This window comes from Nocardia sp. NPDC050630 (genome assembly GCF_044457245.1).
Classification (GTDB): domain Bacteria; phylum Actinomycetota; class Actinomycetes; order Mycobacteriales; family Mycobacteriaceae; genus Nocardia.
On record NZ_JBITGN010000022.1, the window covers coordinates 1 to 115,103 of the forward strand.

The following is a 115,103-nucleotide window of genomic DNA, read 5'->3' on the forward strand; positions in this document are numbered from 1 at the left end:
TTCTCGCCCTCGCGCAGCTTGCGGATGATCTGCTCGGGGGTGTGTCGTCGTCGCGCCATGTCGTGATCTCGTCCTCCTGCACCCATTCTGGTGCACCAGAACTCTCACAACCGCTGGACCTGCTCAAAGGGCTCCAGTCAGTCAAGGGGTTTCGCCTCCGTGGCTGAGGCACTCGACCGCACGGCCCAGGTGCGATCAGCCACACCGTCGGGTGCGTGAACGATTTCGCGAGGTATTCGATCACGCCGAAGAGACAGCCCACCACCAACGGCAGGTTGTGTAGCCAGGGAAAGTTAATTTCCCGGTCGAGCGTATGCGAGGCACCCACGTGTGGCAGGGCAGAATCGTTCTTGGATGAGTGCGGTGGGTGCGGCGGCGATTTCGCAAGGGTTGGCTTCCACGTAGGTTGGGGTGGTGCCACGGGATTCGGCTATGGCAGCCAGCGCCTGCGTGGGCAGTGGCGTAGCTGAAGGTGTGTTTTGTCCAGGCGCAGATTGACCTTGGGCTCCGCAAATGACGAGTTACTCTACGCTGCAACGGAAGTAATCCCGCTCGATCCTAAGAGGCGACTCCGCAGCACATCGGTCGGGTAGCGTGCGGATGCGCCACGGCGCGGATAAGGTTCGGCGATCTGAAGACCGGGGCACCCGGATTCGTGCCGAACTTTCGTATGCAGATAGACGCGACTAGCCAATCAGCAGGTCAGTTCGTCTTCCCATTCGGCGTAGCGGCGTCGCATGGCTGTGATGTTTTCGATCGTGACTTCGTAGGGTGTGAAGTCGCGATCGGGCATCTTGTGGAGGTAGGACAGTGATTCGGCGAACATACGCCGATCAAAGCCTGGGTTGTGTTCGATTGCGACCGCGATGAGCTGTTCGCGTGTGTAGCGTTCGCTGACGAGGACCGCATCGACGTCCAGGTAGTCTCTGGGTGCCCACCGGTTGAACAGGGCGTCCATCTTGCCGGCCACGGCGTCGTCGGGATGTAGGACTGGTCCGACTTCGAGCAGCATTGGTGATCTGGATCGCCAGAACACGCCGAGATCCACTTTGCAGGCGTGTCCGTCTGGATACGTGACGGTCATCTGTACCAGGTCGGGAGTTCGGCGAACGACGCTGACCGTAAGCCCGGCGTGTTCGAATGCGGCGGTCACGTCATCGGCCACGTCGCCCGGTGTTCCGCGTCGGTCGGAGAACAGATCGACATCCTCCGATGGTCGTGATCCCATGCCGTGCAGCGCGATTGCGTGGCCGCCGCCGAGTACGAATCCGCGGTTGCCGACCGAGTGCAGTGCGATGCGTGCCAGTTCGTGTTGGCGCGGATCCATCAGGCAGCGGCTCGAAGCTGCGGGAACTTCCTCTCCCAGAGGGCACGGACCGGCCGCGCCGGCCGCATCTGTGGCCAAATGGCGACGAGCAGGCGCCCGCTGATCAGTTCTCGCAGATGACGATCGGTCCCCTCTTCCAGGACGATCTTGTACACCGCGGTCCGGTCGTAGGCGTCATCCAAGTCGAACTCGGTTCGGCCGCCCCATGCCAGCTCAACGGGCAGTCGGAGCACACCGTGTTCAGGCCCGTGTAGCTCGGTCAGAGAGTCGACGACCTCATAAGGTCTGACCTCCGCGAAGCTGAACGGTGCACCGGCATGTTCGGACATGCCCATAGTCTGCCGGACATCCGGCAGCAGGTAAACCAACCCCGAACTGCGGTTCCGGCATCGACTCGGCGGCGGTCGGTGCAGGGGCGATGATGTGGGGATGACTAGCAGCTCACGCGCGCATTCGTTCAACGCGGCCGCTGACCAGTACGCGGCCAGCCGGCCTTCGTACCCCCCTGCGCTCTTCGATTTCATCGAACAGTTGACGAGCCGTCCTCTGGCGGGTGCCCGCGTCGCCGATGTCGGCGCGGGCACCGGAATCGCCACCGCGCTGCTGCGTGGCCGGGGAGCTCATGTGATCGGCGTTGAGCCGGGCGACGCCATGGCTGCCCAGTTTCATACCTTGCTGCCGGATGTGTCGATCGTGAGAGGTGACGGCAATGCTCTCCCTCTCGCGGACGCCTCCCACGACCTTGTCACCTACGCGCAGTCCTGGCAGTGGACCGACACCACCCGCTCGGTCCCAGAGGCGCTGAGGGTCCTGCTTCCGGGCGGTGCGCTCGCGATCTGGTGGAACACCACCGCCTTCGACGTGCACTGGATCAATGAGCAGCACCTGCGGATCGCGTATCACTGCGGAGTGAAGCCGACGTCTCGAGCGCGTCCTGACGACGGCGACGCCATCCGGCTCGCGGGCTTGTCGGGGCTGCGAGTCGCGCGCCGCCAGGTGCGGTGGAGTCGTGTGGTCTCGCTCGACATGCACCTTTCCAACATCACCAGTCGTTCGGCATTCCTTGTGCTTGTCGAGGAGGACAAGCGCGCCTTTCTCTCCGAGGAGCGGAGGCGACTGCGGAAGATGTTCCCTCGCGAGGCGGTGGAAGAGACCTATGTGGTTGATCTGCTGTTGGCCACCCGTCCGTGACTTGCCCGGTATCCGGGGAGCGCAAGGACGGTCAGCCGACTCCGGCGACGGCGGAGTCGCCGAATCTCGGATGTCTTTCTCACTGCGGGCGCGAGAGCGTTCACGCTGTTGGGGGCGCCTTGGCTCAGGCCAGGGTCGTCGAGTTGGATTCGTCCGCTGGGGCGGGAAGGGTGTGCTGGAACCGTCGGCCGGGCAGCGCGACCAGACCTGCTACGGCCGCCGTAGCAGAGCGCGGCGACCATCATGCAACTGCGGTTGGACACCTGGTCCCGTGCCCGGGTCGGCCTAGTCGGCGACGCCGCGCACTGCCCAGGCCCAGCGGTCGGCGGCAGCACCAGCATGGCCGTGGTCGGTGCCTATGTTCTCGCGGGTGAACTCGCCGCTCACTCCGGCGACTACGCCGCCGCGTTCGCCGCATATGATGGACACGATGGTCAGCACGCATCCGATGGCGACGCCTCGGGTGCGGACGAGCCAGACCGCGGCGGCCCCTAGCGCCGCGACCGCCGCGGCGGCGGCGAGATGCCGCAGCACATCGTGCGGGTCCGCGGAAAACGAACGCACGAATAGCAATCCGATCAGCACACCCGCGGCGATCCCGCGTTTGCGCCAGTGCGCGAAGCTGCCGTAGCGGCTGAGCAATACGCACACCAGCACCAGTAGTGCGAGAGCGACCATCGGCAGCACGCGTGCCGGCCACCGTAGTGGCCCGATGCGGCCCGGCCCGGCGCACCACATCAGTACCGCTGTCGCGAAGAGAGTGACCCCGCTGAGCTCGCGCGCCGAGGCTCGAGCTGCCCGCCAGTCGATGAACGCCAGCGCCGGAATAACGAACCAGGCGATATAGACCATCGGCAGCGGCTGCACATATCCCCACCAGCCGGTGAACGCGGGCACGGTACTGGGCAGGCTCGCGTTCAGCGATTCCGACCACGGCACGGTCAGAAAGGGGTCGTTGAGAATTCGTTCGTTTCCCCGCCAGGTCACCGGCGAGGACAGCATTCCGGGCAGGTAGGTTTCCAGGCCAGCCAAGCCCGCGCATCCGGCGGCGAGTAGCAGCCGCAGCGATGGTGCCCACCGCCGCTGGTAGATCACCTCACCCACCGCGACCGCGACGATCATCAACGCGGATTCGACTGCGGGAAACACATATTGGACCGAGATCGCCAGATACAGGAAGACAAAGACCGGAATCGGTCCACTACGACCCCGCGCGTAGCGGACCGCCGACGCCCAGGCGTGCACCATCCACGCGGTACCGGTGAGCGAGGTTGCCCAACTGGCCTCGTCGAAGAACAGGAACCATCCGCTCAACGGGAAGGCCACACCCGCGACCGCGGCCCATTGCGGGCGGGCGCTGTAGACCAGGCAGATCCGGTAGGCCCCGAGCGCGGCGATGATCGAGAACATCAGCTTCACCACGGTGACGTAGAGGGCGAGATTGTCGACCGAGGGCGCGATCAGATCGACCAGCAGTTGCGGCGGGTTATAGAGGCCCGCCTCTTCCATCGAGTAGTTGCCCGACATCCATTCCCATGGCACGAGCGCGGGGAAGTGGCCCGCGCGCAGCTGCCTGCCGAGCATCACCCACATCGGGCCGTACTGGGATTCGGTGTCGTCGGTGTAGAAGTGGCGGGCGTTGGCGAGCAGCACCATCGCATAGCCCGTGACCACACCTAATGCGGTAATCGCCCCCCATCTACCCACGTCTTTCCGCGATTCGATTGCCGCGCCAGCCACCACGAGCTCCAGACCCTACCGGAAAGAGGCACTCTGCAACAGTTGCTATATGCATATTTCTCGGGCAGTCGGCGGCGCAGCGAGACCGACCGCACACCCCGCACCGGCCTGGCAGCACCGTCGTGATCCGGGGCCATCGCACCGACGTCGCCGTGCTACTGCCGCCGGCATGATCACCGCGGACATGCGCCCCGATAACCCGGTATCCGGGAAATTCCGCTGCCATGTCGACGACCTCATGATGGAAGGTATGACCACTCGCCGCGAGGTCCGTGCCCGATCGTGATCAGGACGCGGCCCTCGATACGTTCAGCCGTACCATCGGCAGCGTGTCGACCGGTCTGCCGGTTGCGTGTTCGATGGTCTCGCGCAGCTTGTCCCAGGCGCCGGGGTGGTGGTGGATGTAATGTTCGAGCGCGGTGGACGATTCGTCGTTGGTCATCGGAGTCGCGGTCGCGGCGAGGTTGCGTCGGATGCCGGTGGAGATCCGGACTTGTGGATGTGCCTGGATATTGCGGTACCACTGGGCTTTCGTGCCGAATCCGGAGACGATGACGAACTCGTCGGGCGCGGGCCGGTCGACGACCTCGAGTACGACGAATCGGCGTTCGCCGGATGTGCGCCCGATGTGTTGCAGCATGAGCATCCGTGTGCCGAACAGGAATCCGAGCCCGGCTCGGTAGAGCCAGATAGGCGCTCGCACCAGCCATCGGGTCTGCAGGGCTCGGGCACCGAGCTGGGTGGCGAGGTTCGGTGAGGCCATTTTCGTTCTCCTCCAGTAGGTTTCAGCAGCCGGGCTTACTGGGCTCGTTCCCGCACGATGCGGGCGAGGTCAATCCGTTCGACGAGTCGGGCGGCGGGTAGTTGGGACAGTGCGGCGGCAGCTAGGACCGCGGCGATCGCGAGTAGCGGTGGTCCGACGCCGAGGGATAGGTGCGGACTGAACATGTCGCTGTTGAACGAGCGCAGGAACGCTGATGCGGCAAGGACTCCCGCGGCCAGTCCGACGGGAACCGCGAGCAGGGTGGCGGTGAGGTTTTCGGTGGCGAGTGCGGCGGTGAGCCGACGCACCGGCACGCCCGCGGCCCGCAGTGTGGCCAGTTCGGTGGTCCGTTCGGCGAGGTTGACCGTCATGGTCACATAATCACGGTGAACGCCAGCACCGCGCCGAGTATCAGCATCACCACGATGAAAACCCAGAACAGTCCGAGGAATTGGTCGGCCTGGTTTTCCAGGGCGTGCGTGTCGGTGTAGGCGAGGACACCGGGCAGCGAGGTGATCGACGCGCGCAGCGCGTCCCGGTCGGCGCCGCGGTCGAAGCGCACCAGGTAGCCGCCTAGGCCGACTCCGCCGATCTCGTGAGCGGTGTCGCGGTCGGCATAGAGGAAGGTGCCGAGGGGTTCGTCGAGAAAGCCCGCGACCGGTACCTGGTGTGGGCTGCCGAGGGCGGGTGTCACGGTGACGATGTCGCCGACACCGATGCCGAGCTTGTCGGAAAGTGGTGCGCCGGTGAGTATTCCGTCGGTGGGCAGGGTCCTGGTGCCGCCGCCGGGGGTGCGGAAGCCGTGCATGGTCGTGTCGGGCGCCAGGCCGTTCAACGTGGTCGTGTACGACTTACCGTGGGCGGTGACGGTGATCGGGGTGACCGTAGTCGGCTCGACGGCAGCGACCCCAGGCGTCTTTCGAAGGTCGGCGGCAAGGTCGCTGGTGCCTGCGTCGGTCAGTACGGTGGCGTCCTCGCGTTCGATCTGATGGAACTGGATGTCGAGCATGCTGCGCATACTGGTGAGCATGCCGACCGAGGCCAGGATCAGGATCAGCGCGAGAACGGTCCCGGTCATAGTGGCCAGCGTTCGGCGACGGCTTCGTGACAGTGAACGCAACGCCATCCGCGCCACCACCGGCATCCGATACCAGCGCGCGTACAACCGGGTGAGCGGACCCATGCGAGGTGCGCGGATACCGTCGCCACGCATCGCTTCGGCCGGTGCAGTGCGGGCAGCGGCGATCGCCGGGGCCAGTCCCGCGATGAGTCCGGTGAGCAGGCCGAGTGCGAATCCGGTGAGCGCAGTGGGGATTCGGTGGGCGACGACGGTGTCGGGAATGCCGATCGCGGAGGTATACGCCGCGGTGACCGCGGAGGTGGCGACGAACCCGCCGAGGACACCCAGTGCGGCGCCGAGGGCCGCGATGCCGACGCCGTAGCTGACGTAGTGGCCGATCACCGTCCGGCGGCGGGCGCCCATCGCGAGCAGTGTGCCGATGATCGGGCGTTCGGCCTGGACCAGCCTCGTAATCAGCACGTACTCCGCGATCGCCGCGGCCGCCAGGAACAGGGCCGGGAATCCGACGGCGAGTTCGGAGAATCCGTTGAGGTCTTCGTGCAGTGTGGCGTCGGAAGGCTGATCGGCCTGGGGCGCGACATCCAGTGCGCCCGCCAATCGCAGCGTCGATGCCACGGTGTCGCGCTCGGATGCCGTTGCCGTGCTGGTCATTTCGACCAGCGTCTGATTCGGTCGCGGCTGTCCGGCCAGGCGCAACGCTTCGGCTTGCGGCGCGTAGACGACCGCGAAAGCGTGCGGGTCGCCGAGCACGTCCTGGCGATCGCGGGCCGGCCACAGGTATTCGGCCGATCGAGCGATCCCGGAGACGGTCACCAGATGCCAGGCGGTGCCGTCGAAGATCTGCAGTCGGCTGCCCACCTTCAGCGCGAAGGTATCGGCGCCGTGGTGCTCGACCACCACATGGTCGGGATGGGCGGAGTCGGGGAATGTTCCGGCGGTGAGGTCGATGTCGTTCACACTCGGTGCGGCCACGTCAGGTAGCCCGACAACGCGCCCGAGGAGTTTGGTGTCGCCGATCGAGAACGGGACATCGGCCTGGGTGCGCACCGTGACCCTTTCCACGCCGCCGACAGCCTGCACGGCCGCGGCGATGGTCGCCGGATCACCCCCGGTGGCGGTGAAGTCGGCCAAGTGCAGCCGACTATAGGTGTGCGGTACGAAGTTTCGAGGTTTCGGAACGAGTCGTAACTGGCGATGAACAGCAGCACACCGAGCAGCACCGTGGCGGCGATCGCGGCGACCTGTGCAGTGCGGCGGCGCAGGTCGCGCAGCATCTTCTTGGACAGCACGCGATTCGATGCCAGGAGCACACCGATCACCACCTGATGGTCGCGGCGTCGACGGGGGCGGCGTTGGTGTCGGCAGAGACGATGCGGCCGTCGCGCATACGGACCACGCGGTCGGCGATCTCGGCGGCAACCTCGTTGTGGGTCACCATCACCACACCGCGGCCCGCGCGGCTGGTGCGCTGCAGCAACCCGAGTACACCGCGTCCGGTGGCGACATCCAGCGCACCGGTGGGTTCATCGGCCAGTACCAGGTCCGGGTCGGTCGCCAGCGCACGCGCGATCGACACCCGCTGCTGCTGACCGCCCGACATCTGGGCCGGGAAGTGATCCGCGCGGTCGCTCAGCCCGACCGCCGCCAGCAGATCCGGAACATGGCGGCGCTCGCCGCAGCCGGTCAGCTCGACGATGACCTCGACATTCTCCCGCGCGGTCAGACTCGCGATCAGATTGAAGAACTGGAACACGAAGCCGACGTGATCGCGCCGGAACGCCCCGAGAGCCGCCGGGTGCTTTCCCGAAATATCTTGGCCCGCAACGATTACCGATCCGCTGCCGGCTGATTCGATGCCGCCGATGATATTGAGCAGCGTGGTCTTGCCCGAACCGTTGGCGCCGAGTATCGCCACCAGTTCGCCCGGTGCGACGTCGAGGTCGATATCGGTGAGGGCGTGCATGGCGGCCTCACCCTGGCCGTAGGTCTTGCACACTGCGTGCAGGCGGAATCCGCCGCGCGGTCGGTCAGTCGTCGCAGCGCTCGCATTCCTCTGTTCGGTCACCGGAAATTCCTTCGCTATCTGGGATTTCGGTCAATCCCGCCGCCCGGAGCAGCGGGCCGGTCACGTTCACCGCGCGCAAGGTGGGGTCTATGAGGCGGTGCAGGATCAGGCCGTCGACAAGTGCCAGTACCACCGCCGCGGTGGCCTCCGGGTCCACGGTCGATCCCTGCTCGCGCAGCCATGCGGTCATCGCGGCGCGCGCTTCGGCGACGAAGCGCCCCAACTCGATTCGCAGCCGTTCATGGCGGGTGGCGGCCAGCATCATCTCGCTCATCGCCACCGTTGCCGTGTCTGTCCCGGTGTAGGAACCGATCGCGATGAGCATCTGCGTCATCGCGGCAGGTCCGGATGCCGCGAGCACCCCGGCCATCAAGGCGTCGTATTCCGTGCGTGCCAACTGCAACGACGCATCGACCAGCAGGTCGGTCACCGACGGGAAGTGGTAGTGCACCAACCCGGGTCGCACACCCGCGCGTTCGGCGACCATCCGAGTGGTCACCGCACCCCATCCCTGCTCGGCGATCAGCTCAACAGCCGCCGCCATCAGCTTGGCGCGCGTTTCCTGTCCCTGCTCAGCCGCCGTAACCACGGATTTCCTCCCATCGGAGCCCGTATTGGGCAATCGCCTTGGGCGGTTACCCAATCAACAATAGTAGCACTATGCAACAATTGCTATAGGCAATTTCGGGTGATCGGCCTTTCAATGCGCGCGTTCGACATCGGTGTCGTCTCGCGACACAGTCCGCGTGCAGATCGTGTCCTTCGACAACAGTCGTGCCGTGAGAGTGGCCATCGTGACCGCGGCCAGCAGTGGCAGGATCCTCGGGTATTCGCCGGTGAGCTCGAACACGATGGTCACCGCTGTGATCGGGGCGCGGGTGGCGGCGCTGAGCGCGGCGCCCATGCCGATCAGGCCGTAAGCGCCTGCGGATGTGGTGGTGTCGGGCAATAGATGATGGGCGATATCCCCAAAGGCGACCCCGGCCATCGTGCCGATGAACAGCGTCGGTGCGAACACGCCACCGGAACCGCCGATGCCGAGGGTTAGGCTGGTCGCAAGCATCTTTGCCACCAGCAACACCAGCACCAGACCGATGGCGTAGCGGCCGCTGATCGCGGCCTCGAGCGCTGGATAGCCCACCCCATACAGCTGTGGCAGTGCCAGCAGCATTGCCCCCAACGCCAGCCCGCCCACCGCGGGACGTGCCCACTCCGGTCCTCGCCACACCCGATCGCACAGGCGTCGCACCAGAAACAGCACTTTCGAAAAGCACACGCCGACGACTCCGGCGGTAATGCCGAGCGTCGGATACAGGACGTATTCGACCGGATCGTGAACAGCGAACTGTGGCAGCGACAGCAACGGCTCATCGCTGCGCATCACCCGCCCGATGACACTGGCCGCCGCACTCGACAACGCGACCGCGACAACCGATTCAACGGTGTAACTGCGCAGAATCAACTCCAACGCCAGGAACGCCCCGGCCAAGGGAGCGTTGACCGCGGCCGCGACACCCCCAGCGGCCCCACAGGCGACCAACAGCCGCATCCGCGACGCGTCGAGCCGAAAGGTCTGCGCCACAGCCGATCCGGTCGCCGACCCGATCTGCGCGACCGGCCCGATCAGACCCACCGATCCACCGCCGCCGATGCACACCGCCGACGCGAACGCTCGCACCAACGTTGCCCGCGGCGCAATGCGGCCGTCGTGCTCGGCGACCGCGTGTATCACCTCGGGCACTCCATGACCGTGAGCGTCGGCTGCGAAGCGATGCAGAATGGGCCCGTACACGGCTCCGGCCACCACCGGAGCCAGCAGTAGAAACCACACATCCGGCCACGGCGTACCCGCCACGCGGTCCAACCCCGGATAGTCCGCCCGTCCGGTGAACACCCAAGTGAAGCCCGCCACCAAATAGCGGAATGCGACCCCACCGAACCCGCTTATCGCGCCGATCGGCACTGCCATAAGCGCTGCCGCCCAGGAACTTTCCCGCAGCCATCGGAGCGCCGACACGCGTTGCGGCGGCGGGATCGAGCGCCGTGCTCGCCTGCGCTCGTCCGCGCGATCCATCCTGGCAGTATGCAAAGGTTGCTATAGACAATCATTGCCAGGCGGTAAAATCTGTTCGCCCACTCTGACACAGGAGGACGATGGCGACGCCAGCCCGCTCTATCACCCAGGACTCGGTCGACGAGGTCACCGATGCCCTGCTCACCGCTTCGCGACTACTGGTGGCCATCTCGGCGCGGTCGATCGCACATGTCGACGACACGATCACTTTGGCGCAGTTCCGCACCCTGGTGATCCTCGCAACCCAGGGGCCCGTGAAGCTCGCGACCCTGGCCCATCAACTCGACGTGCAGCCCTCAACGGCGACCCGCATGGTGGAACGGCTGCTGGCCGCGGAACTGATCACCCGCCAACCGAATCCGCAGACCCGCCGCGAATTGATCATCGATCTGACCCCGCGTGGACGCGATGTTGTCGATGAGGTCACCGCGCGCCGCCGCAGCGAAATCGAAGGTGTCGTAGAGAAGATGCCGGCGGCGCAACGGCATGGACTCGTGAAAGCCCTGAACGCATTCACCACAGCCGGCGGCCAGCTCACCACAGTCGACAGCAGTCACCCGTACCTGCTGTAAACGAGCATCAGCGCCATCGACACGCTTTCGGAGAGTACGACGTCCGCGGCCACATCCCGCAGTGGTGAGCAGTGGCTCCGGCAGCCACGAGCCTTCTCGGTCGGCTCTGTGATGCTGACCATGGCTTCGGCGAGCAAGTCGGTCATCGCCGTCGAACACGGCATCACGCACAGGACGACAGGGGGCCTGGTACCGATGCATTCGGAGTCAGGCGCATCCAGCCTCGGTCGGGCGGCCGATATATCGGAGTCTGGGATCAGTCGGCGGTGATGAATTTGCCGTTGGCGGGCAGTGCCTTCCCGATCAGATCCCGACTATCTGCGCCTCGGTGGGGACACGGCGGCACCGACACGTCATCGATCGTCGATGAGGTTAGGAGGCATGGGGTCCTCGATGCTCTGCAGCAAACATTCCGGGTGCCTCAACTGTGCAACGACCGTGCGTCAGCGGGTGTGCGAGGGATCGCTCGTGCACATGTCCGTCTCAGTTGTGCCGCTGCCGTGTGTAAGAGGGGCGAGCGAACTTCTACTCGCGCACGCGGAGGTGTCACCGGTGACGGAACTGTGTGCTGCGAGCGGCTTCGCTGTCGCATTTGGGCCACGTCTGACTGCCCGAGCCAGCGGGGAAGGTGCGCGAGGAGGTGATCGAACACGTATTTGCATCAAATTTGATGCAAATACGTGCTCGAGTAATGCGCGAGAGGGGACTTGATCACAGATCTGCATCATCAATGACGCTGATTGGTGTTCAAGTGGAGGCTATTTCGGTTCGCTGGAGCATAGCATAGCGTCGCCGACAATGTTGTGATGCCCGTATTGTGTTGAATTGTAACGTTTTTCGGTACTGTGGTGGAAGTAGCTGAGTGGGGGACCGTTGTGACATTCTGTCGATTGGCTCGGGTTCGGTCTGTTGGCTGCTTCAAATGGGTTGTGGCACGGGCGGAATCATTGATCGGAATGTTCTCCATTGTGGTGCCGGTCGCGCATTGTTGGCGACCGGCACCGTGGTGATTAGAGGGTCATGGGGTGCGGTTCGTAGGTGAGTAGGGGGTGGGGTTCCTGGGTGAGTGCTGTGAGTGCTGCGGCGATTTCGTGGAGGTTGGCTTGACGTAGGTGGCGGTGGTGCCGTGGGTTTTTCGGGTGTGGTGGCCTGCGTAGGTGCGGGCGGTGGCGTAGCCGAAGGTGTGTTCTGTCCAGCCACAGGCTGACCTGGGCTCCGCAAATGACGAATTACTTTACGTTGCAACGGAAGTAGTCGCGCTCGACCTTAAAGTGCAACTCCGCAGCACATCAGTCGGGTAGCGTGCGGATGCGCCACGACGCGGATAAGCTTCGGCGATCTGAAGTACGCGGCACCCGGATTCGTGCCGAGCTTTCGTATGCAGATAGACGCGACTAGCCAGTCAGCAGTTCAGTTCGTTTCCCATTCGGCGCCGCGGTGTCGCATGGCTGTGGTGCGGTTGAGCAGGGCCTAGAGGCGATGTCCGCATTCGACGGCGGCTGAGGCAGTGCGGCGGGTCAGTGGGCGCCGGTTGAATTCCAACGGCATCCAGGAACTGCACGCAGCGCATATCGTCGAAGTGGCGATCGTCACGTAGTTGCGGCACCGATGTGTTCCATGTCGAGATGTCTGGTTTGTCATGGACCTCGGTAGTTTGGCCGTTACTCACGCGACTCCGGTCGTATCGGAAGCGTAATGCCCGTCCGAAAGCGACTGCTAACTCTGTTGCTGTCGCCTGCCGTGGATCACCGCCAGAGCGTGCTTCTGAGCCAATGGATTCAACAATCCGTTCAATTGATCGAACAGTGCGCCGGCCGCCTCGCCGTTCCAGGCCGGAGGCAGTAGTGAGAGTGGGATTCCTGGATCGCGGTAGGGGAGTCGCCGCCACTGCGTGAGCATGGGAGCGTAGGTCTGGAATGCTTCCAGCGGGGTGACCTCCGCGTGCGTCGCCTGGTACAGCGCCGGTCGGTAGCTCTTCAGGAATTCTGCGTACAGCGTAGTGAGTTCGTCGAGGTCCCACCAGGTTCGGATCTTCGTGCGCAGGTCGCCGAAGCCGACATGGCGTCCGGTGAATATGTCCACGTAGGTGGACAGCTCGCGCCGCTCGAGCGTCGAGCGTGTCTCACGATCCAGATTTCCCGGTGCCACCCACACTCCCGGAGCGGCGGTGCCGAAACCGAGGCGGGTGAGACTCGATCGCAGCGCGTGCCGCTTGTCCCGCTCGGATTCCGGGACCGAGAACACGACCACTACCCAGCCGTCGTCCTCGGTGGCCCGGGAACGGTGAAAGATCCGCACATCCCCCTCGGCCAGTACCTCCAGGGTGGCAGGAGCGAGACTGTAACCCGCCGCTCCGGCATGGCGCTCGCTGAGCAGCACCCCGCGCCGTTTCAGCCGGGAGATGGAGGACCGCACGGCCTGTCCGTCAGCTCCGAGATCCGCCATCAGTGCGACTACTGACGCGACCGACAGCCAGTTGCCTTCCTCCCGCGCGCACAGGCCGAAGATCGTGATGATCTGCTGCGCAAGGCGCGCATCGCGACCGCCGCCACCAGGTGCTGTTTCGAGCTCCGCCGTCATATGTGCACGATACGATACGCCGTGGTTGAACAGTTAGCGGCGACGACTCGCCCGGCAACGCCCGCCGCGTGAGTGTCCCGGCACTGGTCGTGATCGGCGCGGAAGACGTGTTCGACCGTGGCGTGCTCGGCACCGAACTGGCCGAGAACCTTTCCCAGTCCCAGCTGACGGTCATCGCCGAAGCCGGTCACACCCCGAGCATGGAGAGGCCCGACGCGTTCAACACCACATTGTCGGAATTTCTGTACTCGGTTCCCTTTGTGAACCGTCTCGCAGAACGCGGTATTGACGGCGGCCCAGATTTCGCAGTTGGCTGAGGATATCCGCAAGCGCGGGTCTGCCGGCCGATCGCGATTCGCGCATCGCCGAGACTCCGATCGGTTCCTCCGCGCTGTGACGTCGATTGGAACCCTGGGCGGGGTCGTGGGCAGTGTGTCGGCTGCCGCGCGTTTCGGCCAGCGTCCGCGCGAAGTGGGCAGTCCAGCCCCCGGCGACGCCGTAGCGTTCCGGCAGCGCGTCAGCCGACAGGTGGACCTGACCCGCGGCTGCCATACCCAGCGCCCTGCAGACCCTGACGACGTGATCCACCCATTCCGAAGGCGGCAGTAGAAGGAGACCGGAAATATGGTCAAGAAACCGACGGCGGACCTGCTGGTGCAGGCAAGTACGGTGCACACCATGGACCCGGCTTCCGCGCCGGTGACCGCCCTCGCCGTGCGCGACGGCATGATCGTCGCCGCGGCGGGGCCCGACGGTGTACACGACCTGCTTGCCACCTGGCGCGGTCCGAAGACCGTCGTCCTCGACGAGCCGGGGTTGGTTGTGCTTCCGGCGTTCGTCGATACACACAACCATCTGATGATTACGGCCTCTGACGTTCTCGGGGTTCCGGTATCCGAAGCCCGCGACATTTCGCAGCTCGTCGGTCGCGTCCGCGAGCGAGCCGAGCGCACTCCGTCCGGGCAATGGGTCGTCTCCGGGGCGGCTTGGCATGAACTGCAGCTGGCCGAGCGTCGGCTGCCCACTGCCGCCGAGCTCGACGGCGCCACCACCGACCACCCGGTGCTCGTTCTGCGAGGCGGTCACAACGGAGTGCTCAACACGGCCGGCCTGCGCGCGGCGGGCATCGACCGAGACACCCCGGACGTGCCCGGCGGCTTCATCGTGTGCGACCCGGCCGGCCATCCGACCGGGTGGGTGCAGGGCGGAGCGCTCGTACGCGTGCAGAAGCTATTGCCCCCGCTTCCCGAAGTAGAACTGGCGGCAGGCCTGGCCCAGACGGCGGCGCGGTACGCCGCCCATGGCCTCGGTACCGTGCGCGACCCAGCGATAACACCGTCGGAATGGCGCACCTATGTCAAGGCGCAGGCCGTCGGGCAGTTGTCCGTCCGTAGCCACGCCATGATCTTCTCCCCACGGGAGGCCATCGAGGCCGCAGGATCGATCGACGCCTACCTGGACTTCCTCGAGGAGGAGGGGATCAAGCCGGGCGTCGGCGACGGGCTTCTGCGCATGTGGGGCTTGAAGTTCGTGCTCGACGGCGGTGTGGAGGCGGCCGCACTGGAGCAGCCCTACGCCGACCGGCCCGACTACTACGGCGAGCTCAAATGGAGTCGGGATGATCTCACCCACGCGCTGGCGACCTGCGTACAACGAGGCTGGCCGGTCGGCATCCACGTGATGGGAGACCGAGGCATCGCCCTGCTCCTCGACGCGATCCGCGAGGTCTCCGAACAGATCGGCCCCATTCCCGCGGGGAAGCTCGTGATCGAACACGGTGGCCTCATCGCCGACCGTATCGGCGACGCCGTTGCGCTGGGCGTGCACATCACTGCCCAACAGGCGTTGCTGGACGGGCTCGGCCAAGCCCTGATCCGCGCGTGGGGTACCGAACGGACCGCGGCGCTGTTTCCCTGGCGCAAGCTCGTCGATTCCGGCGTCTGTGTCAGCGCTGGCACCGACCACCCCATCGGTCCGCTCAACCCCATGCGTGCGATCCACGGCATGACGACCCGGGAGACTCCGGCTGGATTGCTCGGCCCGGAACACGCCATCGGCCGAGCGGAAGCGGTGCGCCTCTACACCGTCGCCGGAGCTCGGCTGGTCGGTGCTCCCGCGACCGGAACGCTCGCGCCCGGTTCTCCGGCCGACCTGGCGATCTACTCCGCAGATCCATTGACCTGCCCGGACGCCGAGCTGTTCGAGCTCACCCCTGCCGCCACGGTGGTGGCAGGCCGACTCGCGTACCGCAGAGAGTGACCGATCGCATAGCTCGCCCACTTTGCCTGACGATCCGTTACCCACACTTTCCCGAGACAATGGAGTTCACTCATGCCGTACCTGGAACACGCCGACGCGAGAATCTTCTTCACCGATGAGGGATCCGGGCCGGTCACCCTGATGCTGGTGCATGGGCTCGGAAGCGATTCGAATGACTGGAACTGGGTGGTACCGCTGCTTCGCGACCGGTACCGCGTCGTGACGTTCGACCTGCGTGGGCACGGCCACTCGAGCTCGTCCGGAGGTTCCACGCTCGCTGACTTCGCATACGACGCCCTCGCGATCGCCGAGCGTATCGGCTGTGAGCGTTTCGTGCCGATGGGGCACTCGCTGGGCGGGGCGATCGCCGCCCACCTCGCCGTCGAGCATCCGGAGCGCGTACAGGCTGTCATCGAAGTCGACGCGGCGTACGCGCTGCCATCGTTCGTGGTCGATCTCTGGGAGGCTGAACGCGCCCAGTGGCTCAACAAGAAAGCCAAGCTCCCGGACTTCTTCTTCACCTCACCGGTGATGCAGCCATTCCTGATGACCTGGCTGGCTCGACGCGTCGAGAGTATGGACCCTGTCTCGTTCTGGGCCGCCTATGACGGCCTCGCGAGGGGCCCCGAACGGATGTACCTCGCGTCGCCCGAGGCCGAGGCGTACCTCCGGCGCCGCGCCTGCCCGGTACTGTCGATTTCAGCCTTGCCGGGGCGCGCCGAGTGGGAGACGCCACTGTTCAACCATCCCGCCTCGCGCGCGTTGGGATGGGAAGGCTCGTCGCACTACCTACACCTGGAGCGTTATCGCGAGATGGCGGCGGTGGTGTCGGGCTGGGTAGACGCATTGACCGTGCAGGGCGCGCTCGCGGCTGGCGACGCGGAAACAGCCAGCGCACCATGAGCACCGCAGAAGCCCCATTGCTGTCGCATGAATGCTGAGGGCTGCAGCGCGACCGACTGACCAAAGGTAACGATCGGGACGCTGCGCCGGGTGGCGATCGCCCGGGGTGCGTGCCGGTTTGCAGCTGCGAGGTGTCTTCGGATCTTTACGTCTGAGTGTGGACACTTTGGACACTGGACCTCGACGGCGTTGAGAGACGGAATCGGCGTAAGACGATAACTGGGTCAGCACTGTGTGGCGGAGCGCGCAGCGGGCTCGTCCCGGCAGGCGTCACAAGCTGCCAGGGCCTCAGCTCGAGGCCCCGAGAGCTGGACACGGACCGGAAGATCCTGGGAGACCCGAGGACCTCTGCTGGCCCGCCGCTGCTATGACGGCTCAGGTCCGCAGCGTCGTCGACGGCAGCTGACCGTAGCGGCGCTGATAGTCGCGGGCGAAACGGCCCAGGTTACAAAAGCCCCACTCGTAGGCGATCTGCGCCACGTTCGTTCCGCTGTGCGGGTCGGCCTGCGCTAGCGCCTCGTGCGCGCGTGCCATCCGGACGTCGCGGACGAACTCCATCGGCGTGATGTCCAGATGCCGTCGGAACCCCTCCTGAAGGGTGCGCGGACTCAGGGAGGCGGCCGCCGCCAGCACCGCCACCGACAGTTCGGCTTCGGGTTCCCGCTCGACGAGTTCCATCACTTTGCGTAGTCCCCGTGGCAGTACGCTGCCGGGCAGACCTCCTTCGTCGGCGTCGACCACGGGATGGGTGCCCACGAGCGTCGCGGCCAGCATCCGGGTGAGCTGCGACGTCAGCAGCGGGGAGCGGGTGAACTGGCCCTGTTCGGTTGCCTCGTGCCGAAGCAAGGCGACGACGGCGAGCCAGCTGCGCGCGGCCGCCGGCGTCAACGGTCCTCCCAGTCCGAATCTGACGGTACCGCCGGACGCCAGTCCGGCCGACTCTCCGGCCTCGTCCACGAGGTGACGGGGCAGCCTGACGGTCTGCAGTCGGCAGCCTGCCTCCCAGCTCAGGGAGAACGGGCGATACGGGTCGATAGCCACCGAGTCGCCGACGGTCAGCGTCCGCTCCGTCCGCCCTGACCTGATCGTCAGAGCACCACGCAGGGGCGAGGAGACCAGGACCCAGTTCCCGAGCGGCGTCGGTTCGACCTCGACGTCGGCGCCGTAGGACAGTTGGTGAAGTGCGACCTCGCCGAGAAGGGCCTCCGTCTGCACCGCATGGAACTCCACCGGCCGGCGGATCACGGTGAGCTCGTGCGGGCAGTAGCTGGCCGCGACGCGGGTCTGCGCCTCAACGAGATCACGTGTATCGAGGAGCGTCCGCGCCCGAGTCGGCATCTGCATCTTTCTCACCTGCGTCCTGTGGCTAGTTTCCGCGTATTGGGGCCGGAGCACAAGATCGTGCCGTTCTACGGTGGCGCGACAAGACAGCGAGACCGGTCCGCGGCACCTGCGGACCCCAAGGGGCTCGCACATAAGGCGAGGAGCTTGCATGACCACCTTCGTCCTGGTTCACGGATCGTGGCACGACGGCGCACTGTGGAAACCGGTGATCGACAGACTCGAAGAGTTGGGCCACACCGCGTACGGCCCGACGATCGCGGGGCACGGAAAGGGCGTCGACAAGGCGGTGGAGCACGATGACTGCGTGGCCTCGATCGTCGACTTTGTCAACGGCGAGGGCCTCACTGACATCGTCCTGCTCGGCCATTCCTTCGGCGGCACCGTGATCGCCAGGGTCGCGGAGGAGATCCCTGAGCTGATCAGCAGACTGATCTTCTGGAACGCGTTCGTGCCCCAGCCGGGCAACTCCCTGCTCGACGAGGTTCCCCCGCACTACCGCGCCCTGTTCACGAAGTTGGCGGCTGAGTCCGACGACAACACCGTGACAATGCCTTTCCCGATCTGGCGGGAGGCGTTCATCCAGGACGTCGATCTCGACACCGCCAAGAGTACGTACGCGCAATTGTCGTCGGAGCCGTTCCAACCGTTCGTGGACAAGCTCGATCTGACCCGGTTCTACGCTCTCGAGACGCCGAGGTCCTACCTGAACGGCACCGAGGACATCGCCCTCCCGCCCGGGGAGTGGGCCTGGCACCCGCGCATGTCCAGCCGCCTCGGGATGTACCGGCTCGTTCAGATTCCCGGCAGCCACGAGGTGATGCTCAGCAACCCGACCCTTCTCGCCGAGAAGATCGTCGAGGCCGGACGGCCCTGATCCACGGCCTACCGCGCGCGGGCCGTACGCCTGATGCAGTCCTGACAGGTACAGGCGGGTACAGCGAGCGGAACTCATCTATTGACTATATTCGACGATCGTCGACAGTGCGTCATAAAGACTGCTCTGAAGTTCCAGGAAGAACTCTAATGAACGTCGCGCCCTCCGCGGGGCATCAAGAACGCTGGCATCTTTGTCCACGAAGCGATCGAAACCTAGTTCCACTAGGCCGGCTGTTTCCAGTGTTCCGACTCCGCGGAGGCGGGCGACCGGGCCGGGGTCTTGTGTGGATCGGGTTGTTCGACATGGCTACGTGCGGTCCGCGGAGCCGGTCGCAATATTGACAGATATTGACGATGGTAACTAATGCGGTATATAACAGGGTGTCCCGTGTGCGCACCAAACACCGGAACGGATGGAGCCGATCTATGAAACCCGACCCCTCCAAGCACCAGCCACGCGATTGGACGGATCGTCGATGACACGAACGATGTCGACATCAGCCATCTTCACGGCGGCGATCACCCTATCGTCGGCCGAGCCCGAGCACTTCGACCTCGCCTTCACCGCTACCACGCAGCCCTGTCCCTGGCCCAAGGCGTACGGCGGTGATCTGGTGGCCCCGGCCGCCGCGGCGGCCATGCGATCGGTGACGGATGGCAAGACGCTGCACTCGATGCACAGCTACTTTCTGCGCCCGGTCGACATCGGCGCGAGCGTCCGCTACGAGGTCGAGGTGTTGCGCGACGGCCGCGGTTACAGCACCCGGCAGGTGCGCGGCTATCAGAACGGCAAGCCGGTCTATGTATGCCTGACCAACTTCGCCGCAGGCGAGCCGAGCGAGACATTCGCGGCGGATCTGACCATTGCCGTTCCCGATCCCGAGGATCTGCCGAGCGCGGCGGATTACCTCACCGACCGCAGCGGTGGGGCGATGACCGCTGAATCGAAGGCCTACTGGTCCGGTGGTCGCAGCTTCGACATGCGTCATGTACCTGGTCCGGTGTACCTGGCAGTCGAGGGAAAGCGTATCCCGCACCAGGCGGTGTGGGTAAAGCCGTTCGACCCATTGCGTCCAGTCGACGGGTTGACGGACGCGCAGCGGGATCTGGCCGCGCTGGCCTACGTCTGCGACTACACGATCCTCGAGCCGATCCTGCGAGTACTCGACCTCTCATGGGCCAAGCCGTCGCTGGTTACTGCCAGCCTCGACCACGCGATGTGGTTCCACCGTGCAGGAGAGGTTGGAGAGTGGCTGCTCTACGTCCAGGAGGCGGTGGCCGTGGAAAACGGACGCGGTCTGGCCACGGGACGGTTCTTCACCCGCGATCGTCGTCACCTGGCCACGGTGGCCCAGGAAGGGATGATCCGAGACTTCTGACCGATGGTCATGGTCGGCGACCTGGGTAGCGGTGGCTGTCGTGGGACGGTCACCATCACCCGGGATCGTCGGCGTTGGCGTGCACCGACAGCGCGAGTGACAACTCAACGAATGCGTCGCGACCAGCGACCGTCATACCGGTCAGCTTCTCGATGCGGGGCGCAGCCGGTTCATGACGGTGTCGCGACGGCAGTGCAATCCGACCTTGCCCGGAATGATTCTCTTCGAGCAGATGGTGAGGGTGCGCAACTCGTTCGCGCACCTGCAGACGCAAGATCGGGCCGAACCGACGTGCCACGACGCGTGCTGTCAGGTCGGGACGAGTATGAGCAAGGCTCTCGGTGTAGTGCTCGTCGAGGAACCCCCTGCCCACCGACCGTGGGGGCAGGGGGTGAGCGCGGTCGAGGCGAGCTCGTGTCCAATGCCGATGTCGTCGAGTCCCCGCATCTTCCGGTGGCACGCCGACCGGCCCACGCACCAGCGGGCCCAATACGTCCAGAACAGTTGGGGTGGTGCGTGATTCGAGCATAACGAGCCCGATCAGCATACCCGCGCGGCGATGCCACATCGATGCGATGCGATGCGATGCGCAGCGCGGTCAGCGCGGAACCGGGACTCGTCAGCGCCGCAGCCCCGTAGGTGGCTGAAGATCGCCATGAGTAGCCGATCAGTGAGCAGCTCGATGTCGAGCGGTGAGGGTGCTGGTGGCGCACCCGCGGGTGTTCGCCGTAAGCGGGGGACCGGCGGGTGCCCGATGGTCCTAGACGCGTCGGTAGCCGACGAGGATCGAGTCGTCCACGTCGGGCAGATTGACGACGATGTTGTCCGGGGTCCGTGTGGTCAGCCAGATCAACTCCTCGGTGGTGCTCATATTCACCTCGACGTGCGGCATGAAGGGCGGCACGAAAACGAAGTCCCCGGCCTTCATGTCGATGTATTCCTGGTAGTTCTCGCCGAAGTAGATTCGGGCGATGCCGGTGAGGACGTAGCCACCGGTCTCTGCCTCGCCGTGGTGGTGGGGGAGCGAGCGATAGCCAGGCGCATTGGTCACCTTGCCGTACCAGATCTTGGTGGCGGGGGTGTGCTGCGGGCCGACGCCGGACACGCGCACGCAGCCGCCCGACTGAGCGGTCTCGGTGTCTTCTTCGCCGGCCTTGGTCACTACCGGTACGGCAGTGGTATCGAGGATTTCGCTGGACATCTTCTGTTTCCTTTCTGGCCCGCTGAACGGGATGGGTGGGTTACCGGACGATGCGGTTGCGCAGCACGCCGATTCCCTCGATCTCCGTTTCGACGATGTCGCCCGGGCGGAGGAAGCGGGGCGGTTCGGCCGCTGTGCCGACGCCGCCGGGAGTTCCGGTCAGGACCAGGTCCCCGGGGCGCAGCGCGGTGAACTCGGAGATGTAGGACAGCAGCGCCGCCGGATCGAACAGCAGATCGTCGGTGGAACCGATCTGCTCCTGCACGCCGTTGACGCGGCAGACGATCCGCAGTCCGGTGCTCGGATCCACTTCGTCCGGTGTGACCAGTTCGGGACCCAGCGGTGTGGTGGCGTCGAAGGCCTTGCCCTGTAGCCACTGCGGCGTCCGGCGCTGCCAGGTGCGCACGGAGAAGTCATTGGCGACGGTGTAACCGGCGATGCCCGCCTGGGCTGTTTCGCGGTCCGCGTGCCGCAGCGTGGCTCCGACGACGACCGCCAGTTCGGCCTCCCAATCGAGGCCCACCGCCTCGGCGGGGCCGGGCAGCGTGATCTCGGCGTCCCATGCGGTGAGGGTGTCGGCGAACTTGGCGAACAATGTCGGGAACGCGGGTTCGGGGCGGTCCATCTCGGCGATGTGAGCGCGATAGTTGTGGCCGCAGCACAGGATTTTGCGAGGCGCGGTGACAACCGGTGCCCACTGCTCGAAGTCGGCAGGTTCGAGCCGATCGGAGCAGACCCGGTCGCGCCAGTCCGAGGTGGTGAGCAGAGCTCCTACGTCGGCACTGTCGGTCCGATGCCACCGGCCGTCGACGCCGACTTCTGCACGGCTCTCGTTATCGGCTGTGAGAACTGTTCGCAATCGCATCGCAGGGCGCTCCCGAGGGGTATCGGATCTCCGGGTAAGTGGGACCGGAGAAGAGGTTACACAGCATATATCTCTTAATCTTGACGACAGTAATACTAAGACCATACTGTGGTGGGAGCCGCGGTGTCCAGAAATTCGGCTCGCGGACCCTGCGAGTCCCGTCCGAGAGGAAGTGCTATGCCTGTTCAGCGAGTAAATCCGGCCGAGTTGGCGAAACCGTCCGGGTTCGCCCACGCGACGCGCTATGGCGAGGTGGTTCATCTCGCCGGGCAGACGGCGCTTACGGCCGAAGGCAAGATCGTGGAGGGTGGGATCGTTGCCCAGTTCCGGCAGTCGTTCACGAACGTGCTCACGGCGCTGGATGCCGCCGGAGGTCGACCGGAGGATCTGCTCAGTGTCACGATCTACCTGCTGGATATCCCCGACTACCAGGCCAATGGCAAAGAGATCGGTCGGATTTGGCGGGAATTGGCGGGTGTCGAGTATCCAGCGATGGCCGGTATCGGCGTCACCTCGTTGTGGCAGCCGGAGGCGCTGATCGAGATCCAGGCTGTGGCCGCCGTGGGTGCTGGGAATGCGTGAATGACGGTCCCCGGCGAGGTGCGGTGCGGCCGCACCGCCGGATTTCTGTCATCAATATTGCGATCGTCAACAGTAAACAATAAGGCCGTAATATCCAATAGGCGGCCTCCCGGAAGGTTCGAATCCGATGCTCACACCTTCAGCGCATACCGACACGTTCTGTCGGGACAATCTTCCGCCTGAGGCGGACTGGCCCGAGTTCGTCGTCGACCTGCCCGAGCTGAGCTATCCCGATCGGCTGAACTGCGCGAGCGCTCTGCTCGATAGCGCGGTCAGCCGCCTCGGGCGCGATCGCATGTGCCTGGCCACCGGTGACGAGACCTGGACCTATGGTGATCTCCTCGACCGGGCGAATCAGATCGCGCACGTGCTGACCACCGATTTCGGCCTGATTCCCGGCAACCGGGTTCTGCTGCGCTCGCCCAGCACCCCTTGGCTGGTGGCGTGCTGGTTCGGAGTCGTCAAAGCGGGCGGGGTCGTAGTGACGACGATGCCGCTGTTGCGGGCGGTGGAACTGTCGAAACTGATCGAGCTGACCCGCCCTGCGGTCGCGCTGTGCGACAGCCGGTTGCTCGACGACCTGTCCGCCGCGGATCCATCACTGATGGTTGTCCCTGTCGGCGGTGCGGCCGCGGACGACCTGACCGTCCGGACGAGCACGAAATCCGTTGTGTATCAGGATATCGGGACCGCCGCCGACGATGTCGTACTGCTCGCGCCGACTTCAGGAACGACCGGTGTGCCGAAGGTGACGATGCACTTCCACCGGGATGTGCTCGCCATCGCCGACACCTTTTCCGCGCAGGTGGTCGCACCGCGGCCGGACGATGTTTTCACCGGTACACCCCCGCTGGCCTTTACCTTCGGTCTCGGTGCGTTGGTGATCTTTCCGCTGCGAGTGGGGGCATCGGTCGTGCTGCTCGAGAAGTTCGATCCGGACGCGCTCGTCGATGCTGTGGAGAAGTTCTCGGTGACAGTGCTCTTCACCGCGCCGACCGCTTACCGGGCGCTGCTCGAACGCGCGGACTTGGACCGGCTGGCGTCCCTGCGACGCTGCGTCTCGGCCGGTGAGCACCTACCCGAGTTCGTTTTCACCAGGTTCCTGGAGCGAACCGGCATCAAGCTTGTCGACGGCATCGGAGCAACCGAGTTGTTGCACGTCTTCGTCTCCGCGGCCGACGACGACATCCGGCCTGGCGCGACCGGTCGCGCCGTGCCCGGCTTCCGGGTCGAGCTCCAAGACGACGACGGCCGACCCGTCCCGGACGGTACGCCGGGCCGGCTGGCGGTCAAAGGCCCGACCGGATGCCGGTACCTCGCCGATCCGCGCCAGCACACGTATGTCCGCAACGGGTGGAATCTGACCGGCGATACCTGTACCCGCGATGCGGACGGCTACTTCTGGTACCACGCCCGCAATGACGACATGATCGTCTCCGCTGGCTACAACATCGGCCCCGCGGAGGTCGAGGGCGCCCTCGATCGGCATCCGGACGTCGTCGAGTGCGGCGTGATCGGCATCCCGGACGACGCCCGCGGCACGATCGTGCACGCCGCCGTGGTCCTGCGCGCCGGTGTTGCCGGCGATGCGGGGAAGGTCCAGGAATTGCAGGACTTCGTCAAACACACTGTGGCGCCGTACAAATACCCACGCAGTGTCGAGTTCGTCGACAGTCTGCCGCGCAACCCTAGTGGGAAATTACAGCGGTCCAAGATCGCGGAACGCTGGGGCGCAGCCGAATGACCGCGGTCATCGTCGAACGGCTCGTCGACTGGCAGGATACCGACGCCGCCGGGCACTACCACCACAGCACCGTCATCCGCTGGGTGGAGGCGGCCGAAGCCGCGTTACTGGAAGCGCGGGGCCTGCGCTGGTTGTTCGGCACTATCCCGCGGGTTCGCTATGAAGTGGACTATCTCGACAGGCTGTGGTTCGGCGACACCGCGTCGATCGAATTGACCGTCGGCAAGATCGGGCGCTCTTCGGTCCGGTACGACTTCGTGATCCGACGGATCGCCGCTGAGCACGGGCTGGATGACGCCGTTGCCCGGACCGTCGCGGCGCGCGGTGCGCTGACCGCGGTGTACGCGCCGGACTCCCAGGGCGGCGCCCGTCCCTGGCCCACCGACACCGCCGCCGCATTGGGCGGGGAATCCGCGCCGGAAACTGCTGGCGCCGACACGAAAACAATTGCGTTGCAACCGACCCCGATCCTGGAAGTGTGAGGCACTCATGCGTATCGCTGTGATTGGCGGTGGACCTGCGGGTCTGTATTTCTCCGCCTTGATGAAACAATTGGACCCGGCCCATGAGGTCACGGTCTGGGAGCGCAATGCTCCCGATGACACCTTTGGTTTCGGAGTGGTGTTCTCGGACGAGACTCTCGGCGGCATCGAGCACGCCGATGAGGTGGTCTACAACCGGATGAGCGAGCGGTTTGCCCGCTGGAGCGACATCGATATCAGCTACCGCGGTGAGGTTCGGACCTCGGGCGGCCAGGGTTTCGCCGCCATGAGCCGCAAACAGCTGTTGCAGATTCTGCAGGAACGGTGCCTCGAGCTGGGAGTGACCGTTCATTTCCGCCAGCCCGCACCGGACGTCGGCGAGCTCGCGGCCACGTATGACCTCGTGCTGGCCTCGGACGGTATCAACTCCGCCGTGCGCGATCGCTATGCGGACGTTTTCGAGCCCTCGCTGGATCATCGGCACAACAAGTACATCTGGTTGGCGACGGATCGGGTTTTCGAGGCGTTCGAGTTCTTTGTCAAGCACACGCCGCACGGAGTGATGCAGGTGCACGGCTACCCCTACGGCGCGGCCGGGAGCACCTTCATCGTCGAGATGCACGAATCTGTGTGGCAGCGGGCCGGATTCCAGGAATTCGCCGCCGGTGATTTCGCTCCCGGCGAGAACGATGAGCAGTCGATCGCTGTGCTGCGGGAGATCTTCGCCGAGGAACTCGACGGGCACGCCCTGCTGGGCAACAATTCGCGCTGGATCACCTTCCGAACTGTTCGTAACAAGCGCTGGCGTAACGGCAATATCGTCCTCATGGGTGACGCGGCGCACACCGCGCACTTCTCCATCGGGTCCGGCACCAAGCTGGCGATGGAGGATGCGCTGGCCCTGGCCGCGTGTCTGCACGAGAACGTTTCGGTGGCAGCGGGACTGGAAGCCTATGAGGCGGAGCGGCGTCCGGTGGTCGAGTCGCTGCAGCGTGCCGCGCAGGCCAGTCTGGAGTGGTTCGAATCGATCGGGCAGTACACCGATCAACACCCTGACCAGTTCGCGTTCAACCTGCTCACGCGCAGCCGCCGCATCACCTACAACAACCTGCGAATGCGCGATGACGATTTCGTCGAAGCGATCGACGGCTGGTACTTGTCGGCCCAGACCGACACCGCCAACGAGGTACCTCGCCCTCCGATGTTCTATCCCTTGAAGCTCAAGGATGTCGAGATACCCAACCGCATCCTGGTCTCGCCGATGGATATGTACTCCGCGGTCGACGGCGTTCCCAGCGACTTCCATCTGGTTCATCTGGGCAGCAAGGCGCTCGGCGGCGCGGGGCTGGTCATGACGGAAATGGTGTGTGTGTCGCCCGAGGGGCGTATCACGCCGGGATGCGCCGGTCTTTACACTGCGGAGCAGGAGAAAGCCTGGGCTCGCATCGTGGACTTCGTCCACGCCGATACCCGCGCGAAGATCGGTGTCCAGCTCGGGCACTCCGGTCGCAAGGGCGCGACCAAGGTCATGTGGGAGGGAATCGACGATCCCCTCGACACCGGCGGATGGGAAATATTCGGTCCGTCGGCGATACCGTACGGGCCGGACAGCCGCACCCCGCGCGCGCTCACCCGCACCGAGATGGACGAGATCACCGCGCGATTCGTCGAGTCCGCACAGGCTGCGGCTCGGGCCGGGTTCGATGTGCTGGAGCTGCACTGTGCGCACGGGTACCTGTTGTCGTCGTTCCTGTCGCCGCTGGCCAATCACCGCGTCGATGAGTTCGGCGGTTCACTGGAGAACCGGATGCGGTTCCCGCTGCGGGTCTTCGACGCGATTCGGCAGGTGTGGCCGGCCGACCGGCCGCTATCGGTGCGCATCTCGGCTACGGACTGGGCCGAGGGCGGCAATACTCTCGACGACGCCGTCGCGATCGCGCGCGCCTTCGCTGAACACGGTGTCGACCTGCTGCACGTGTCCTCGGGCCAAGTGGTCAAGCACGAGAAGCCCGCTTATGGGCGCAGTTACCAGACGCCGTTCGCCGACCGCATCCGTCAGGAAGTCGGCGTGCCACAGGGGGTCGCGGTGATCGCGGTCGGAGCGATCTCCTCATATGACGACGTCAATTCGGTGTTGCTCGCGGGCCGCGCCGACTTGGTCGCCATCGGTCGTGCACATCTGTGGGATCCGCAGTGGACGCTGCACGCGGCGGCCGAACAGGGCTACCGCGGTGATGCCGCGCAATGGCCGACACCATTCCGGGCAGGCAATCGGAGGCCGCCCACCGGCCGCACCGATGGCCCGCCGCCCCGCCTGCAGCTCATCCGCGAAGCGCAACAGGCGGTGCAAGGCGGGCGTCGCTGGCGACCGGCGCCACCGGTGGCGGTGCACTGACGCCGTACGGCGATATGTCGAGAACCGTTCAACGCCGATTCGAATGGACCGAACCGTTGCGGGCAATCGGCCCCCGAAGATAGACCGCGAGCTACGCGCAGTGTCGAAGCCGTCCTCGTGGCTGTCCGCAAACGAGACCCACAAGCTGCCCGTGACGCGATGCGCGAACACCTCCACCACGTGCGTCGCGTCCTGCTCGGCAACAACCTATGACCATCGACAGGAACTGGAGGCCCGGTGTTGACCCCGACGAGATGAGTGATTCCAGGCGGTGGGTGCGACCGCCGTGGCGTTCGAGGTCGAGCTGGGCCTCGAGGGTCTGGTTGATCGATGCGACTACCGGACGCAACGGTCCTCGCCCGGTCTCTATGTCGGGCTCCGCCCGGGGCGACCGGCGTTACTCTTGAGGTACATCATCGAGAGGTAATAGTGGCGCCTGTCGGCCGTGGCCTGGACGGGACGAATCGGTGTAGTCGATGAGCGACGTCGATCCATTCCCGACGCAACGCGACGTGTCCGGTTCGGTCGTGGCGGAACTCGCGACGGCCGGCTTCGATCACGCCGAGGAGGTCGGCCGTGGCGGTTTCGGCGCTGTCTACCGCTGCACGCAGGGCTCGCTGGACCGCATCGTGGCGGTCAAGGTGCTCACCGCCGATCTCGACGAGGACAATCAGGCGCGCTTCTTTCGTGAACAGCGCGCAGCGGGAAGGCTGACCGGGCACCCTAACGTCATCAACGTCCTGCAGGTCGGCACAACCTGTAGCGGTCGTCCCTTCATCGTCATGCCGTACTACCCTCACGGCTCCCTCGACGCGCGGATCCGTCGCAACGGACCGCTCACGCTGCAGGAAGCGCTGCGGCTCGGGGTGAAGATGGCCGGCGCATTGGAAACCGCGCATCGGCTCGGAGTGCTCCATCGTGACGTCAAGCCGGCAAATATCCTCTTCAACGACTACGGCGAGCCAGCGCTGACGGACTTCGGAATCGCCCATATCGAGGGCGGGTTCGTCACCGCTACCGGGATCTTGACCGGTACACCGGCGTTCACTGCTCCAGAGGTGGTGGCTGGCGAGCCACCGAGTCCCGCGACGGATGTCTACGGCCTGGGTGCGACGTTGTTCGCCGCGGTCACCGGTCACGCCGCGTTCGAACGACGCAGCGGCGAGCAGTTGGTGGCCCAGTTCCTCAGGATTACCGCCGAGCCCGTCCCGGCCGCGCGTGATCACGGCATTTCCGACGATGCCAGCACCATCATCGAAAGTGCCATGTCCAGTGACCCGGTGGGGCGCCCCTCTGCTGCGGAACTGGGAGAACAACTCCAGGCATTACAACGTCGCCATGGTTTCCCGGTCGATGAGATGGCTCTGTACACGACATCCGAAGCAGAGCAAGCAGCCGGAATCGCGAAGTCCATCGCCCAAGAGCACGCGTCGCACGCGCGTCGGCCGTCGGAGACGCCTTCGGATTCGGGCCGAACCGGTAGGCTCCCGCTGGAGTTGACCAGTTTCGTCGACCGTCGCGCGGAGCTCATCCAGGCGAAGCACTTGTTGTCGACCTCGCGGTTGGTGACGTTGACCGGGATCGGCGGAGTGGGCAAGACGCGGCTGGCGATCCGGATCGCCACCAATATGCAACGTGGTTTCCCCGACGGCGTCACTTTTGTGGAGTTGGGTGAGCTGCATGACGAGTCGCTGTTGGAAGGTGTCGTGGCGGCCGCACTGGGGGTGCGAGACCGGTCGGCAAGGCCGCTGCACGAGGCGCTAGTCGACTTCCTCACCCCTCGGAAATTGTTGCTTGTGCTGGATAATTGCGAGCAGATGGTGGCAGCGATGGCGAAGCTCGCCGAATCCCTGCTTCTCGCGTGTGCTGGTCTGCGGATTCTCGCGACAAGTCGCGAGCCGATCGGCCTGGGCGGGGAAGCGGTACTGCCTATTCCCCCGCTCGCTGTCCCCGATCCCGATCGGCTGCCAGGGCGCCTACCCCGTAGCGACGCGATGACACTGTTCTCCGAACGGGCTGCCGCAGCTGTCGCGGGGTTCGAGCTCACCGAGGACAACAAGGCCACCATCGCCCGAATCTGTCAGCGGCTGGATGGGTTGCCGTTGCCGATCGAGTTGGCGACGGCCCGGTTGCGGGCGATGTCGCCCGAACAGATCCTGCAGCGGTTGACCGATCGGTTCGCATTGCTGACCCGCGGCAGCAGGAGCGCCCCGTCGCGGCAGCAGACGTTGCGTATGTGTATCGACTGGAGCTACGACCTGTGCACCTCGGCCGAACAACGCGTGTGGGCTCGGCTGTCGGTGTTCGCTGGCAGCTTCGAACTCGAGGCCGCGCAATATGTCGGGGGTGATGGCCTTGCGGCAGAGGATTTCCTGGACACGGTGGCATTCCTCGTCGACAAGTCGATTCTGACACGGCAGGAGTCGGGTGCCGCGGTACGGTTCGGGATGCTCGAGACCGTCCGCGACTACGGCCTCGAGAAGGCTGAGGAGACCGGCGAGTACCGTGAACTTCGCCGCTGCCATCGAGACTGGTATGAGCAGTTCGCGCTGGATGCGGAAGCCGACTGGCTCAGTTCCCGGGAGCTCGAGTGGATAACCAGGTTCGGCCGGGAGCTACCGAATCTGCGGCAGGCGATGGAATTCAGCCTCTCCGACAGTCCCGAAGCCGGAATTCGTATCGCGATTGCTCTCTTCCCCTTCTGGCACTCTCACGGTTCGCTCACTGAGGGGCGGCGCTGGTTGGACCGTTTTCTGGCATGCCAGACGGGGCCGGCGACCGTCGACCGGGCCGCGGCGCTGTGCCTGGGCGTCTATCTGGCCGGAATACAGGGCGACGTCGATGCGATGGCCGCTCCCATGCGCGAGGGGCGAGCACTCACTGAGCAGACGACCGACCTTTTAACCCGCGCACACGTCGATCTCGCCGCCGGACTTCTCTCGCTGTTCCGTGGGAATCCTGCCGACGCACGCCCGCATCTCGAGAAAGCCGTCCAGGGGTACGCCCAGGTGCATGCCGAACGAGGCGTCCCCTTATTCCAGCTCATGGCCTTGGGGGTCTTGGGGTTCACGTACGCGCTGCTCGAGAACACGGAGAGGTCAATCGAATGCTACGAGCGCGCGCTCGCGATTACCGAGGAGCGCGGAGAATCAAGCTTTCGGTCGTACACGCTGTGGGCGCGGGCCATTGTGGTGTGGCGGCAAGGTGATCACACCCGAGCAACTCGACAACTCGGGCAGGCACTGGATGCAGGCCGCAGAGTCCGAGACCGCCTGAACGCGACCCAGTGCCTACAAGCCTTGGCATGGATCGCCGCCGACAGAAACGATGCTCAGCGAGCGGTCGTGTTGACAGCGGCCGCAGAGCAGCTCGGCCAGTCGGTGGGGAGCCCCCTTGTACTCTTCCCGAACCTGCGCGTCTACCAGGACGAATGCGAACGCAAAACCCGACGACTGATGAGTGAGCAGAGCTTCGCGGCGGCTCGCCGACAGGGCGCCGCACTCAGTTTCGACGACGCCATCGCCTACGCGCTCGGTGAACGCGTCTCGACAACGCCGACGTCCACCACCGGTGGCAAACCGACCAAACGCGAGGGTGAGGTCGCCGAACTAGTCGCCGAAGGGCTGACCAACCGGGAGATCGCCGCTCGCCTGGTGATCTCGCCGCGCACCGCAGAACGCCATGTCGAGCATCTCCTCACGAAGCTGGGATTCACCTCACGGACACAGATCGCGGCATGGATCGCCGAATCGCGAAACAAGCTTTCCGGCACACGAGCGGACGACCCGACTTTTTAGCCTCTCTCCGAATAGCTGGTGTGCGACGTTGTTCCCGAGGACCTGCATGGTTCCGCCCGTGATTGAGCAGACGATGGTGTCTCGGAAGCAACGCTTTGGGGAGGCTGGTGACAAGTCCGTTGCCGCCGAGGATCTGCGTTGCCTCGCAGCCACATGTCGCGGCCCATGTCGGCGGCATGCAGTTTGGCGACCGAGACGTCGTAAGGCATGGGGAGCTTGCCCTTCGGCTGTCATGGCGGCCTCGTAGGTGAGGTAGCGGACCGATTCGATCGGGGTCCTCGACGCTGTCTGGCAATCGTTTGGTGTGGCTCAACCGTGCAATGCCCGCGTGTCGGAGGAAGCCCTCGTGCACGCATATGGCTCAGTTGCGCCGAATGTACGTGGTAGAGAACTGGGCGAAGTTCACTCGAACACGCCGGAGCGTCATTTCTGACCTAAATGTGTGCTGCGAGGGGGCTTTCGGCGCATGTGCGCCACGCTAGGGGCGGCTGCGAGCGGGCCGGAGGGAAAGAGTAGGTGATCGAGCACGTATTTGCGTCAGATTTGACGCAAATACGTGCTCGAGTGGTGCGCGAGAGGGGACTTGAACCCCTACGTCCGTGGACACCAGAACCTAAATCTGGCGCGTCTGCCAATTTCGCCACTCGCGCTTGATGGTACGACCGTCCAAACTCTACCGGGCTTGATCGACATCGCGAAGCGCAGCCCCGGCATGTCGTACTCGTCAGTAACACCACCTGGTATTATAACGATTCGATAACGCTCAACATGAGGAGTGCTCATGTTTCGTACGCGTTAGTAACCGGGTGGACCAGCGGGTTTGAACATGAGGGGGAGTCATGTTTCTGGGCATTCTGGTACGGCGGTCCGGAAATACTCGGCGGTAAGGCGCGCGTCGCAATGCAAACGTGAGGATTTCCTCATGATTTTCTGGAATCCTTGCAGTCATCAGGGCTCATTGGTGAGGAACACCTGCGCACCCGAGGGAGCGGCGTGTCTTGAACGGCATGTCGCCAGGAGAAGGAAGTCGAAGCGTCTTGACGATCAATGAGAGCACTGCGGCCGGAACCGGACAGAGCCCGAAAGTGGTTGGGGCGCCACAGCAGGGGGGTTCACGGGCCCCGCTGCTGGATCGACTGCTGGGCGGAACGCCCTACGCGCTGGCCTTCGGTGGGCAGGGTGCGCGTTGGCTCGGTGAGTTGGAAGATATCGGGCGCGATGCCGCACTGGAGCCCGAACTGACCGCATTGGTCAACGAAGCGGCGACGCTGCTGGAACCCGTTGCGGGGCAACTCCTTGTCGTGCGACCGGTCGGCTTCGACCCGATCGGCTGGATGCTCGAGAACGAGCTCGCCGAGGGTGATGAGGCCGAGGTTTCCGGTGCGCCGTCGGAGCAGGTGCTCCGGTCCGCCGTCGTTTCGATGCCGGGTGTATTCCTGACGCAGGTGGCCGCCGTGCGCGCGCTGCGGCTGCAGGGGCTGGATGCCAACGAACACGCGCCGGTCGCGGTCGTCGGGCACTCGCAGGGGCGCCTCGCCGCGACCTCGGTGCAGGCCGGTGGACAACGCGACGCCGAACTGCTCGCCATCGCCCAAATGATCGGCGCCGCAGCGGGTTTGGTTGCCCGGCGACGCGGTCTGATGCCGGTGGGCGAGCGTTCATCGATGGTCGCGGTATCGAATGTCGATCCCGAATATCTGCGCACGGTGGTTGCCGAGGTCTCCGCGGGCGTGGATCCCGCCGCTGCCGCGGTGATTTCGATTCGCAACGGTCGTCGGCGCGTGGTGCTCTCCGGTACGCCGACCCAGCTGGAGCGGGTGCGTCAGCGTTGCGCCCAGATCCATGACGCGCAGACCCGCGAACGCGATGCCAAGACCCGTGGTGGCGCGGTGTTCGCGCCGGTCTTCGAGGATCTGGCCGTCGATGTCGCCTTCCATCACCCCGCGCTCGCCGACACGGTCGACATCGTGAGCGGCTGGGCGTCCCAGTGTGGTCTGGATGCGGAGCTCGCGGGTTCGCTGGCCAAGGAGATCCTCGTCGACCCGATCGACTGGGTCGAGGAGGTGGACGGTGTCGTCGCCGCCGGTGCGCAGTGGATTCTCGATCTGGGTCCCGGCGATCTGCTCAGTCGGCTCACCAGCGGTTCGCTGAAGGGCACCGGCGTCGGCATCGTCGCGGCGGCGACCCGTGCGGGCCAGCGCAGTCTGCTGACCCCCGGCGCCGCGCCCGAGGTCGCCCAGCCGTGGTCGGCCTTCGCGCCGCGTCCGGTGCGTCTGCCGAGCGGACGCGTCGTGGTCGAGACCTCGTTCACCAAGCTGACCGGTCGCTCGCCGATCCTGCTGGCGGGCATGACCCCGACCACCGTCGACGCGAAAATCGTTGCGGCGGCGGCGAATGCAGGTCACTGGGCGGAGCTGGCCGGTGGCGGCCAGGTCACCGAGCAGATCTTCGCCGACCGGGTGGCCGAGCTGAAGACGCTGTTGCATCCGGGCCGCGCGGTGCAGTTCAACTCGCTGTTCCTCGACCCGTACTTGTGGAAGCTGCAGCTCGGCGGTAAGCGTCTGGTGCAGAAGGCCCGTGCGGCGGGCGCGCCGTTCGACGGTGTCGTCGTCACCGCGGGCATTCCGGAGCTGGAAGAGGCCGTCGCGCTGATCGCGGAGCTGACCGAGGTCGGCATAACGCATGTGGCGTTCAAGCCGGGCACCGTCGCCCAGATCCGCGCGGTGCTGCGGATCGCCGACGAAGTGCCGGACTACCCGGTGATCATGCACATCGAGGGCGGCCGGGCAGGTGGACACCACTCCTGGGAGGACTTGGACGACCTGCTGCTGGAGACCTACGCCGAGCTGCGCAACCGCGACAATGTGGTGGTCTGCGTCGGTGGCGGCATCGGTACCCCGGAGCGTGCCACCGAATACCTGACCGGCGAATGGGCTGTGCCGCACGGCTATCCGGTGATGCCGCTCGATGGTGTACTGGTCGGCACCGCCGCCATGGCGACGCTGGAGGCCACCACCGCACCCGAGGTCAAGCAGCTGCTCGTCGATACCCCCGGCACCCCGGACTGGGTCGGCGCGGGTACCGCGACCGGCGGAATGGCTTCCGGCCGTAGTCAATTGGGCGCCGATATCCACGAGATCGACAATGCCGCCTCGCGCACCGGCCGCCTGCTCGACGAGGTCGCCGGCGACGCCGATGCGGTCGCCGAGCGTCGCGACGAGATCATCGCCGCGCTGAATGCCACGGCCAAGCCGTATTTCGGCGATGTCACCACCATGACCTACCTCAAGTGGCTGGAACGCTACGTCGAGCTGGCCGTCGGCCTGGACCGGCGCAAGGACTTCGACTGCGGCAGCGACCTCGGCGATGCCATCCTCGACGCCACCCGCTCGGTCTGGCTCGATATCACCTGGCGGGACCGGTTCGCGGAGATGATGCGGCGCACCGAATCCCGGCTGCACCCGGCCGATCGCGGCGAAATCCCGACGCTGTTCGAATCCGACGAGGCCTTCGAGAACCCGGTCGACGCGCTGTGCGCGCTGAAGCAGCAGTACCCGGCCGCCGAGCAGACCCTGCTGCACCCGGCGGATGTGCCGTTCTTCGTCAGCCTGTGCAAGACCCCGGGCAAGCCGGTGAACTTCGTGCCGGTGGTCGACGGTGATGTGCGCCGCTGGTGGCGTTCGGATTCGCTGTGGCAGGCCCATGATCCGCGCTACTCGGCCGATCAGGTCTGTGTCATCCCGGGCACGGTCGCGGTCGCCGGTATCACCCGCGTCGACGAGCCGGTCGGCGAATTGCTCGATCGTTTCGAGCAGGACACGGCTTATGCGCTGGTTCGCGCCGGGGTATCGCCGGTCGCGGTGCACGCGCGCCGCTCCGCTGGTGTCACCGAGGGCCCGATCGACGCGGTGCTGGCCGCGCCGGATGTCGAATGGTCCGGCCGCACCACGGTCAACCCGATCCACCGCCTCGGCGACGTCGCCGAATGGACCGTCGACGACAAGGGTGCGGTACATCCGCCGACCGGTGCGACGGTCACCGAAACCACCGGCCCGGATGCCGATCACGCCTATGTCGAGCTCACGGTGCCGCTGTTCGGCGGTGACGCCGTGCGCATCCGTCTTCGCATCACCGTGCCGACCTCCCTCTACAACGGCGGCGCGCCGGTCATCACCGAAACCGATGCCGACACCGCCATGTCCGCACTGCTCGCGGTCGCCGCGGGGCAGGCGCTGCCGGAGGTGAAGGGCAAGGTCGCACACCTCAACGTGGCCTGGACCCCGGACCTCATCGCCGACCACGCGGGTGTCACCGGTTCGGGCCTGCCCGGTGCGCTGAGCACGCTCGGGCGCAGCGTGCCCGATGTGCTCGTCGGCGCGTGCTGGCCCGCCGTCTTCGCGGTGCTCGGCGCCGCCCGCAGCGCCGACGGTGACAGTGTCATCGAGGGCATGTTGGATCTGGTCCACCTCGATCACCAGATCGCACTCGAGCGTGATCTGCCGCAGGACACCAGCATTCTCGTTGTCCGCGCCGAATCGGGCGACGTTGTCGACACCGACCTGGGGCGCGTCGTCGAGGTGCGGGTGTCGGTCGGCGAGATGCGCGATCAGGGCCTCGATGTGGTGCCGCTGGCAACGCTCACCGAGCGCTTCGCCATTCGCGGCCGCAATGGCGCGGGCGAGCTGACCGATCCGCCGCGCGCGGCCGGAGTGGTCTCCGATGCGGCCACCGACACCCCGCGTCGCCGCCGCCGTGACGTCACCATCCTGGCGCCGCGCACCATGCGTGCCTTCGCCTCGGTCTCCGGTGACTACAACCCGATCCACACCAGCGATTCGGCCGCCAAACTGGCCGGACTCGGCAGCCCGATCGTGCACGGCATGTGGCTTTCGGCCGCCGCGCAGCACGTGGTGTCCGCGGTGGATCCCGAAAGCTCCACGCCGGCACGCACTGTGACCGCGTGGACGACTCGCTTCCTCGGTATGGTCCGCCCGGGTGCGCAGATCGATGTGCGCGTCGAGCGGATCGCCGTGGACGCGGGCAGTGAGATCGTGGAGGTTTCCTGCCGCGCCGACGGCGATCTGGTGATGACCGCGACCGGTCGCACCGCCGCCCCGAAGACCGTCTACGCCTTCCCGGGCCAGGGTATTCAGCGCAAGGGCATGGGCCTGGACGCCCGCGCCCGCTCCAAGGCCGCCAAGGAGATCTGGGACCGGGCCGATAAGCACACCCGTGCGGCACTGGGCTTTTCGATCCTGGCCGTGGTCCGCGACAACCCGACCTATCTCAAGGCGCGCGGTGTCGAACACCGGCACCCGGACGGCGTGCTGCACCTGACGCAATTCACCCAGGTTGCGATGGCGGTGCTCGGTGTCGCCCAGGTCGCCGAATTGCGTGAGGCCGGTGCCTACGTCGAGGGCGCCATGCTGGCCGGACATTCGGTCGGTGAATACAACGCGCTCGCGGCCGTCGCCGGTGTGCTGCCGCTGGAGGCGGTGCTGGAGGTTGTCTTCCAGCGCGGTTCCGCCATGCACGAGCTGGTGCCCCGGGATGCGCAGGGCCGCAGTGACTATCGGATGGCTGCCATCCGGCCGTCGCAGATCGGGTTGCCCGATGACGAGGTCATCGACTTCGTTAAGGGGGTGGGCGAGAGCGTCGGGGAATTCCTCGAGGTCGTCAACCTGAACCTGCGCGGTTCGCAGTACGCGATCGCGGGCACGGTCAAGGGCCTCGAGGCGTTGGAGACCGAAATCGACCGTCGCCGTGCCGAATTCGGCGGCAAGCGGGCGTTCATCCTGGTTCCCGGCATCGATGTGCCGTTCCACTCCACCGTGCTGCGCGATGGTGTGCCGGAGTTCCGGCAGAAGCTCGAGCAGCTGCTGCCCGCGGATCTGCACCCGGAAATCCTGCTCGGACGCTACATTCCGAACCTGGTGCCCAAGCCGTTCTCGCTGGAGCGTGCATTCATTCAGGAGATCGCCGATCTGGTGCCCTCCGAGCCGCTGGCCGCCGTGCTCGCCGACTTCGACAGTTGGTCCGCACGCCCGACCGAACTGTGCCGTGTGGTGCTGATCGAGCTGCTGGCCTGGCAGTTCGCCAGCCCGGTGCGCTGGATCGAGACCCAGGATCTGCTGTTCACCGATGCCGCCCACGGTGGACTCGGGGTGCAGCGTTTCGTCGAAATCGGTTTGGGCGCGACGCCGACCGTGGCGAACCTGGCCAGCCAGACGCTGAAGCTGCCCGCCTTCGGCACGGTCACCGTCGAGGTGCTGAATATCGAGCGCGAGGCCGCGATCGTCTACTCGACCGATACCGATCCCGCGCCGGTCGACGAGCCCGCCGACGAGCCGGTCGAAACCGCTTCGGCCGCGGCGCCGGCCGCGGCCGCGGCCCCGGTGGCCGCACCGGTCGCGAGCTCGGGTGGTCCGCGTCCGGATGACATCGCGTTCACCGCCGCCGACGCCACCCGCGTACTCATCGCGCTGTGGACCAAGCTGCGGCTGGATCAGATCGGCCCGGTCGACACCATCGAGGGGCTGTGCGACGGTGTCTCGTCGCGGCGCAATCAGCTGCTCGTCGACCTCGGCTCCGAGCTGTCGCTGGGTGCGATCGACGGCGCCGCCGACGCCGATATGGGTGCGCTCTCGGCCACGGTCGAGCGACTTGCCCGTACCTACAAGCCTTTTGGTTCGGTGCTGTCCGATGCCATCGGCGATCACTTGCGTAAGGTCTTCGGTCCGTCCGGCAAGCGGCCCGCCGCGATCGCCGAGCGCGTCAAGAAGGTCTGGGAGCTCGGTGACGGCTGGGCCCACCATGTCACCGCCGAGGTTTCCCTCGGCACCCGTGAGGGCGTCAGCGTGCGCGGCGGTGATCTCGGCGGGCTGGTCGCGAGTGTGAGCGACGCCGCCTCGGTCGATGCGGCCATCGACGCCGCAGTGCAGGCCGTCGCGACTCGTCGCGGTGTCGCGGTATCGCTGCCGAGCGCGGGCGGCGGTGGCGGTGCCACCGTGGACGCCGCGGCGCTCGGTGAGTTCACCGAACAGATCACCGGCCGCGACGGCGTACTTGCCACGGCCGCACGGGTGGTGCTCGAACAGCTCGGCCTGACCGAGCAGGCGTCCGTACCAGAGGCTTCGGACGACACCCTCGTCGATCTGGTCTCTGCCGAATTGGGTTCGGAATGGCCGCGTTTGGTCGCGCCAGCCTTCGACGCCCGCAAGGCGGTGCTGATCGACGACCGCTGGGCGACCGCGCGCGAGGATCTGGCCAAGCTCTGGCTGCTCGATGACATCGGCTCCGGTGAGCAGTCGGTGGAGGGCTTCCTCGGTGCGGGTGAAGCCGTTGCGGCACAGGCGAACTGGTGGCGTGAGAAGGCCAAGCACGAGGCCCGCTCGGTGCTCGCCGGACTGTACGGGCGTATCGCCGAGGCCGCGCTGAACACCGAAGACTCCGGCATGTGGTCCTCGGATATCGCCGTGATCACCGGTGCCAGTAAGGGTTCCATCGCGGCGGCGGCCGCGGGTCGACTGCTCGGCGGCGGTGCCACCGTTGTGGTCACCACCTCGAGCCTCAACGACGAGCGACTCGGCTTCTACCGCAAGCTCTACCGTGAGAACGCGCGTCACGGTGCCGCGCTGTGGGTTGTCCCCGCGAATATGGCGTCCTACCAGGACGTCGACGCGCTGATCGACTGGGTCGGCAGCGAGCAGATCGACAATGCCGGTGGTGCGAAGGTCAAGATCAAGGACGCGATGACACCGACCCTGCTGCTGCCGTTCGCGGCGCCGCGGGTCGCCGGTGATCTCGCCGACGCCGGCGCCCGTGCCGAAATGGAGATGCGGGTGCTGCTGTGGTCGGTCGAGCGGCTGATCGGTGGACTGTCCAAGATCGGCGCCGATCACGATGTCGACGCGAAACTGCATGTGGTGCTTCCTGGTTCGCCCAACCGCGGCATGTTCGGCGGCGACGGCGCCTACGGTGAGTCCAAGGCCGCACTCGACGCGGTGGTCGCCAAGTGGCGCGCGGAGAAGTCGTGGTCGACCCGGGTGACCCTGGTACACGCTCTGATCGGCTGGGTGCGTGGCACCGGGCTCATGGGCCACAACGATCCGATGGTGACCGCGGTCGAAAAGGCCGGTGTGCACACCTGGTCCACCACCGAGATGGCCGATGAGCTGCTCAAATGGTGCACCTCGCGGGCCCGTCAGGTGACCGCCACCGGACCGCAGCAGATCGACCTGACCGGCGGACTCGCCCGGGTCAAGCTCGATCTGCCCGCACTGGCCAAGCAGGCTCAGCAGGACGCATCGGTCGAGACCGAGGAAGCCATTGCGGGGGCGACGATTTCGGCGCTGCCCGCACCGCCGACCATGAGCTCGGCGCTGCCGGTGCCCGAATGGGGTTCGGTCACCGCCGATCTCGCCGATATGGTCGTCATCGTCGGCGCAGGTGAGCTCGGCCCGTACGGTTCGGCGCGCACCCGGTTCGAGATGGAGGTCTCCGACGAGCTCTCGGCCGCTGGTGTGCTCGAGCTCGCCTGGACTACCGGCATGGTCACTTGGGAGAACGATCCCAAGCCCGGTTGGTATGACACCGAATCCGGTGACTACGTCCCCGAACACGAGCTGGCCGAGAAGTACCATGACGCGGTCGTCGCGCGCTGCGGTGTGCGCCGCTACGAGGACGACGGCGCCATGATCGACAATTCCGCACCGCTGATGACCTCGGTCTTCTTGGACCAGGATCTGACCTTCACGGTCGGCGGCGAGGCCGAGGCGCGCGCCTTCTACGCTTCCGATCCGGAGCGCACGGTGATCACACCAGTCCCGGATTCGGGTGACTGGCAGGTGATCCGCAAGGCGGGCACCGAGATTCGCGTGCCGCGCAAAGCCAAGCTGTCGCGCACCGTCGGCGGTCAGATCCCGACCGGCTGGGATCCCACCATCTGGGGCATCTCCGCCGACATGGCAGCCTCGGTGGACCGGGTCGCGCTGTGGAACATCGTCTGCACCGTGGACGCGTTCATCAGCTCCGGTTTCAGCCCGGCCGAGCTGATGAGCTGGGTGCACCCGAGCCTGGTCGCCAACACCCAGGGCACCGGCCTGGGCGGCATGACCTCGATGCGCACGCTCTACGTCGACAACCTGCTCGGTGAGCCGCGCCCGAACGACATCCTGCAGGAGGCGCTGCCGAACGTCGCGCTCGCGCATGTGGTGCAGTCCTACGTCGGCAGCTACGGCGCGATGGTGCATCCGGTGGCGGCCTGCGCGACGGCCGCGGTGTCGGTCGAGGAGGGCGTCGACAAGATTCGTTTGGGCAAGGCCGAACTGGTGGTCGCCGGTGGGTTCGACGATCTCGGTATCGAAGGCATCGTCGGCTTCGGTGATATGTCGGCCACCGCGGATTCCGCGGCCATGAGCGCCAAGGGCATCAGCGACCGGTACTTCTCCCGCGCCAACGACCGCCGTCGCGGCGGCTTCGTGGAATCGCAGGGTGGTGGCACCGTCCTGCTCGCGCGCGGTGACGTGGCGGTGGAAATGGGCCTGCCGGTGCTCGGTGTGGTCGCCTTCGCCCAGTCGTTCGCCGATGGTGTGCACACCTCCATCCCGGCCCCCGGCCTGGGCGCCCTCGGTGCGGGGCGTGGCGGTCGCGAATCCAAGTTCGCTGCCGAATTGCGCAAACTCGGTGTGGCGCCGGACGATATCGCGGTCATCTCCAAGCACGACACCTCGACCGCGGCCAATGATCCGAACGAGTCCGAACTGCACGAGCGGTTGGCCACGGCCATCGGACGCTCCGAAGGCGCGCCGCTGTTCGTGGTGTCGCAGAAGAGCCTGACCGGACATGCCAAGGGTGGCGCGGCCGCCTTCCAGCTCATCGGCCTGTGCCAGGTACTGGAAAACGGTGTGGTACCGCCGAATCGGAGCCTGGACTGTGTCGATGACAAGATGCATGCCTACCCGCATCTGGTCTGGGCGCGCGAACCGCTGCGCTTCGGTGAGCGCTTCCCGCTCAAGGCCGGTCTGCTGACCTCGCTCGGCTTCGGCCACGTCTCGGGTCTGCTCGCGGTGGTGCATCCGGAGGCGTTCATCCAGGCGATCGAGCCGGGACGACGCGAGGAGTACCAGCGCCGGGCACAGCAGCGTCAGCTCGCCGGACGGCAGCGGTTCACCGAGGCCATGTGCGGCGGCGCCCCGCTCTACGAGCGGCCCGCGGATCGGCGCCTCGGTGCCGATGGCACGCCGTCGGAGCAGAAGCGGCAGCTGGAGGCCGACGTGCTGCTCTCGCCGGAGGCGCGGCTGTCGGGCAATGGCACCTATCGGGCCGATGGCGCGGGTTGTGGTACCGGGGCAGTGATTCTCGGGCAACTCGATGCCGGTGGCTCTATGGCGTAGCGGCTTCGGCCATTACCGTGCAGAGTGCGGTCGCTACGGCGGCCGCACTCTGAGTTTTTCATTTGGGCTCGAAGGCTGAGGAGCGGCGACGCATTGACCATCCTGGGTATCGGCTTGGACTTGGTGACCATCTCCGAGTTCGCCGAACAGTTGCAACGGTCCGGAACCACCATGCTCCGGGAGAGTTTCACCGCCGGTGAGCGGCGCTACTGTCAGAGTAAGGGCACCGACCCGGCACGCAGTTACGCTGCGCGCTGGGCGGCCAAAGAGGCGGTGCTGAAGGCATGGGCGTCTTCGCGTTTCGCGCGCCGCCCGCAGATCGGCGACAATCCGTACCCCCTCATCGAGGTGGTCAACGACGCCTGGGGTCGCCCGAGTATCAAACTGCACGGCCTCGCCGCCGAATTCCTGCCTCGCGCAAGGGTTCACTTGTCTCTGACGCACGACGGCGACACCGCGGCCGCGATGGTCGTCCTCGAGGACCCGGGTGAACTCGCCGACCTGATCGACGGTCGCGAAGCGCAGTAGCCGACCCATGTTCGAGCCGGGAACCCAGGGGTGCCCGGCTCGAACTCGGGTTGCCAAAGGTTAGCGCTCCCCGCCTGTTCGGGATTCCTTTTCGGCGACCATGAGGTACGCCACCATCAGCCGTTTGAGTTCGGAGACCGCTTCGGTGTTGCTCTGGTCGTCTTGCACGGAGAAATTCAGCATCGAGTAGACGACGTGTACCAGGACTTCGGCCATCATGGTGCGGCGTGCGCGTGGGGTGCGTGGGGTCAGCGGGCGCAGCATTTGCGAGACGACCTCGGCGAATTCCTTTTCGTGGATCGCGCCGGTGGCTCGGGTGGACGGGGTCGACTGCATGGCCAGCCATACCTCGCGCCGGGACGGGTCGGTCATCCACAGATTCGCCAGATGGTCGACGAACTGGTTCATATGCCGCAACCAGTCCAATGACGGGATTTCACCGTGGAAGTCGGCGAGTTCCTGCGAAACCGCAACCAGGTCTTGGCGATTCAGCTCGCAGACGATGACGTATTTATTGGCGAAGAACTGATACAGCGTGCCGATCGGCACTTCGGCCCGCGCGGCCACCTCTTCACAGGTGAACGATTCGAACCCGACCTCGACGAGCAATTCCCGAGACGCCTGCAAGAGGGCATCGAACTTGCGCTTACTGCGTTCCTGAGTCGGCCTGCGCCGCGGCATGAGCTCCTGCGGGTCGTCCTGCAGGTCCAACGCAGGGTCCGGACGTCGCTGCTTCGACCTGGCCTGCGTGCGTACATCCACGTATCAAGGCTAGCGGTATCGACACGCGTGCGACACGCGCACCATATCTGCGTGTTAAGGACTGTCACATTTCATCACCCATCCAAGCCTGAGATGGCGCCGAACACATAACCGAGCGTGCGTGCATCTCAACGCACGTTTCATGCCGGGGAATCCAAGGGGCTCAGGGGTTTCGGCAAGCTCGTGGGCTCTGCAATTGCACTGGGAAGGCGTGATCAGTGGGAGCTCGATCCGTGGTAACACTAGGCGTTTCCACCGAACGCGGCGCCGTTCACGCGGTAGCCCTCGCCGACGGCGGCGAGAAGCTACCCGAGCGGGTGCTGCTTCAGCGGGTGGTGAAAACTCGTGGCGATTCGAAGGCGGACCTCGCGGTCGCGGTCCAGACGGCGCTGGACACCCTAGCCGCAGAGCTGGAGTCGGAGCGGGAGATCGTGGGCACGGCGGTCGCTTACCGCGATGCCGTCGAGCGTCGCGCCATCGTCACCCAATTGGCGTCCGGGCCGTGGCATACCGCCTCGCTGGTATCGGCCAAGTCGGCACATCTGAGTGTGGCCGGGGTCATGACCTGGCTCGATGAATTCGACGATCTACTCATCTGCGAGCTGGTCCCCGGGCATCAGGCGTTCACACTCATCGACCGCAAGCGCAGCCGCGTACTGGCCGCGACGAGCCAGGCCGGAAGTGCTTCCGCCGAGGCCCTCGACGTCGCGGTGTCGGATGCCTGGGATCAGTTCGAGGCGGCCATGGTCCGGCCGGATGCGGTGGTGCTGATCGGTTCGGCCACGGGTGGACCAGTGGTGGCCGCGGCGATGGACGGCTTCGGCGCGCCGGTACTGCCGTGCAAGATCGCGACCTCCGCATCGGCGGTCGGTGCCGCGCTGTTCGCGATGAGCGATGCGATGGGTGTGAACGAGCCGATCGAGCCGGTTCGCGGTACGCGCGGTCACACGGCGCTGCTCGTCGCGGCCAGCGTGCTGGTCGGCGGGCTGGTCGCGGGAGGCATGTATGTGACAACGCGTACGGGCGCGGTCGTCGCGGACGCGCGGGTCACTGCGGATGCCCGCGTGGTCGATGGTGATGCCGGATCGGCGAGCGGCTCCACCGCGGGCTCCTCGGTGCGGCCGGATATCAACCCATTCGATCGTCCGGAGACCCGGCAACCCGCCGCCGCCGGATCCACCGGCGACTCGACGGTGGCCGCCTTCGATCTGGACAACCTTCCGCAGTACAACGAACACTGGGGCGCTCAGCCATCCGTATTGGTGTCTCCGGATGCACGCGAGCACGGAAACGAGGCGGCCGGATCCCCTCAGCAGCTCCCGGGCACCGGAATTCCGGGGACGACCACGAAGGTAGGTGCTCCGAACGAGGCCATGCTCTTCCCCGGTGAGGCTCCGCCGCCGGCGGCCTTCACCCCCGAGTTCTACCGCTGGTGGGACAACCATGTCCGCATGCTCATGCAATGGGCGGCCCAGCAGTTGCAACCCGCCTAGGAGAAAATCTTCGAGAGGTCCGGTGCCCCAGCGGCTTCCGGACCTTTCGCTTTATGCGCCCTCTGCCTGAACGAAACCCGTTGGGCGCAAGCCGATCGGCGCATCGGCCGTGGACGGCTACGAGCAGGGCATGCGCTCGTTCGAGCAGCAGGTCTACACCGATAGGTCGCGACGGAGTTTCGCGACGTGGCCGGTGGCGCGCACGTTGTATTGCGCCACTTCGATTTTGCCTTCTTCATCGACCAGGAATGTGGAGCGGATAACGCCGGTGACGGTCTTGCCGTACATGGTCTTCTCACCGAACGCACCCCACGCGGTGAGGACGGATTTGTCCGGATCCGAGAGCAATGGGAAGGTGAGATTTTCGTTGTCGCGGAATTTGGCCAATTTGGCGGGCTTATCGGGGGAGATGCCGATGACATCGATGCCCGCGCCCTCGAGGTCGGCGAGGTTGTCGCGGAAATCGCAGGCCTGTTTGGTGCAGCCAGGGGTGCTCGCGGCAGGATAGAAGTAGACGATCACCTTGCGGCCGCGGTAGTCGGACAGCGAAACGTCCTTGCCGTCGGCGTCGGGCAGGGTGAAATCAGGGGCGGGATCGCCAGGGGAGAGTCGTTGGTTGTCGGTCACCTCTTGCACGGTAATCGAATGTCGCGACAACGCAGCCGCACCGACGCAGCCCGGCTGGCTAGACTCGTCGGCGAGCGCGGTTCGCGGCACATTTGAATCGCGGTGTGAGCGACGGGCTCGCCAGGCGGCAGCCTGCGTAACCTCGGACAGGCCCGCGAGCACCGCAATTGAACACAGGAGGATATACGTGGCTAGGGATACCGAGCGGATCGAGCGGGAGATCGAGGCCGCACGGACACGGCTCGCGAGCACGCTCGACGAAATCGCCGTGCGGGCCGATCCACAGCGCATCGCCGATGACACCAAGCACATGGTGTTGGCGAAGCTCAATCAGCCGAAGGTGAAGTACAGCCTGGTCGGCGCGGCCGTGGTGGTCGTCGGGTTGGTGCTGGTCAAGATTTTCCGCTGAGCCCACAACGCAGAACACCCGGTGTGGCTGAGCACACCGGGTGTTCTGCGTTTCAGGGCTATCAGACCGTCGGGCAGGCGAAGCCGTCGCCGTCCGGATCCAAATGCGGGCCGTAGCCCGGTTCCCCGCGGAAAAGCGGTGCCCGACCGGCCGCGCGGGCCTCGTCGCAGTTGGCGAATGCGCCACCGGCCGAGCCGGTCTGGGACATGCCTGCCGAACCGGTCGCGGCCGATCCGGTATCGATGGCGGATGAGCCTGTTCCCGCGGAACCGGTGGGGACGTCGGCCAGGGCTGCGGGCGCCGCTAGAAAGGCGAGTGCTGCCGCGGCAACGCTGACGGTGAGCCGGCGAACGTTCATATATTCCTCTGTTTGTGTGCTGCGGTGGAGTAGCGTCCAGGGGGAGACGCCGCATCCACTGTTGTGACGGGCCGCGTACTTGTCAACTGCGCAGCAAAACAATTAGGGGCATTAGGGGACAACGCCCCTTCTTCAGTTATTCGCCCAAACGTCTACCGACCAGATGCTCGGCCGGGATATTGCCCATGCGTCCGGCCTGGTAATCCTGCATTGCCTGGATGATTTCGGCGCGGGTGTTCATGACGAACGGACCGTACTGCACCACAGGCTCTTTGATCGGCAGACCACCGAGCAGCAGCACCTCCAGATCGCCGGTGCGGTTGTGTTGCATAACATCCGCGGCGACGGTGATCGAGTCGCCGGGACCGAATACCGCGAGTTGGCCTTCGCTGATCGGTCGGCGCTCGGCGCCCACCGTTCCGCTGCCGGACAGTACGTATGCCATCGCGGTAAACCGTTGCTGCCATGGGGTTTCCAGCTGACCGCCCGGGGTGATGGAGGCGTGTGCGTACGCGATCGGTGTGTAGGTCGACCCCGGACCCGCGTAGCCACCCATCTCACCCGCGATAATGCGCACCAATGCGCCACCGTCGTGCGAACTGACCAGCGTCAATTCACTGCCGCGCAGATCCTGATAACGCGGTGCGGCCATCTTCTGCGCGCGCGGCAGGTTGACCCACAGTTGGATGCCGTGGAACCAGCCGCCCGCGATGACCAATTCCTCGGCGGGCAGTTCATCGTGCAGAATGCCGGAACCGGCCGTCATCCACTGGGTATCGCCCTCGCTGATGACGCCACCGCCGCCATTGGAATCGTGGTGCACCATGGTGCCGTCCATGACGTAGGTGACGGTCTCGAAGCCGCGATGCGGATGCCATGGCGCGCCTTTGGCCTCGTAGGGCTCATAGGCGACCGGACCCATCTGGTCGAGCAGGATGAACGGATCAGCCGAGCGCAGATCCATGCTCGGGAACGGCCTGCGCACCTCGAAGCCCGCGCCTTCGCGCTGCTGATGTGCGGTGCTGATGCCGCTCACCTGCCGCTCCCGCGTCGAATCCGTGGGTCGGGGCAGGCGCGGCAGCACCATGATGTCGGGGACGGTGATGGCGGGCATGGGCACCTCCTGAATAGTTGGTGTCCATGTCAACCAAACACTGGCTAGGATCATTCCCGTGGTGCGTTGGTTGAACGATGACGAGCAGCAGACCTGGCAAGCCTTCATCCGGCTGCGCCAGCGCCTGGATGCGGCGCTATCGGCAGGGCTGGCCCAGGACGGTCTGTCCACCGCCGACTACGAACTCCTGGTACCGCTGTCGGCCGCGCCCGGCGGTTGTTTGCGTGCCAAGGAATTGGCCGCCGAGGTGTGCTGGGAGAAGAGCAGGCTCTCGAAACATTTGGCGCGCATGGCCGCTCGCGGACTCGTCGACCGTCGCCCGGCCGCGGACGACGCCAGGGGGATTTTGGTCGAACTCACCCCCGAGGGACGCAAGGTGCTCGAGAAGGCCGCCCCGAACCATGTCGAATTGGTGCGCAGGATCTTCGTCGATCCGATGACACCCACCGAGGCGCGTGCACTGCGCTCGCTGGCCGACAAGGTGGTCGTCGAGGCCGAGAGCGAGTCCGAACTCGGTTATTGAATCACCACGGTGCGATCGGCGGCTTCACCCACAGCAGCTTCTCGTCGCTGCTATTGCGCTGTGCCGCAGGGTGATTCGGATGCCGGGCGGCCCAGGCGTCCTTCTCCTCCAGCAGCTTCGCCACGGTCGTCCAGGTCTCGTCGGTGCTCGGCGGATTCGTCTCGGCCGCGCGCGCCAGCTTCCGGCGGACCGCCGATGGCATATCCAGCAGTTCCGTCCCGGTGATGCCGCGATCCCAGATATAGGTGGCGAGGCGGCGCGCCTTCTCGGCGCGGCTCTTCGACGCGTGGTCGGAGTGGGCGTAATCGGTCATGGCGGAATCCGCATCGTGGTGGTCGGTCCTGGTCGACCCTACGACAATGCCTCCCCGCCGACGGCGGGGAGGCATTGTTCAGCAGTCGTGGATCAGTACGCCGAGTTGACGTTGTCCATCGAGCCGTAGCGGTGGGCTGCGTAGTTGCAGGCCGCGGTGATGTTGGCGACCGGATCCCAGATGTCCCATGCGGTGCCTTCGACGTGGTAGGCGTTGAAGGTCGGGTCGATCACCTGGAGCAGGCCCTTGGAAGGAATGCCCTTGGCGGCGTTGGAATCCCAGAGGTTGATGGCCTGCGGGTTGCCGCCCGATTCGCGCATGATGTTGCGGTAGATGCCGTTGTAGCTGCCCGGGATGCCCTGGCCGGCCATGATGTCGAGGGCGTGGTGGATCCAGCCGTCGAGGTTGTCCTCGTAGACCGGGGCCGGGGGCGGCGGCAGGGGCAGCCCCGGAATCGCCGGCAGTTCGGGCAGTGCGGGCAGACCCGGGATGATCGGGGCGTCGACCGGGGTGACCGTGGGGGCCGGCGCGGCCGCGTCGACCGGCGCGGCGGCCACGGGGGCCGGCTGCTGCTCGGAGACCATGGCAATGCGCGACGGAACGCTGTCGTCGGCCAGCGCGACTACGGAGGAGGTGCCGACGGCGATGACACCGGCCGCGGCCACTGCCAGGGTGACACCGTCACGCAGTGAAAGGCGGCGGAAAGAAGGGAGGCGTTTGTCGAGCATTTCGAAATCAGTTCCTTGTCGTGTCCAGAGAGGCGATCCGGCCCGGTTGAGGCAGTGCGGATCTCCGACGGGGCACCCGGTGGGAAGGCCCGCCTGAATCGGTTCGTATGCTGTTTTCGGGTTTTGTTGTGAAGGCCAGGCGAGCCCTGGCGCACGACGCGGTGCGAGTCACCCGAGGTCGGTTCCCGGCGGGTGCCGCTGTCGAGCGTGGAGAAATGCGGTCACGGGCTGTTGTGCCGCTGATATCTCCAGCGACCGCTGCGGATGGAAGCCATCTGCCGTTGCGATCGTTTTCCGACTGTGTGTGGATTGCTCCACGGTGTTACCAAACTGCAGGTCTGTTTCGGACCGGGTCTCAGCTTGGTCACGGTCCGTTAACGCAACGTGAACGAATAGTGAATGGCAGGAGTTGCCGATCTTGGAAAGCCCTGGTCGCACTCCTGGAAACCCCCTCTATGCGGGGAGTTTGCTTCTAAACGTGATGTGACGCAGGTCACTGAAATTTCGGAGTAACGCAGGCCACTTTGTCTCGATTTGGTCACCAAGAGGCCGGACGGACGCGTCCGGGGGCCACTACGCGGGTCAAAATGTTACGCAATTCGGCCACCTTCGAATCGCCCAAAACGGATGCCCACTGGTCGGCGAATTCGGCTGCGGCGGCATCGGCCGCGCGCGTGCAGGCCCACCCCTTCGGGGTCAGTGTGATCAACCGTGCGCGCGCGTCGTCCGGATGTGCGTTGCGCTCGGCGTAGCCCTTGCGCACGAGCTCGTCCACCAGCTGACTTGCCGCCTGCTTGGTTACTCCCAGATGTTCAGCCAACTCGCCGACTGTCGCCCCGTTCGGTGCCAGCCGCACGAATGCGAAGCCGTGTGCCGGGCGAACATCGCCGAATCCGGCCGCGACCACTCCGGCGTGAATGGCGTCCGTGGCGGCCGCTCCCGCGGCGAGCAGCAGCAGCGCGAGGTCCTGGCCGGGTCGCAGGGTCGAAGCGGGTTTCAGATTCGACATGACTGACATCTTGACACGGATAGGCAAGTTGCTTGACTATATAGTCAAGTTGCTTGACCAAATAAGGGAGTTCTGACATGCCAGTGACCCGTGCCGCCGATGCCGAAGTCCACGAAATGCACGGCACCCGATTCACCTCCTACATCCGCCCCGGCACCGGCAGCGCCGAACTCTGCGTCTGGCAGATCCAGGTGCCGGCGAACACCGACGGCGTGCCGCACAAGGTGCTGCGCGAGGAGGCGTTCGTGGTCATCCAGGGCGCGGTGACAATCACGATCGACGGGCAGTCGGAGCCTCTGGTGGCCGGTGACGCCGCTGTGGCACCCGCGAATTCAATGATCGCCCTGACGAATTCGGCCGCCGAGCCGGCCGTGCTCGTCGTGACGGTCCCGGTCGGATTCCGCGGTGAGCTGCCCGACGGAACCGTCATCAACCCGCCCTGGGTCGCCTGATCGGGTAGGTGACCAACAACACACCCGGCGCTACCGTAATCGGATTGATGAAACGAAAAATCCCCCGTCGGAAGTTCTACCTTCGACGGGGGATTCTGTATCTGTGCGGTGACGCAGGAACGGTACTCAACAGAACATGGTCGAGGATATGGACGCTTGTACCGACTCCTCGGCTCCGAACCGCGTCGAGGCGCTAGCCGCCGAATCCGATCAGTGCGTCGGCGAGGTTATCGGTGTGGAGCACATCGAGGGCGCGCTGACGCACGTCGGGGCAGGTCTGGACGGTGATGCGGTCGATGATGGTCTTGTCCCGGATCACGTCGTCATTGAGGCTGTCGTTGCGGGCGGCCCAGTCTTGGACGGTTCCGTTGAAGCTCACCTTGGCGATGGTCGTGCCCTGGTCGCGCCAGTTGTCGATTTCGGTTCCGATCATGTCGCACAGCTGACGGGTTGCCTGGGGCGTGATGTCGGGTCCCGTCGATGGTGCAGAGGTCGGCCTCGATGTCGTCGGCAGAGTGCTCGTCATGACGCCGTCATGGTTGTCGTTGTTGTCGGAGCATCCGGTGAGTGCGGCCAGACCCAATGCGCCGATGGCGAGGAGCGAGCGTGCGATGTGGTGGTGTATCGACATGGCATTCTCCTTCGGAGAGCATCGATTCGAGCATCACATGGGGACGACGGTCTTGACCCATCCGCCTTCGCGGCGATCGAATGTCTCGTAGGCGTCGATCATCGACAGCGGTTCCGCGTGCTGGGTGATGTACCGCGTGGGGTCGATATCGCCGCGGGCGACCCGATTGAGTAGACCGGGCACGTAGCGATGGTGGTTGCAGTTGCCGGCTTGCACGGTCAGGTTGCGGTGGAGGGTCTCACCGAGGGGGTAGCGGTCGAATCCGGGTGGATATACGCCGATGATTCCGAGGGAGCCGGCTTTCGCGACGGCCTGGGTCGCCCAGCGTGCCGCCAGGCTCGGTGCGTCACCGACCAGCCACTGGCCGTCGTCGATATTGCCCTCCGGCGCGGCCGTGCGGCGTTCCTGTTCGAATGTCGAAGTGTCGACGGGAAGATTGTCCGCCGCGGGGCCGGACTTCGGCGCCTGCGCGTCGACACCCACGGCGTCGATCACGCGATCCGCGCCGATTCCGCCGGTGAGTTCTCGTACGGTCGCGACCGGATCTTCGGCGTTGAAGTCGATGGGTTCGGCGTTCTGCGCTCGCGCCATCTCGAGTCGGTCGGGGATGGCATCGACAACCAGGACTCGCGCGGCGCCTTGCCTTTTCGCGGCGGCTATCGCGCATTGCCCGACCACTCCCGCACCGAGAACCAGGACGGTGTCGCCGCTACTTACCTGGGCTAGGCGCGCGCCGAACCACCCGGTCGGCAGTACATCGGAGACCATGATCGCCTGGTCGTCGGTCACGCCGTCGGGAACCTTGACCAAGGTATTGGTCGCGTATGGAATGCGTGCCGCCTCGGCTTGTAGTCCGTCGACAGGTCCGGTCGCCGCGGGGCCGCCGAAGAAGCTGGTACCGGCATGCGGGCCGTTCGGATTCGCGTTGTCGCACTGCGCGGTATAGCCGGCGCGACAATAGGAGCAGTACCCGCAGGAAATGGTGGAGCACACCACCACGCGATCACCGGCCGCGAATCCCCTTACCGCGGAACCGGTTTCGAGGACAACGCCGACCGCCTCGTGTCCGAGGACGGTGCCGGGTGTCATCCCGGGCATGGTGCCGCGCACCAAATGCAGGTCGGTTCCACAGATCGCCGAGGTCGTGATCTTGACGAGGGCGTCGGTGGGTTCTTCGATTTTCGGGTCGGCGACCTCGTCCAGACGGATATCGCCCACGCCGTGCCACACGATCGCTTTCATGGTCGAACTCCCTAGTTGTCGGGCTATGCACAGGTCAGCTGCTGGGATGCGGCATCATCATGTTCGCCTGCGCCGCAGGATGATCCAGGTGAGCACGGCGGCGGACCCGGCGGCGATCGCCGCGACGGGCACGCGGTTGCCGCGTGCCGAATCCGCGACCTGCTTGCCTACGTCCTGGAGTGGTTCCGATACCGACGGCGTCGGGTTCTCGACCAACTGTCCTGCTCGAGTCGAGTCGTCGTGCGCGACATCGTCCACCACGTGTCCGGTCTCAACCGTGCGGTGCTGCGCCCCTCGCGCGGGCTCGTTGATCTCGGTCTCCGCGCCGGCCGGAATATCAGCTCTGTCGCCGAGTTCGGAGATGCGCTGGTCGAGTCCCTGTCCCGCTCGATCACGGTCTTCATGGATCGGTTCCGGGGTCTCGGGGAGGTCTGCGGTCATCGTCGGCTCCGATCTGCTCCGGGGTCCCGATCCCGCAGGCGCCGCGTCTCGGCTTGCACGCGGTGCGTCAACCGCGTGGTCGCATCGGCGACTTTCCTCGACATCGGACATGTTTCGGTGTCCGGTCGGTTCCGCGTGTGGTGAACCATGGATACCTCACCTCCTGTGCGCCGCCTACCCGTCGACGTCCGGATGAAACGGGAAACATGCCGTGCGAGCTTCGCGCCGCCATGCGACCGCCCTCGGACACGCCGAGCGCTTACGGATTCGCTCCCGATGCGTCGGGTAAACAGGGACAGTCAGCTGATCGCTCGCGGAGCGGTCACAGGCGCGATGACGTCGAGCGTCGCTGGGACGGAAAGGAGTGATCTCTCATGACCGATCCGAACAACTCTTGGGATCCGCCGCAGGACACCGGTGCGCCGGACCCCGTCGAATCCGATGGGGCGGCGCTGACCGGCGCCGAGGATCTGGACGAGGACCGACTGCACGCGGACCCGCTCGAAGCGGGAATGGATCCTCCAGAACAGTGGACCGGGGCCACGAAGTACGGAATGACTCCGTGGGAACAGGCCCACGATCGTGGTCTGGAAGAACGGTTGGCCGAAGAGGAACCCGAGGTGGCACCGACGGAACCGGCCACACCGGGCCCCGCGGAGGCCGCGGCGGTGTGGACGGGTGAGCAAGAGGATCGAGAACCGGACGTCTATGAGCGAGATCTGGGCATCTCGGCTGATGGAACGACTGCCACACGGAATTCGTAGACGCGCGCGGGGGTCGGCGTCGAGCGACGAGGCCGGTTTGTGCGGCCGAGCTCGTGCACTGTTTCACCGGCCCGAATCCGGACACCCTGCATAACGGATCGGATCGACCCACGGCGTGACCGTGATCGCTAGCCGCGCACTCCGGTCACCACGAAGACGGGAGAAATCCATGAGCAACCAGGACGTTATCGCGCAACTCCGCCAGGACATCACCACAGCCGAAGACGCTGGTGATGAGCCGACTGTCGCTCGACTTCGCGCAGAACTGATGGAAGCGATGCGGCATGCGGACAAGCCTGCCGACCAGGATCGTTAGTGGCCGCCGCCGCGGTGGCTCTGGTGTGGCACTGCAGAAATCGCTGATTGCGTGATCATCGGCTATGAGCGCGGCGCCCACAGGCGGCGCGATAACGCCGATGCCGCGTAGCGAGGCGTCCTCGACGGCCAGTTCGACGGCGTAAACGTTGTTGTCGGTGCCGTCGACGCCGCAGCAGTTCCGGCGGATCAGTCCGGGCGAGCAACCGCCTCTGGGGTGCGGTGTCGTCGCGACAATGGCGGGTATGTCGCTAACGACCCTCGACGTCGAGCGAAGGAGCGGACATGCGAGTCGTTGTCGTCGGCGCGACCGGAAACGTCGGAACGAGTGTGTTGGAGGCGCTATCGGACGAAGCCGGAGTCAGCTCGATTGTTGGTATTGCGCGGCGCGTACCGGGCAAGCCCCACGACGGCGTCGAATGGGTTCGTGCGGATGTGCGAACCGACGATCTGGAATCCTGTTTCCATGACGCCGATGTGGTAGTTCACCTGGCGTGGTTGTTCCAGCCGACCCATCAGCCCCTGGTCACATGGCGCGCGAACGTCGGCGGCACGGAACGTGTGCTGCGCGCCGTGGCGGCGGCACAAGTACCCGCATTGGTATACGCCTCCTCGGTCGGTGCGTATTCCCCGTGTCAGGACGACCGGCCGGTACCCGAGAGCTGGCCGACCGACGGCTGGCCTCCGGCTGCGTATATGCGTGAGAAAGCCTACGTGGAACGGCTTTTCGACCGATTCGAGGCTGAAAATCCGGAGCTGCGGGTGGTTCGGATGCGGCCGGCATTCACCTTCCGTCGGGAGACAGCTAGTCAGCAGCGGCGCTTGTTCGCCGGACCGCTGCTACCGAATCGCCTGATCAGGCCCGGGATTGCGCCGGTCCTACCGGTGCCGCGTGGCCTGCGGTTTCAGGCCGTGCACAGCCGTGACATCGGTCGCGCCTACGCGCTGGCGATCAATTCCGATGCCCGCGGTCCGTTCAACCTGGCCGCGGAGCCGGTGATCGACCGTTTCCGTCTGGCCGAGTTGTTCGGTGCCCGGGTGGTGTCGGTGCCGCCCGCACTCGCGCGCACAGCGCTCGCGATGGGATGGCACGCGCGAGCGCTGCCAGCGGCGCCGGAGTTGTTCGATGCGATGATGCGCCTGCCGATTATGGATACCGGGCGCGCCCGAGCCGAGCTGGGGTGGACACCTCGTTTCACGGCGGTGCAGGCACTCCGACAGATGCTGGCCGGTCTTCGTGCAGGCACGGGAGAGGACACGCCACCCCTGACCGCCGACGCGGGCGGACCATTGCGATGGCGCGAGTTCCTTTCCGGGGTCGGTGGTCGAGACCTCATCGACCAGCGCGGCTGAAAACCCATGGTTATTGCGGCGGCTGAGGCAGTATCGGTTTCCGGCGGGTACGGCCTGACGCTCGGCTGTCGCGCCGAGGCCGCCTCGACACCCTGACCGGATCGTATTCGACGTCGACCCCTCCGACGGTGACTTCACCGTGGCGTCTATCCGGACTGCTAGGCGACTATTGCTGAACTGACCAGCGAAAAAGCCAACGGACAGCCCGTTCGAGGGGGCTGCTGGCCTGTGCCCTGCAGCCTCAGCGGATTTGCGCGCGGATGATCGCAGCGTGGGCGTGCAGTACGGCGGGCAGCGTGCCGATAAGAACGGCGGTCGAAGCGTGATCGATGACCGAGGTATCGGCGCGGCATACCGTGAGGTTGCAGCCGATCAACGGCCGCTCCAGTAAAGACAAGGCCTGGGTCCAATGGTCGATGACGATGCGCTGGGCGAGCTCGTCGAGCGCGGCGGCGACCTGCGTACCGCTGCCGATGTGATAAACGCTCCACCACACGCCCCGACCAGCCGGCCAGGTGAGGTCGACCAGGCAGTTCAGCTGCTCCGCAGGGCTCACTACCGATCGGGTGGCCACCGGATAATTGTCCCCCTCATGACCGAACGGTGGCGGCTCATACGGCTAGACGTGGCGTTTCCCGCCTCGCGTGCGTGGTGATCATTTCGTGTGGGGTTTGCTGATGGCATCTTTGGCGCGGTCCATCTCGACGGTGCCGGTGCCCAGCAGGATGAAACCGGTGCCACTGAGCAGACGCTCGTCGAGCAAGTTTCGGGTGTCCACGATGACGGCCTGCTCGACCTCGGTCGCGAGCCTCGTCCAGTCGAGTGAACGGAACTCGGGCCACTCGGTGAGGATCACGATGGCACTGGCGTCCTTTGCCACCAGATACGGGTCGTTCACCACCCGAATGCCGTTCAGGTCGGGGAGATTCGATGCCGGGACACACGGGTCGTAAGCAGTGACAGTGGCGTTGTGGTGGGAAAGGCGCCGTGTGATCGCGACGGCGGGGGAGTCGCGCAGGTCTCCCGTCCCGGCTTTGAAGGCGAGGCCGAGTACGCCGATCCGCGTACCCGACAGTGAGCCGTCCACGGCACCGGTGACCGCGCGGCGGATCTTGCGCATCACGATCGCATGCTGATACTCATTGGCTCGCAAGGCATCTCGGACCAAAGCGAAGTCCACCCCGGACGCCTCCGCGGTCCGCAGGAGCGCGCGCGTGTCCTTCGGCAGACACGAGCCGCCCCAGCCCGGGCCGGGCGTGAGGAAAGCCGGACCGATCCGCTCATCCATCCCCATCGCCTTGGTGACCTTCGTGATATCGGCACCGACCCGTTCGCACAATTCGGCAAGTGTGTTCACAAACGAGAGCTTGACCGCGAAAAACGCGTTGCTGGCGTACTTGGCGAGTTCCGCGCTGGCCGAGTCCGACCGCAGTGTCGGCGCGCCCGTACCTGCGTAAAGCGCCGCGACACGGTCGGCCGACTCCCGATCCGGCTCGGCTGCGCCGACGAGGACGCGGTCGGGGTGCAGGAAGTCGTGCACCGCATGGCCTTCCCGGAGGAATTCGGGATTGCTGATGACTGTCGTGCTCGCCAGGCCGGCCAGCGCGGGGATCCGCGCCGCCGTCCCCACCGGAACGGTGGACTTGGTGACGAGCACACAATCCGGTGGCAGGACCGTGGACAATTTCTCCAGCACATCCTCGAGTACGCCTAGATCAGCCGTACCATCGGTGCCCGGGGGCGTGGGAAGGCACAACAGGACCACTTCGCATTCATGCAGCGACCCTGGATCCGACGTGAAGACGAGTCGGTTCTCCGACAGCCCTTCCCGAACCAGTTCCGGTAGATCGGGCTCGACGATCGAGACCGTACCGGCTCGAAGAGCCTCGACTTTGGACTCATCGTTGTCGACACAGATCACGTGATGCCCTAAGTGGGCAAGGCAAGCGGCACTGGTAAGCCCCACATAACCGGCACCTACCACACCGACGCGACTACCCATGGCGCACCTTCTCTCCGAGCAACCGGGCCGCGGCCGTCAGCACCTGTTCGGGTCGCACCATGAGCAGGCCGGGATCGGCATGGTCGGTATGTGGATCGCCGACGTGCCCGGCCCACAGCGTGACGTGGTGCTTCGCGTCGGCGGGCGGTCCCCATCGGTGCGGAGGCGTAGGGCCGAACAGCAGTACCGACGGTGTCCCGAAGGCAGTGGCGAGATGCCCCACGCCGGTGTCGCCGCACACGACCAGTGCCGCGGCGGCCACCAGCGCGGCGAGTTCGGCCAGATCGGTACGGCCCGCGTAGACCGCTGTCGGCGACAAGCCCGCTTTCTCGGCGACCGCGTTCGCCAACCGAATTTCGTCGTGCGTACCGGTGATCACCACTCGATGGCCGTTGGCAGCGAGCTCCCGTGCCACTCGAGCGAAACGTTCGGATGGCCAGCGACGTGCTGGGTAGGCCGCGCCGGGGTGGATCACCACCACGTTCGATTCGGGGGGCGGTTCAGGCGGTGCGGGTAATAGCAGCGCTGTCGGATCGGCGTCGATCCCTCCGTACTCCAGCAGCCGACACCAGCGGTCCACCTCGTGCATGTCGTCGCACCACTCAGGACCAGGCAACTCGGGGAAATCCGGATGGCGATGGGTCAGCAGCGTGGCCGGACGTGCTGCCAGCAGATCACGGATGCTTTCCGGCCCCGCGCCGTGCAGGTTGACCGCCAGCTTCGGCGGTGCGCCGTGCCATCGGAGCGCACCCAGCCCCGCGGTCGGCAACAATTCGTCAACCGCGTCGATGAGGTCGACCACATCGCGGAGCGCTTCCGGCGCGGCCAGCACCACATGGTCGTTCGGGTGGGCGGCTCGCAGCCCACGCAGCGCGGGCACGATGGTCAGCAGGTCGCCGAGCCCGAGGGCGCGGAGCAGCAGAATCGAGTCCGTCAAGGCCACGATCCCTCTTCCGATGCGCACACGACCATTTCCCTGACCTCGCAGCCCGGCGGCTGCCTCAGCGCGAAAACCACCGCGTCGGCGACATCCTGAGGTTGGTTGAGTTTCGCGTCGGGCGGCGGCTTGTACTGCTGCTCGCGGTCGTCGAAGAACGCCGTGTGCATTCCGCCGGGGATCAGCAAGGTCACCCCGACACTGCCTGCGGTTTCGGCGGCAAGCGCCCTGGTAAAGCCGACGACCCCGAATTTCGACGCGCAATAGGCGGTTGCGTCACCGACCGCCTTGATGCCGAGGGTGGAAGCACAGGTCACCACCGTCCCCTTGCTGTCCCGCAGGGACGGCAGGGCCGCGCGTACGACGGCAACGGTGCCGAGGAGGTTGACCTGGACCACGTACTCCCACCGCTTTGTCGACACCTTGTCCAGCGGGCCGCAGGCGTCGGTTCCCGCAGCGGTGAACACGCCGTCGATCCTGCCGCCCGCGCGCTCGATGAGTTCCTGCACGGCGTGCTCTGCGGCGACGGTATCGGCGAGGTCGGCACGCATGAAGTCGACGGGCGCCTCGGGCTCCACCCGGTCGATCACATAGGGGCGGCCCCCGTGCTCGCGTACCGCGGCGGCAACCGCCGCGCCGAGCCCGGAAGCGCCGCCGGTGATCAAGATATTGCCAAGAGTTCGCATCGCGCTCCTTCGTTCTCGTGTCAGTCACCGGACCGGGTCGCGGCGACCAGCTGTGATGTCGAGTAACCGCGAACCGTGGGAATCAGCACGATCTCGCCGCCGTAACCGCGAACGACTTCGGCCTCGGGTAGATCCGCGCCGGAGTAATCGCCGCCCTTGACCCAGACATCAGGGCGAAGGCGCTCCAGTAGTGCGCTCGGCGAGGATTCATCGAATACGACGACGGCGTCCACAGAGGACAGCTCGGTGAGCATCCGGGCGCGGTCACGAGCGGTGACGATCGGGCGGCGCGGCCCTTTCAGACGCCGCACCGAATCATCTGAGTTCAGACAAACCACCAAGGCATCGCCCATGGCCCGAGCCTGACGTAGCAAGCTCAGATGGCCGGGATGCAGCAGATCGAAGCAGCCGCCGGTGGCGACCAGTCTGCCGCCACGCGACCTGATTCTTGCCGCCACCTCGAACGCCGATCCGCCTTCTTGGGCGGTGCCTGTCTGCGCGACAGCCGCACTGTCGCAGGTGGACATCGTGGCCGCACCTCCCGCCACCACGAATCTGGCCGCCGCCTCTACGGCGTGCGACACCGCATCTGCCACTGTGGCCCCGTCGAGAAGCGCGACCGTCGCGGCCGACGCGAATCTGTCGCCCGCGCCGCAGGCATCGGAACGCACATGGCCGGCGATACGCGCCTCGACGGGCACGGGCACCACGGTGAGCCGTTTCCCATTAGCCAGCACCGCCCCGCCCGAACCGGTGGTCACCGCAACCGAATCCGCGACCCACTCGTCACGAAGTACCTTCGCCAACTCATCGGGTTCGACGTATCCCGGCGCGAACTGGCGCGCCTCGTTCATATTCGGCGAAACCAGCAACGCCCCCGGCGTCGGTGCCGGGCCGCGCGGGTGTGGATCCCATACCACCGGTACGGACCGGGCCAGTTCGGTCAGCAGTTGTCGGATCTCCGGATGCGCGGCGACTCCTCGGCCATAGTCCGCGACGAGGATCGCGCCGGCCGCCCGCAGTGTCCTGGTGACCGAAGCGCTCACCGCCCCGTCCGCTGTCCCGTCGCCGGTGTCCAGCCGCAGCAGTGACTGACCGGCGGCACGGATACGGGTCTTCCGTACCGTCGCGCCGCGCAGCGGCATCGGAACGACCTGAACATCCTGGTCGAGCAGCCGCGCGAGGGTACGTCCGTCTTGGTCTTCGGTGGTCGCCGTGATGAGCGAGACCTCGCCGACCGACTGTGCGGCCAGCACGGCGGCCAGACCAGCACCGCCCGGGCGTATCCACTGGCGTTCCACATCCACCACGGGCACTGGCGCTTCGGGGGACAACCGGTTCGCGACACCCTCGATGTCGATATCGAGGATGCTGTCGCCGACCACGACCAACGGCTTCACGTCGGGATCCCCAGTGCTTCGTCGAGCGCCGAACACAGGGCGTGCACCAAGACCAGATGCACTTCCTGCACGGTGGCGGTGCTCGGCGCCTGCACGGCCACCGCGTCATCGCACAGTGCCGCGAGCGGGTTGGGCGCGGGTCCGGTCATAGCCCACGTGGTAAGGCCGATGTCATGCGCCGCTTTCGCCGCCGCCACCACGTTCTGGCTGGTGCCGCTGGTGGACAACGCGATGAGCACATCATGGGGCCTGCCATGCGCCCGGACCTGACGCGCGAACAGTTCCGTCTCACCGTAGTCGTTCACAATCGCGGTGCCTGCCGAAGTGTCGGCATGCAAGGCGATCGCCGACAGTGGGCGCCGCTCGCTGCGGAAGCGGCCGACCAGTTCCCCGGTCAGGTGCTGGGCTTCGGCGGCGCTGCCACCGTTGCCGCACGCGAGCAATCTGCCACCGTTGTCGAGCACTCCCGCGAGTTCACGTCCCCATCTGCGGATATTCGGTGCGAAGCAACTGGTGCGCTCCAGTGCTGTGCACAAAGCCGCGAAATGTTCCTCGATCACGACACACCTCCTGTCCGCAGACGTTCACGCCTGCCTGCACTGAGTTCTCCTGCCACCATGACGACCTGCTCCGGGGTGATCGAATCGAGGCATGGGTGCCCCGCCACCGGGCACTCACGGGCCCTGCTACCGCGGCACGGCGCTCGTTGGTCACCGAGCATGGCCACCGGGACTCCGTAAGGCGCCCAACGCTCGGCGGGCACGACCGGTGCGAACAGGGAAACCACCGGCGTTCCGACGGCCGCGGCGAGATGCGCGGGACCGGTATTGGGTACCACCACGACGCTCGCGTCGCGGAGCACGGCGGCGAGCTCGGGGAGGGTGGTGGCTCCGCCGAGGTCGATGGCATGCCTACCGGCGACAGCGCCGGTGAGCGGGCGGTCCGATGAGCCGCCGGTCACGATCACGCGGTGACCGGCACTCGCCAGTGCGGCGACGATGGCCGCCGAACGCGATGACGACGGCTGCCGCGCCGGTACCGACGCGGCCGGATGCACCACCACATAGCCAGGTTCGCCGGTCAGGTCACACACCTTCGGCAACGGCTGCCTGACCGCGAGTTTCCCGTCGTCACCGGGTGGTAGTCGGAAACCTGCCGCCTCGGCCAGCGAGAGCGCGCGTTCGGCTTCGGGCGGATCACCTTCGACGCGATGGCGTAGATCCAACAGAGAGCCGGGGTAATCGTCCGAAATCGCGCCGATCCAGGGCACACCGGCCATCCTGAGCAGCAGCGCCAGCGGCAGTGGCGATTGGTGAAAAGAGGTGAGTATCAATGCCAGATCAATGTCGAGCGCGCGTATCCGATGCACGAACGCCTCGATGTTTACCGAGGTGACCGCGGGCGGTTCCGGGTCGATCCACGGCGCGCACCAGGTCAAGACCTGTTCCACACCCGGCAGGAGATCACCGCCTGCCCGACCTCGAGGCCCGGTCAACAGTGTCACCGAATCGACGTGCGCCGCCACCGCACGTACGCATGGCCCCGCCAGCAGGACATCACCGATGTTGTCCATGCGCGCCACCAGCGCCCGGCCTGTCAAGGCACACCCGCCATCGCCAGCCGTACGGCTTCGGCCAGATCGTGCGCCACGGTCGCTTCCTGCCGCGCGCGATGCACTTCTTCTGGGCGCGTTCTCGCCGTCGGTACCAGAATCCCGCGGGCACCCGCGGAGGTCGCGGCGGTGACATCGGCGCCGGTGTCACCGATGAGCACACACCTGCCCACGTCGACACCGAGCTCCGCCGCGGCCCGGAGGATCAGGCCCGGCTCGGGTTTGCGGCACGCGCAGCCGTCGCCTTCGCCGTGCGGACATACCTGCCACGTCGCGAATGGTCCGAGCAATTCCTCGACCCGGGAGTTCACCGCGGCGAGCTGTTCGCGGCTGATCAAACCTCGTGCGACACCGGACTGGTTGCTCACGATGCCGAGCTGGATGCCGGCCGCACGCGCCAGCCGCAGCGCGTCGACGGCACCCGGCACCGGCTGAACCCTGTCGGCGTCGCAGAGATAAGGGATATCGACGATGAGGGTGTCGTCCCGGTCGAACAGCAACGCCAGCGGCGAAGCGTGGCTTGCGTTGCGGTGCCGGAGTTCACCACGCAGGCGGTGCCAGCACGCAACCGGTGGAATCAGCGCACTGCTCACCGCCATGCGGCCGATTTCGCCGGGTGTGCGGGGCCCGGGCGCGACCCGGCGCGCCGCGAATTCGCCGGTCAGCATCGCCCAGACCGCCGCCGACACGAGTGCTGAGCGTTTGCGACCTGCTAGGCCGAATGCCACGGCCCCCGCACCCGCGGCCGTGGTGAGCGCGTGGCGTGGAAGGAGTCCGGCCTCTTCGCCGATGCGCTGACGCCACCGAGCGCCGTACTTTCGCCGCAGCAACGCGTTGTCGGCGTTTCCGCGTTGTGCTCGCACACTGGCCATGGGCCCGGATTCGCGGACCGGGTGACGAGTGAGCCGTTGTCCGGGTGCGATGACATAACCGGCGAGGCAGATTCGGATCGCCAGATCGGCGTCCTCGCGAAATGCCCTCGGGAACCGTTCGTCGAAGCCACCGACGGCGGCCAGCGCGCTGCGGCGGTAGGCCATGTCCGCTGTGATCCACCGCGCGGTGGCCAGTCGTGCGGTTCCTCGCTCCGCATCGGTCGGTCGGCGGTGCTCCGGCAGCGGAACCTCGATACGAGCCGTCGAAGCCGCCGTCTGCTCATCGAGACCACGCAGGTCATCGGCCAATCGCGCAGGCCAATCCGACGCGGTGATCACATCGTCATCGAGGAAGGCGATCCAGGTGCCAGCGGCGTGACGCCAACCCGCGTTCCTCGCGGCAGCGGGTCCACGGCCACCCGAGCGAATAACCCGCACCGGAAGCAGCGTTTCGGGCAGCGGCAGTTCCCCGCCGCTGCGACGATCGTCCACCACGATGACTTCCCGCGGCCGCGGACCCGCCGCGGTGTCGAGCGATTCGAGCAGCAACCGGAGGCTGTCCCGGCCCGTAGTCGGAATCACGATGCTGTAGTCGATGGTGTGGCCGTTCATGAGCGCCGCACCAGGAAAGGGCCGATTGCGAGCAGATCGATCGGGGCGGAACCGAAGCATTCGAGGGCGTCGCGGGGCGAATCGACCATCGGCCTGCCAGCGGTGTTCAGGCTCGTGTTCACCACAACGGGCACACCCGTGAGCCTGTCGAACTCCGACAACATCCTGCCCAGGACAGGATCATCCGCGGGATCGATCGTTTGGATACGTGCGGTGCCGTCCACATGCGTCACGGCGGGAATTCGGTCGCGCCACGCCGGGGCGACATCGTGGACGAACAGCATGTACGGGCTCGGCAACGGCCCGCGCCCGAAAATCTCGGACGCTCGGTCGGCGAGCACCATCGGTGCGAGTGGCCGGAACTGTTCTCGCCCCTTCACATCGTTGAGACGTTCGAGATTCGCCGACCGTCCGGGATGCGCGAGCAGCGAACGATGCCCGAGTGCGCGCGGGCCGAATTCGGCCCGACCCTGGAACCAGGCCACCACCTGGTCCTGTGCGAGCGCTCGCGCCACGTCCGCCGCGACGTCTTCGGATTTCGTGTACCGGATCTTCGCCGTGCGGAGAATCGTTTCCAGCTCCTGGTCCGTCCACTCGCGGCCGAGGTCGGCACCCGGCATCGGTTCAGCACGCTCACCGAACTCGGCCGCCAATTGCAGCGCGGCACCCAGCGCGGTGCCCGCGTCCCCCGCCGCCGGCTGAACCCAGATCCGTTCATAGGGACCTTCGGCGTACAGCCGCGTGTTGGCCACACAGTTCAGCGCGACGCCACCGGCCAGCGTGAGGTTCGGCTGACCGGTCTGACGATGCAGCCAGGAAGCCAACTCCAGCAGCACATCCTCGACGCGTCGCTGGACACTGGCGGCCAGATCGGCATGATCTCGGCCGAACGCACCGTCGGTCACCGCGGGCGTGAAGGACTCCCAGTCCACGGGTTCGGTTCGAAATCCACCTGCACCGGTGGAATACACCAGTTCCCGGAACCGGTCGAGGAACCGCGGCGTGCCGTAGGAGGCGAGAGCCATCACCTTGTATTCGTCGCTCGACCGGGCGAATCCGAGATGTTGGGTGAGGTCCTCGTACATCAGCCCCAGCGAGTGCGGTAGCTGTTGTGCCGCCAACTCGACGAACTTGCCGTCCCGATATTCTCCGGCGAGATAGGAATGGCTCTCGCCGCGTCCATCGGCCACCATCACCGCCGAATCACCCGATGGGGCGGCAAGCGCTGCGGAAGCGGCATGCGCCAGGTGATGTCGCACGAAGCGCACAATCGTGGGGTCGAGGCCGGGCAATGCGGTGGCGAGGAACGCGGGCGCCCTGCGCGCGTAGTCCGTACGGGTGGATTCGCTTCCTCGGTCGAGACCGTCGAGTGAATGATCGACCAGCCTCGGGTCGTAGGAGTAGCCCACCGCGTCGAGCTGATCGGGACGTATCCCGCCGCGATCCAGACACCATGCGGCAGCTTGTTCGGGCAGCTCCCACGCGGAGAACGGCACCGGCCGCTTGCCGTGCTTGCGACGAGTGAACCGCTCTTCCTCCGCGGCCGCGACGATTTCGCCGTCTATGACCAAGGCGGCCGCAGGATCGTGGAATACCGCGTTGATTCCGAGAATGCGCACGAGCCCCGCCTTTCTGTTCGAGACGCGGGACCGGATGATCAGCCCGCTGACATATTTGAGGCGCTACCCGGGTGCGTCGGCAGTAAACCGCTGCGCTGCACAGCTGTGATCAGCGCAGCGACTCCTCAGCCGCCACGGCCCGGCGCCCGATGAACCAGTCGATCGTGCGGCGCAGCCCCTCCGCCCTGGTGACCACTGGCCACCAGCCCAGTTCGCGGCGGGCCAGCGAAATATCCGGACAGCGACGTTTCGGATCGTCGATAGCACCGTCGACATACTGGACAGGGGACGTGCTGCCGGTCACCGATCGGATCTCCTCGGCGAGGCCTCGAACGGAGATTTCATGCGGATTGCCGATGTTGACCGGCCCAGGATGGTCGGTGGACGCCAGCGCGAGCAGACCGCGGCCCGTGTCGTCGACATAACACAGCGAGCGGGTCTGCTCGCCGGTTCCCGCGATGGTGATCGGTGCGCCCGATAGCGCCTGAGCGATGAAATTGGGCACCATTCGACCGTCGTCGGTACGCATGTATGGACCATAGGTATTGAAAATTCGGGCTATCCCGGTATTCACTCCACGTTCCCGGCGAAACGCCATGGTCAACGCCTCGGCATACCGTTTCGCCTCGTCGTAGACGCTGCGCGGACCGACCGGATTGACGTGACCCCAGTAACCCTCCGGCTGCGGGTGCACCGCTGGGTCACCGTATACCTCGCTCGTCGATGCCAGCACGAATCGAGCTCGATTCCGCTCGGCCAGCTCGAGGGCGTTGGCGGTGCCGAGTGCACCGGCTCGTAGCGTCTCGATCGGCAGTCGTAGGTAGGCCGCAGGTGACGCGGCCGACGCGAGGTGGAAAACGACGTCGAAGCAGCCCAGCGTGGGCAACTGCTCGGTGACGTCGTGTTGTATGAGCTCGAACCCGGGGCGGTCCAGCAGTCGGGCAACATTGGCGGGTGTCGACGTAGCGAAGTTGTCGAGCGCGAGCACGGCGGTGCCCGCGTCGAGCAACTGTTCACACAGGTGCGATCCGACGAATCCGCACCCACCGGTGACCAGCGCACGTTCGTATTGTTCCGACACGTTATCGCCTACCGTGACCGGTTGCGCGAAAACCCTGATCTATCGACGACGGCTCGGGGGAGAGCACGCCGCCGACCCGCTCGATCGAACCGCCGTCACTGCCCCCGCTGTCGTTGCGCACCCGCATGGCCGTCACCCGACGGTACGCAGAGAGTGTCTCCATGGCGATCCTGTCCCAGGAATAGCGCGACTCGACGCGATCGCGACCGGCGCGACCGTACTGGTCTGCGCGTTCGGGCGCGGCCAGGAGATCGCGGACCGCGTCAGCCAGTTCCGCGGGTGCCCGCGGGGCGATCAGTCTGCCGGTCACACCGTCGACGACCGTGTCGATGAGCCCCCCGACCGCGGTGGCGACCACGGGAGTGCCGCATGCCATCGCTTCGAGGGGGGTTATGCCGAACGGCTCATACCACGGCGTACACACAGCCACGTCCGCCGACCTCAGCAGCGGAGCCATGTGGATCCTCGGCACCTGTCCCAGCATGCGGAGCCGGTCTCGCACGCCGAGCTCGTCCGCGAGCGCCAGCAGCCGTCGGCCTTCGGGGTCGTCGGCGACTTTGCCGTTGTCCGGGCCGCCGACCAGGACCAATTCGGTGTCGGGCAGGCTGGTGAGTGCGGTGATCGCGATATCGAAACCTTTGCGAGGCACTAATCTGCCCACAGTCATCAGCCGGTGCTCGGCCGACCGCGGTGTGCTCGGCCCATCGGGTGTGAACTGCTCGAGATTCACCCCGCACGGAATGACCGATGTCCGGGACTGCGGCACGCCCATCCTGGCTAGTTCGAACACCTCGTCGGTACATGTGGCGATGATGCGGTCGGCTTGTTCGGCGATAAGCTGCTCGAGGCGTAGTCGGTCGGCCGGGCTGGTATCGTCCGCGCCTTGGTGGCGGCGTTTCACCACCCCGAGCGCGTGAAATGTTTGTACTACCGGAATGCCGGCGGGTTGAGCGCCCGCGATGGCCGCCAGCCCGGACATCCAAAAGTGGGCGTGTACCACGTCGGGGCGCTCGTGTCGCCAGTGCTCTCGCAGAAAGGCGCCGAATTCGCCCATGTGCGGCAGTAACTCATCTTTCGGCAGTCGACGAGCTGGGCCGGCCGGCACACGGATCACCCGGTAACCTTGTTCGGTGGTTACGGTATGCGCCGCTTGTGCCTCATCGCGTCGGGTATAGACGGTAACCTCGTGCCCTTGTCGGCACAGGGCCGCGGACAGTTCCGCGACATGGACGTTCTGTCCACCGGCATCGATGCCGCCCAACGCGGCGAGCGGGCTGGCGTGTTCGGAAACCATCGCGATCTTCATGATCCCGCCTTTCCGGTCCGGGCCACCGCAGCTATTCGGTGACCTCGGCGAGTAGGGCATCCCACCGCCGCAGGAAGACATCGAGGCCGTAATGCTCCAGCGCGAACTGCCGTCCCGACTTGCCGGCGAGCACCGCCAGATCGGGTTCGTGGAGAAATTCATGGAACTTGGCGGTGAGCCATGCGACGTCAGAAGAGATTGCGCCGGCTTCCGGCGGCACCGCGCGGATGGCCTCGGTAGTGGCGAGCACCACTACCGGCATGGCCAGGTGCATGGCTTCCAGGAGAGATAATCCGAGCGAAGTCCACCGCGCGGTGTGCAAATATACCCTTCTCCTGGCCATTTCCGGATGCAATACCGATTGTTCGAAGTCGCCGATTCCACGAATCGGGTGTCCGGTGGCTCCGTCCACTGTGAAGTCGTCGGCTCCGATGCCGTACAAATCGACGGGCCCCGCCATCGCGAAGGCGGGCAACAAATCACTTCCTGTGATCCTGCCGCGCCGCATCGGTTCGTTGATCAGCGCTACCCCGTGTGGCACTTCGCCGGTGTACAGCGCTCCGGGGTCGACGATGCCGTGCGGCACCACCCGGGTGGGCGCCTTTCCGTTGTCCCACATCAGATCGTTGAAGTGCGTGACGTGCACAATCGGGATGTCGGTGCGATCCGCCAGCGAATGCCGGGTGGTGGCCGCGCAGGGACGCGGAGTGTTGTGCTCGACGTAGATCGCCGGAATGTCGGCGCCGGGACGACGACCGAGCCATTGCTCGGTGAGCTCGATCTCCTCCGGACGTTGGAGAACGACTACGTCGACCTCGGTTTCGCGCAACTTACCCGCGGGCACTTCCACAGCGGCGGGCCAGTCGCGCCCGCACAGCCCACGGCCCCACGGCCCCCCTCCTTCCAGCACGGGGACCAGGTAATCGTGCTGTCCCCGGACGAACGAACTGGTCCAAGAGCCATGCACATGCCAAACGAGCACGGTGAGCCGTTCGGTGATCTCGGCCATGTCGGTAGCTCTTGCCGCTCAGCGCCGGATCAAACCTGGTCCAGGGATTCCCGGCGCTGGCAGCCCGGTACGGCGCTTGCCACCGACGGGTTTGAACAGTGGGTGTCAGGTAACGCCCGCGGTATGAACGCACCCAACTCTGTCGCGTTTGCCACCGACCATCGAGACACTATCGAGATCCTTGATCCCGCAACCGGTGTCACCGTCGGCAAGGTGCCCATGACCGGTATCGCGGAAATCGATCGGCAGGTAGCGCTGGCCAATCGGGTCCAGTCCACATGGGCGCGAACCCCGGCGGCCGAGCGGGCCGCCGCACTACGTGCCGGCGCCGCCTTGCTTCGCCAGCATGCCGATGAACTCGCCGAGCTCAACCGTGTCGAAACCGGACGCCCGCAATCCGAGGCCAAGAAGGGGGTCCTGACCGGTGCGGCGACATTGGAGCAATATGCCGAACTGGGACCGGTGCACCGAGGAAAGAGCCTTCAGGGGGACTTCGAAGCGACCGACCTCATGGTGTGGGAACCTCGTGGCGTTGTGGTCGCGCTGACGCCATGGAACGATCCCGTAGCGGTGTCCTGCGGTTTGCTCGGCGCGGCACTGGTCACCGGAAATACAGTTGTGTACAAGCCGAGCGAACGCGCACCGCACACCGGCGGTCTGCTGGGCGGTCTGCTCGCTCGGGTGATTCCCGAGGGCGTACTGCAGACAGTGCAAGGCGATGGGAGGGTCGGCGCTCTGCTTGCCGCTCGTCCCGATGTGGACGTCATCGCGCACGTCGGCAGCACGGCCACGGGACGGTCGATCGCGCAGAGCGCCGCGACCACCGGCGCGAAGGCATTGCTGGAAAATGGCGGCAATGACGCACTGGTCGTCGATGCCGGTGTGGACCCCGGGTGGGCCGCTGGCCAGGCGGCGCTCGGCGCCTTCGCGAACTCCGGGCAGATTTGCGTCTCGGTCGAGCGGATCTTCGTGCACCGGGACATCCTGCAGGCCTTTATGGCAGCGCTGACGGCTGAAGCCGAGTCCCGGAAGTTGGCGCCGTTGGTAGACCGGCGCCATCGCGATCATGTCCACGCCCACGTGCACGACGCGGTGGTCCACGGTGCCGATCTCGTGACGGGCGGTACCGTGCCGAACGGGCCCGGCGCGCACTATCCGGCCACCGTGCTGGCACATTGCGATCCGAATATGCGGATCATGCGCGAAGAAACGTTCGGTCCGGTCGCACCGGTACGGGCGGTGGATACTTTCGAACAGGGCATCGCGGAGGCCGCGAGTGACGGCTACGGGCTCGCCGCGACCGTACTCACCGCGTCGATGGCCAATGCCCAGCACGCCTGGCGCGCCCTGCCGGTCGGCACGGTCAAGATCAATGCGGTGTTCGGCGGGGCGCCCGGCGGAGCTGCGCACCCGCGCGGGGGAAGCGGAACCGGCTTTGGTTATGGACCGGAGTTGTTGGACGAGATGACCCAGACCAAGGTGGTGCACCTGCGTGCGGCCCGCACTTAGATCCGCACATCCGACGCGCCGGTCACCGAGCCGCCCATAACGACGAATCTCCTCCGCTGCGAGTTGCTCAGCACCTGAAACTGCGGAGCAGCCAGGGCATTACCAAAAGATTGCTGGGACGGCTGATTGGCCTGGGATGTAGCGGGTATGCGCCCGCACATGCGGGTACTTGTCACCGGGTGGCCGAGCTTTGTGCACGGCGAAGCGACCGCCGGAGATGTGATGAGCATGAGCCGAGTGTGCGACGCCCTGGCATCCGTCGAGATACCGCATGACACGGCGTGGAGTCCGGGTTTCCGTTCCGATGCGTTACATCTGGACGACGCCGACGCTGAACGATATTCGCACCTCGTGTTCGTCTGCGGGCCTGCCCACGGCGAACAGGTGCGGTTCCTGCACGAACGGTATGCGAACTGCCGACGCATCGCGGTGGGGGTTTCCATTCTCGATCCGGCCGATGCGGCGGTCACCGGGTTTCATCGCGTCTTGGCGCGTGACGGTCTGTCCACCGCGCGACCGGACATGGCGGTCGCGGCGTCCACGGTGACCGTTCCGGTGGTGGGAGTTGCCTTCGCCCCAGGACAGGCCGAATACGGCGGGGCTCGTCGTCATCGGTCGGTGCATCGGGCGTTGACGTGCTGGCTCCGCGAGCTCGACTGCGCGCGTATCCCACTCGATACGAGGCTGACGCCCGATGATTGGCGCCGATGCCGCACGCCCGATCAGCTCGAGTCGGTGTTCTCCCGCCTCGACGCGGTGGTCACAACTCGCTTGCACGGCTTGGTGTTAGGCCTGCGAGCCGGTATCCCGGTTCTGGCGGTGGACCCCATCGCGGGCGGCGGGAAGGTCACCGCGCAGGCCGGGGCGCTGAACTGGCCCGCGCTGGTCCACGCCGAACAAACCGCCGACGCCGGCGCGTTCGAATATTGGTGGCGCTGGTGCCTGTCGCCGGATGGGCGCGAACGCGCGCGGCGGCGTGAGTTCCCTGCGGCCGACGCCTTGACCCAGGATCTGCTCGGTGAACTGCTCGCCGGATGGCCGGCGTGAATCGCCCGACTACGGCGAAGACCACGGTCGTCATCGCCACCCATAATCGCGCTTGCGAATTGACCCGCACCTTGACCGAGTTACACGCGTTGCGCCCACGCCCTGCGATCGTGGTGCTGGACAACGCTTCCGTCGACGACACCGTCGGCGCTGCGGAGGCATTCCCGGATGTGAAAGTCATCAGACTACGGCGCAATCTCGGGGCGAGTGCGCGCAACCTCGGCGTCGCGATCGCCCGAACGCCCTACGTCGCTTTCAGTGACGACGACTCGTGGTGGGCCGCTGATGCGTTCCCCGAAGCCGTGCGGGTGCTGGACGCATATCCACGTTTGGGCCTGGTAGCGGGACGCACGCTCGTCGGCCCCGACCAGCGTGACGATCCGGTCAACGAACTGATGGCCAACAGCCCACTCGGGCATCTCCCCGAACTACCGGGACCGTCGGTCCTCGGCTTCCTGGCCTGTGCGGCGATCGTCCGGAAGGAGGCGTACCTGCAGGCCGCCGGATTCAGTCCGCTGCTGCATTTCGGTGCCGAAGAACGATTGCTATCGCTCGATCTGGCGGCCTGCGGTTGGGACCTGTGCTATCTGGCGCAGGTCCGCGCCCATCACCACCCGTCGGCGCAGCGACCGCCGCAGGCCTGGCGCAGGCGCGTCGAACAGCGCAACAACGCGTTGATCGCCTGGATGCGGCGGCCGCTACGGCGGTGCGTGGCCGAGTCCGTCGGCCTGGTGTGCCGAGCAGTGCGTGATCCGCGGACGTTGCTGGTGATCGCGGGCGTCCTTCGCCGGCTGCCATCGGCCTTGGCGCAGCGCCGTCGGCTACCGCCGGAGGTGGAACACCGAGCCAGAACCCTGGAACTCGCCGATGAAAGGAAGTGACCGATGGCCACGGCACGAATGACGGTTGTCATGATCACACGCGACCGGCGCGAACAACTACTGGAAACGCTCGCGCATATGACCGCGCTTGTCGACGCGGCGCCGATCATTCTCGTCGACAACGGCTCCACCGACGGCACGGCCGACGCGGTCGCCGCGGCATTCCCTACCGTGGAACTCCTCCGCTCGACCGACAACCTGGGGGCGGTGGCCAGAAACATGGCGGTCGAGCGGGTGGTCACGCCTTATGTGGCTTTCTGCGATGACGACACCCGATGGCAGCCGGGCGCCTTGACCCGCGCCGCCGACCTACTCGACCAGTACCCCGGCCTGGGCTCGGTGACCGGGCGATGCCTGGTCGCGCCCGACCTCCACGAGGACCCCATCACGCCAGAACTGCGTGATTCACCGGTTCCCGGGCCCGACTGGCTGCCGGGTCCCGCGCTTCTCGGCGTGATGGCAGCCCTGTCGGCCTTCCGGGTCAGCGCATTCCGGGAAGTCGGGGGCTTCTCCCGACGCCTGTGGTTCGGCGGCGAAGAAGAGCTACTCGCGCTCGACCTCGCGGCACGTGGCTGGTGGATGTGCTGGGTGGAGGACCTCCTGATCCATCACGAGCCTTCGCGTGCACGTGACTCGACCCTTCGCCGTCGACTCGGTATCAGGAACACCTTGTGGACACTGTGGTTGCGCCGCCCGGTCCGAAGCGCCGCCCGGCGCAGCGCCGTTGTGCTCGGGTCGGCACCGGCCGACCTGACAACGGCTGCCGCCGTCCTCGAGACACTGCGTGGATTCCCATGGGTGCTTCGCGAACGGAAAGTCGTGCCGCCGCAGGTGGAGGCGGGCCTCCTGCTCTTGGAAGAATCCCAGCGCCGTTCCCCCGCGCGTCGGTATGTGGGCTGATACTCACCCGCGGTGCCGCGGTGCCGCGGTGACGGCCGCGAGGTTGCTCGATCTGCGTGCCGAATCGGTGACCTGCTTGTCGACGGCCTGGAGCGGCACCGATACCGCGTGGTCCTGATGGAGCGCGTTGGTTGGCTGGTGGAGTCCTCGACCGATTTCGCTGTCGGACTCACCGTGCTGGCGGGCGGGGTCTCCTTGTGATCCGTGGCGATCGACCTCGGTGCTCATGGGACGGGGGCGAGGGTGGGGTGGATGGCGAAGTCGATCCCGAAGTTGTTGAACGTCAACGGAAGTGCTGTGTCGGGATCCGGCCGTGGGGTGGACAACATGCGGAAGTCCGCGGTGCTGAGCAGGTGGGCGAGCAGGGTGCTGGTGATGAACAGGACGAGGTTGCGGCCGGGGCATTCGGCGGGGCCGGCGCTGAACGGCACCAGCTGCGGATACCGCTGGGCGCGACCGTCGAGCCAGATGTCGGGGACGAATTCATCGGCGAACGGCAGCAGGTCCGGGTCGCGATGGAAGGCGGGCACGGGGATCATCAGGGCGGCGCCCGCGTCGATGGTGAACTCGTGCTCGCCGCGGCCCCAGCGGGTGTCCTCGGTGGTGTCGCGCAGGATCGTGGGCGTCGTCGGCCAGAGCCGGACCGACTCGAGTACGCAGGCGCGCAGGTACTTTCGCAGGTCCGGGCGGGTGGGTTCGTCGGCCTCGATTGCTGCCCGCGCCTGTTGTTCGGGGTGGGTGCTGAGCAGCGCTAGCGCGCGGGTGACGGCGATACCGGCCGCGTCGAAGGCAAACAGCCAGTGCGGGATCTGACCGACCGGATCAGTGGCGGCGCCGGAGGGGATTGTGGCGAGGGCACCGGCGAGGCTGTCCGGGGGCGCCGACTCGACGCGTCGGTAGAGCCGGTCGAAGAAGCGGTCACGGCGGGAGCGGTGCACGGGTGACAGAAAGGACCAGTTGGCCGCTGACCGCAGCCGCCACAGCTCGTCGGTGATCGTGTCGTCCTCGCGTGCTCGGTCACCGAACACGATGCGCCGGACGAGCCGCCACCATCCGGCGGTGAACTGTGCGGCGTCCAAGTGGCCGCGTCGCAGGGCGGTGCCGAGTATGTCGCGCGTTTCGTCGGCGACGATCGTTGCGATGGGTCCGGCCAGGTGATGCAGGGGAGCCGAGGTGTCGAGAGCCGACTCGTTGAGTGCCCTACGCTGTTGGCGTATCGGTCCTTCCGACAGCAGCACCCCGTGTGGCTGGAATTGTCGTAGTGCGGCGCGTTTCTCACGGTTCGCGGGGTGGAATGGGGTTGGTGCGCCGACGAGTACGCGACCGACGTCCTCGGGGTCGAGCACGACGACGATCCGCCTGCCCGGGATCACGAGCTCCACCGGTCCGGAACCGAATTGTTCGCGCAGTGCCCGCATTCGGGCGATGGCGCGGGCATCGGCGCGAGTGCGTTCGAGCAGGCCCATCACCGGGCGGCGGCGGGCGATCACACCGGCCGCTACGGCCGCGAATCCGAGATCGGTCAGTGCTGTGAGGGCGGGAAGTCCCGTGAGGCGGTGGTCGTGCGACATCGGCTCTCCTGTCCAACTCGACGCGGCGATGGGGGCGTCCAGGGCCTACCCGAGCGGCGGCACCCGAAACAGCCGACGGATCGACGCGGGCGAACGGGCGATCGTTCGGCGACATGGCGCGGTCGCAGGTCATGGACGAAGTCGACGCCACGCCTCCCGATATGCCCGCATCTCCCGACGCTGCCGGACGAACGACTCGAGGTGTCGGGTACGCCGGTCGTTTCCTGCACGCTGCCCATCGCGGTGTCGTCGATGGTCTCGGCACGGAATTGTTTGCGCGTCAACGCCAACCGTGGTGCTGGACTTGCCCGCGTGGTCCATGCGTCCTGATTGAGTCGCTGGTGGTGGGTATGCGAAGGGTATGACTGATATGCGTCCCCTTGCCCTGGTTACCGGAGCGTCCAGCGGAATCGGGCTGGAACTGGCCAAACAGTTCGCAGCACGCGACTACGACGTGGTGATCGCCGCCGAGGACTCCGCCATAGAGATCGCCGCGGATATCGTGCGCCGTCCGGGAGTGCAGGTGCGTGCGGTGCAGGTGGACCTGCGTACCGTCGATGGAGTGCGGCAGCTGTACTCGGCGGCGACCGAGGGCGAACGGCCACTCGATGCTGTCGCCCTCAATGCCGGGGTCGGGCGCGGTGGTGCGTTCGTCGATACCGATCTCGATGACGAGTTCGACATCATCGACCTCAATGTGCGTGCCACGGTGCATTTGGCCAAGCTTGTCCTCGGCGATATGGTGCGCCGCGATACCGGTCGCCTGTTGTTCACGTCCTCGATCGCATCGTTGATGCCCGGCGCTCGGCAGGCGGTGTACAACGCATCGAAATCCTTCGTGCAGTCCTTCGCCGAGGCACTGCGCGAGGAAGTTCGCGACACCGGAGTCACGGTGACGGCACTGATGCCAGGACCGACGGACACCGATTTCTTCCGCCGCGCCAAAATGCTCGGCACCGTAATCGGTCGCGGACCCAAGGACGACCCTGCCGATGTGGCCCGCCAGGGTATCGACGCCTTGCTCGCCGACAAGCAGAAGGTAGCCGCGGCCTCCTTGGGTACCAAAGCGATCGCGACCGCCAGCCAGATCCTGCCGGATTCGGTGAAAGCCATCGCCAACCGAGTCATGTCCGCGCCGCTGCCCCACCGGAATTGAAACTCGGTCGGTCTCCGATTGCCTGCCGACTGAACGGGTATCGCCGGGTAGCCCGCTGATTCTTCACTCGGTAGGAGGTTGGGTGCGGTTGCGTCGAAGCAGGCCCTACGGCCCCGGTGTCCGTCGAATAACCCGTGGCCGGGGATTCTCCTACGTCGATACCGACGGTAAGTGCGTATCGGATGACGAACTGCTGCACCGCATTCGAGCTCTGGTGATCCCGCCCGCGTGGCGCAAGGTGTGGATCTGCCCGTACCCGAACGGCCACATCCAGGCGATCGGCGTGGATGCGGCGGGTCGGCGCCAGTACCTCTACCACGAGCAGTGGCGTCGGGAACGGGACGAGGAGAAGTTCGACCGGGTCCTGGATCTGGCCACTCGACTCCCGGCACTGCGTGAACAGATCCGGGACGATCTGGATAGGCCGGGGTTGGGGCGGCACCGGGTCGAGGCATTGGCGGTCGGTTTACTCGACCGTGGTGTTTTCCGGATCGGGGGCGAGGAGTACGCCGAAGAAAACGGTACGCGTGGTGTCGCGACCCTGCTGCGCGACCAGGTCGAGTTGGACGGTGATGAGATGCTGTTCGATTATGTCGCCAAAGGCGGAGTCCGGCGGCGCGTCCGTATCCGCGACGCGCTGCTCGCACGCGCGGTTCGATCGCTGCAGCGCAGTCGCGCTGACTCCGAGCGGCTTCTGGTCTATCGCCACTGCGGCCAGTACCGGGAACTGCACGCCGACGACATCAATACTCGTTTCAAGGAGCTGACCGGAACCGATTGCAGCGCAAAGGATCTTCGCACCTGGCAGGCCACCGTACTCGCTGCGGCGGGATTCGGGCGCGTGGATCCGCCCACCTCGCAGCGTGCACGCAAGAGTGCCGAACGGGAAGTGGTGGCCGAAGTGGCTGCCGCGCTGGGCAATACCCCTGCCGTGGCCCGTGCATCCTATATCGATCCCCGCGTAGTCGAGTCGTTCGCCGATGGTGTCACGATTTCCAAGGCGTTGGCGCGCGCTGCCAGAGCCGATTCCAAGGACGGACGTCAGTTGGTGGTGGAACGGGCGGTGATCCGGTTGTTACGGCGCGCGACACGGTGACGAATCGCCCGATGTCAGGGAATCACCTGTCCAACTGCGGGTTTCGCGCCTACGCGAGCCGGTGAAGTCAGTTCGACATGCGCGTTGTGCCGCACCGGGGGTCGCAGGAGGCGTCTCGACGATTGCCCACTCGTGCGAAGGTGCGGCGGCCGATTCGAGTCTCGGATGGCGCGCGGAGGGATTCGGCACCTCGCGATCCGCCACCGCAGTTCGCCGACCCGGAGGGCATCACGGAGCGGCATTACATCGTCTCGCCGGAGCAGGCACCGGACTCATCGGCCGTGTTGGAGCTGGGCTGGGCAGTGCCAGCTGAGGAACCATCGGTCAGTGGTGGTGACTTTTTGGTGTTCTTTTGGTGACGGTCCGATAGAGCGAAAGAAGACCATTCATGAAAGCGGGCCTGACCTGCTAATTTAAGTGCGCCATCAGGGACTCGAACCCCGAACCCGCTGATTAAGAGTCAGCTGCTCTGCCAATTGAGCTAATGGCGCGTGTCTTGCTGCGCTCCGTGTTCCGGTGCGGGACAAACATTAACAGGCCGAGTACCCATAAGTGAAATCGGTTTCTGACCGGGGCCGATGGGGGAGTTCGCGAGGGGTGTTAACACCCGATGGGGTGCGGATGATCTAACCGGTGGAACTCGCCTGTGGCGGAGGGATTTCACATTGGACCGGACACGTTGCGCTGGCAGAATGTCTGGAGCGTGATCCGGACCGAACTCCGTCGGCGTTGCGGGAGGAGCGTGGTCGGGTTGGATCCGAGCCATCGGTGCCCTGGTGCATCGAGACTTGAAACGGGGTTTGGTTATGAACGTTGGTCTTGGTCGACATCGGTCGATGAGAAAGATCACGGGACCGGTGATCGTGTGCGCGGTGTTGGCGCTGGCCTTGATGGCGTGTTCGTCATCCAACGCCGCCGACAATCCGACGGTTGCCATCGACCGTAATCCGATCACCGAGCTGATGAAGCCCAAGCTGTTGTCGCCGGTCAAGGACGGTGACATGGGGATTTCGCCGGGCGTGCCGCTGACCTTCAAGGTCGACGACGGCAAGTTCACCACCGTGACGTTGACCAATCCGCAGGGTGTTGCGGTCGCGGGCAAGCTGGCCGCGGATGGGCGGACGTGGGAGACCACCGAGGTGCTCGGCTACGGCAAGAATTACCGGCTGAAGGCCGATGCGATCGGTTTGGGCGGCGCGAACTCGACCGTATTGAGCTTCACCACAAGTTCCCCGGACAGCCAGACCAAGCCATATCTGCTGCCGGGTGAGGGCGAGGTCGTCGGCATCGGCCAGCCGGTGGCCGTGCAGTTCGACGAGAACATCCCGGATCGCAAGGCCGCGCAGAATGCGATCAAGATCACCACCGAGCCGCCGGTCGAGGGCGCCTTCTACTGGGTGAACAAGCGCGAGGTCCGGTGGCGGCCGGAGCATTTCTGGGCGCCGGGCACCAAGGTCACCATCGATGTGAATGTCTACGGTCGTGATCTCGGCAACGGACTGTTCGGCCAGGACAATATCCACTCGTTCTTCACCGTCGGTGCTCCGACGATCTTCACCGCGGACGACAACACCAAGCAGGTGACGGTGGAGATGAACGGCGAGGTGGTGCGAACCATGCCGACGTCGATGGGCAAGGACAGCACGCCCACCGATAACGGCATCTACATCGTCGGCGACCGCTTCGACCGGATCATCATGGACTCCTCGACCTACGGCGTCGCGGTGAGTTCGCCGAACGGCTACAAGACGCCGGTCGACTACGCGACCCGGCTTTCCTACTCCGGCATCTTCTTCCACTCCGCCCCGTGGTCGGTCGGTGCGCAGGGCTACTCGAACACCAGCCACGGCTGCCTCAACCTGAGCCCCGCGAACGCGCTGTGGGTTTTGCAGAACGCCAAGCGTGGCGATATCACCATCGTCAAGAACACCGTTGGGGGCACGCTTTCGGGCGTGGACGGTCTCGGTGACTGGAACATCCCGTGGCCGGAATGGAAGGCGGGCAACGCCGACAACGGCTAGCCCTACGCGCAACTGAGCGTCGCTCCGACGGCGCTTCCGAGTGCGGCGCACAGCAGTGGCCCGCCGAACAATAGATTCTCGAAGCCGGACATCGCGGCACCGGCTGAGCCGGTGCCCGAGGAGCCGGTAGTGGTGACACCGCCGGCTGATCCGGTGGTGGTCGAGCTCGAACCCGTACTGGATCCGGTGCCCGGTTCGACCACGATATCCGCGGTCGCGGTACCGGTGGCGCCGGCGAGCAGGGTTGTGCCGACGAAAGCTGCGATTACCGCCGAACGCATCACGAACCTGGTGTCTTTCTGATCGGTCGGGGTGGCGTCCCGGTGACACCGCCCCTGATGCCCGCAGTCTACGGAGTGAAACAGTGATCTGTCAGATTATCGGTGATAGTAAGCGGCTATCGGCAAGGGGCTGATATGCCAAGCTGTGAAGGTGAGGCTCGAAGGCGTTGAGCTGCGTCGGCTGGGCCTTCCGCTGCGCAGCCCATTTCGGACCTCGTTCGGGGTCGAATTGTGGCGCGACATTCTCCTGCTGCGGGTGGTTGCCTCGGACGCCCAGGGGTGGGGCGAGTGCGTAGCACTGCCCTCTCCGAGTTTTTCCTCCGAGTACATCGATGGCGCCGCCGACGTCATCCGCCGGTTTCTGTTGCCGGCGCTGGCCGGCCGCGATCTCGACCCGAATGATGTAGCGCCCACACTCGCGCGGTTTCGTGGCCATCGAATGGCCAAGGCCGCGTTGGAGATGGCGATCCTCGACGCCTGGCTGCGCTCCCGACGAGGTTCTTACGCCGGATATCTCGGCGCGACTCGCACATCGGTGGCCGCGGGTGTCTCGATCGGGATCATGGACGAGATACCCGAACTGCTGGATACCGTCATGGAATATCTGGAACAGGGCTACCAGCGGATCAAGCTCAAGATCGAGCCAGGATGGGATATCGCGCCCGTGCGGGCGGTACGGGAGCGGTTCGGCGACGCTCTCGAGCTGCAGGTCGACGCGAACGGCGCCTATACCTCGGCCGATGCCGACCACCTCGCTGGCCTCGACGAGTTCGGACTCGAACTGCTGGAACAGCCCCTCGCCGCGGACTGCTGTCGCGATCACATCATGCTCGCCCGCCGCTTGCGTACGCCGATCTGCCTGGACGAATCGATTCTCTCAGCCCGCGGCGCTGTCGACGCGATCGAGCTGGGGGCGTGCTCGGTGGTGAATATCAAAGCCGGACGTCTCGGCGGCTATCTCGAGGCGCGCTCGACGCACGATGTCTGCATGGCACACGGCGTACCGGCATTTTGCGGCGGAATGCTGGAAACCGGGCTCGGTCAGGCGGCGAATCTGGCGGTAGCGGCGCTACCCGGGTGTACGTTGCCTGCGGACATCGTGGCCTCGGATCGCTATTACGAACGAGACATCATCGAACCGCTGCGGCTGGAAGCCGGATACATCACAGTGCCTGACGGGCCCGGCCTCGGTGTAGACCCGTTGCCGGATGCGCTGGAGGCGGCAACGACGAGCAAGGAATGGTTGTCGCCGATATGACCCGCGCGACACTGTCGAGTAGACAACGGGCCAGGTCGGAGCTGATGTGCTCCGACCTGGCCCGCTTCGGGTGGCTGACGGGACTCGAACCCGCGACAGCCAGGATCACAACCTGGTGCTCTACCAACTGAACTACAGCCACCATCGCCGGTGAATCACCAGCGCGGTCGATATTAGCGTGTCAACCCCTCGAGTCCCTAATCGGTTTCTGACGTGGCGTTTTGCGCGGTCTCCTTATCGCCGCCGCTGAGTTCGTTCGCGACGGCGGTGATCTCCGCGGTCGACGGGCCCGGTGCGGCGACGAAGGCCGTGCGCCGGTAGTACTCCAGTTCGCGAATGGATTCCTTGATATCGGCCAGGGCGCGGTGGCTCAGGCCCTTCTCCGGCTGGCCGAAGTAGATGCGGGGGTACCAGCGGCGACACAGCTCCTTGATGGAGCTCACGTCGATCATGCGGTAGTGCAGATGCGCATCGAGTGCGGGCATATCGCGGGCGATGAAGCCGCGGTCGGTTGCGATGGAATTGCCGGCCAGCGGAACCGTGCCGGGGGTCGGGGCATATTCGCGGATGTAGTCGAGTATCTGCTGCTCGGCATCGGCGAGGGTGACCGTGGAGCGGCGCACTTCCTCGGTCAGGCCCGAACGTGCGTGCATATCCGCGACCACCTGCGGCATGGCGGCCAAGGCCGCATCGTCGGCGTGGATGACGATATCCACACCGTCACCGAGAATGTTGAGGTCGCTGTCGGTCACGAGCGCGGCCACCTCGATCAGCTTGTCGCTGTCGAGGCGAAGGCCGGTCATCTCACAATCCATCCACACCACGTATTTGTCGGACACCCCGGCAACATTAGCGGTGTTTGTCCGGGATGCCTGCGGCATCGCACATGCTTGCTCTCGCTTCGCTCGAAACCGGTGCTGGTTGCGTAGGAGTGCATGTCACTACCGGGGGAGCCGTCTCGGTGGGATCGGCGGCGATAGAGTTTGCGGGAGATCGGCGTATGCGTTTCGGCACGACAGCTAACACTGCGAAAGCAGTCAGGGTCAGACCAGACGGAGGACGCGATGGACGCAGGATCGCCAAGCGATTCGATGGGGGGTCGCGGTCGGGAGACAGGTGCGCCCACCCCTCAGGAGAAGGCGGCCGCGGCTCGGAAAGCGGCCGAGGAGGCGGCGCGCGTGGCCGCGGAAGCCGCCGCCGTGGCCGAGGCCGCCGAACGTGAGTTGGCCGAGCAGCAGGCGGCCGCCGCGAGCGCGGATCCGAATGCGGCGAATGCGGTGGCGCAGGCCGAGGCCGCGCAGGCCAAGGTCACCGAGACGGCGGCGACCGCGGCCGCCAGCGCTGCCGCGGCGGAATCCGCGCGGTCGGCGGCGAACAAGACCGCGCAGATCGCGGAGCAGTCGGTGGCGCAGCAGATCGCGGCCGGGTACGCGTTCGACGGGGCAGCAGTGGAATTGGGTACTGTTGTCGTCGAGGGCGCCGTGGATTCGACTGCGCGGGTGCGGATTCCGATGCGCACCATGAATCGGCACGGGCTGGTCGCCGGTGCGACCGGTACGGGTAAGACGAAGACGTTACAAGGTATTGCCGAACAGCTTTCGCGGGCCGGGGTTCCGGTGGTGCTCGCCGATATCAAGGGTGACCTGTCGGGGCTCGCGCAGCCGGGGCAGACCGAGGAAAAGCTCAGCGCCAGGGCCGTCGAGACCGGTGCGCCGGACTGGGCGCCGTCCGGCTATCCGACCGAATTCGTCTCGCTCGGCACCGGTGGCGTCGGGGTGCCGATCCGCGCGACCATTACCGCATTCGGTCCGCTGCTGCTCAGTAAAGTTTTGGGGCTCAACGAAACTCAGGAGTCAACCCTCGGGCTGATTTTCCACTGGGCGGATAAGGCGGGTCTCGGCCTGCTGGATCTGAAGGATCTGCGCGCGGTCATCGCCCATCTCACCAGCCCGGAGGGCAAGGAGGACCTCAGGGGCATCGGCGGGGTTTCGGCCGCGACGGCGGGCGTCATCCTGCGTGCGCTGGTGAATCTCGAGGCCGACGGCGGTGACACCTTCTTCGGTGAGCCCGAACTGGAGCCAGCCGATCTGTTGCGGACCGAGGGCGGCCATGGCGTGATCACACTGTTCGAACTCGGTGCGCAGGCGGCCCGCCCGGTGATGTTCTCGACCTTCCTGATGTGGGTGCTCGCCGATCTGTTCCAGACGCTGCCCGAGGTCGGTGATATCGAAAAGCCCAAGCTGGTCTTCATTTTCGACGAGGCGCATCTGTTGTTCTCGGATGCCTCGAAGGCATTTCTGGAGCAGGTGGAGCAGACGGTCAAGCTGATCCGGTCCAAAGGTGTCGGCGTCTTCTTCTGCACCCAGCTACCCACCGATATCCCGAATTCGGTGCTCTCCCAACTGGGTGCGCGCATTCAACACGCACTGCGTGCCTTCACTCCTGACGATCAGAAGGCGCTGACCAAGACGGTGCGCACCTACCCGAAGACCGGTGTCTACGACCTGGAGCAGGCGCTCACCTCGCTGGGGATCGGTGAAGCGATCGTGACGGTGCTTTCGGAGAAGGGATCGCCAACTCCGGTGGCGTGGACGAGGATTCAGCCGCCGCGCTCGCTGATGGACACCATCGGCGAGGATCAGATCAAATCGCGAGCGCTATCCAGCGCGCTGGCGGCAAAGTATGGCCAGACCATCGATCGCGAGTCGGCGTACGAGATCATGGCCGCGAAAGCCGCCGCGGCACAGCGGGAACCGGAGGCCCCGCCACCGCCGGGGCGTTCGACGGCCGCCGCGGAGGAGGAATCCGCCGCCGAGCGCATCATGAGGAATCCGGCGGTGAAGAGCTTTCTGCGGTCGGCCGCGGCCGCGGCGGGGCGCGAGATCAGCCGCAGCATTTTCGGCACCCGCAAACGCTGAGTACGAGTGATATCCCGGACTCGCCGGTCGGTGGGTCCGGTTGTTTTCGAGTAGTCGGTATTCGATGCATCATCGCAGGTCAGCGCTAAGTTTGCGGTGCTGTTCTTGCGGTCGTAGATAAGGAGTCGTCATGCCTACCGCAAATTTCGGGACAAAGAACGATCCCGGTTTCCAGTTGGAACAGAGCCCGGACCTGATCGCGGTCCGAACCCAGGACAGACGTCCGCTGCCCCGCTCCATCGGATCGGTTCGCACCCCGCTGAGCGGTGAACTCGATGACGCGACAATGGTGGTGTCCTATCCGGAGGCGGGGGTAGAGGTGTATCGGGTGCCGCCCGGTTCGCGCTCGATCGCTCAGCGCAAGGCGGTGCTCGCCGCCGCCCCGGAGGTGCGTTTCGCCGGTCACGTACTCGTGGATCCGGTGACCCGTGAGCCCGTGCTGTACACGGAGAACGTCTTCGTGAAGTTCACCGATGACGCGGACCCCGAACAGTGTGTGGCGGTGCTCGCCGCTGCCGGTCTGCGGATCAAGGAGACAGTGGACTACGCCGTCAACGCGTACTTCACCGCGGCACCCGAGGGGACCGGCCAACAGGTGTTCGAAATCGCGAACGGGCTGCTGCGTCGCGACGATGTCGAGTACTGCCATCCCGAGTTGATCCGGCGACGCGTCCGCAAGACGATCTTCCCGCAGCAATGGCATCTTAAGGCGACGACCATTGGCGGCGTCACGATCAATGCGCATGCGAATGTCGAAGCCGCCCACGCGATTACGCGCGGCAGCGGGGCGACGATCGCGCTGATCGACGACGGTGTCGATATCGACCACCCCGAATTCGCCGGGACAGGCAAGGTGGTCGCACCACGCGATGCGACCCGACAGACCAACGATCCGCGTCCGCGCGATACGCACGGAACCGGTCCCGAAAAAGGGGATAACCACGGAACCGCATGCGCGGGCGTGGCCTGTGCCAACGGCACCGTCGGCGCCTCCGGGGTGGCGCCCGAGGCCAGGTTGATGCCGATTCGGCTCGCCTCCGATCTCGGATCGCAGGCGGAGGCGAGCGCCTTCAAATGGGCCGCCGACCATGGCGCCGACGTCATCTCCTGCAGTTGGGGTCCGGCCGACGGAGTCTGGTTCCGGCCGGACGATCCGGCGCACAATCAGGTCGTGCCGCTACCGGCCAGCACGCGCCTGGCGATCGAGCATGCGGTGACGAACGGACGCAACGGCAAGGGGTGCGTCGTACTCTTCGCGGCGGGCAATGGCAATGAGTCCGTCGACAACGACGGCTACGCGAGTTTCGGAAAGGTCATCGCGGTCGCGGCCTGTAATGACACCGGAAAGCGCAGTGTATACAGCGATTTCGGCAAGGCGGTCTGGTGCGCCTTTCCGAGTAACGACATCGGAGAGCCGGCGTTGCATCACCCCGATGCCTTGACCACCGGCATCTGGACCGTCGATCGGCAAGGGCGCGCCGGATACAACGTGGGCACGACCGATGACGGCGATGCCGCGGGCAATTTCACCAATAGCTTCGGCGGCACCTCGAGCGCGTGCCCGGGAGCGGCCGGTGTCGTGGCATTGGTGTTGTCGGTGCATCCGGATCTCACGTCGAGCGAGGTCAAGGACTTGTTGAAACAGTCGTGCGACATGATCGATCCGCAGCATGGCGCGTACGGCGCGGATGGGCGCAGTGACAAGTACGGCTTCGGCCGCCTCAATGCGCTCACCGCGGTGCAGACGGCCAAGAAGCTGCGGGAGCCGCAGTGAGGTTCAGGTGACGCTGCGCAGCGAGCGTTCCACCATCGCGAAACCGTAATCGAGCATTTCGGTTTCGTAGGCGTGGACCGCATCGCGCAGGGAATCGGGCCGCTCGGTAATGCGGAGGCAGAGCAGGGCGGCGTCGCGCAGGGCTGTCCCCGCGCTGCTCCCGGCGGGGATCATGGTGTGGATAGCGTCGCCCATCAGCGTGACCGGTCCGGTTTCCCAGTGCGGCAACGGCTTTGCGGTCCGGATCGTGGTGTTGTGGACGGATTCCGGGTCGGCATGGCGCACGAGTGCGGCGAGATTGTCGGGCCAGTCGGCGATGAGTTCGGTGGCGATCTTCTGCAGCTGTTGTTTGTCCATGACCGACAGGTCGGCCGGGATCAGTGCGGTCGGCGCGACGACCACCCACATGACGTAGTCGTCGCCGTCACCGGAGACGAATTCGTGGGCGGCCAGCGACATGAATCGGCCATCGGTACCGGAGACCATGCTGAATCCGTCCAGTGCTGCCTCTGGAGTGAGCGCGCGGATATCGTCGATCAGCGCTGTCTTACCGTAAATCTCCGATTGGCCGGTTTCGATTACCTCGGCATCCGGCAGCCATTGCGAGCGGATGCGCGAATGCGTGCCGTCGGCGGCGACGAGTAGATCCGCATCGGTGACAGTGCCGTCGTCGAAGTAGGTGCGGACCCGACCGTCGTCGAGCAGTTCGAAGCGCTGGAAGGCTGCGCCGTGGTGGACGTCGATGCCGGTGAGCAGGATCTTGCGCAGCGTGAGTCGGTCGACGGTCAGGTGTCGTCCGTGTACATCCTCATCCGCTGACGGCGGAACCAGTATTTCCCGGACGACGTTCAGTTGCGGGTCGAGGAACCGCACGCCCCTCCCGCGCCTGCCCGCGGTCGCGACGATCTGTTCGTAGCGGTCCGGCGGCAGGCACGCTCGCAGTGCGAGATCGCCCTCTGGATCGAGGTGGATGCGATAGCCCTGGCTGTGGTCGCCTGCCGCCTCGCGTTCGTAGAGCTCGACGGTGATCCCGGCTCTGCACAGGCCCTGTGCGAGGAGGGGCCCGGCCAGCCCAGCACCAACGATGACAATGTTCATTCGACAAAACTATCTGAATTCAGACGATCTGTCATCGGTTATAGTTCGTTCGTGGCGGATACTTCGGAGCAGCTCGGCGCGCAGATCGGTGGTCAGCTCTATCTCGCGCACCGCTATGCGCGCGCGGCGGCCAATCGGGCACTGCGGGAACAGCATCTCGAACTGCGTCACCTCGGGGTGCTCGGCTGTCTGGCCGAGGTGGGTCCACTCAGTCAGCGTGCATTGGTCGACCGGTTGCAGCTGGACAAGTCCTCGATGGTCTACATCATCGATGAGCTGGAGCGGCAGGGATTGGCGCAGCGGCGCAAGGACGAGCGGGATCGGCGCAGTTATGCCGTGCACATCACCCCGAGCGGGCGAGAGCGGTTAGCGGCCGCCAATCGCACCGCCAATGGGGTGGTCGACGAATTGCTCGCACCGTTCTCCGCGACCGAACGCCGACAGTTGCATGAACTCCTCGGTCGGTTCATCGAGCACGCCGCCGGACAGGCCTGAGAACGGCCCGTGAGTCGCCGATATCGCGGGCGAGTAGATCGTCGGTGGTTTCGCGTCGGACCAGTTGGGCGCGTCTAGCACTGCGATGACCGGTGGGCGCTCGATGCGGTTGTAGGACGAGGCGAGGCTGTGGTGGTAGGCCCCGTGCACGGCACGGCGAGCAGCTCGCCGTGCCGTGCACGGGGTTTTACGGCTTGCGGCGAGAATCGTGTGGTGCAGGCGCAGCTTGCGCTTCTCAGCCGCCGAGCTTCTTGTAGAACGCACCGGCGACGGGGGCCGTGATGGCGCGAGGACCGTATTGGCCTGCGACGCTCATGCCCTTGCTGATCAGGCCGGGAACGACGCGCATTTTGTTGCGGGCCAAGGCGTCGATGGAGATTTTGGCGGTGTATTCGGAGGTGACCCACATGAAGTCGGGCACCATCCGGTCGACGATGGAGGCCTCGGCCGGATCGGGGGTTTCGGTGCGGACCGGTCCGGGGGCGAGCAGGGTGACGTGCACGCCCGAGCCCTTCAGTTCGCCGCGCAGCGATTCCGAGAAGGTGTTGGCGAAGGCCTTGCTCGCCGCATAGGTGGCGTTGTTCGGGATCGGCATATTGCCCGCCGCCGAACCGCTGATCAGGATGCCACCGCCACCCCTCGCGATCATGCCGGGCAGCACGGCCAAGGTGAGATCGTGCACCGCAACGGCATTGAGCTCCATCTGATCCCGCTCATAGGCCGGATCCAATTCGGCGACCGCGCCGAACGTCGCGATCCCCGCGTTATTGCACAGAATCGAAATATCGCGCGCCGCCAACTCCTCGACCAGCGCCCCCCGCGCCGTCCGATCGGCCAGATCCACCGCACGCACCTCCGCGGTAACCCCATGTGCCAACGTCAACCGCTGCGCAAGCTCGGTCAACACCTCACCGCGCCGCGCGACCAGGATCAACGAATACCCGCGAGCAGCAAGCTCAGCGGCCAGCGCAGTCCCGATCCCAGAAGAGGCACCAGTAACAACCGCACGATTCTCAGACGTAGGGGAGGGCAAACTCACGAGAGAAGCCTAGGCGATCAACCCAACCCGATCCGCCCAGCCCACGCCGCAAACCCACCGACTTCGATCGAGAATGTAACCCCTTGCGCCCAAGTCGACATTTGCCTCCACCAGCGCATGGTGAGCTGCGGTCCAGTAGTGCGTTAGAGGCGGGCTGCTAGGCGAGTGCCCTGGTCGATGGCGCGCTTGGCGTCTAGTTCGGCGGCTAGGTCGGCGCCGCCGATGAGGTGGATGTTGGCACCGGCGGCGCGTAGGGGTTCTTCGAGTTCGCGGACGGATTCCTGTCCCGCGCAGATGATGACGTTGTCGACCGGGATCAGTTGGGGACGTCGGCGCTTCTCGCCGAAGCTGATGTGCAGGCCGTTGTCGTCGATGCGTTCGTAGTTGACGCCGCCGACGCGCTCGACGCCTTTCGCCTCGAGCGCCGCGCGGTGCACCCAGCCGGAGGTCTTGCCGAGATCTCTGCCGAACGGTGTCGACTTGCGTTGCAGCAGGACGACTTCACGGGCCGCGGGTGCGGGTTTCGGTTTGGCGAGCTGGCCGCGAACCTGTTCGTCCGCGGAGTCGATACCCCATTCTTCCTTCCACTCGTCGAGCTTGAGGGTGGGATGTCCTTCCACGGTCAGGAATTCGCTCACGTCGTAGCCGATGCCGCCCGCGCCGATGACGGCGACGCGCTTGCCGACCGGCCGCTCCTCGCGCACCAGTTCGGCGTAGGACAGCACCATCGGGTGGTCGATGCCGGGAATGTTCGGAATGCGCGGGCGCACGCCGGTGGCCAGCACGATCTCGTCGTAGCGTGCTTCGAGCAGCTCCGCCGCGGTGACCCGCTTGTTCAGATGCACGGTCACACCGGTGATCTCCAGCATCCTGGTGTAGTAGCGGATCGACTCGTTGAACTCCTCCTTGCCCGGGATGCGACGCGCGATATCGAACTGTCCGCCGATCTTGTCGTCGGCCTCGAAAAGCTCGACTCGGTGCCCACGTTCGGCGAGATTGACTGCCGCCGACAATCCGGCCGGGCCCGCGCCGACGACCGCGACGCGCTTGGTGCGCCGAGTCGGGAGCAACTTCAGTTCGGTCTCGTGGCCAGCGCGCGGGTTGAGCAGGCAGGACACGGTCTTGTGCTGGAACGCATGGTCCAGGCAGGCCTGGTTGCAGGCGATGCAGGTGTTGATTTCGTCGACCCGGTCGGCGGCGGCCTTGTTCACCCATTCCGGATCGGTGAGCAACGGTCGTGCCAGCGAAACCAGTTGCGCGTCACCGCGGGTAAGGATCTCCTCGGCGATCTCGGGCATATTGATCCGGTTGGACGCGCAGACCGGAATGTTGACCTGCTCGGTGATCTTCGCGGTGAATTCGACGAAGGCGGCTCGCGGTACCGAGGTGACGATGGTCGGCACCCGCGCCTCGTGCCAGCCGATATCGGTATTCAGAATGCTGGCGCCGACGGCTTCGAGTTCCTTTGCCAGCGCGACGATTTCGTCGAACGTCTGCCCGTTCTCGACCAGTTCGGCCATGGACAAACGGAATACGATGATGAAGTCGGGCCCGACCGCGGCGCGGGTGCGGCGAACGATCTCCACCGCGAGTCGGCGCCGGTTCTCCGGTGAGCCACCCCACTTGTCGGTGCGCTTATTGGTGCGCGGCGCGAGGAACTGGTTGATGAAATAGCCTTCACCGCCCATGACTTCGCAACCGTCGTAGCCTGCGAACTGGGCCAGCTTCGCACAGCGGACGTAATCGTCGATGGTCTGCTCGACCCCGCGCGCGGAGAGCTTGCGCGGCCGGAACGGATTGATCGGGGCCTTGATCGAGGATGCCGAAACACTGCCCGGCATATAGGAATACCGGCCGGCGTGCAGAATCTGGATGGCGATCTTGCCACCCTCTTTGTGCACGGCTTTGGTGATCACTCGGTGCCGGTAGGCCTCGGACTTGTTGGTGAGTTTCGCGCCGAACGGCAGCAGCCAGCCGGTGCGGTTCGGGGCGTAACCGCCGGTGATGATGAGACCCACACCGCCGCGGGCACGCTCGGCGAAATAGGCGGCGAGCCGGTTGGTATCCCAGGCACGATCCTCCAGGCCGGTATGCATCGACCCCATGACTACGCGATTGCGCAGTGTGGTGAAGCCTAGATCGAGGGGCTCGAAAAGATGGGGAAACGAACTCATCGCTGAGTCTCACCTTTCTTCGGGTCCGCGTGCGGGGCTGTTGCACGAGGTTGCAGGGCTTGCAGTACTTCGTCGCACCATTCGACGAATCCGGACTCCACGCGAATGCCCGCGCGCAGCACGAGGTACTGGTGCAGCGGGGTACCGGCGAGCTGATCCGGAGCGGGAAAGTCGCGTTTCTCGATGAGCCGGTACAGCTCGAGGCGTTGATTGTGCTGCTCACGATGCCGGGCGACCTCGTCGCAGAGTGCGCCGATATCGCCGTGCGCGGCGGCGCGGATCTTCACGCCGAGTTCGTTGCGCGGTATCGAGGTATCGGTCGGCGCGGCGATCCAGCGTGCCAGCTCTGCCCGGCCCGCCTCGTTCACCGTGTAGACCTTCTTGTCCGGCCTGCCCTCCTGGGCGATTGTCTCGCTGCTGAGCCAGCCGGATTCCTCCATGCGCTTGAGCACGCGATAGATCTGCTGATGGGTGGCGCGCCAGAAGAAGCCGATGGACTTGTCGAAGCGGCGCGCCAGTTCATAACCCGAACCGGCACGCTCGGTCAGCGAAACCAGGAGCGCATGTTCGAGTGCCATGAGGCCAGGTTATCGTTACACCCAGTACTATGCAACTGGGTGCATAGCAAACCGTGTCTCGAGTGTTGGCCCGCTCGCCGATGAAATTCGCATTAGGCTGCGCCCATGAACGCCGCATCGCGCAGCGATTCGATGAGGGTGGTGGCTGGTGACGGATGAGTCGGAAGTTGACGCGCGGGCGACTGTCGGGCAGGCCGCGGGGCGCGGACAAGTGGTGGCGTGGGGGTTGTGGGACTGGGGCTCCTCGGCATTCAATGCCGTGATCCTGACCTTCGTCTTCTCGGTCTACCTCACAGATAAGGTCGGCGACGATCTGCCCGGCGGAGTGTCACCGAGCGCGTGGCTCGGCTGGGCTCTGGGCATCGCGGGTTTCGTGGTCGCACTCACCGCGCCGATCAGCGGTCAGCGCTTCGATGCGAGTGCGAAACGTAAACGCTCACTGGCGGTTCTGACCGCGCTCACCATCCTGGCGATGGCGCTGATGTTCTTCGTGCACGACGATTACCACCACTTCTGGTTCGGCCTGGTCCTGCTGGGCTTGGGTTCGGCATTCTTCGAATTGGCCGGCGTGCCCTACAACGCCATGCTGCGCCAGGTCTCCACCCCCGCCGATGTTGGTCGTGTCTCCGGATTCGGTTGGGCCATGGGCTATTTCGGCGGAATATTCATCCTGCTGATCAGCTACTTCGGCTTCATCTCCGGCCACGGCGACAATCGCGGCCTACTCGGCGTGCCCACCGATGACGGTACGAATATCCGATTGGTCGCGATGCTGGCTGCGGTCTGGTTCGCCGCTTTCGCGCTGCCGGTGCTGTTCGCCGTACCCGAATTACCACACACCAATGCCGATCCCGGTGCGGCCAAGGCCGGATTCTTCGGCTCGTACCGGGTGCTGTGGCGGGATCTGCGCGAGCTGTGGTCCGTGGACCGACGCACCGTCGGTTTCCTGATCGCCAGCGCGATCTTCCGTGACGGTCTTGCCGGGGTTTTCACCTTCGGCGCGATCCTGGCCGTGCGGGTCTACGGTATCGCCGACTCCGATGTGCTGCTGTTCGGCATCGCCGCGAATGTCGTCGCGGCACTCGGTGCGGTAACCGCGGGTCGGTTCGACGATCGCCTGGGCCCGAAGATCGTGATCGTGATATCGCTGGTCGCCATGGTGATCTGTGGCATCGCACTGTTTATCGTGTCGGGTCCGGTCATGTTCTGGGTCTTCGGCCTACTGCTCACCATCTTCGTCGGCCCCGCCCAAGCCGCAGCACGCTCCTTCCTCACCCGCCTGGCCCCGCCCGGCCGCGAGGGCCAGATGTTCGGCCTCTACACCACCACGGGCCGCGCTGTATCCTTTCTTGCCCCAGCACTTTTCGGCTTCTTCGTCTGGGCCTTCGACGCCGACCGTGCGGGCATCGTTGGCATTGTGCTGGTGCTTGCCCTCGGTCTCGCTGCACTATTGCCAGTTCGTAGTCCGGACAGCATCAGCGACCCGAGGTGGGATCGCACCGCAGACTGAATCCGGTGGCTTGTCGCTCGGCCGCCATCGCCAGTCGAAGCTACGAGTTGACCATGGCGCGCTCAGTGACGTACCGGGACCGCGAGATCGGCGGCGAACTCCGGGCCTTGCTGGCAGATCTTTTCGGCCGCATGGAGAACCGGTAGACGCTACGGCTTGCTCGGCAACCACGCGGCCATGCCGAGTGCGATGAGGCGGACCTGGCGGACGGTGCGATCGATGATCGCGGGTTGGTCGCGCGGTGTGGCGGCGACGTAGTCGGCAATGCAGTCGGCGACCGTGGAGACGATCAGGTCGGCGGCCAATTCGAGGTCGTCGGAGGACCAGGAGTCCAGGGCAGGGACGCGGGACAGGTCGACGACCAGTTCGCGCACGATCAATTGCAGTTCGAGCGCGATGGCATGTTGCAGGGCGGCCGAGCCGCCGCGGCGTTCGCGGGTGATGAAGCCGAAGAGTTCGCGTTTGGTGGCGACCTGATCAAAAACGAACCGAACGGTCTGCGAGAGTCGGGCATCAGGTGTGCGGCGCAACTGACGCAGGGCCAGGCGCAGCGCACGGATGCCCTCGTCGACCAACGCCGCCCCGAGATCGTCGAGTGAGGCGAAATGCCGGTAGAACGCGGTCGGCACTATGCCCGCGGAGCGGGCGATCTCGCGCAGACTCAGCGCACCGAAGCCGCGCTCGGCGGCCAGCGCGAGCGTGCCGTCGAGTAGGGCCTGCCTGGTGCGCTCCTTGCGCTCGCCCCGGGTAGCTGCGGTTTCGGTCATCACAGTGAGCATACAGCCGTTCACCATTCATCTATTTCAAGGATGTAGTTCGGGTCACATCAGTTCCTGGTTGACACCTGACCCGGTCCATCGGTCACACTAGTTGAGTGTACAGGCGTGCACTGAAATCCTCATCGAGGAGGGTTCGGGAGTACGCCGCAGCCCGAAAGTAGAGGCAACCGCATGGTGGGACTCATCGACCTGGTGCAAACCCTGACCACACCGCACCCGCTCGACCGCTACCTGGAACTCGTCCGCCCCACGCTGACGGTTCGGGAGTTGCGTGCGGAGATCACCCACGTTCGCCGCTCGGTGCCGGGTTCGGTAACGCTGACCCTGCGCCCGACCCGACAGTGGCGCGGCCACGGCGCGGGGCAATATGTGCAGATCGGCGTCGTAATCGACGGCGTCCGGCACACCAGGTGCTATTCGCCGGTCAATCCGGCGGGGCGGCGCGACCGCCACCTGCAACTGACGGTCAAGGCGCATCCGGACGGCCTGGTATCGCAATACCTCTACCGCAATGCCGTCCCGGGCATGGTGGTCAGCATGGAACCGGCGGCCGGTGTTTTCCAACTGCCGAAACCGCGTCCCGAACGAGTGCTGTTGATCAGCGGCGGCAGCGGTATCACCCCGGTGCTGTCCATGCTGCGCACGCTGGCCGATGAGGGCTATCCGGGCGAAGTCGCCTTCCTGCACTATGCGAAATCACCGGAGACGGTGCCGCATCGGGCCGAGCTGGATGCGATCGCGCAGGCGCACAAGAACTTCCGCGTCGAACTGCGCTATCCCGGCGATGGCTCCGGCTATTTCGACTACGACCAGCTCGAACGCGTCGCACCCTGGTTCGCCGATGGCGAGACCTACGTCTGCGGGCCACCTGGGCTGATGGGCGCGGTGCGCAAGGTCTTCGAGGCGGAGCAGTTGGAGCAGCGGCTGCACACCGAGGAATTCACCCTGTCCACCACCCCCGTCGACGCCGATGAGGCCTTCGGCACGGTCAGCTTCTCGGCCAGCGGACGTAGCGCCGAGAACAACGGTGCCGTCCTGCTGGAACAGGCCGAGGCCGCGGGGTTGACACCGGAGTACGGCTGCCGGATGGGTATCTGCTTCTCCTGCACCGCTGTTCGGCGCTCCGGCTGCACCCGCAATGTGCGCACCGGCGAGACCGACAGCGATCCGGATCAGCCCATTCAGCTCTGCATCAACGCGCCCGTCGGCGACGTCGACATCGATATCTGACAAAAGGGGACCCAGCAATGACAATTCTGACCGAAACGAAAGACGGCCCGCTGGTACTGAGCCCGGACCAGGTCGAGGAACTCGGCCGGGCCCTCGATGAACTGCGTGCCCGTGTCGTCGCCGATCTCGGCGATGCCGACCGCGAATACATCTACTCGATCATCAAGGCGCAGCGCGGTTTCGAGATCGCCGGGCGCGGCCTGATGTATCTCGGTTTCCTGCCGCCGTTCTGGCTGGCCGCGGTGGCCGCGCTGAGTGTGTCGAAGATCCTGGACAATATGGAGATCGGCCATAATGTCATGCACGGACAGTACGACTGGATGCGTGAGCGCGGTCTGAATTCCCGTGAGTTCGAATGGGATACGGTCTGCCCGGCGGACCAGTGGAAGCATTCGCACAACTACATGCACCACACCTTCACCAATATCCACGGCATGGACCGCGATATCGGCTACGGCATCCTGCGCATGGACGAGGCTCAGCAGTGGAATCCGCTGCGACTGGGGCAACCGCTCTACGCCTTCGCGCTGATGGTGCTGTTCGAATGGGGTGTGATGGGCCATGACCTGGAGGTGGAGAACATCATCCGGGGCAAGAAGAGCTGGTCGGACATCAAGCGATTGGTGAAGGGCCAGTGGCGCAAGGCCGGCCGGCAGGTGCTCAAGGACTACGTCATCTTCCCGGCGCTGACCGGTCCGCTGTTCGTCAGCACACTCGCCGGAAACACCGCCGCCAATCTGGTGCGCAACCTGTGGGCCTTCTCCATCATCTTCTGCGGCCACTTCCCCACGGGCGTACAGACGTTCACCGAAGAGGAGACCGCCGAGGAGACCCGCGGTGAATGGTACGTCCGGCAGATGCTCGGCTCGGCCAACATCACCGGCAGCAAGCTGTTCCACATCATGTCCGGCAATTTGTCGCACCAGATCGAGCACCACCTGTTCCCGGATCTGCCCGCGAATCGCTATCCGCAGATCGCGCCGCAGGTTCGAGAACTGTGCGAGAAGTATGGATTGCCGTACAACACCGGTTCGCTCGGTAAGCAAGTCGGATCGGTGTGGCTGAAGATTTGCAAGCTGGCACTGCCGCCGTTCTTGGTCGGGAAGGAGTCCACGCCCGGTGTTATCGTGATGCGACAGCGGAACGCAACCGAAGTGGGCGTGTGAATGATCGGGAAATTCGAAAGCAACAAGGACCTAATTCAAGAATTGACTTCCTCCGGTGCGCGACATGTCGGAAATATTGCGAATATCATCACCGGCACCGTGGCGGAGGTCACCCGGGAGATCGGTGAGTGGATCACCGACGCCATCGAGATGAACGAGGCAGCGGCTGCCGCGCGCAAGGATGCCGCGGCGCGGCATACGACCGATCTGGTCGACGAGGCCGATGTGTCCTATGACGCGGAGGTCGAGCCGAGCACGTCGTTCGTCGAGGGGGAAGTGGTCGAACCGGAGGCAGACGAACCCCGGTGATCACCACACCGGCAGCCGGCGCCGGTGCTGGATCACATCGGTGATCAGGTCCTTGTAACCGTCGGCCAGTTCGGCCAATCGGCTCCACTGCAGTTGGGCTTCATCGTCCAACTGCAGTGGATGCGTCGAACCGACCGGTGACATACCCAAAGCATATTGTGCCGCAACCCATTTCGCGGCCATCCGATCGATGACCGCGCCCAGTGTCTCGGTGTGCAGCGAGGCGCCTGCGCGGTGCTCCACATTGCTGGCGACCCAATTGTCGATATGGCCGACCAGCTCGCTTCGGTGTGCGTCGAGGTCGTCGACCAGTTGTAAGCACTGTGCTACGCGGCCGCTCGGCGCGTCCGGCGCGTGCGCCGTCTGCAGGGCATTGCGCCTGCGTTCATGACATTCGACCAGTGCGCGTCCCGCGGCCAGGACACGGTGCCGGTGTCGATTCGGATCGTGTGGATCGCGAAATGCGCGCAGTAGCGCCGCTGGCGATGGCAGCTCGTCGGCTTGGATACGATCCGCTGCGTATTGGGTAGTCATGATGCACGCCCCTGCGGTGGCGATGGGTGTGTATTTGGATGCGCCAGGGCCGAGGAGGATTTCGGGGAGGGGCACCCCTCGGCTCCGGCGCAGCCCCGCACCCGGATCGCCCTCCATACAGTCCACCAGCACGGCAAAGAAACCGGGAAATCCGCGACGATGCGATGAGGAAGACGGCCGAGAAAATCGGGACCTTTTCAGGAAAGCGCGATAGTCGAATCGGCGCAATAGAATGGTGTAGAAACAGATGAGCTGCCGGGAAATCGTTATGATCCGTTACGGATCGGTCACATAACCGCCGACTTTCCTACCTTCGTGAAATCGCTGAGCGCATGAGCAGCAACCACTTCGGGCGAGGGGCGAGCGAGACCTCGATCGATCGACTAGCCTCGGTGTTCGTGCCCGCCTATGTGTCTTCGCCCGAGCTGACGTTCGGGTTCATGTTCGCGCTGGAAGATCCGGAGCGAATCGCCGAGGTCGTGCGCACGCTCATCCTCCGCAAGACGGTGTCGGTGTTCCGGCTTGCGCGCCTGTCCGACGACGACGGCCCACCAGAACGCTATGTCGTGAACTGGGCGGTGATTCCGCAGATCTCGATCACCACCAGCGCGCCGGACCCGGACGAGCTGGAGGCCGGACAGATCATGCTGGTGAATGCGTTCCTCGGTGAGGAGGGCGAGGTCAGCCTGTACTCGGCCCAGGGGCAGGCGCCGGGCTGAGGTCCGCGGCAGCGCCGTTGCGGCACTATGTGATTCGCCACCTCGGCGGCCACCTTTTCGTTGGCGTGTCGGTATCGGAACGTGGTCCGACCGGCTGCCCGATACGGGACAATCGGGACATTCCACGCGTTGTGGAGGCATCGAAGCACCTGGAAGGAGCATCGATCATGGAGCCCGAGAAAACCGTCGCCGGAGCCGGCCCGGCCAATCCGATTCGTGTCCGAGGAGATCTCGATCCCGCGCTATCGCGCTGGATGTGGTTGGTTAAATGGATCCTGGCCATCCCGCACGTCATTATTCTGGTATTCCTCTACATCGCGTATGTGATCGTTTCGGTGGTCGCGTTCTTCGCGATTCTTATTACCGGTAACTATCCGCGCGCACTGTTCGACTTCAATGTCGGCGTCATGCGTTGGGGATGGCGGGTCGGCTTCTATGCCTACTCGGTGCTCGGCACCGATCGGTATCCGCCGTTCAGTCTGCAGTCGGATCCGGATTATCCGGCGGATCTGGAGATCGAGTATCCCGAGCAGCTGAGTCGCGGTCTGGCTCTGGTGAAATGGTGGCTGCTGGCCATTCCGCACTACCTGATCCTCGCCGCGATATTCAGTGCGGGTGTGGGCGGCAAAGACGGCTGGGGCGGATTCGCGTTGGCAAATGTTCTGGTGCTGGTCGCGGCGGTGGCGCTGCTGTTCACGGCCGCTTATCCCAGAGGGCTGTTCGATTTCCTGCTCGGTCTGCACCGATGGTCCATTCGGGTGGGCGCCTATGCCTCACTGATGCGTGACGAATATCCGCCGTTCCGGCTCGACCAGGGCGCTCGCGAACCCGAAAACACCTGAATATCAACCCAATTCGGAGCCGGACAGCGGCGTCGGTCACCAGGCGGATTCATAGATCCGCCGGACCACGTCCTCGATGTCCGGCTCCTCTATGGATAGGTCGCGCACCTCGGCGCGATCGGAGACTGCTGCCAGAACCTTTGCGGCGGTGGTAGATTCGGCATCAAAGGCCAATCGCTGGCGCATGCCCCCGCCCTCACTGGTCAACAGTTCGGCGCTGGGCAGATCATCGAGATTGCGGGTCGGTTCGGCCAAATCGACGACCAGCACCCGCCGCGCGCCCACCCGCACCGCCAGGCCGGTCAGTGAACCGTCGTACACCAGACTTCCGCGGTCGACGACGAGCACCCGATCACAGAGTCGCTCGATATCGCCCATATCGTGGGTGGTCAGCAACAGTGTGGTGCCGCGCTCGCTGCGTTCGGCGCGCAGGAATTCACGTAGTCGCTGTTTCGACAGCACATCGAGGCCGATGGTCGGCTCGTCGAGAATGATCAATTCGGGAGAGTGCAGCAGCGCCGCGGCGACCTCGGCACGCATGCGCTGGCCGAGTGACAGCTGGCGCACCGGGGTGTCCAATGTCTCGGCCATCTCCAGTTGTTCGACCAACTCGTAGGTACGTTTTTGCGCGACATCGGATTCCAGCCGGTGGATCGCGGCTAGAATGGAAAACGATTCGCGCAGTGGTAGGTCCCACCACAGCTGGGAGCGCTGCCCGAACACCACACCGATTCGGGCGGCTAGTTCGCGCCGCTGTCGCACCGGATCCAGTCCACAGGTGCGCACGGTGCCCGAGGTGGGGACCAGGATGCCGGTCAGCATTTTGATCGTGGTCGACTTCCCCGCCCCGTTCGCACCGATATACCCCACCGCCGAACCGCGTTCGATGCGAAACGTCATCCGGTCCACCGCGGTGAGCGTTTCGCGGCTGCGTCGCCAGCGCTGCCCGTTTTTTCGGTACAGAATGAATTGCCTTGTCAGATTGTCGATCTCGATGATCGAGTCCGATAACTCGCTGTCCGCCACGCTTACCCGCCGCCTCCCTGATAGTGCCGAGTGCCTAGTCGCCACAGACCCAACGCGAGCAGCCATACCCATAGCGCGGCCAGCGGTGCACACCAGGCCAGCCAGGGCGGCAGCAGCGGCGGGCCGGGTAGGTGCAGCAGTGCGATGGTCGGTAGATACGCCGTGAACGCGACCGGGATGGCGAAGCCGAATACCAGCTTCAGCGAAGTCGGAAATACCGACGCCGGTTGCATGGCCGCGAAGGAACCGCCGTAGGTGAAGCTGTTGGTCAGTTCCGCACCGTCGATCAGGTAGAACTGCGCCCCGGCGGCGCAGACGAATACCCCACCGAACAGCGCGATGCCGCTGAGCATGGTGATCACCAGCAGTGCGAGAGTCTGCGGACCCCAGTCGAGATCGTTGCGAACGAGACCGAGGCATAACACGATGATCGCCACCGAGGCGCGGGCGAATCGGCGCAGTGAGATGTCGCTGGTGATGAGTTGCAGCAGAAGGGGCTGTGGTCGCAGGTGGTAGGCGTCGAGCACGCCGAGCCGGATGAGGGTCGGCAGTGAATCCAGGTGGCCGAACAGGACCTGCGCCAGTGCGAATGCGGAATTGCTCAGGCCGAACAGCAGCAGTGCGCCGTTCAGGTCGAGGCCGCCGAGCACCTGGACATTGTGGTAGATGACCCATACCTCGGCGAATTCGACGATGCCGATCAGGAAGGCGCTGAATACCTCACTGGCGAAAGACAATCGGTACGCGCGCTGGGCTCGCATTCGCGACCGCAGTACCGCGGCATACGGGGTGCGCCAGGTACCGGCCGGTACGGATGTATACGGGGGCTCAACCACCCTGGACCTCCAGCCTGCGGCGTCCGGCCACCAGCAGCGCCCGGCCCACCGCACCGACCGCGAGTACCCAGAACACTTGTGCGGCAGCGACCGTCACGGCATCCATCCCGATGACCCGACCCGACAGGATGTCGATCGGCGACTGCAGGATCGACGGGAACGGAGTGGCCTGCGCGACGGTGCGCAGCCATGCCGGGAACATGTGGACCGGCACGAACAACCCGGCCAGAAACGTGCCGCAAATCTGGTATAGCACTCGCAGGCCGCGGGTTTCCACTACCCAGAATCCGATCAATCCGACAGCGAAAAGGCATAGAAATGACAACGTAACGGCAAGCACCACGCTGACCAGCCCGAGCACGTAGGGTCCCGGGGTGCCGGGCATCACGAGCCCGAAAGTAAGCACGCCGACCAGTACGCTCGGCACGCCCCGAGGCAGGATCGTGCAGGATGCGCGGCCGAGATCAATGGCGAGATAACTGAATTGGACATCGACTGGGCGCAAGAAGTCGATCGCGATATCGCCGTTCTTGACCCGATCCACCAATTCCAATGGTGGTCCCATGAATTGGGTCGCACCGAGTAGTCCCTGCGACAGCCAGACGTAGGCGCCGATCGATCCCGCGTCGTAACCACCGAAGCCGCCGGAGGCGCGCACCGCCGACATCATCACCGCCGCACGCACGAATCCGAACACGCAGTTGGTGAACAGGCCTGCGAACATCGCGAGCTTGTATTGGGATTGGCGTCGGAAACCGGCTCGCACGAGATAGAGGTACAGCCGTGCGGTCCGCAGTGGGTGCGCTACGGCGAGTTGCGATCTGTTCCCCTCCACTTTGCCGTGCACAATCGGTTAACTCTACGGTGCGTCGGGGGACGCGCGGTAGTTAAGCGCGCGTTTTTTGGAAAAGTGCGACAAACCCGCTGCACCAATGTTAGAAACACAGTCACTTCAGATTTGCCCCGTGGGCGCTCGCGCACGACAGGAAGGATCGTCGATGACTGTCACCGCTAGCGACTGCTCGCAGGTCGCTCGTAGCAGCACTGCTAGCGACTGCTCGCAGATTGCTCGAAACAGCCCCGCATCGACCGTTTTCGAGACGCTCGAGTCGAATGTGCGCGGGTACTGCCGGGCCTGGCCGACCGTTTTCGACACCGGCAGCGGCGCCTGGCTGCGTGATGAGGACGGCAAGGACTATCTGGACTTCTTCGCGGGGGCGGGCGCGCTCAACTACGGCCACAACAATCCGGTGCTGAAGCGGGCACTGCTGGACTACATCGTCGGCGACGGGATCACGCACAGTCTCGATATGTCGACCGTCGCCAAGCGACGGCTGCTCGAGGCTTTGCGCGACACGATCTTCGGGCCGCGCGAACTCGACTATAAGGTCCAGTTTCCCGGTCCGACCGGCGCGAATGCGGTCGAGGCCGCGCTGAAGTTGGCTCGCAAGGTCACCGGACGCCAGAGCGTTCTCAACTTCACCAACGCCTTCCATGGAATGTCGCTCGGCGCATTGTCGGTGACTGGCAATGCCGCCAAACGGGCGGCCGCCGGTGTCCCACTGCCGCATACGATGCCCATGCCCTACGACGGTTTCCTCGATGCGGCCGACCACTTGGACTGGATGCGTCGGGCCCTGGACGACTCGTCCTCGGGAGTGGACAAGCCCGCCGCGGTGATCGTGGAGACGGTGCAGGGCGAGGGCGGGGTGAATGTTGCGCGCTCGCAATGGCTGCGGCAGCTGGCCGAATTGTGTCGCGCGCACGGAATTCTGCTGATTGTCGACGATGTGCAGATGGGTTGCGGACGGACCGGTGGGTTTTTCTCATTCGAGTTCGCGGGCATCACGCCCGATATCGTGACGCTCTCGAAATCCATCGGCGGGTACGGGTTGCCCATGGCGCTGGTACTTTTCAAACCCGACCTCGATCAGTGGGCGCCCGGTGAGCACAACGGCACTTTCCGTGGCAACAATGCGGCATTCGTTACCGCGCGGGTCGCGCTCGAGCACTACTGGTCCGATAGTGCACTGGAGATTTCGACGGTCGCCAAGGGGGAGCGCACTGCACGCGCGCTTGCCGACATCGCGGCGGCATTTCCCGGCGTCTCGACCCGCGGGCGCGGGCTGGTGCACGGCATCGTGTTCGAGGAAGCCTCCCGCGCGGGCAAAGTGTGCCAACTTGCCTTCGAGCGCGGACTGCTCGTGGAGACCTCGGGCTCGGCCGAGGAGGTAGTAAAGCTGTTGCCGCCGTTGACGATCAGCCAGGACGAATTGGATCACGGGTTGTCGTTGCTCGCGGGTGCGGTGGAGTCGATCTGCGGATAGTCACCTGCTGCCGATATTGATCACCGGGTGCGCGCTCGGATCCAGCCACCGCATAACGGCTTTGAGGTCGGCGGCCGGGATCGCTACGCATCCAGCGGTCGGGCCTCCGGTCTCGACGTGCAGGAAGAAGGCCGAACCCGCGCCCGCGACGACGGGCTGACGGTTGTAGTCGATCACGACGGCGTGTTCGTACGCCGGTCCCGCCCGGCCGAGGTTCTCGCTCGCGCTTTCCTTGAATTCGCAAGTGCCGGCGACACATTGCGTGTAGCGGTTGTAGCTCGGCGAGCTGGTATCGGAGACCCACCAGTCCTGCGTACCGACTTGACGATAGGGCAGCCGGGTTCCGTCGTTCGGCGCGATACCGAACGCTTCACTCAGCGTCCAGACACCGGCGGGAGTGTGCGCCGAGTCCTCGCTGGCGCGGCCGATGCCATCACGCCCGACATAGGCAGGGAGCGGACCGATCTCGGCCCGCCATCCGCCTGGAATGCGTTGCCACGCAGTCAATGTCGCCCTGGTATCGGCGGCGTGCTCGGCGACGACGGTGATGACTTGGTCGGCATCGCCCCGGTACGGCAGGGGCAGATCGGACTTCGACGTGCTGGAGCACGCGGCGACGCCAGCCAACAGCACGATGAGCAACGCTCTGCGTTTCGACAAATGAACCTCCCGATGGGCCTCGACCCTAGTGCAGATTTCATCCTTGCCATGGCAGGCGGGTTCGAGTGTCCACGCGCGGGTACGCGATGAGCATTGCCGCGACTTATAGGAGGTCGAATGATGACCGAAGGCAAGGTGGGGAGCCTGCGCACGGTTGTATTGGATTGCCCGGATCCACGCAAGCTCGCCGAGTTCTATGCCCGCCTCCTCGGTGCCGAACCGACTTATACCTCGGATGACGCGTGGGTCGTCATCGAAGAACCCGGCGGCAGGCGATTGGCGTTCCAATACGCGCCGCAATATCGACCACCGCGTTTCCCGGATCCGGAAGCATCTCAGCAGATACATTTCGACGTGCTGGTGGACGATATCGAGGAGGCCGAGCCGAAGACGCTCGCGCTGGGCGCGCGGTTGGTGCAAGCCAATGACGACGACCAGTTCCGTGTTTATGCCGATCCCGTCGGACACACCTTCTGCCTCATCTGGCTGGACGGGCAGTCCTGAGCGCTGGACCTGCGGGTTTGTCCGTTTGTCCGCCCGAGGCGCGGGTATGACGCAGATGGCTGCCGCAATCGGCAGTCGCTGAATCCAGTCGCACGAAGCGGGCGCCCATCCGGACGCCTGGTTCGGGAGAGGCAGTCACCATGGGCGCGCATCAGGCGCAAACCTCAGCGCATTGGACGCCGCTGCGGATCGCGGCGGCGGCGGTCGGTGCGGTGTTCCTGGTGGTCGGCGTGCTCGGCTTTATTCCGGGCGTCACCACCGATTACGACAGCATGGAATGGGCCGGACACAGCTCCGACGCCCAACTTCTCGGGCTGTTCAACGTCTCGGTCCTGCACAACATCGTCCACCTGGTATTCGGCGTAGCCGGCCTGCTGGCATCGCGCACAGCGCTCGCGTCCCGGGCGTTCCTGCTCGGGGGCGGACTGATCTACCTGGTGCTGTGGTTGTACGGGCTGGTCACCGACCAGCACAGCGATGCGAACTTCGTCCCGGTGAACACCGCCGACAACTGGCTGCACTTCGCTCTGGGCGTCGGGATGGTCGCCGTCGGGGCGGCGCTTGGTTGGTCGGGCAGCCGAGGCGTAACCGGGCATCCGCGTCCGTCGATTCAATAGGTACGAGCCGATGAATCCCGCTCGGACGTGCGCCGAGTGGGGTTTGTCATGTTCCGGGTTCCCGCCGATGCATCAACCGGCGAGTCGGGGGAATGCCCGGGGTAGGAGTCGCGGTCGCTCGCGAACTCCGTTGTAGGAGGTGATGAAGGTGTCGCAGATGCCGACATGGCCGGTGCGGAGCTGGCGGATGCAGCCCTGGAATCCCAGTCCGCTGATGCGCGTCTCTGACCGGGTGGAGGGGTTCGTCCGTATTCTGGCCGTTCTGGTGCTGCTGATCGCCGTGCCGACCGGCGCGGCGGCCGGCACCGCGGCCTATAGCTCGGCATCCGAACGGATCCGCGCCGAGAACGCGACGAAAGTCGTTGTGACAGGCACCATTATCGGCACCCCCGTCCGGGTCAGCGCACCCGTCGCGGACCGCAACGCGACGGTGCGTGACCAGTTCGAAGCGCAAGTCTCCTGGACCCACGACGGCAAATCCGGCACCGCGACCGTTGGCGTCCCCGATGCCGCCGAACGCGGCCAACCCGCCCCGGTCTGGCTGGACCCGGACGGTAAACCGACCACTCCTCCCGAACAATCCAGTGCCGCCGCCGTGCACGGCATCGGCGTCGGTATCGCCGTGCTACTCGAAATCTGGTGCGGCGCATTAGCAGTCGTCTTGTTCACCATCTGGGCCCTGAACCATCGCCGCCACATCCGCCTGGACCGGGAATGGCGTCAATTCAGCCATCCCACCGGCCAGGGCAGCTTGTGATGCGCTCGGCAGGCAACCGTGCGGCGGACTACGATCCCTCGCGTGAGCGCACCGATACTTCGAGCATTCGATGCGAGTGGACGGACGCTGGCCGATCCGACCGACACCGAGGTACACGACCTGTTCGCGGACCTGAACGCCCGCTGGCCGTTCGCGATCGTGGAACGACTGGACCGCGAGCCGCCGGGGCAATTCTATTTCCAGATCCACCTCGATTACGTAGGTGACCAGGACCCGGACCGCGACGAGGAGGTCGATGTCGATTACGACGTCGAATTCCGCGACGGTGCACCGGACAAGCACTACCGTGCCAGGATTACCGGTCTGTACGGCTTCGCCGGAATGGATCTCGTGAACAAGGTGTACCGCGCGTGGCGGGCCGAAGATCCCGGCCTGGCGAATTTACTGTCGTGGGAGTTGCTGGACGTCGACAGCTGAGGTATCCGGGCGACCGCAGTGTGTGATCACTTGCTCAGCGCCTTGCCACCGTTCGGAGCGACCGCGAACCAGGTGCCGCCGACACCTTGTCCGAGCAGGTCACCTGGCTTGGTGTCCTTAGAGAAGTAGTACACCGGCCAACCGCCGATGGTGATTTGGCATGTGCCGTCGGCACGTTCGATGAATCCGACGAGTTGAGGATCGACGCCCGCGGTGTACAGGACTTGATCGCGGGTCACGGTCAGCGGCGGCCAGGTGGTGGCGCACTGCCCGGAGCAGTTGGATACCGACGGTGCCGCCGTATCCTTGTCGAACCGGTAGAGCGACCGGCCCGATCCATCCGAAACATACTGTCCGACGGTGGGATTGCTTGTCGCCCGGAGCTGCACCACATTCGTGGTCCCAGCTGCGGCGATGCCGTCGTAGATCTTCAACCAGCCTTGCGTTTTCGCTACCGCGGGCGCCTGTCCCGCGATGGTCGCAGCTGCCGCGGTAGCGGTCGAGGACGGCTTCGCTGCGGCCTCGACACCTTTGTCGCCACCGCAGGCGCTGAGCAGACCCGCGAGTGCGATCGCGGCAGCCGCGAGTGGCACTGTGACACGCTGAAAATGCTTGGCTGAATTCATCTTTGGAGCCCTCCGTCGCTATTCGGCAAGCTGCACATCGCATCTCGTCTCCAGTACCACGAGCGACCGTGACCGCTTGGTTCACCCGAAAGGCGCAGTCGCGGTGTTCGCTATCTCACAGTGCGGGTTCGCCGGGCGTGGGCAGCCCGGCTGTCGGAGGCAGAGCTGCATCGATGTCCACTATTGCCGCCGTTCGGCTCACAGCGTGTCGATGAGAGCCGATACCTCGCGGGCGCAGCCGTGTGCGACCGTGACGCCGGAGCCGCCGTGCCCGTAGTTGTGGATCACGGGTACCGATGACGAGTCGACCTGGGCGATCTCCAGGCGGACCTCGGCGCGGCCCGGCCGCAGTCCGACGAGCGTTTCAATGACCTCGGCGCCGCACAACTGCGGTACGAGATCTCGGCATCGGCGCAGGATCGACTGTGTCAATTGCGGATCAGGGGTGAGATCCCACGCTCCGGTCTCCAGTGAGCCACCGAGGATGCAGTCGTGGGTGCGGGGGTGGACATAGGCGCGCCCGAGCGGATGTGCTTCGTCGCGCACCGACACCGAGATGCCCGGATTGGTGATGCGCACGATCTGGCCGCGGATCGGGTAGACCTCGGCGTCATCGGCCAGCGGACCCGCGCGCAGACCCGCACAGTTCACGATCACATCGGGCGCCAGATCGTCGAGCTCGTCCAGACTCCGGATCGTCCGTCGAACCCAATACGCGCCCGCCTGATGAACCTGAGCGGCCAACCACGGCAGGAAGATCGGCATCTCGAGCAGTGGAACGGCGAACCGGAACCCGAATCGGTAGTTCGGCGGGAGTTCGCCCGGTTGCGCCCGCCGGAACGCCTGGACGGCCGCGGACCAGGACGGCGTCGCTGGCTCGTCCCGATAAACGGCGAGAGATTCACACATGCGCGCACCAGGTGCACCGTTGTGCGCGAGTCGTTCCAGATGGGTGAAGGTTTCGACGCTCCACGCGGCCACTCGATCGGTCGGCCCGGCCGCGGTGGGGAACCACACCGCGGCGGCGAGAAACGATGTCGTCGAGTCGATGGGCTCCGCGCTCACTATCACGACATGGTGGCCGCCGCGCAGCAGCTCGAATGCCGTTGACAGGCCAACGATCCCGGATCCGACTACCACCGCTCGCACACCGTTATTTTAACACCATTGAGTGTGCCGTTATTTGACGATACATTACTCAACGATACGATTTGAGAGCGCGGGAGGCACTGTGGCTGACGTACTGCACGCCGAGGACGTCGGGTATCAGAAGAGTCTCCGCCCACGTCAACTACAGATGATCGCGATAGGCGGCGCCATCGGGACCGGGCTATTTCTGGGCGCGGGCGGTCGGTTGGCCAGCGCCGGTCCCGGGCTGGTGCTGGTGTACGCAGTGTGCGGGGTGTTCGTCTTCTTCGTGCTCCGCGCGCTGGGCGAGTTGGTGCTGCACCGTCCGTCATCGGGATCGTTCGTCTCCTACGCACGCGAGTTCTATGGCGAGAAGTTGGCGTATGCCGTCGGCTGGATGTATTTCTTCCACTGGTGTATGAGCGGCATCGTGGATATCACCGCCATTGCCACCTACGTCCACTACTGGTCGGCGTTCGGCGCGATTCCGCAGTGGGTCATCGCGCTGATCGCGCTGGCCGTGGTGGTGGCCATCAATCTGGTGTCGGTGCGCTGGTTCGGAGAGCTGGAGTTCTGGGCCGCGCTGATCAAAGTGGTTGCGCTGGTCGGTTTTCTGGTGATCGGTACGGTCTTTCTCGTCGGCCGCTTCCGGATAGCGGGCGAGAGCACCGGGCCCGGTGTCCTGCGTGATCACGGCGGGTTGTTCCCGACCGGGTTGCTTCCCCTGGTCGTCGTCACAACCGGTGTCGTATTCGCCTATTCCGCAGTGGAATTGGTGGGCACCGCCGCCGGCGAGGCCGACAATCCGGAAAAGATCATGCCACGCGCCATCAACTCGGTGATCGCACGCATCGCTGTGTTCTATGTCGGTTCGCTGGTGTTGCTCAGTCTGCTGCTGCCCTATACCGCCTTCCGTGAGGGGCAGAGCCCATTCGTCACGTTCTTCGCCAAAATCGGTGTGGGCGGCGCGGATTCGGTCATGAACCTGGTCGTGCTGACGGCGGCATTCTCCAGCCTCAACGCGGGTCTGTACTCGACCGGCCGAATCCTGCGGTCCATGTCGATGAACGGCAGCGCCCCCGCCCGCGCCGCCAAACTGTCAGCGAATGGTGTTCCCTACGTTGGGATTCTGGCCACGGGGGCGATCGCCCTCACGGGCGTCGGACTCAACGCGGTAGTCCCCGATCAGGCGTACGAGATCGTGCTGAACATGTCGGCCCTCGGCGTGATCACCGCCTGGGCGGCAATCGTCCTGTGCCAATTGCAACTCTGGCGTTGGTGGCGCGATGGCCGTGCGACCCGCCCCACCTTCCGCCTGATCGGCACCCCCTACACCAGCATCGCCACCCTGGTCTTCCTCGCCGGTGTAGTAGCCCTCATGGCGAGCAGTGGAAGCACAGAACAGCGCAGCGCGATCGTCGCCGTCCCTTTGATCATGGTTCCGGTGCTGGTCGGTGGCTGGTTCCTCAGACGACGAACCGCCGAGGCCGTCCAGGCGGTGGACACCGAATCGTCTCATTAGAACGCCACGGCCGACGCCGTACGCGCAGTCGACGAGATGGCGATCGCGCGGTCCAGATCCGCAGCCGCATGCGCGGTCCCACTCGTGTGGCGACCGGCGCTGCGGCCGCCGGAATCACGTGACCAGCGCGGACCTTCCCAATAGCGACATGTTCACCGAAGCTGTTCGATCACTTTCGCAAGCGCGGTCATGTGGGTCTCGGAGACCGAGTAATGGGTGATCGAGTAGGCGTCGCGGTAGTGCCGCAGGGTGTCGGCGATGCTGTGTGCGGATCCGTGCAGCACACCGGGCAGATAACGCAACTGGGCGTCGGACAGGTCCGGATTGAACCTGCGGGGCAGCGACAGATCCGTCTCGGCGTGGCCGTGCACGTCCACGGCCTGCAACATCAGGCCCACCTCGAGATCCGGGAAGCGTTCTCCGGCCGCGGCCCGGACGAACTCGACGCGCTGCGCGAGCGCGACGGTTCCGGCTTTCTCGGACTCGATGTCGGCGCTGACGGGCACCCCGGCCAGCGACACGGTGTCGGCGTGTTCGGCGGCCACCCGCACCAGACGGTCTCCGCGCCCGGCCACCAGCAGCGGAATCCGGCGGTGGACCGGCGGTTGGTGACCGTTGCCGAACAGTGTTCGGATTTCGCCGATGGTGGCACGCAGGTTCTCGATACGTTGTCGCCCGCCCGGGAACGGCAGCCCCGCTGCCTCGAATTCGGGTTTCGCGAAATCCGGTCCCGCGCCGAGTCCGAACTCGAACCGGCCATCGGTGAGCTGATCCACACTGGCGACGTCGCGAGCCAGCAGAGCAGGCCGGTAGAAGCCCGCATTCAATACCATCGTGCCGACGTGCACACGGTTGGTTGCCTCCGCCATGGCGACCAGCGTGGGGAAAGGTGAAGTCATACCCAGATGGTCGGGAACCTGGATCACGTCGTAGCCCAGGTCTTCGGCTTGCCGTGCCTTATCCCGCCACTCCGCGCGCGAGCCCGCGGCGGAGAACCCGACGGCGAACCGAAAAGGGCGTTGTGTCATGTCATTTCGAGTTTCTTCCACACCTCGCACGTTAGTCGATCAGGCGCGGGCTCGACCGCGATGTCGGTCGGCCTGGCTGGGACAAGCTCGCTCGAGGCTGGGCGAGGTTGGCGGTTTCGGCTCGCGTCCAGATGGACGCGGGCTCCGAATCGTCTCTGTAGAAACGGTCGGGTCGCGGCGAGTCGTTGAAGAAGTCTGATTTTTCTCGTTTAAGGGCTGGTCTGGGGTGGTACCTATCCCACGGCAGGCCGTGACCTCTGCATACTTCGGGCTACTCGGATGGGAAACCGGTCACAGACATGACAACTGAATCGGTGAGTTCTTGGATGTGACTCGGGGAGGGCGCCCTCGAACTTGTATCCGCGTACGGTCGACAGAGGGTGTGGCGACGTGCGCGGTACCCGTCTGCCCGCGTAAACGCGAACGGACGGGCTGCGTGGCGCCCCCGGCAGGAATCGAACCTGCGACCTAGGGATTAGAAGGCCCTTGCTCTATCCAACTGAGCTACGGAGGCAGTGGGTTCCACCATGGCCGACATTGGCCGTGCTGTCCAGCTCGCCAAGTATAGCGACCGTCCAGATGGCTAGGTTCTTAGCGTCAGCAACATTTCAGCCACCTACGGTGTGCGGGCCAAGCGAGTCGCGGATGATCGACATCGCACCTCCGATCCGTTAGCCACCATATCGGCACAAACCCCGCCGGGCCACGCATTAAGGGCCGACTACGCTCAGTGCCATGTCGTCACCGCATGACCCGTCTGTCGCACCCGAGCTCGAAGCGGGTAAGCCGGGCTCCGGGACGAGCTTCGCGATCTTGACCGTGCTGGCCGGTGCGATCGCGGCGGTGGTCGCCGCGATGATCGTCGGACTGTCGGCGGCGCAGGCGCTGAGTCTGCTGGGCATTCCGGATCCGGGGTCGCTGACCACCTATGGCCTGCCCGGGGTGCGCGCACTGGCCGATCTGTCCGCGGCGCTGACCGTCGGCTCGCTGCTGCTCGCCGCTTTCCTGGTGCCGCCGCAGTCGAATGGGCTACTCGATGTCGGTGGATATCGGGCGGTGCGGCGCGCCTCGAACTTCGCGTTGGCCTGGGCGTGTTGCGCGGCGCTGCTCATACCGCTGACCGTGTCCGACACCACCGGGCAGCCGGTGGGCCAGATTTGGCGGCCGGAGCAGCTGTGGCACGCGATCGACCAGGTGGAGCTGGCCCAGGCGTGGCGTACGACGGTGGTGTTCGCGCTGATCGTCGCGGTGGGCTGCCGACTCGCGCTGCGTTGGGGATGGGCCCCTGTGCTGTTCGGCGGCGCGATCGTGACCATGATGCCGCTGGCACTGACCGGACATTCGTCCGCGGGCGGCGCGCACGACTTGGCCACAAACAGCCTGATCCTGCATCTGGTGTCTGCTGCGGTGTGGGTCGGTGGATTGTTCGCGGTGCTCGCGCATGCGATGCGCGGTGGCGAGCACACCGGTATCGCGGCCAGGCGGTTCTCGCTCACCGCCACGATCGCCTTCGTCGTGATCGGCGTCAGCGGTGTGATCAATTCCTGGGTGCGGGTGCCGTGGGGCGATCTTTTCACCACCACCTACGGCCGACTCGTGATCGCGAAAGCCTGTGCGCTGGTGGTGCTCGGCGTATTCGGATATTTGCAGCGCCGTGCCAGCCTGCCCGCACTCACCGCCGATCCGAGTGACCGCGCCGCGCTGATCCGATTCGGCGGGCTGGAGGTGTTGATCTTCGCGGCGACCACGGGTCTGGCCGTCGGGTTGGGGCGCACGCCGCCACCGCCGCCGACCAGCGTGCCGACACCGGCCGAGGTGGAACTCGGCTACAACCTCGACGGGCCGCCGACCGCTTCGCGAATGCTGTTCGACTGGCGCTTCGACTTGATCTTCGGCACGCTGGCCATCGTGCTTGCCGTGCTGTACCTGCTCGGGGTGCGTCGGTTGCGCGCGCGGGGCGATGCCTGGCCGATCGGGCGCACCATCGCATGGCTCTCGGCCTGCGCAATCCTGCTTTTCGCTACCTCTTCCGGGGTCGGCCGGTATTCGCCCGCGGTCTTCAGTGTGCATATGGGACAGCACATGGCGTTATCGATGCTCGCGCCGATTCTGTTCGCGCTCGGCGGTGCGGTCACTCTCGCACTGCGGGCGTTGCCCGCGGCCGGACGTGGCGGAGTGCCCGGGCCGCGGGAGTGGATTCTGGCTGCGGTGCACAATCCGGTCTCGCGATTTCTGACCCATCCGATTGTCGCGTCGGTGATCTTCGTCGGCGGGTTCTACGCCCTGTACATGGGCGGTATCTACGACTCGTTCGTCGATTCCCACGCAGCACATCTGTTGATGAATCTGCATTTCCTGCTCAGCGGCTATCTGTTCTATTGGGTGGTCATCGGCATCGACCCCAAACCGCGCCAGGTGCAGCCGCTGACCAAGCTGGGCATGGTGTTCGGTTCTCTGCCCTTCCACGCCTTCTTCGGTATCGCGCTGATGAGCATGACCACCGTGATGGGCGGATGGTTCTTCCACAGTCTTGCCCTCGGCTGGAATAGTGACCTGCTCGGTGATCAGCGCACCGGCGGTAGCCTGGCGTGGGCCAGTGGTGAACTGCCGTTGGTCGTGGTGATGTTGGCATTGCTCATCCAGTGGTCACGCAGCGACGCGAAACTCGCGAAGCGGACCGACCGGGCCGCCGATCGCGACCACGACGCGGAGCTGGCCGCCCACAATGCGATGTTCGCCGAACTGGCCAAACGTGATCGAGGAATACGTCATTGAGCTCCCATCGAGGTGCAAGCGTGAGTGAGCGGGGTACCGCGGTGGTGGAGAACAGGCACGCCCGACGGGTATATCGGTCCGATGTGCGGACGGCGCGCAGACGGCTGGCCGGCCAGGTGCGCAAGACGCCGGTCTTCCATACCTCGGTCATCGGCCCGAACGGACCCGTCCCGGTCACGCTGAAACTCGAGTACCTACAGTACGGCGGGACATTCAAGGTTCGCGGCAGCTTCAACGCGCTGTTGGAGTCCTCGGCTCAGGTCGACCACGTGGTGATCGCCTCCGGTGGGAACGCCGGAATCGCGGCCGCGTTGGCTTCGGCTCGTCTCAGCAAGACGTGCACGGTGGTGGTTCCGGAGTCGGCGCCGCACACCAAGGTGGCCGCGATGTGGTCCTACGGTGCCGAAGTGCTCTGGCACGGAACGACTTACGGCGAGGCCTACAAGTACGCGACCGAGCTGGCCGAAGAGCGGCGCGCGCTGCAGCTGCACGCCTACGACCTGCCTGCCGTGGTCGCCGGTGCGGGTGTCATCGGGCTGGAGCTGGAGGAGCAGGTGCGCGGGCGGCCTCCGGTGCTGGTCGCGGTCGGTGGTGGCGGATTGGTCGCCGGGATCGCTGCGGCGTTGGGGCGGCGCCAGCAGGTGATCGGGATCGAACCGGAGGGCATTCCGACGCTGAACGCGGCGTTGGTCGCGGACCGGCCGGTCGACGTGAATGTCCGTAGCATCGTGGCGGATTCGCTGGGCGCCAATCGAATCGGGGATATCGCGCTGGATATCGCGCGACGCTATGAAGTCCGGTCGCTGCTGGTGACCGATGATGCCATCTCGACCGCGCGGGAATATCTGTGGCGCGAGTTCCGAGTTGTGGTGGAACTTGCGGGGGCGACGGCATTGGCCGCCGTGCAGAGCGGTGCGTACGTGCCTGCTGAGGGGGAGCGTCCGGTGATCGTGCTGTGTGGCGCCAATACCGATCTGGCAGTCCTCTAGCTCGGGAGTCTGTGAAGCGGCGACTGTCCACATGCCGCGAAGTTGTCCACATTCGGAAATCGGGGCGGCCGGAGGGGGTTCGGAACCGTCAGGCTGAAAGGGCCCTCTCAGCGAGGGGTGAGCCTGACGGATCGAAACATAAAGGGGCGCAACGATGTATGAGTCGATGGTTACTGTGATCGGCACTGTGGTCACCCATCCGGTGAAGCGCGATCTGACCAATGGTGAGCAGGTGGTGACCTTCCGGATGGCGAGCAATTCGCGGCGGTTCAATCCGGAGACGAGCGAATGGGTCGACAGCGGGACTCTCTACCTCACTGTTAGCTGCTGGCGTCGCCTTGTGGTCGGTGTCGATGCCTCGTTGCGGCGCGGTGATCCGGTCATCGCCTACGGCCAGCTGCGCACCCACGAGTACCGAGCCAAGGACGGCGTGGAGCGGCGTGATGTCGAGATGCGCGCCACCTCGATCGGCCCGGACCTGTCCCGCTGTACCGCGCAGGTGGTGCGGCGCGCGGTTTCGGGCGCGGCGTCCGGACCCAGTACCCTGGCACGGAATAGTTGTGACCGATCCAGCGCTGATGACCGTGCACGCGTCGATGGGGAGGGACCGGGGGAGGACGCGACGTCCCTGACTTCCGCACCACCCCGGCTCGCGGATAACGAGCCCGTCGACGCTTGACCACACGGCCGGATACCCGGCGACAGTGGTGGCTCTGCTGCATTCCATCGATACCCACACCGATAGGCTTTCCTTTATGGCTGAGTTCATCTACCAAATGAAGAAGGTTCGCAAGGCGCACGGCGACAAGGTCGTGCTCGACGATGTCACCTTGAACTTCCTTCCCGGCGCGAAGATCGGCGTCGTCGGCCCCAATGGCGCGGGTAAATCCAGCGTGCTGAAGATCATGGCCGGACTGGACCAGCCGAATAATGGAGACGCCTTCATCGCCCCGGGTGCCACGGTGGGCATCCTGCAGCAGGAGCCGCCGCTGAACGAGGAGAAGACGGTTCGCGGCAATGTCGAGGAGGGCCTCGGCGAGGTCAAGGTGAAGCTGGATCGCTTCAACGAGATCGCCGAACTGATGGCCACCGACTACTCCGACGAGCTCATGGACGAAATGGGCAAACTGCAGGAGTACCTCGATCACGCCGATGCCTGGGATGTCGACTCCCAGCTCGAGCAGGCGATGGACGCACTGCGCTGCCCGCCGCCGGACGAGCCGGTTACCAACCTCTCCGGTGGTGAGCGCCGCCGCGTCGCACTGTGCAAGCTGCTGCTCAGCAAGCCCGATCTGTTGCTGCTCGACGAACCGACCAACCACCTCGATGCCGAGAGCGTGCTGTGGCTCGAGCAGCACCTGGCCTCCTACCAGGGCGCCGTTCTCGCCGTTACGCACGACCGGTACTTCCTCGACAATGTCGCCGAGTGGATCCTCGAGCTCGACCGCGGCCGTGCCTACCCGTACGAGGGCAACTACTCCACCTACCTGGAAAAGAAGGCCCAGCGCCTGGAGGTCCAGGGCAAGAAGGACCAGAAGCTGCAGAAGCGGCTCAAGGAGGAGTTGGCCTGGGTGCGTTCCGGCGCCAAGGCCCGCCAGGCCAAGAACAAGGCGCGTCTCGGTCGGTACGAGGAGATGGCGGCCGAGGCCGAGAAGCACAGGAAGTTGGACTTCGAGGAGATCCAGATCCCCGCGGGCCCGCGCCTGGGCAGTGTAGTGGTCGAGGTCGAGCATCTGGACAAGGGCTTCGGCGATCGTCAGCTCATCAAGGATCTGTCGTTCACTCTGCCGCGCAACGGCATTGTCGGTGTGATCGGTCCGAATGGTGTTGGTAAGACCACGCTGTTCAAGACGATTGTCGGGCTCGAGTCGCCCGACAGCGGCGAGGTGAAGGTCGGCGAGACGGTCAAGCTGAGCTATGTCGACCAGAACCGCGCGGGCATTGACCCGAAGAAGAATGTGTGGCAGGTCGTTTCCGAGGGGCTTGACTTCATCGAGGTCGGCAACCAGGAGATGCCATCGCGCGCCTACGTCAGTGCGTTCGGCTTCAAGGGGCCGGACCAGCAGAAGCCGGCCGGGGTGCTCTCCGGTGGTGAGCGCAACCGACTGAACCTCGCGCTCACCCTCAAGCAGGGCGGCAACCTGATCCTGCTCGACGAGCCGACCAACGACCTCGACGTGGAAACGCTGAGCTCGCTGGAGAACGCGCTCGAGCAGTTCCCGGGCTGCGCCGTGGTCATCTCCCACGACCGCTGGTTCCTCGACCGCACCTGCACCCACATCCTGGCGTGGGAGGGTGACAACGACAATGACGCCAAGTGGTTCTGGTTCGAGGGCAACTTCGAGGCATATGAGGCCAATAAGATCGAGCGCCTCGGCCTGGAGGCGGCCCGCCCGCACCGGGTGACGCACCGCAAGCTCACCCGCGACTGAGTCCGGCGTCCGGCGGGGCGGTCGCTGTTTGCGCTGCCTCCGCCGGGTGGCTTTGGGAGTGCCGGATGGCGAACCGACCATTCGGTCGTGGCCGGGCAGACCTGTTGCCGCGGCGAGTTGTTCGAGAAAACCGTTGCTGCTGCGGGGGGCAGCGGGTTGCGGAACGGCACGGAGGCGATCAACTCTGTGCATGACGACGTTGAACGGTCGTTCTACCGAAGGAATTGCGGCGAACAGGCACCGCGCAGCGTCTTCATCGAAGGAAATACGGTCGACACACGCCCTTCCAAAGATCTGACTATGGTGGGGGACGTGCATGTGCAGGCGCAGTCCGGGCATTGGGTCGCTACCACCGCGATTGCGTCTACCTGACGTCGCCGGTCCGATCGGGTGCTGTGCCGGGACCATCGACCTCGGCAATCAAGCGGCGAACGCTGCGGTATTGGTGAACACCCTGCATTTGGAAGGGATTTCACCCACGCGTCAGCACGGCACAGCTACTCTCGGACCGGCGTCACTTTGTTGCGGAACCGAATCCGAGGAGTTGGCGAAAAAATGACGGTCTCGTCCGAATTGTCCAGTGCGGCGTGGGCCGCGAGTTTGCCGCAGTCGCTGCGCGGCGAACTCGCAACCCTCGAGGAGGCGTATTTCCGCCACGTCGACGCGGGCGATGTGGACTGTGCGATCACCGGGATCACTCAGATCTTCCGGCGGCATATGGAACTCGCGATGACTCGCCCC

102 protein-coding genes, 4 tRNA genes and 3 pseudogenes (1 of these 109 running past the window's edge) are annotated in these 115,103 nt (G+C 65.4%); 52 read left to right on the forward strand and 57 right to left on the reverse strand.

Annotated elements, in window-relative coordinates; translation table 11 throughout:
- Positions 1-694: 694 nt before the first annotated feature.
- Together ACIBG0_RS35165 and ACIBG0_RS35170 are read right to left on the reverse strand one after the other, a co-directional pair.
- Positions 695-1,327, reverse strand: a complete 633-nt coding sequence (locus tag ACIBG0_RS35165) for a nucleotidyl transferase AbiEii/AbiGii toxin family protein (RefSeq protein WP_397038680.1) — start codon at positions 1,325-1,327, stop codon at positions 695-697.
- Positions 1,327-1,656 (reverse strand): hypothetical protein, encoded by a 330-nt coding sequence (locus tag ACIBG0_RS35170; RefSeq protein ID WP_329408028.1) that lies wholly within the window; start codon positions 1,654-1,656, stop codon positions 1,327-1,329. Before ACIBG0_RS35170 ends, ACIBG0_RS35165 begins: the two co-directional genes overlap by 1 nt.
- A 100-nt stretch (positions 1,657-1,756) precedes the next feature.
- On the opposite strand from ACIBG0_RS35170, the gene ACIBG0_RS35175 reads away from it, so the two are divergent.
- Together ACIBG0_RS35175 and ACIBG0_RS35180 are read left to right on the forward strand one after the other, a co-directional pair.
- The gene (locus ACIBG0_RS35175) at positions 1,757-2,518 is read left to right on the forward strand and encodes a class I SAM-dependent methyltransferase (protein ID WP_397038682.1); all 762 of its coding nucleotides are present in this window, start codon (positions 1,757-1,759) and stop codon (positions 2,516-2,518) included.
- 237 nt (positions 2,519-2,755) lie between these two features.
- Positions 2,756-2,941 (forward strand): annotated as a pseudogene (locus tag ACIBG0_RS35180) (FAD-dependent oxidoreductase); the annotation flags it as partial.
- Here ACIBG0_RS35180 and ACIBG0_RS35185 read toward each other — a convergent pair.
- The 7 genes and pseudogenes from ACIBG0_RS35185 to ACIBG0_RS35215 form a co-directional block, all read right to left on the reverse strand.
- Positions 2,939-4,174, reverse strand: a pseudogene (locus tag ACIBG0_RS35185) (hypothetical protein); the annotation flags it as partial. The pseudogenes ACIBG0_RS35180 and ACIBG0_RS35185 sit on opposite strands and share 3 nt — an antisense overlap.
- Positions 4,175-4,544: 370 nt before the next feature.
- Complete coding sequence (locus ACIBG0_RS35190; protein ID WP_397038684.1) at positions 4,545-5,021, reverse strand: nitroreductase family deazaflavin-dependent oxidoreductase; 477 nt, start codon at positions 5,019-5,021, stop codon at positions 4,545-4,547.
- A 35-nt stretch (positions 5,022-5,056) separates the two neighbouring features.
- Positions 5,057-5,392, reverse strand: a complete 336-nt coding sequence (locus ACIBG0_RS35195; protein ID WP_397038686.1) for an ABC transporter permease — start codon at positions 5,390-5,392, stop codon at positions 5,057-5,059.
- Positions 5,393-5,394: 2 nt separating this feature from the next.
- Positions 5,395-7,233: an FtsX-like permease family protein gene (locus tag ACIBG0_RS35200; protein ID WP_397038687.1), complete on the reverse strand. Its 1,839-nt coding sequence runs from the start codon at positions 7,231-7,233 to the stop codon at positions 5,395-5,397.
- A gap of 184 nt (positions 7,234-7,417) precedes the next feature.
- A complete protein-coding gene (locus tag ACIBG0_RS35205; protein ID WP_397038688.1) occupies positions 7,418-8,167 on the reverse strand; it encodes an ABC transporter ATP-binding protein in 750 nt (249 codons plus the stop codon).
- Positions 8,130-8,756 carry a TetR/AcrR family transcriptional regulator gene (locus ACIBG0_RS35210; protein ID WP_397038689.1) on the reverse strand — a complete coding sequence of 209 codons (627 nt, stop codon included), beginning with the start codon at positions 8,754-8,756 and terminating at the stop codon, positions 8,130-8,132. The genes ACIBG0_RS35205 and ACIBG0_RS35210 overlap by 38 nt, the downstream gene beginning before the upstream one ends.
- Positions 8,757-8,867: 111 nt before the next feature.
- On the reverse strand, positions 8,868-10,241 hold the full coding sequence (locus ACIBG0_RS35215) for a chloride channel protein (RefSeq protein WP_397038691.1): 1,374 nt from the start codon (positions 10,239-10,241) through the stop codon (positions 8,868-8,870).
- Between the two features lie 80 nt (positions 10,242-10,321).
- Between ACIBG0_RS35215 and ACIBG0_RS35220 the strand changes: the two genes are divergently transcribed.
- Entirely contained in the window at positions 10,322-10,813 is a 492-nt protein-coding gene (locus ACIBG0_RS35220) for a MarR family winged helix-turn-helix transcriptional regulator (protein ID WP_397038693.1), read from the forward strand.
- Between the two features lie 1,716 nt (positions 10,814-12,529).
- Here the strand turns inward: ACIBG0_RS35220 and ACIBG0_RS35225 are convergent.
- Entirely contained in the window at positions 12,530-13,393 is an 864-nt protein-coding gene (locus tag ACIBG0_RS35225) for a PaaX family transcriptional regulator C-terminal domain-containing protein (protein WP_397038695.1), read from the reverse strand.
- An 89-nt stretch (positions 13,394-13,482) separates the two neighbouring features.
- Here ACIBG0_RS35225 and ACIBG0_RS35230 point away from each other — a divergent pair, with 89 nt between their 5' ends.
- From ACIBG0_RS35230 to ACIBG0_RS35240, 3 genes are all read left to right on the forward strand, one after another.
- Positions 13,483-13,710 carry an alpha/beta fold hydrolase gene (locus ACIBG0_RS35230; RefSeq protein WP_397038697.1) on the forward strand — a complete coding sequence of 76 codons (228 nt, stop codon included), beginning with the start codon at positions 13,483-13,485 and terminating at the stop codon, positions 13,708-13,710.
- A 307-nt stretch (positions 13,711-14,017) separates the two neighbouring features.
- Positions 14,018-15,652 (forward strand): amidohydrolase, encoded by a 1,635-nt coding sequence (locus ACIBG0_RS35235; RefSeq protein ID WP_397038699.1) that lies wholly within the window; start codon positions 14,018-14,020, stop codon positions 15,650-15,652.
- 72 nt (positions 15,653-15,724) lie between these two features.
- Positions 15,725-16,555, forward strand: a complete 831-nt coding sequence (locus ACIBG0_RS35240; RefSeq protein ID WP_397038701.1) for an alpha/beta fold hydrolase — start codon at positions 15,725-15,727, stop codon at positions 16,553-16,555.
- 375 nt (positions 16,556-16,930) lie between these two features.
- Here ACIBG0_RS35240 and ACIBG0_RS35245 read toward each other — a convergent pair whose 3' ends face one another.
- Positions 16,931-17,899, reverse strand: a complete 969-nt coding sequence (locus tag ACIBG0_RS35245; protein ID WP_397038703.1) for an AraC family transcriptional regulator — start codon at positions 17,897-17,899, stop codon at positions 16,931-16,933.
- 148 nt (positions 17,900-18,047) lie between these two features.
- Here ACIBG0_RS35245 and ACIBG0_RS35250 point away from each other — a divergent pair, with 148 nt between their 5' ends.
- A complete protein-coding gene (locus ACIBG0_RS35250; protein ID WP_397038705.1) occupies positions 18,048-18,773 on the forward strand; it encodes an alpha/beta fold hydrolase in 726 nt (241 codons plus the stop codon).
- Positions 18,774-19,251: 478 nt separating this feature from the next.
- Positions 19,252-20,154, forward strand: coding sequence for an acyl-CoA thioesterase (locus ACIBG0_RS35255; RefSeq protein ID WP_397038707.1), 903 nt, complete (start codon positions 19,252-19,254; stop codon positions 20,152-20,154).
- Positions 20,155-20,914: 760 nt separating this feature from the next.
- Here ACIBG0_RS35255 and ACIBG0_RS35260 read toward each other — a convergent pair.
- Both ACIBG0_RS35260 and ACIBG0_RS35265 read right to left on the reverse strand, forming a co-directional pair.
- Positions 20,915-21,355 carry a cupin domain-containing protein gene (locus ACIBG0_RS35260; RefSeq protein WP_397038709.1) on the reverse strand — a complete coding sequence of 147 codons (441 nt, stop codon included), beginning with the start codon at positions 21,353-21,355 and terminating at the stop codon, positions 20,915-20,917.
- 40 nt (positions 21,356-21,395) lie between these two features.
- Complete coding sequence (locus ACIBG0_RS35265) at positions 21,396-22,220, reverse strand: fumarylacetoacetate hydrolase family protein (RefSeq protein ID WP_397038711.1); 825 nt, start codon at positions 22,218-22,220, stop codon at positions 21,396-21,398.
- A 177-nt stretch (positions 22,221-22,397) separates the two neighbouring features.
- On the opposite strand from ACIBG0_RS35265, the gene ACIBG0_RS35270 reads away from it, so the two are divergent.
- The 6 genes from ACIBG0_RS35270 to ACIBG0_RS35295 all read left to right on the forward strand — a co-directional run bounded on the left by ACIBG0_RS35270 (position 22,398) and on the right by ACIBG0_RS35295 (position 31,220).
- Positions 22,398-22,802 carry a RidA family protein gene (locus ACIBG0_RS35270; protein WP_397038713.1) on the forward strand — a complete coding sequence of 135 codons (405 nt, stop codon included), beginning with the start codon at positions 22,398-22,400 and terminating at the stop codon, positions 22,800-22,802.
- 127 nt (positions 22,803-22,929) lie between these two features.
- Entirely contained in the window at positions 22,930-24,546 is a 1,617-nt protein-coding gene (locus tag ACIBG0_RS35275) for an AMP-binding protein (RefSeq protein WP_397038715.1), read from the forward strand.
- Positions 24,543-25,028, forward strand: coding sequence for an acyl-CoA thioesterase (locus tag ACIBG0_RS35280; RefSeq protein WP_397038717.1), 486 nt, complete (start codon positions 24,543-24,545; stop codon positions 25,026-25,028). The genes ACIBG0_RS35275 and ACIBG0_RS35280 overlap by 4 nt, the downstream gene beginning before the upstream one ends.
- Positions 25,029-25,035: 7 nt before the next feature.
- Complete coding sequence (locus ACIBG0_RS35285) at positions 25,036-27,423, forward strand: bifunctional salicylyl-CoA 5-hydroxylase/oxidoreductase (protein ID WP_397038719.1); 2,388 nt, start codon at positions 25,036-25,038, stop codon at positions 27,421-27,423.
- 12 nt (positions 27,424-27,435) lie between these two features.
- The gene (locus ACIBG0_RS35290) at positions 27,436-27,636 is read left to right on the forward strand and encodes an FCD domain-containing protein (RefSeq protein ID WP_397038895.1); all 201 of its coding nucleotides are present in this window, start codon (positions 27,436-27,438) and stop codon (positions 27,634-27,636) included.
- A gap of 263 nt (positions 27,637-27,899) precedes the next feature.
- Entirely contained in the window at positions 27,900-31,220 is a 3,321-nt protein-coding gene (locus tag ACIBG0_RS35295) for a protein kinase (RefSeq protein WP_397038721.1), read from the forward strand.
- 565 nt (positions 31,221-31,785) lie between these two features.
- Here ACIBG0_RS35295 and ACIBG0_RS35300 read toward each other — a convergent pair.
- Positions 31,786-31,870: transfer RNA gene (locus tag ACIBG0_RS35300), tRNA-Leu, on the reverse strand.
- Positions 31,871-32,257: 387 nt separating this feature from the next.
- Between ACIBG0_RS35300 and ACIBG0_RS35305 the strand changes: the two genes are divergently transcribed.
- Both ACIBG0_RS35305 and ACIBG0_RS35310 read left to right on the forward strand, forming a co-directional pair.
- A complete protein-coding gene (locus ACIBG0_RS35305) occupies positions 32,258-41,614 on the forward strand; it encodes a fatty acid synthase subunit beta domain-containing protein (RefSeq protein WP_397038723.1) in 9,357 nt (3,118 codons plus the stop codon).
- A 93-nt stretch (positions 41,615-41,707) separates the two neighbouring features.
- Positions 41,708-42,142, forward strand: a complete 435-nt coding sequence (locus tag ACIBG0_RS35310; protein ID WP_397038725.1) for a holo-ACP synthase — start codon at positions 41,708-41,710, stop codon at positions 42,140-42,142.
- A gap of 60 nt (positions 42,143-42,202) precedes the next feature.
- On the opposite strand, the gene ACIBG0_RS35315 is transcribed toward ACIBG0_RS35310, so the two are convergent.
- The gene (locus ACIBG0_RS35315) at positions 42,203-42,823 is read right to left on the reverse strand and encodes a TetR/AcrR family transcriptional regulator (protein ID WP_245567053.1); all 621 of its coding nucleotides are present in this window, start codon (positions 42,821-42,823) and stop codon (positions 42,203-42,205) included.
- Between the two features lie 314 nt (positions 42,824-43,137).
- On the opposite strand from ACIBG0_RS35315, the gene ACIBG0_RS35320 reads away from it, so the two are divergent.
- The gene (locus ACIBG0_RS35320) at positions 43,138-44,397 is read left to right on the forward strand and encodes a hypothetical protein (RefSeq protein WP_397038727.1); all 1,260 of its coding nucleotides are present in this window, start codon (positions 43,138-43,140) and stop codon (positions 44,395-44,397) included.
- A 153-nt stretch (positions 44,398-44,550) separates the two neighbouring features.
- Here the strand turns inward: ACIBG0_RS35320 and bcp are convergent, their stop codons facing one another.
- A complete protein-coding gene (gene bcp / locus ACIBG0_RS35325) occupies positions 44,551-45,024 on the reverse strand; it encodes a thioredoxin-dependent thiol peroxidase (protein WP_397038728.1) in 474 nt (157 codons plus the stop codon).
- Positions 45,025-45,211: 187 nt separating this feature from the next.
- On the opposite strand from bcp, the gene ACIBG0_RS35330 reads away from it, so the two are divergent.
- Positions 45,212-45,433 carry a DUF3618 domain-containing protein gene (locus ACIBG0_RS35330; protein WP_397038730.1) on the forward strand — a complete coding sequence of 74 codons (222 nt, stop codon included), beginning with the start codon at positions 45,212-45,214 and terminating at the stop codon, positions 45,431-45,433.
- Positions 45,434-45,494: 61 nt separating this feature from the next.
- Here the strand turns inward: ACIBG0_RS35330 and ACIBG0_RS35335 are convergent, their stop codons facing one another.
- Together ACIBG0_RS35335 and ACIBG0_RS35340 are read right to left on the reverse strand one after the other, a co-directional pair.
- Positions 45,495-45,791, reverse strand: coding sequence for an excalibur calcium-binding domain-containing protein (locus ACIBG0_RS35335; protein ID WP_062993065.1), 297 nt, complete (start codon positions 45,789-45,791; stop codon positions 45,495-45,497).
- Positions 45,792-45,927: 136 nt separating this feature from the next.
- Positions 45,928-46,905 (reverse strand): pirin family protein, encoded by a 978-nt coding sequence (locus ACIBG0_RS35340; protein ID WP_397038732.1) that lies wholly within the window; start codon positions 46,903-46,905, stop codon positions 45,928-45,930.
- 58 nt (positions 46,906-46,963) lie between these two features.
- Between ACIBG0_RS35340 and ACIBG0_RS35345 the strand changes: the two genes are divergently transcribed.
- Entirely contained in the window at positions 46,964-47,428 is a 465-nt protein-coding gene (locus ACIBG0_RS35345; RefSeq protein WP_397038734.1) for a MarR family winged helix-turn-helix transcriptional regulator, read from the forward strand.
- A 1-nt stretch (position 47,429) separates the two neighbouring features.
- Here the strand turns inward: ACIBG0_RS35345 and ACIBG0_RS35350 are convergent, their stop codons facing one another.
- The 3 genes from ACIBG0_RS35350 to ACIBG0_RS35360 form a co-directional block, all read right to left on the reverse strand.
- Positions 47,430-47,741 (reverse strand): hypothetical protein, encoded by a 312-nt coding sequence (locus tag ACIBG0_RS35350; protein ID WP_397038736.1) that lies wholly within the window; start codon positions 47,739-47,741, stop codon positions 47,430-47,432.
- Positions 47,742-47,833: 92 nt separating this feature from the next.
- Positions 47,834-48,469: a transglycosylase SLT domain-containing protein gene (locus ACIBG0_RS35355; protein WP_397038738.1), complete on the reverse strand. Its 636-nt coding sequence runs from the start codon at positions 48,467-48,469 to the stop codon at positions 47,834-47,836.
- A gap of 538 nt (positions 48,470-49,007) precedes the next feature.
- The gene (locus ACIBG0_RS35360; RefSeq protein ID WP_397038740.1) at positions 49,008-49,478 is read right to left on the reverse strand and encodes a MarR family winged helix-turn-helix transcriptional regulator; all 471 of its coding nucleotides are present in this window, start codon (positions 49,476-49,478) and stop codon (positions 49,008-49,010) included.
- 77 nt (positions 49,479-49,555) lie between these two features.
- On the opposite strand from ACIBG0_RS35360, the gene ACIBG0_RS35365 reads away from it, so the two are divergent.
- Entirely contained in the window at positions 49,556-49,930 is a 375-nt protein-coding gene (locus tag ACIBG0_RS35365) for a cupin domain-containing protein (protein WP_397038742.1), read from the forward strand.
- Between the two features lie 193 nt (positions 49,931-50,123).
- Here the strand turns inward: ACIBG0_RS35365 and ACIBG0_RS35370 are convergent, their stop codons facing one another.
- From ACIBG0_RS35370 to ACIBG0_RS35380, 3 genes are read right to left on the reverse strand one after another with little or no spacing between them, the layout of a single operon-like run.
- Entirely contained in the window at positions 50,124-50,561 is a 438-nt protein-coding gene (locus ACIBG0_RS35370; RefSeq protein WP_397038744.1) for a hypothetical protein, read from the reverse strand.
- Between the two features lie 33 nt (positions 50,562-50,594).
- Positions 50,595-51,803: an alcohol dehydrogenase catalytic domain-containing protein gene (locus tag ACIBG0_RS35375; protein ID WP_397038746.1), complete on the reverse strand. Its 1,209-nt coding sequence runs from the start codon at positions 51,801-51,803 to the stop codon at positions 50,595-50,597.
- 57 nt (positions 51,804-51,860) lie between these two features.
- Complete coding sequence (locus ACIBG0_RS35380; protein WP_397038748.1) at positions 51,861-52,244, reverse strand: hypothetical protein; 384 nt, start codon at positions 52,242-52,244, stop codon at positions 51,861-51,863.
- A 374-nt stretch (positions 52,245-52,618) separates the two neighbouring features.
- Here ACIBG0_RS35380 and ACIBG0_RS35385 point away from each other — a divergent pair, with 374 nt between their 5' ends.
- From ACIBG0_RS35385 to ACIBG0_RS35395, 3 genes are all read left to right on the forward strand, one after another.
- Positions 52,619-53,008 (forward strand): hypothetical protein, encoded by a 390-nt coding sequence (locus ACIBG0_RS35385; protein ID WP_397038749.1) that lies wholly within the window; start codon positions 52,619-52,621, stop codon positions 53,006-53,008.
- Positions 53,009-53,177: 169 nt separating this feature from the next.
- The gene (locus ACIBG0_RS35390; RefSeq protein ID WP_157110833.1) at positions 53,178-53,324 is read left to right on the forward strand and encodes a hypothetical protein; all 147 of its coding nucleotides are present in this window, start codon (positions 53,178-53,180) and stop codon (positions 53,322-53,324) included.
- Between the two features lie 284 nt (positions 53,325-53,608).
- The gene (locus ACIBG0_RS35395; RefSeq protein WP_397038752.1) at positions 53,609-54,676 is read left to right on the forward strand and encodes an NAD-dependent epimerase/dehydratase family protein; all 1,068 of its coding nucleotides are present in this window, start codon (positions 53,609-53,611) and stop codon (positions 54,674-54,676) included.
- Between the two features lie 241 nt (positions 54,677-54,917).
- On the opposite strand, the gene ACIBG0_RS35400 is transcribed toward ACIBG0_RS35395, so the two are convergent.
- From ACIBG0_RS35400 to ACIBG0_RS35455, 12 genes are all read right to left on the reverse strand, one after another.
- Positions 54,918-55,250, reverse strand: coding sequence for a hypothetical protein (locus ACIBG0_RS35400; protein ID WP_397038754.1), 333 nt, complete (start codon positions 55,248-55,250; stop codon positions 54,918-54,920).
- Between the two features lie 81 nt (positions 55,251-55,331).
- Positions 55,332-56,678 (reverse strand): UDP-glucose dehydrogenase family protein, encoded by a 1,347-nt coding sequence (locus ACIBG0_RS35405; RefSeq protein WP_397038756.1) that lies wholly within the window; start codon positions 56,676-56,678, stop codon positions 55,332-55,334.
- Positions 56,671-57,621 carry a glycosyltransferase family 9 protein gene (locus tag ACIBG0_RS35410; RefSeq protein ID WP_397038758.1) on the reverse strand — a complete coding sequence of 317 codons (951 nt, stop codon included), beginning with the start codon at positions 57,619-57,621 and terminating at the stop codon, positions 56,671-56,673. Before ACIBG0_RS35410 ends, ACIBG0_RS35405 begins: the two co-directional genes overlap by 8 nt.
- A complete protein-coding gene (locus tag ACIBG0_RS35415) occupies positions 57,612-58,301 on the reverse strand; it encodes an SDR family oxidoreductase (RefSeq protein ID WP_397038760.1) in 690 nt (229 codons plus the stop codon). The genes ACIBG0_RS35410 and ACIBG0_RS35415 overlap by 10 nt, the downstream gene beginning before the upstream one ends.
- 20 nt (positions 58,302-58,321) lie before the next feature.
- Complete coding sequence (rfaE2, locus tag ACIBG0_RS35420) at positions 58,322-59,701, reverse strand: D-glycero-beta-D-manno-heptose 1-phosphate adenylyltransferase (protein ID WP_397038762.1); 1,380 nt, start codon at positions 59,699-59,701, stop codon at positions 58,322-58,324.
- On the reverse strand, positions 59,698-60,261 hold the full coding sequence (locus ACIBG0_RS35425; RefSeq protein WP_397038763.1) for an SIS domain-containing protein: 564 nt from the start codon (positions 60,259-60,261) through the stop codon (positions 59,698-59,700). Before ACIBG0_RS35425 ends, rfaE2 begins: the two co-directional genes overlap by 4 nt.
- The gene (locus ACIBG0_RS35430) at positions 60,258-61,274 is read right to left on the reverse strand and encodes a glycosyltransferase family 9 protein (protein ID WP_397038765.1); all 1,017 of its coding nucleotides are present in this window, start codon (positions 61,272-61,274) and stop codon (positions 60,258-60,260) included. Before ACIBG0_RS35430 ends, ACIBG0_RS35425 begins: the two co-directional genes overlap by 4 nt.
- Positions 61,275-61,297: 23 nt before the next feature.
- The gene (locus tag ACIBG0_RS35435) at positions 61,298-62,797 is read right to left on the reverse strand and encodes an HAD-IIIA family hydrolase (protein ID WP_397038767.1); all 1,500 of its coding nucleotides are present in this window, start codon (positions 62,795-62,797) and stop codon (positions 61,298-61,300) included.
- On the reverse strand, positions 62,794-64,416 hold the full coding sequence (locus ACIBG0_RS35440; RefSeq protein ID WP_397038769.1) for a carbamoyltransferase: 1,623 nt from the start codon (positions 64,414-64,416) through the stop codon (positions 62,794-62,796). Before ACIBG0_RS35440 ends, ACIBG0_RS35435 begins: the two co-directional genes overlap by 4 nt.
- Positions 64,417-64,525: 109 nt before the next feature.
- Complete coding sequence (locus tag ACIBG0_RS35445; RefSeq protein WP_397038771.1) at positions 64,526-65,497, reverse strand: UDP-glucuronic acid decarboxylase family protein; 972 nt, start codon at positions 65,495-65,497, stop codon at positions 64,526-64,528.
- Between the two features lies 1 nt (position 65,498).
- The gene (locus ACIBG0_RS35450; protein WP_397038773.1) at positions 65,499-66,803 is read right to left on the reverse strand and encodes a glycosyltransferase; all 1,305 of its coding nucleotides are present in this window, start codon (positions 66,801-66,803) and stop codon (positions 65,499-65,501) included.
- A 31-nt stretch (positions 66,804-66,834) separates the two neighbouring features.
- Complete coding sequence (locus tag ACIBG0_RS35455; RefSeq protein ID WP_397038775.1) at positions 66,835-67,812, reverse strand: glycosyltransferase; 978 nt, start codon at positions 67,810-67,812, stop codon at positions 66,835-66,837.
- Positions 67,813-67,935: 123 nt separating this feature from the next.
- On the opposite strand from ACIBG0_RS35455, the gene ACIBG0_RS35460 reads away from it, so the two are divergent.
- The 4 genes from ACIBG0_RS35460 to ACIBG0_RS35475 all read left to right on the forward strand — a co-directional run bounded on the left by ACIBG0_RS35460 (position 67,936) and on the right by ACIBG0_RS35475 (position 72,149).
- Complete coding sequence (locus ACIBG0_RS35460; protein ID WP_397038777.1) at positions 67,936-69,321, forward strand: aldehyde dehydrogenase family protein; 1,386 nt, start codon at positions 67,936-67,938, stop codon at positions 69,319-69,321.
- A gap of 159 nt (positions 69,322-69,480) precedes the next feature.
- Positions 69,481-70,368 (forward strand): polysaccharide pyruvyl transferase family protein, encoded by an 888-nt coding sequence (locus ACIBG0_RS35465; RefSeq protein WP_397038778.1) that lies wholly within the window; start codon positions 69,481-69,483, stop codon positions 70,366-70,368.
- Positions 70,365-71,249, forward strand: a complete 885-nt coding sequence (locus tag ACIBG0_RS35470; protein WP_397038780.1) for a glycosyltransferase family 2 protein — start codon at positions 70,365-70,367, stop codon at positions 71,247-71,249. The genes ACIBG0_RS35465 and ACIBG0_RS35470 overlap by 4 nt, the downstream gene beginning before the upstream one ends.
- A 3-nt stretch (positions 71,250-71,252) precedes the next feature.
- A complete protein-coding gene (locus tag ACIBG0_RS35475) occupies positions 71,253-72,149 on the forward strand; it encodes a glycosyltransferase family 2 protein (protein WP_397038781.1) in 897 nt (298 codons plus the stop codon).
- Between the two features lie 3 nt (positions 72,150-72,152).
- Here ACIBG0_RS35475 and ACIBG0_RS35480 read toward each other — a convergent pair whose 3' ends face one another.
- Both ACIBG0_RS35480 and ACIBG0_RS35485 read right to left on the reverse strand, forming a co-directional pair.
- Positions 72,153-72,377: a hypothetical protein gene (locus ACIBG0_RS35480; protein WP_397038782.1), complete on the reverse strand. Its 225-nt coding sequence runs from the start codon at positions 72,375-72,377 to the stop codon at positions 72,153-72,155.
- Complete coding sequence (locus tag ACIBG0_RS35485) at positions 72,374-73,720, reverse strand: cytochrome P450 (protein ID WP_397038784.1); 1,347 nt, start codon at positions 73,718-73,720, stop codon at positions 72,374-72,376. Before ACIBG0_RS35485 ends, ACIBG0_RS35480 begins: the two co-directional genes overlap by 4 nt.
- 361 nt (positions 73,721-74,081) lie before the next feature.
- Between ACIBG0_RS35485 and ACIBG0_RS35490 the strand changes: the two genes are divergently transcribed.
- The gene (locus tag ACIBG0_RS35490; RefSeq protein ID WP_397038785.1) at positions 74,082-74,876 is read left to right on the forward strand and encodes an SDR family NAD(P)-dependent oxidoreductase; all 795 of its coding nucleotides are present in this window, start codon (positions 74,082-74,084) and stop codon (positions 74,874-74,876) included.
- Positions 74,877-74,958: 82 nt separating this feature from the next.
- A complete protein-coding gene (locus tag ACIBG0_RS35495; RefSeq protein ID WP_397038787.1) occupies positions 74,959-75,972 on the forward strand; it encodes a DNA topoisomerase IB in 1,014 nt (337 codons plus the stop codon).
- Between the two features lie 418 nt (positions 75,973-76,390).
- Here the strand turns inward: ACIBG0_RS35495 and ACIBG0_RS35500 are convergent.
- Positions 76,391-76,463, reverse strand: a tRNA-Lys gene (locus tag ACIBG0_RS35500).
- Between the two features lie 315 nt (positions 76,464-76,778).
- Between ACIBG0_RS35500 and ACIBG0_RS35505 the strand changes: the two genes are divergently transcribed.
- The gene (locus tag ACIBG0_RS35505) at positions 76,779-77,993 is read left to right on the forward strand and encodes an Ig-like domain-containing protein (protein ID WP_397038789.1); all 1,215 of its coding nucleotides are present in this window, start codon (positions 76,779-76,781) and stop codon (positions 77,991-77,993) included.
- Positions 77,994-77,995: 2 nt separating this feature from the next.
- Here the strand turns inward: ACIBG0_RS35505 and ACIBG0_RS35510 are convergent, their stop codons facing one another.
- Positions 77,996-78,274, reverse strand: a complete 279-nt coding sequence (locus tag ACIBG0_RS35510; protein WP_397038791.1) for a hypothetical protein — start codon at positions 78,272-78,274, stop codon at positions 77,996-77,998.
- A 151-nt stretch (positions 78,275-78,425) separates the two neighbouring features.
- Between ACIBG0_RS35510 and menC the strand changes: the two genes are divergently transcribed.
- Positions 78,426-79,532 (forward strand): o-succinylbenzoate synthase, encoded by a 1,107-nt coding sequence (gene menC / locus ACIBG0_RS35515; RefSeq protein ID WP_397038793.1) that lies wholly within the window; start codon positions 78,426-78,428, stop codon positions 79,530-79,532.
- 69 nt (positions 79,533-79,601) lie between these two features.
- On the opposite strand, the gene ACIBG0_RS35520 is transcribed toward menC, so the two are convergent.
- Positions 79,602-79,674, reverse strand: a tRNA-His gene (locus tag ACIBG0_RS35520).
- A gap of 55 nt (positions 79,675-79,729) precedes the next feature.
- Positions 79,730-80,371 carry an oligoribonuclease gene (orn, locus tag ACIBG0_RS35525; RefSeq protein ID WP_397038795.1) on the reverse strand — a complete coding sequence of 214 codons (642 nt, stop codon included), beginning with the start codon at positions 80,369-80,371 and terminating at the stop codon, positions 79,730-79,732.
- A gap of 225 nt (positions 80,372-80,596) precedes the next feature.
- Here orn and ACIBG0_RS35530 point away from each other — a divergent pair, with 225 nt between their 5' ends.
- Positions 80,597-82,450, forward strand: coding sequence for a helicase HerA-like domain-containing protein (locus tag ACIBG0_RS35530; RefSeq protein ID WP_397038797.1), 1,854 nt, complete (start codon positions 80,597-80,599; stop codon positions 82,448-82,450).
- 130 nt (positions 82,451-82,580) lie between these two features.
- Positions 82,581-84,224 carry a S8 family serine peptidase gene (locus tag ACIBG0_RS35535; RefSeq protein ID WP_397038799.1) on the forward strand — a complete coding sequence of 548 codons (1,644 nt, stop codon included), beginning with the start codon at positions 82,581-82,583 and terminating at the stop codon, positions 84,222-84,224.
- Between the two features lie 3 nt (positions 84,225-84,227).
- On the opposite strand, the gene ACIBG0_RS35540 is transcribed toward ACIBG0_RS35535, so the two are convergent.
- Positions 84,228-85,322 carry an FAD-dependent oxidoreductase gene (locus tag ACIBG0_RS35540; RefSeq protein WP_397038800.1) on the reverse strand — a complete coding sequence of 365 codons (1,095 nt, stop codon included), beginning with the start codon at positions 85,320-85,322 and terminating at the stop codon, positions 84,228-84,230.
- A gap of 51 nt (positions 85,323-85,373) precedes the next feature.
- Here ACIBG0_RS35540 and ACIBG0_RS35545 point away from each other — a divergent pair, with 51 nt between their 5' ends.
- On the forward strand, positions 85,374-85,817 hold the full coding sequence (locus tag ACIBG0_RS35545) for a MarR family winged helix-turn-helix transcriptional regulator (RefSeq protein ID WP_397038802.1): 444 nt from the start codon (positions 85,374-85,376) through the stop codon (positions 85,815-85,817).
- On the opposite strand, the pseudogene ACIBG0_RS35550 reads toward ACIBG0_RS35545, so the two are convergent.
- The 4 genes and pseudogenes from ACIBG0_RS35550 to ACIBG0_RS35565 all read right to left on the reverse strand — a co-directional run.
- A pseudogene (locus tag ACIBG0_RS35550) lies at positions 85,789-85,987 on the reverse strand (hypothetical protein); the annotation flags it as partial. The gene ACIBG0_RS35545 and the pseudogene ACIBG0_RS35550 sit on opposite strands and share 29 nt — an antisense overlap.
- 65 nt (positions 85,988-86,052) lie before the next feature.
- Positions 86,053-86,856 carry a mycolate reductase gene (gene cmrA / locus ACIBG0_RS35555; RefSeq protein WP_397038803.1) on the reverse strand — a complete coding sequence of 268 codons (804 nt, stop codon included), beginning with the start codon at positions 86,854-86,856 and terminating at the stop codon, positions 86,053-86,055.
- 143 nt (positions 86,857-86,999) lie between these two features.
- A complete protein-coding gene (locus ACIBG0_RS35560; RefSeq protein ID WP_397038805.1) occupies positions 87,000-89,030 on the reverse strand; it encodes an FAD-dependent oxidoreductase in 2,031 nt (676 codons plus the stop codon).
- On the reverse strand, positions 89,027-89,608 hold the full coding sequence (locus tag ACIBG0_RS35565; RefSeq protein WP_397038807.1) for a PadR family transcriptional regulator: 582 nt from the start codon (positions 89,606-89,608) through the stop codon (positions 89,027-89,029). The genes ACIBG0_RS35560 and ACIBG0_RS35565 overlap by 4 nt, the downstream gene beginning before the upstream one ends.
- A 148-nt stretch (positions 89,609-89,756) precedes the next feature.
- On the opposite strand from ACIBG0_RS35565, the gene ACIBG0_RS35570 reads away from it, so the two are divergent.
- A complete protein-coding gene (locus tag ACIBG0_RS35570; protein ID WP_397038809.1) occupies positions 89,757-91,118 on the forward strand; it encodes an MFS transporter in 1,362 nt (453 codons plus the stop codon).
- 149 nt (positions 91,119-91,267) lie between these two features.
- On the opposite strand, the gene ACIBG0_RS35575 is transcribed toward ACIBG0_RS35570, so the two are convergent.
- Complete coding sequence (locus ACIBG0_RS35575) at positions 91,268-91,885, reverse strand: TetR family transcriptional regulator (protein WP_397038811.1); 618 nt, start codon at positions 91,883-91,885, stop codon at positions 91,268-91,270.
- Between the two features lie 183 nt (positions 91,886-92,068).
- Here ACIBG0_RS35575 and ACIBG0_RS35580 point away from each other — a divergent pair, with 183 nt between their 5' ends.
- The 3 genes from ACIBG0_RS35580 to ACIBG0_RS35590 are packed head-to-tail and all read left to right on the forward strand — an operon-like array spanning position 92,069 to position 94,602.
- A complete protein-coding gene (locus tag ACIBG0_RS35580) occupies positions 92,069-93,127 on the forward strand; it encodes a ferredoxin reductase (protein WP_397038813.1) in 1,059 nt (352 codons plus the stop codon).
- Positions 93,128-93,144: 17 nt separating this feature from the next.
- Positions 93,145-94,293 (forward strand): fatty acid desaturase family protein, encoded by a 1,149-nt coding sequence (locus ACIBG0_RS35585; protein WP_397038815.1) that lies wholly within the window; start codon positions 93,145-93,147, stop codon positions 94,291-94,293.
- Positions 94,294-94,602 (forward strand): hypothetical protein, encoded by a 309-nt coding sequence (locus ACIBG0_RS35590; RefSeq protein WP_397038816.1) that lies wholly within the window; start codon positions 94,294-94,296, stop codon positions 94,600-94,602.
- Here the strand turns inward: ACIBG0_RS35590 and ACIBG0_RS35595 are convergent, their stop codons facing one another.
- Entirely contained in the window at positions 94,603-95,136 is a 534-nt protein-coding gene (locus ACIBG0_RS35595; RefSeq protein ID WP_397038818.1) for a DUF4254 domain-containing protein, read from the reverse strand. It abuts the gene before it with no gap.
- Between the two features lie 392 nt (positions 95,137-95,528).
- Between ACIBG0_RS35595 and ACIBG0_RS35600 the strand changes: the two genes are divergently transcribed.
- Entirely contained in the window at positions 95,529-95,855 is a 327-nt protein-coding gene (locus ACIBG0_RS35600; protein ID WP_397038820.1) for a hypothetical protein, read from the forward strand.
- A gap of 167 nt (positions 95,856-96,022) precedes the next feature.
- Positions 96,023-96,697: a DUF4389 domain-containing protein gene (locus ACIBG0_RS35605; protein ID WP_397038821.1), complete on the forward strand. Its 675-nt coding sequence runs from the start codon at positions 96,023-96,025 to the stop codon at positions 96,695-96,697.
- Positions 96,698-96,733: 36 nt separating this feature from the next.
- Here ACIBG0_RS35605 and ACIBG0_RS35610 read toward each other — a convergent pair whose 3' ends face one another.
- From ACIBG0_RS35610 to ACIBG0_RS35620, 3 genes are all read right to left on the reverse strand, one after another.
- Positions 96,734-97,597 carry an ATP-binding cassette domain-containing protein gene (locus ACIBG0_RS35610; protein ID WP_397038897.1) on the reverse strand — a complete coding sequence of 288 codons (864 nt, stop codon included), beginning with the start codon at positions 97,595-97,597 and terminating at the stop codon, positions 96,734-96,736.
- A gap of 128 nt (positions 97,598-97,725) precedes the next feature.
- Positions 97,726-98,559 carry an ABC transporter permease gene (locus ACIBG0_RS35615; RefSeq protein ID WP_397038823.1) on the reverse strand — a complete coding sequence of 278 codons (834 nt, stop codon included), beginning with the start codon at positions 98,557-98,559 and terminating at the stop codon, positions 97,726-97,728.
- A complete protein-coding gene (locus ACIBG0_RS35620; RefSeq protein ID WP_397038825.1) occupies positions 98,552-99,283 on the reverse strand; it encodes an ABC transporter permease in 732 nt (243 codons plus the stop codon). Before ACIBG0_RS35620 ends, ACIBG0_RS35615 begins: the two co-directional genes overlap by 8 nt.
- Positions 99,284-99,557: 274 nt before the next feature.
- On the opposite strand from ACIBG0_RS35620, the gene ectB reads away from it, so the two are divergent.
- The gene (gene ectB / locus ACIBG0_RS35625) at positions 99,558-100,886 is read left to right on the forward strand and encodes a diaminobutyrate--2-oxoglutarate transaminase (protein WP_397038827.1); all 1,329 of its coding nucleotides are present in this window, start codon (positions 99,558-99,560) and stop codon (positions 100,884-100,886) included.
- Here ectB and ACIBG0_RS35630 read toward each other — a convergent pair whose 3' ends face one another.
- Positions 100,887-101,546 carry a L,D-transpeptidase gene (locus tag ACIBG0_RS35630; protein ID WP_397038829.1) on the reverse strand — a complete coding sequence of 220 codons (660 nt, stop codon included), beginning with the start codon at positions 101,544-101,546 and terminating at the stop codon, positions 100,887-100,889.
- 120 nt (positions 101,547-101,666) lie between these two features.
- Here ACIBG0_RS35630 and ACIBG0_RS35635 point away from each other — a divergent pair, with 120 nt between their 5' ends.
- The 4 genes from ACIBG0_RS35635 (at position 101,667) to ACIBG0_RS35650 (ending at position 103,862) form a co-directional block, all read left to right on the forward strand.
- A complete protein-coding gene (locus tag ACIBG0_RS35635) occupies positions 101,667-102,050 on the forward strand; it encodes a VOC family protein (RefSeq protein WP_397038831.1) in 384 nt (127 codons plus the stop codon).
- Between the two features lie 140 nt (positions 102,051-102,190).
- Positions 102,191-102,667, forward strand: coding sequence for a DUF4383 domain-containing protein (locus tag ACIBG0_RS35640; RefSeq protein ID WP_397038833.1), 477 nt, complete (start codon positions 102,191-102,193; stop codon positions 102,665-102,667).
- A 157-nt stretch (positions 102,668-102,824) separates the two neighbouring features.
- Positions 102,825-103,424: a hypothetical protein gene (locus ACIBG0_RS35645; RefSeq protein WP_397038834.1), complete on the forward strand. Its 600-nt coding sequence runs from the start codon at positions 102,825-102,827 to the stop codon at positions 103,422-103,424.
- Positions 103,425-103,466: 42 nt separating this feature from the next.
- On the forward strand, positions 103,467-103,862 hold the full coding sequence (locus ACIBG0_RS35650) for a hypothetical protein (protein WP_397038836.1): 396 nt from the start codon (positions 103,467-103,469) through the stop codon (positions 103,860-103,862).
- Between the two features lie 26 nt (positions 103,863-103,888).
- Here the strand turns inward: ACIBG0_RS35650 and ACIBG0_RS35655 are convergent, their stop codons facing one another.
- Positions 103,889-104,488 carry a hypothetical protein gene (locus ACIBG0_RS35655; RefSeq protein ID WP_397038838.1) on the reverse strand — a complete coding sequence of 200 codons (600 nt, stop codon included), beginning with the start codon at positions 104,486-104,488 and terminating at the stop codon, positions 103,889-103,891.
- A 198-nt stretch (positions 104,489-104,686) separates the two neighbouring features.
- Positions 104,687-105,637, reverse strand: coding sequence for an FAD-dependent oxidoreductase (locus ACIBG0_RS35660; protein WP_397038840.1), 951 nt, complete (start codon positions 105,635-105,637; stop codon positions 104,687-104,689).
- A gap of 82 nt (positions 105,638-105,719) precedes the next feature.
- Here ACIBG0_RS35660 and ACIBG0_RS35665 point away from each other — a divergent pair, with 82 nt between their 5' ends.
- Positions 105,720-107,138 carry an amino acid permease gene (locus tag ACIBG0_RS35665; protein ID WP_397038842.1) on the forward strand — a complete coding sequence of 473 codons (1,419 nt, stop codon included), beginning with the start codon at positions 105,720-105,722 and terminating at the stop codon, positions 107,136-107,138.
- Positions 107,139-107,290: 152 nt separating this feature from the next.
- Here ACIBG0_RS35665 and ACIBG0_RS35670 read toward each other — a convergent pair whose 3' ends face one another.
- Entirely contained in the window at positions 107,291-108,187 is an 897-nt protein-coding gene (locus tag ACIBG0_RS35670; protein WP_397038844.1) for a TIGR03621 family F420-dependent LLM class oxidoreductase, read from the reverse strand.
- A gap of 416 nt (positions 108,188-108,603) precedes the next feature.
- Positions 108,604-108,680, reverse strand: a tRNA-Arg gene (locus ACIBG0_RS35675).
- Positions 108,681-108,901: 221 nt separating this feature from the next.
- Here ACIBG0_RS35675 and ACIBG0_RS35680 point away from each other — a divergent pair.
- From ACIBG0_RS35680 to ACIBG0_RS35705, 6 genes are all read left to right on the forward strand, one after another.
- Positions 108,902-110,941, forward strand: a complete 2,040-nt coding sequence (locus tag ACIBG0_RS35680; protein WP_397038846.1) for a cytochrome c oxidase assembly protein — start codon at positions 108,902-108,904, stop codon at positions 110,939-110,941.
- A 20-nt stretch (positions 110,942-110,961) separates the two neighbouring features.
- Positions 110,962-111,930 carry a threonine/serine dehydratase gene (locus ACIBG0_RS35685; RefSeq protein ID WP_397038847.1) on the forward strand — a complete coding sequence of 323 codons (969 nt, stop codon included), beginning with the start codon at positions 110,962-110,964 and terminating at the stop codon, positions 111,928-111,930.
- A 166-nt stretch (positions 111,931-112,096) separates the two neighbouring features.
- Positions 112,097-112,609 (forward strand): single-stranded DNA-binding protein, encoded by a 513-nt coding sequence (locus ACIBG0_RS35690; RefSeq protein WP_397038849.1) that lies wholly within the window; start codon positions 112,097-112,099, stop codon positions 112,607-112,609.
- Positions 112,610-112,685: 76 nt separating this feature from the next.
- Complete coding sequence (ettA, locus tag ACIBG0_RS35695; protein WP_397038851.1) at positions 112,686-114,362, forward strand: energy-dependent translational throttle protein EttA; 1,677 nt, start codon at positions 112,686-112,688, stop codon at positions 114,360-114,362.
- Positions 114,363-114,449: 87 nt separating this feature from the next.
- Entirely contained in the window at positions 114,450-114,734 is a 285-nt protein-coding gene (locus ACIBG0_RS35700) for a hypothetical protein (protein WP_397038853.1), read from the forward strand.
- Positions 114,735-114,917: 183 nt separating this feature from the next.
- Positions 114,918-115,103: the 5' portion of an NAD-glutamate dehydrogenase gene (locus tag ACIBG0_RS35705; RefSeq protein WP_397038855.1), read on the forward strand. The gene runs 4,752 nt beyond the window's last position; 186 of the gene's 4,938 nt are visible here — the first part of the coding sequence; its start codon is at positions 114,918-114,920; the stop codon falls past the right edge of the window.

Bases quoted from the DNA above. Each gene is read 5' to 3' on its own strand.
- ACIBG0_RS35165 (WP_397038680.1), bottom strand. From the start codon at position 1,327: ATGGATCCGCGCCAACACGAACTGGCACGCATCGCACTGCACTCGGTC.
- ACIBG0_RS35170 (WP_329408028.1), bottom strand. From the start codon at position 1,656: ATGTCCGAACATGCCGGTGCACCGTTCAGCTTCGCGGAGGTCAGACCT.
- ACIBG0_RS35175 (WP_397038682.1), top strand. From the start codon at position 1,757: ATGACTAGCAGCTCACGCGCGCATTCGTTCAACGCGGCCGCTGACCAG.
- ACIBG0_RS35190 (WP_397038684.1), bottom strand. From the start codon at position 5,021: ATGGCCTCACCGAACCTCGCCACCCAGCTCGGTGCCCGAGCCCTGCAG.
- ACIBG0_RS35195 (WP_397038686.1), bottom strand. From the start codon at position 5,392: ATGACGGTCAACCTCGCCGAACGGACCACCGAACTGGCCACACTGCGG.
- ACIBG0_RS35215 (WP_397038691.1), bottom strand. From the start codon at position 10,241: ATGGATCGCGCGGACGAGCGCAGGCGAGCACGGCGCTCGATCCCGCCG.
- ACIBG0_RS35220 (WP_397038693.1), top strand. From the start codon at position 10,322: ATGGCGACGCCAGCCCGCTCTATCACCCAGGACTCGGTCGACGAGGTC.
- ACIBG0_RS35225 (WP_397038695.1), bottom strand. From the start codon at position 13,393: ATGACGGCGGAGCTCGAAACAGCACCTGGTGGCGGCGGTCGCGATGCG.
- ACIBG0_RS35235 (WP_397038699.1), top strand. From the start codon at position 14,018: ATGGTCAAGAAACCGACGGCGGACCTGCTGGTGCAGGCAAGTACGGTG.
- ACIBG0_RS35240 (WP_397038701.1), top strand. From the start codon at position 15,725: ATGCCGTACCTGGAACACGCCGACGCGAGAATCTTCTTCACCGATGAG.
- ACIBG0_RS35245 (WP_397038703.1), bottom strand. From the start codon at position 17,899: ATGCAGATGCCGACTCGGGCGCGGACGCTCCTCGATACACGTGATCTC.
- ACIBG0_RS35250 (WP_397038705.1), top strand. From the start codon at position 18,048: ATGACCACCTTCGTCCTGGTTCACGGATCGTGGCACGACGGCGCACTG.
- ACIBG0_RS35255 (WP_397038707.1), top strand. From the start codon at position 19,252: ATGACACGAACGATGTCGACATCAGCCATCTTCACGGCGGCGATCACC.
- ACIBG0_RS35260 (WP_397038709.1), bottom strand. From the start codon at position 21,355: ATGTCCAGCGAAATCCTCGATACCACTGCCGTACCGGTAGTGACCAAG.
- ACIBG0_RS35265 (WP_397038711.1), bottom strand. From the start codon at position 22,220: ATGCGATTGCGAACAGTTCTCACAGCCGATAACGAGAGCCGTGCAGAA.
- ACIBG0_RS35270 (WP_397038713.1), top strand. From the start codon at position 22,398: ATGCCTGTTCAGCGAGTAAATCCGGCCGAGTTGGCGAAACCGTCCGGG.
- ACIBG0_RS35275 (WP_397038715.1), top strand. From the start codon at position 22,930: ATGCTCACACCTTCAGCGCATACCGACACGTTCTGTCGGGACAATCTT.
- ACIBG0_RS35280 (WP_397038717.1), top strand. From the start codon at position 24,543: ATGACCGCGGTCATCGTCGAACGGCTCGTCGACTGGCAGGATACCGAC.
- ACIBG0_RS35285 (WP_397038719.1), top strand. From the start codon at position 25,036: ATGCGTATCGCTGTGATTGGCGGTGGACCTGCGGGTCTGTATTTCTCC.
- ACIBG0_RS35295 (WP_397038721.1), top strand. From the start codon at position 27,900: ATGAGCGACGTCGATCCATTCCCGACGCAACGCGACGTGTCCGGTTCG.
- ACIBG0_RS35315 (WP_245567053.1), bottom strand. From the start codon at position 42,823: ATGCCGCGGCGCAGGCCGACTCAGGAACGCAGTAAGCGCAAGTTCGAT.
- ACIBG0_RS35335 (WP_062993065.1), bottom strand. From the start codon at position 45,791: ATGAACGTTCGCCGGCTCACCGTCAGCGTTGCCGCGGCAGCACTCGCC.
- ACIBG0_RS35340 (WP_397038732.1), bottom strand. From the start codon at position 46,905: ATGCCCGCCATCACCGTCCCCGACATCATGGTGCTGCCGCGCCTGCCC.
- ACIBG0_RS35350 (WP_397038736.1), bottom strand. From the start codon at position 47,741: ATGACCGATTACGCCCACTCCGACCACGCGTCGAAGAGCCGCGCCGAG.
- ACIBG0_RS35355 (WP_397038738.1), bottom strand. From the start codon at position 48,469: ATGCTCGACAAACGCCTCCCTTCTTTCCGCCGCCTTTCACTGCGTGAC.
- ACIBG0_RS35360 (WP_397038740.1), bottom strand. From the start codon at position 49,478: ATGTCGAATCTGAAACCCGCTTCGACCCTGCGACCCGGCCAGGACCTC.
- ACIBG0_RS35365 (WP_397038742.1), top strand. From the start codon at position 49,556: ATGCCAGTGACCCGTGCCGCCGATGCCGAAGTCCACGAAATGCACGGC.
- ACIBG0_RS35370 (WP_397038744.1), bottom strand. From the start codon at position 50,561: ATGTCGATACACCACCACATCGCACGCTCGCTCCTCGCCATCGGCGCA.
- ACIBG0_RS35375 (WP_397038746.1), bottom strand. From the start codon at position 51,803: ATGAAAGCGATCGTGTGGCACGGCGTGGGCGATATCCGTCTGGACGAG.
- ACIBG0_RS35380 (WP_397038748.1), bottom strand. From the start codon at position 52,244: ATGACCGCAGACCTCCCCGAGACCCCGGAACCGATCCATGAAGACCGT.
- ACIBG0_RS35385 (WP_397038749.1), top strand. From the start codon at position 52,619: ATGACCGATCCGAACAACTCTTGGGATCCGCCGCAGGACACCGGTGCG.
- ACIBG0_RS35390 (WP_157110833.1), top strand. From the start codon at position 53,178: ATGAGCAACCAGGACGTTATCGCGCAACTCCGCCAGGACATCACCACA.
- ACIBG0_RS35395 (WP_397038752.1), top strand. From the start codon at position 53,609: ATGCGAGTCGTTGTCGTCGGCGCGACCGGAAACGTCGGAACGAGTGTG.
- ACIBG0_RS35405 (WP_397038756.1), bottom strand. From the start codon at position 56,678: ATGGGTAGTCGCGTCGGTGTGGTAGGTGCCGGTTATGTGGGGCTTACC.
- ACIBG0_RS35415 (WP_397038760.1), bottom strand. From the start codon at position 58,301: ATGCGAACTCTTGGCAATATCTTGATCACCGGCGGCGCTTCCGGGCTC.
- ACIBG0_RS35430 (WP_397038765.1), bottom strand. From the start codon at position 61,274: ATGGACAACATCGGTGATGTCCTGCTGGCGGGGCCATGCGTACGTGCG.
- ACIBG0_RS35435 (WP_397038767.1), bottom strand. From the start codon at position 62,797: ATGAACGGCCACACCATCGACTACAGCATCGTGATTCCGACTACGGGC.
- ACIBG0_RS35450 (WP_397038773.1), bottom strand. From the start codon at position 66,803: ATGAAGATCGCGATGGTTTCCGAACACGCCAGCCCGCTCGCCGCGTTG.
- ACIBG0_RS35455 (WP_397038775.1), bottom strand. From the start codon at position 67,812: ATGGCCGAGATCACCGAACGGCTCACCGTGCTCGTTTGGCATGTGCAT.
- ACIBG0_RS35460 (WP_397038777.1), top strand. From the start codon at position 67,936: ATGAACGCACCCAACTCTGTCGCGTTTGCCACCGACCATCGAGACACT.
- ACIBG0_RS35465 (WP_397038778.1), top strand. From the start codon at position 69,481: ATGCGGGTACTTGTCACCGGGTGGCCGAGCTTTGTGCACGGCGAAGCG.
- ACIBG0_RS35475 (WP_397038781.1), top strand. From the start codon at position 71,253: ATGGCCACGGCACGAATGACGGTTGTCATGATCACACGCGACCGGCGC.
- ACIBG0_RS35480 (WP_397038782.1), bottom strand. From the start codon at position 72,377: ATGAGCACCGAGGTCGATCGCCACGGATCACAAGGAGACCCCGCCCGC.
- ACIBG0_RS35485 (WP_397038784.1), bottom strand. From the start codon at position 73,720: ATGTCGCACGACCACCGCCTCACGGGACTTCCCGCCCTCACAGCACTG.
- ACIBG0_RS35490 (WP_397038785.1), top strand. From the start codon at position 74,082: ATGACTGATATGCGTCCCCTTGCCCTGGTTACCGGAGCGTCCAGCGGA.
- ACIBG0_RS35505 (WP_397038789.1), top strand. From the start codon at position 76,779: ATGAACGTTGGTCTTGGTCGACATCGGTCGATGAGAAAGATCACGGGA.
- ACIBG0_RS35510 (WP_397038791.1), bottom strand. From the start codon at position 78,274: ATGCGTTCGGCGGTAATCGCAGCTTTCGTCGGCACAACCCTGCTCGCC.
- ACIBG0_RS35530 (WP_397038797.1), top strand. From the start codon at position 80,597: ATGGACGCAGGATCGCCAAGCGATTCGATGGGGGGTCGCGGTCGGGAG.
- ACIBG0_RS35535 (WP_397038799.1), top strand. From the start codon at position 82,581: ATGCCTACCGCAAATTTCGGGACAAAGAACGATCCCGGTTTCCAGTTG.
- ACIBG0_RS35540 (WP_397038800.1), bottom strand. From the start codon at position 85,322: ATGAACATTGTCATCGTTGGTGCTGGGCTGGCCGGGCCCCTCCTCGCA.
- ACIBG0_RS35560 (WP_397038805.1), bottom strand. From the start codon at position 89,030: ATGAGTTCGTTTCCCCATCTTTTCGAGCCCCTCGATCTAGGCTTCACC.
- ACIBG0_RS35565 (WP_397038807.1), bottom strand. From the start codon at position 89,608: ATGGCACTCGAACATGCGCTCCTGGTTTCGCTGACCGAGCGTGCCGGT.
- ACIBG0_RS35575 (WP_397038811.1), bottom strand. From the start codon at position 91,885: ATGACCGAAACCGCAGCTACCCGGGGCGAGCGCAAGGAGCGCACCAGG.
- ACIBG0_RS35580 (WP_397038813.1), top strand. From the start codon at position 92,069: ATGGTGGGACTCATCGACCTGGTGCAAACCCTGACCACACCGCACCCG.
- ACIBG0_RS35585 (WP_397038815.1), top strand. From the start codon at position 93,145: ATGACAATTCTGACCGAAACGAAAGACGGCCCGCTGGTACTGAGCCCG.
- ACIBG0_RS35590 (WP_397038816.1), top strand. From the start codon at position 94,294: ATGATCGGGAAATTCGAAAGCAACAAGGACCTAATTCAAGAATTGACT.
- ACIBG0_RS35595 (WP_397038818.1), bottom strand. From the start codon at position 95,136: ATGACTACCCAATACGCAGCGGATCGTATCCAAGCCGACGAGCTGCCA.
- ACIBG0_RS35605 (WP_397038821.1), top strand. From the start codon at position 96,023: ATGGAGCCCGAGAAAACCGTCGCCGGAGCCGGCCCGGCCAATCCGATT.
- ACIBG0_RS35610 (WP_397038897.1), bottom strand. From the start codon at position 97,597: ATGACGTTTCGCATCGAACGCGGTTCGGCGGTGGGGTATATCGGTGCG.
- ACIBG0_RS35620 (WP_397038825.1), bottom strand. From the start codon at position 99,283: ATGTTCGCAGGCCTGTTCACCAACTGCGTGTTCGGATTCGTGCGTGCG.
- ectB (WP_397038827.1), top strand. From the start codon at position 99,558: ATGACTGTCACCGCTAGCGACTGCTCGCAGGTCGCTCGTAGCAGCACT.
- ACIBG0_RS35635 (WP_397038831.1), top strand. From the start codon at position 101,667: ATGACCGAAGGCAAGGTGGGGAGCCTGCGCACGGTTGTATTGGATTGC.
- ACIBG0_RS35640 (WP_397038833.1), top strand. From the start codon at position 102,191: ATGGGCGCGCATCAGGCGCAAACCTCAGCGCATTGGACGCCGCTGCGG.
- ACIBG0_RS35645 (WP_397038834.1), top strand. From the start codon at position 102,825: ATGCCGACATGGCCGGTGCGGAGCTGGCGGATGCAGCCCTGGAATCCC.
- ACIBG0_RS35655 (WP_397038838.1), bottom strand. From the start codon at position 104,488: ATGAATTCAGCCAAGCATTTTCAGCGTGTCACAGTGCCACTCGCGGCT.
- ACIBG0_RS35680 (WP_397038846.1), top strand. From the start codon at position 108,902: ATGTCGTCACCGCATGACCCGTCTGTCGCACCCGAGCTCGAAGCGGGT.
- ACIBG0_RS35690 (WP_397038849.1), top strand. From the start codon at position 112,097: ATGGTTACTGTGATCGGCACTGTGGTCACCCATCCGGTGAAGCGCGAT.
- ettA (WP_397038851.1), top strand. From the start codon at position 112,686: ATGGCTGAGTTCATCTACCAAATGAAGAAGGTTCGCAAGGCGCACGGC.